Below are 115,343 nucleotides of genomic sequence, written 5' to 3' on the forward strand. Positions count from 1 at the left end.
GTCTCTTCTGGTGGAGTATGAATATAAGGTAAGATTTCAATGTAATTTGCTCCTTCTGACTCTAACCACTCAATTAGAATCGGAGCTGGATCACCATGTAGCTGTAATGCCACATTTTTTCCTTCTAATGAATACGATGTAAGACTCCTTACTAACCCCGCAGTGCTTCCATCGTCATCTCTTACAAGTGGGGTAAGTCCAAGTTTTTTTAACATATTAACTGTTTTGTATCCTCTAGCTGCAATATTCATTTCCTGTAAGGAAGTAATAAATTGTTTATCTAAGCCTAAATTCTTGGCAGTTTGATATAATCTATCAGTTCCGACACCTGTAGTTAGAATCATCCAATCAAATTCTCGATTAACGAGTCTCTTAATTTGATCATCAACATTCGTATCATCTAAGAAGACCGTTCCTTGCGCAGGTCTAACGATTGGAATCCCTCCAAGGTTGCTAACAATCGTACTTATTTCTTCTGCTTTACGTGGCCCAACTAAAGCCACTCTTTTTCCTTCTAATTTCTTCAATTCATGTTCCTCCTTCACAAACCATCACTTTTTCTAAAACTATCATATATAATGTTCTTCGTAAACGCTCAAAAAAAGAATTTTTCATCAATAAAGTGTAAACATGAACAATCTGATGATAAATCATCAATTTCATTAAGAATTTTCTGAAATAAATGTTATTATTCCCTCTTTAGCCAATTCATGTTATGATAAATACGAATTTAAATCAAATGTACATAAATCGTAGTAACTGACGAGATTGTGGATTTAACCACAAGGGAGCTACGTAATTAGCCATAATAGCCGTTCGTCTGGGCAAGAGGCAAGGGGTCCCCTTGTCTCTTTTTTTCAATCTTCATTTATTTTAGTAAAAAATGTAAGTCTAATTGACCATACTACTACCATAGGAGGAATTGAAATGGAGAATGTTCTACTACTTGACGGTTCAAAGGTTGCAGCAGAGATTAAAGATCAATTACAGGTAAGGGTTGAGAAATTAAAAGCTGAAGGTATCACTCCTTGTCTAGCAACTATACTAGTTGGGGATGATCCATCTTCTGCTACGTATGTAAAAATGAAAGGGAATGCTTGTAAACGTATCGGTATGTTATCGAAACGAATCGATTTACCAAAGGAAACAACTACTGAAGAATTACTCCACGTCATTCATGAGCTAAATAACGATAAAGCCATTCATGGAATCTTACTTCAGCATCCTGTTCCTGAGCAAATTGATGAAAGAGCAGCATTTGAAGCCATTAATATAGAAAAAGATGTAGATGGTGTGACAAGCCTTGGCTTTGGACAAACAGCACTTGGGTTTGGAGAATACCCTTCTTGTACTCCAGCTGCCATTCTTGAAATCATAAATTACTACAATATTCCAGTTGAAGGAAAGCATGCTGTTGTCATTGGAAGAAGCCCAATCCTTGGAAAACCAGTATCAATGCTGTTATTAAATCGTAATGCAACAGTAACTACTTGTCATTCTCGTACACAAAACTTGCCTGAAATCGTAAAACAAGCTGATATCATTGTAGCAGCTGTTGGCAAAGCAAATTTTGTACAAGGAGATTGGGTTAAACAAGGAGCAGTCATTCTTGATGCAGGCTATAACGAAGGAAATGTGGGCGATGTCGATTATGAGGCTTGTTTTTCAAAATCAAGTGCAATAACACCAGTACCTGGCGGAGTTGGTCCAGTTACCATCTCAATGCTATTAAAACAAACCGTTGCTGCAGCAGAAAAATTAGTGAAATAGCATCTTCTAAGCAGACTATACGTCTGCTTTTTTTTTGAAACTTAAATTAGCAATAAACGTATATTAATTATTATTCTATTTGAGAGGATGAAAACAATGCATGATCCTTTTTTTGCTGGTGATCTGATGTTTCAAATTGGACCGATTTTTATTGCTATCATTTTTATCATTGTAATTAGTTTGTTCGTTTTTACGATTTCTAAAGGCATTAGTCAGTGGCACAAGAATGAGAAATCACCACGACTTATTGTACCTGCCATTCTTACATCAAAGCGAACTGATGTAAGGCGTAGCAGCAATTTACATAATGATCATCATCACTCTTCTACACATACTCATTATTATGTAACATTTGAATTTGAAAGTGGTGATCGGTCTGAATTTCATGTTTCAGGAAAAGAGTTTGGATTATTAACTGAAGGAGACACTGGAAGATTAACTTTTCAAGGAACTCGTTATGTAGGATTCGAAAGAAAGCCAAACAGTTAATTGCCTAATATCTACTTATATACTAAGAAGCTATCCCTAGAAAGGATAGCTTCTTTTTAATTTCGGATGATAATATATACCATGTATACAATATAGGCAATCGCTAAAGTCATTCCTTCGTATCGTCCGACTCTTGATCTTGATATAGAAAAAACAAGCAACACGATTGTGAAAGCAATCATAAAGAGTACATCTGAGAAGATCTTTGAATCCACTGGAAGTGGTGAGATAATCGAAGTTGTTCCTAATACAAACAGAATATTAAAGATATTACTTCCTACAATATTCCCTAATGCAATCTCGCTTTGCTTTTTTATTGAAGCTGTTACTGAGGTGATTAATTCCGGCAAGGAAGTTCCTACAGCAATAATGGTTAGTCCCACTAATGTTTGACTCATACCAAGCGCTAATGCTATTTCTGTACTGCTTTTAACGACTAGATTCCCACCATAAATAATCGCCGCTAATCCTAGAATGGTAAAGAATATATTCTTCCCCCATGCTCCTTTTTTGTGTACCGTAGGATTCTCACTTTTTGTATCACGACTATTAAGAGCAATTTCAATGATATAGTACATAAATACAGAGAAAAATAATAGGAAGATGAGACCATCACTTCTAGTTATTAAATTAGAGCTCGCATTTTGCAAAAAAATATCTGCCATCAGAACTAGTAAAGCAACACTTGCTAATAATGTAAAAGGGATTTCTTTTCTGATTGTTGTGCTTTCGACTTTTAATGGATTCAATAATGCCGTTAATCCAATAACAAAGGTAATATTAAAGATATTACTCCCTACGACATTTCCAACCGCCACATCTGCACTCCCTTCTAATGCAGCCAAGATACTGACTGTTGCTTCAGGAGAGCTTGTTCCAAGAGCAACAATTGTTAAACCAACTAACAAAGGTGGTATCTTCAACAATGTTGCTATATTTGAAGATCCCTCAACAAAATAATCTGCCCCTTTGATTAATAGTGCAAACCCAATGATTAATAATACATATGTCATCTTGTAATCATAACCCCATTTCTTAATTCACCAGCATAGTATCTTTCATTATACTCGTGACGCGAATGTTCATACACAAATGCACTACAATACGCTTGCAGTGCATTTGTATACCTTATAAATAATTATTCCTCATCATCTCAAGAATATCACTTTCTGCTGATAAAATATCGTCTTTTGCTCGAATACTTATTGCATCAGCAACAGCCTGAGCTTCACGAACAACCATCCCCTCGTCCACTGTTTGGATGATTCTATTTTCCATAATCACTTTGCCATCAATAATTGATGTTTCTACCTCATGACCCCTAGCAGAATAGACAAGGTTTGGTACAATATTACGAATTGGTGTGGAGAATACTGGGCTCAAATTTGCTTCCGCAAGGTTTACAATGATGAGATCTGCTTTTTTTCCAGGTGCTATCGAGCCAATCTCATGACTAAGCCCGATAGCTCTTGCAGATTCAATCGTTGCAAGTCTCAGAGCTAATGTTGAAGGAAATACAACAGGATTACTTCTCTTGACCTTACTTAAGATCGCAGCGAACTTCATCTCATTGAACATATTATTACAATTGTTCCCCGGTGCTTGATCGGAGCCTAAAGCTCCCTTCCCACCACTTTCAATAAATGTTAAGAGCGGAGGAACTAATCCATCTATGATTCCAATACTTCCGGCACAATAAATCATTGAACTGCCTCTTTTTGCTAACAACTTTGTCTCATCGTCTGTCGCCTCTGTTAAATGTACTGCTAATAATCGTTCATCTAAGAATCCATGCTCATCCAAGAATGGGATGGATCTCTTACCATATCGTTTGACCATTTGATCAATTTCACGGTCTCCTTGAGCAACATGCATATGTAATCTTGTATCATATTTAAGAGCTAGCTCCTTCATTTCCTTTAAGAGCTCAAGGCTCATCATATCTGGTCCATGGGGTCCTAGCATAGCGGTTATTCTACCATTCTCAGTTTCATGCCATTTCTCTAGTAATTCAATATTATTTATTAATTTCCTTTCACCGATTTCCGGATAAAATGGATAGAGTTCTCCAACAGGTAAATCTCCAATATCATCAGGAATCTCATTAACAAGCTCTGCTACTCTTGCTCTTGCACCTATTTTCACATAATTTTCTACCAGCTTTGGCATCGATGAATCATAATCACCAAATGTTGTAGTGCCAGCTTTAATTCCCTCAACAATATTTAACATTGATCCTTTGATGCTTTCTTCTTCTGTTAAGTGCTTCATAAAAGGCCAAAGGCCTTTTTGCATCCAATTGGACATATCCTGAGCCACACCTCGAAAAATCGCCATCCCTGTATGAATATGAGCATCAATTAGTCCAGGTAACACGGCTTTACCTTTTGCATCAATTAATCGTTCAGCCTGATAATTTTGTTGGATAACATCGGTCTTGTCTACTGCTTCAATCTTATTTCCTTTAATGGCAACAGCCCCATTTTCGATCATTCCAACACCTTTGCCCTCCATCGTTAAGACAAAGCCATTTGCAATTATTAAATCAACTTTCATTTCATTACCCCCTTAATCTCCTATTATATATTGAATATCATATCATTAAAGTGTTTATATTTTCTATATTCTGATAAATACAGACCTTATCAAAAAAGCTATAAAACTTTAAATTTTTATTTCATTGAAGTATCAATGATGTAAGCGTTATATTCATTTTTACTCAAAAAATATGATTGACATGTTTCAATATAATCTATATTATTCAAATTAGCCAAAAAAACTGAATAATAATTCTTATCCAGAGTGACCGAGGGATCAGGCCCTTCGACGTCCAGCAACCTCCTTTTTAGGGAAAGGTGCTACTTCCTGCAGAATGAAATTTATTCTGAAAGATAAGTCGTATGAACTATTATTGCGATGCCTCTTTCAGATGAAAGAGGCTTTTTTTCATGAATCATTCAACCAATAAACATACTTTTCCTATCTACATACTGAAATGGGTGAAAAAACTTGTTAGAAATTAAAAACTTAGTAAAACAATACAAAACGAAAAAAGGAACAATCCTTGGTGTCGACAACGTTTCAATTTCCATCAACAAAGGCGAGATTTTCGGAATTGTTGGCTATAGTGGTGCTGGTAAAAGCTCGTTATTAAGATGCTTGAACCTATTAGAGAAGCCAACTTCTGGTGAAGTCATCATTGATGGGATTTCACTAACAAAGCTATCTAAAAAAGATTTAAGAAGAACTCGGCAAAAAATCGGCATGATTTTTCAACACTTTTATCTAGTAAGCTCAAAAACTGTGTTTGAAAATGTAGCCTTTGCATTAAAGGCTGCAAACAAATCAAACAAGGAAATTGAAACAAAGGTGACAGAGTTGCTTAAAATGGTAGGGTTGGCTGATAAGCGTGATGTCTATCCTTCCCAATTAAGTGGTGGCCAAAAGCAAAGAGTTGGAATTGCAAGAGCATTAGCAAATGACCCAGCTGTTTTACTTTGTGACGAAGCAACCTCCGCACTTGATCCAAGCACAACCAAATCAATTCTGCAATTGTTACGAAAAATCAATAAAGAATTAGGGTTAACGATTGTGTTAATCACACATGAGATGGAGGTTGTAAAAGAAATTTGCGATCGGATGGCGGTTATGCAGGATGGCAAAGTGGTTGAAGAAGGTCCGGTGTATGAACTCTTTTCAAATCCTGTTCAACCATTAACGCGTGACTTTATCAATACAATCCTACAATTTGAGCTTCCAGATCACTTAATTGAAAACAGAAAAGGAACGATTATTAAGATTTATTTCAAAGGAACCATTGCTGAGGATTCCGTTGTATCTGATGTTCTTCAAACGTTCAAGGTCCGTGGAAATATCCTGCACGGCAAAATCGAGTACATCAAAGAAACACCTTTAGGAATTTTTATCATGGAATTAACGGGTGAACAGGATGAAGTTAAAAAGGCAATCAATTATATCCAGTCCCGAACTGAGAATTTGGAGGTGATTCATGATGTTATTTGATGTCGCTCATTTAATCGAATTACTTCCTGATATTAACAAGGCATTTTTTCAAACCATTTATATGGTGGGCATTTCAATGCTTGTCGCAACCATTATTGGCCTGCCACTAGGAATTCTCCTCTTTGTATCTGACAAGGGATTGTTCTTAGAAAACCTAGTTGTTAAATCAATCCTTGGTTTTATTGTGAATATCGTAAGATCCATACCTTATATCATTTTACTCGTAGCACTTATTCCATTAACTAAATTTCTTACTGGGACGATTATTGGGCCTACAGCTGCCTCAGTTTCACTCTCAGTTGCAGCGATACCTTTTTTTGCTAGAATTGTAGAAACATCCTTACGTGAAATAGACAAAGGAGTCATTGAAGCAGCAGTAGCTGTCGGAGCTTCTCCTTGGATGATTATTAAGGATGTGCTTATTCCTGAAGCAAAGCCAGGGATAGTGCAAGGTGCCACACTTACTATCATTAGTCTAGTTGCTTATTCAGCCATGGCAGGATTTGTTGCCGGTGGTGGTATGGGAGATTTAGCGATTCGTTTTGGTTACTATCGTTATGACGATACAATTATGATCGCGACAGTTGCAATCTTAATCTGTCTAGTCCAGCTTATCCAATTTGGTGGCGACCAAATTGCAAGACTAGTAGATAAGCGTTAAATATAAAATAGAACATTCGGGGGAATAAAACATGAAGAAATTATTATTATCAATTATTTTACTACTATCTATCGGTCTACTTGCTGCATGTGGCAGTAGTGAAGGAGAAAATGCAGGATCAGAAGACAAAAAAGAAATCAAATTCGGAGCAACAGCTGGCCCATATAGTGATATGATCACAAAGGCAATCCAACCTATTCTTGAGGAAAAAGGCTACAAAGTAACCATCATTGAGTTCAGTGATTACATTCAACCAAACATGGCATTATCAACTGGCGACATTGACGCAAACCTTTTCCAACACAAGATTTACCTAGAATCATTTGCAAAAGAACATAGCTTAGAACTTTCAGAAATTATTTCAGTACCAACAGCACCAATGGGAATCTATTCAAACAAATTCTCTTCATTAGAAGAAGTGACTGACGGAAGTAGTATTGCTATTCCAAATGATCCAACAAATGCTGCACGTGCATTCTTAATCTTAGAAGATGCTGGTCTTATCACATTAGATCCTGAGGCTGAGACTTTAACTGTCTCTGAAAAAGATGTTACCGAAAATGTAAAAAACCTTAAATTCGAACCAATTGAAGCGGCGCAGCTTCCTCGTGCTGTAGAAAGCGTTGATTTATCAGCTGTTCCTGGAAACTTTGCATTAGCTGCGGAAATGGATCTTTTATCTGCCCTTCAATTAGAAAATATGCCTGACCAATATCGTAACCGTATTGTTGTTAATACTTCAGACTTAAAAGCACAATTTGCAAAAGACATCAAAGAAGCTGTAGAATCAGCTGAATTTGAAGCAACCATTGATGAGCAATTCCAAGGCTTCGGAAAACCAGAATGGATGACGAAATAACAATATTTTTTAAGAGACTGTTTACTTAAACAGTCTCTTTATTTAAGAAAGGATGTGTATTAAGGGATGGAAAGAATTGAAGTAAGAGGAGCACCTAGTTATTATGCTTGCGAGGTCGGAATATTAGACCAGCTAGAAAGCCTGCTTTTAAGCAATAAGCTATTTAGATGTTTAGTGATTACAGGAGAAAAATCATGGGATGCAATCACCTCCTATTTCCCTACTATGACTGATATTCATATTCAAATAGATACATACAATGGAGAATGTACGCTTCATGAAATATCTAGAATTTCACAAATAATCATTGAACAGCATTTTGATGCAATTATTGGAATTGGTGGAGGCAAGGTTTTAGACTTAGCTAAAGGTGTTGGCCACGAAACGACAAAAGAAGTTGTCCTTATTCCAACCCTTGCCTCAACTTGTGCAGCATGGACACCGTTGAGTGTCATCTACAATGAAGAAGGTCAATTTACACATTATACCATTTTTCCAAAAAGCCAATTATTAGTCTTAATTGAACCAAGAGCGATTTTAAACTCACCGAAACGCTTCTTAATCGCTGGAATTGCCGATACACTGGCAAAATGGTATGAGGCTGATGTATTAATTCAGCAGCTTGAAGATGTCCCAATCGTTGTCAACATCGCTCATCAAATGGCAAAACTATGTAAAGAAGAATTGCTTGAACATAGTAATATTGCAATACAAGACCTAGAAGCAAACACCCTTTCAGCTTCTCTCCTAAAAGTCATTGAAACCAATATTGTTGCTGGTGGAATGGTAGGTGGGTTTGGTGATCAATATGGCAGAATTGCTGGAGCACATGCAGTGCATAATGGATTAACAGCTGTAAACGAAACACATCATCTATTACATGGTGAAAAAGTTGCCTATGGTATTCTCGTTCAGCTTGCTCTTGAAGAAAAGTGGCAGGAAATTAAAGAGCTTGTTCCTTTCTATCAATTGCTAGAGCTACCATATAAGCTTGAACAACTGCATTTAAATGGTGAAAATCTAGAAAAGCTTCAAACAATTGCTCGTGCGATACTTCTTCCTCATGAGTCGATTCACCTTATGGAAATGAATTTGACTGAAGTGAAGATTCTACAAGCCATTTATACGCTTGAAGATCTAATTCATCAACCTTTTTAAGACAAAAAAGCTTGGTACCCCAAGCTTTTTTGTCTTTATCTATATTCCCATTCAATATCTTTTCTATCATTTAAGGATTTAATTGTTTTTAGATGATCTGTCTTACCTCTGACTTCATAATGATTGATATATTTATCATCCATGCTTAACGTTAAAGAGTTCGTCACTAACAAACCATTCGCCTCTTCATTAGTAGTCATTATTTCTACTACATAATCTCTCTCATTAAACCTTACCCTATCATTTAAATCCCTTTTCAACTTCACTTCAGATAAATCCTTTAGAATACTTGAGATGATTTCTTCATCATTAATCGTCACGCGGGCTTTCACATTTGTAGGTTCAGCTGGATCATATATTTTGATTGTTATGCTTTTGACTATCGTTTCCTCATTGATCTGTTTTGAATACAGTTTTTGAAACGTTGGATAATTATTTTGGATAATGATAAATAGTCCCAAACTTATGATAATGAAAGCAATACCAATAGCTATAATTTTCCTCAAACCCTTTTCCCTCCTTTTATCAAAGTTAGATGTTTTAAGATATAAATGATTGGAAAGTTGGATATGTGAGCAAAAGTGAGACCCCGCAGGACGCGGAGTGTATTCAGGCTGCTGCTTTATAAGTACAATATATGTTAATACAGCCTTTCATTTAAATCCTATAGTTTTATACGAACAAAGCCCAATAATGATTCAATTTTCCAATAATTAATGATGTCATTAAATAATTGCTAACAAAAAAAAAGATAAGCTACTATTAAAGAAGTATGTTTAAAGGAGAATTATATGAAGAAGGTTGAAGTATTTATCTTATCTGGGTTTCTTGGTAGTGGTAAAACAACCCTACTAACGAACCTGTTGACTCAAGAAAAAGAACAAGGCCGTAAAGTTGCGGTCGTTATGAATGAACTAGGAAGTGTATCTGTTGATTCCGATGCTATAGGAGAAGATACTCCATTAAAAGAGCTATTAAATGGATGTGTTTGTTGTACTATTCAAGGACAGCTAGAAGTACATCTTCAAGGATTATTACAAGAAAACGAACTAGATTCTATTTATATTGAAACAACTGGAGTTGCCCACCCAATTGAGGTATTAGATGCCTGTCTCTCTCCTCTATTCGCAGACCAATTAGCCGTTCAATCAATCATTACAATGGTCGATGCAAAGCGTTGGCAAGAACGAGATTCAATGAGCATTCAATTACATAAGCTCCTGCAGGAACAAATCAGACATGCTGATGTTGTCTTAATTAATAAAGTGGATCAACTTTCAGAGGCTGAACAAGCAAAGACAGTCATGGAAATCCAATCCATCAATCCTAAGGGAAGATGCTTACTTACTCAATATTCATCAGTGAATCTCGATGCATTGAGATTAGATCGACCAATAAAGAAAGTGGCTCGTGAATCGACACATGTAGAGAATGATCTGCATGTGAAGTCCTATGTTCATCAATTTAGCGTCCCACTTGATTTAGATATTTTTGAAGATTGGTTAAAAGGAATGCCTGATACCATTTATAGAATAAAAGGTTATTTAAAATTCACACATTCTAAGCATGTGTATCTATTCCAATACTCATACGGAATGCCAATTTATATGAAAGAGCTTATGGATTATCCATTAAATGTTGTATTTATTGGTGAAGGCTTAAGCCGTGAATGGCTCAAAGATGAAATGAACCGTCTCGAAGTCCTTTCAACTCTATAATGTGAATAGAGATTCTATATTTGGTTATGTTAAAACTGAGCAATCGTCTGGTTGCTCAAAACTACGTCGGGAGTGATGTATCATGGCAAGAAACAAACTTTTGGTTCCTGGTTCAGCTAATGCGCTAGATCAAATGAAAGCCGAAATTGCCAATGAGTTTGGAGTTCAACTTGGTGCTGATACGACCGCTCGTGCAAACGGTTCTGTTGGTGGCGAGATGACCAAACGTCTAATCAAAATGGCAGAACAGCAACTTGGAAATGGACAACAACAATAATGTTCATTCCGAAAAAGGCTCTCCTATATGGAGGGCTTTTTTATATGTAAAAAAGCTGATATTAGAAATCAGCTTTTTCGATGGTATGCGGTTGTATCAATACTATGTTAGTCCCCATTGGTTCATAGGCAACTTTTTTCCCCTTCGCATCAATCATAGTTACACCAAAAAAAATCATACACACAAGAAGAATTCCAAAAAGCATGACAATCATGAAATTTTTAACCAATACCATTTTTAATCACCCTACAATATAGTCGTTATAACTTCAAAATAGTTACCTTCCAATATATTTATGATTAGCCTATTTTATGTCGATTAATTATTAGATTTAAGTATGATCCTCACATTCATCTAAATATGTACATACATTATAGTAAGGGGAAGGAGGGGATATACATGCCAAACTGTATCTTACTTTATTTAGCTTGCATCTTATCTGGCTTTGCTCTTCTACAAATCACATTAACTGGAGCACTAGCAGCCTTAACTCCTATTATTCACATCATTGCAACAGTAGTTATCATTATTTTTGCCAGTGTGATTATTTACAAAGGATTTGTTTCGCTCTTTAAGAGGTAATGTCTATCTATTACTTGAGATATCTTTATAAAAAAGGCTGTTTTCGTATATATTGTTGCTTTTAATACCGCAGCCTGAATACACTCCACGTCCTGTGGGGACCCACGCATCCCACGGGAGTCCCCCGTGTATTCAGACTGCTAGAAATGTCATTCTCAATTATTCATCTCAAAACAACAACAAACTTTGAGAAAAAAGCCATAAAAAAAAGAGGCTGTTCTCTAGGACAGCCTCTTTCCCATTATGATGCGTACATACTTTCAACTTGTTTTTGTAATTCTTCATTTTCAAGATACTCATCATACGCCATTTGCTTATCAATTAAACCATTTGGTGTAATCTCAATAATTCGGTTTGCAATTGTTTGAACAAACTGGTGATCATGAGATGTGAATAGAACAGAACCCTTGAACGCAATTAAGCCATTATTTAATGATGTAATTGATTCTAAGTCAAGATGGTTTGTAGGGTCATCAAGCAATAATACATTCGCACCGCTAAGCATCATTTTTGATAACATACAACGAACCTTCTCTCCCCCTGAAAGGACACTAGCTTTTTTCATTACTTCTTCACCAGAGAATAGCATTCTTCCTAAGAATCCACGTAAGAAACTCTCACTTTGGTCATTCGGAGAGAATTGACGAAGCCAATCAACTAATGTAACATCGCTGTTCTCGAAGTATTCAGAGTTATCCTTAGGGAAGTAAGCTTGTGATGTTGTAATTCCCCATTTAAATGTGCCGCTGTCAGCTTCCATTTCACCCATCAAGATTTTTAACAATGTCGTTTTAGCAATTTCATCTTTTCCAACAAGGGCAATCTTATCACCTTTGTTCATGATAAAGCTGACATTATCAAGTACTTTGACACCATCAATTGTTTTTGTCAGACCTTCTACACGTAATAAATCATTACCAACCTCACGCTCAGGTGTGAAGCCTACAAATGGATATTTACGAGAAGATGGCTTAATATCATCAAGTGTAATTTTATCTAATAACTTCTTACGTGAAGTTGCTTGCTTAGATTTAGATGCATTTGCACTAAAGCGAGCAATAAAGGCTTGAAGCTCTTTAACTTTCTCTTCTTTTTTCTTATTTGCTTCCTGTGTTAACTTTGAAGCAAGCTGGCTAGATTCATACCAGAAATCGTAGTTCCCAACATAAATTTGAATTTTCCCATAGTCTAAGTCAGCCATATGTGTACAAACCTTGTTCAAGAAGTGACGGTCATGAGATACAACAATAACGGTATTTTCAAAATTGATTAAGAAGTCCTCTAACCATTTAATCGCCTTTAAATCCAAGTGGTTGGTAGGCTCATCTAGTAGAAGGATGTCTGGCTTACCAAATAACGCTTGCGCTAATAACACCTTCACCTTATCTCCACCAGTAAGGTCTGCCATTTTCTTTGTGTGCAATTCTTCAGAAATTCCTAATCCTTTTAATAAAATCGCAGCTTCTGATTCAGCTTCCCAACCGTTCAACTCTGCAAATTCACCTTCAAGCTCAGCTGCTCTCATACCATCTTCATCTGAGAAATCAGCCTTCATATAAATCGCATCTTTTTCTTGCTTTACTTCATACAAACGTGCATGCCCCATAATAACAACATTTAATACTTCATGCTCTTCATATTCAAAGTGATTTTGCTTTAATACTGCTAAGCGCTCTCCTGGAGTCATGTGAACATCACCAGTTTGAGGCTCAATTTCTCCAGATAGAATCTTTAAGAACGTTGATTTCCCCGCTCCATTTGCTCCGATCAAGCCATAACAGTTACCAGGTGTGAATTTTATATTTACATCTTCAAATAGCTTGCGATCTCCGTATCGTAAGCCAACATTCGTTACTGTAATCATATATTGTAAATCCTCCATTTCAGGGAGTTGTATGAGCTACCCTTGTTAAAAAAAATTCGTATAATAAAAGTCTTATTATACGATACCAATTCACTATTATAAAGGACGAATGTATCCTTGTCCACTAACCAATACCACATCCTCCAGATAATTGCATCGTTCACGCATAATTTTCACTTAAATCATAATACTAATGATTGATGTTCAGTTGAATATCAATCGTTTCGTGTTTTCCAATCCAAATATGAGGTGATATGGAATGAGCTATCGAGATCAATTAGATGCACACTCTAAACAGTTTCACCATAATTGGACACGACCTAAGCGCTCTAAATCGCAAGTAAACGGGCACACAGAGATGTCCCAAACGAATATAATCTTAAGAAGTAATGCGAAAGCACATAGGTGGTAAGGAAATACCTCGAGACGTGAGAAGGAAGGCACAGACCGTGCCTTCTTTTCTAATGTTCATATATCATTTTCTTTGACATTCCTCCATCAACTACAAGGTCAATGCCTGTGACAAAGTCATTTGCTTCGTCAGTTAAATAGAGACAGGCCCGCGCAATATCCTCTGCCCTACCCACTCTGCCTGAAGGATGTTGTTTGTGATCAATTTCTCGTAATTCCTCGTAATCATTCACTTCAATCCAACCGGGGCTAACGGAATTCACTTTAATCTTATCCTCGCCTAATGTAATAGCTAGTGAATGTGTTAGAGCGACAATTCCACCTTTAGAGGCTGAATAGCATTCTGTATTTGGTTCAGACATCCAAGCTCTTGTGGAAGCTATATTTACAATTGCACCACCATTTTTATTCAAACGCATATGTTTAGCTGCCTCTTGAGAGACTAAAAATACACTTCGCAAATTTGTATTAATGACTTTGTCCCACTCTTCAATCGTTACATCATAAAAGGACTTAAATGTTGAGATGCCAGCATTATTAATAACAATATCAATTTTTCCGAAAGTCTCCATGATTTTATGTATTAATGAGATAATTTCGTGTTGACTTGATACGTCAGTTTTAACAAAAAGCGCTTTTCCACCATCTTGATTGTTGATATGTAAAGTAACCTGTTGACCTAATTCTTCATTAATATCTGCTATAACAACATTAGCACCCTTTTTTGCATAAGTTAGTGCGACAGTTTTACCAATTCCATGAGCAGCACCTGTTACAATTACTACCTTATCCTGAAAACTCATCATCTCAACTCCTATTTATTAATTTCATACCAATAGTATATCAATAATTGTATCCAAAGGCTGTTTTCTCAAAGTTTGTTGTTTTTTGAGGTGAATTAGTTGAGAATAGATTTCTAGCAGACTGAATACATGGGGGACTCCCGTGGGACTAGTTGGCTCCCACAGGACGCGGAGTGTATCCAGGCTGCGGTATCAAAAGCAACAATATATACGAAAACAGCCTATCCAAAAAAGACTCCCCATAAGGAAAGTCTCTATTTCACATTTATTTTGCGAATTTGTGATTACCAATTGTCGTTGTTACTTCTCTTGATAAGATCCAGGTATTCGAACTCTTTGCTGGATTATAGAAATACAATGAACCTCTACCCTGTCCACGAAATGCAATAGCTTCATCTACTGCACGCTTAGCACTTGCATCTGCAGCTTCTTTAATCGTCCCATTTGCTACAGGTGAAAAAGCATAACCACCATTTGGAGTACGTTCGTTAATGACTCCTGACACTGTATTTGGGAAGAGTGAGCTATCAACACGATTAAGAACAACTGTTGCTACAGCTACCTTTCCGGCATATGGCTCACCTTTTGCTTCAGCATGGACTATTCTTGCTAATAGATCCTTCTCTGCTGCTGTCAAAGACTGTGGAATCATTAATTTTTGTCCTGGATAAATGATATTACTAGTTTGCTTATTTACTTGTTTCAATGAATTCACTGAGACGCTATTGGCAGTAGCAATCTTCCATAGGGTATCACCTGATTTAACCGTATATGATGTTGAAGCTGCTTCAGTATTTGCATTAATCGTTAAAATCGATAATGCAAGAGTCGAAGTAATCACTAGCTTTTTTAATAATTTCATGTTGTATCCTCCTAGTATTCTTTTTCTCTACTAGAAGGTACCAGTTGTAATACAATGAATCATTGACCAAAAAATGGATACATTCAGAAAACCCTTGTTAGTAAACTATTCTTTTATCAAATGGAAGATTTTTCTCCTTGATTATATTTACCACTATTCTCATAATTAGGATTTTATTGGATTGAATATGTCGCGTGTAACAAAAAAGTAACAGTATCTTAGCTACGTGCTTCATCCTGATATGTATAAATCACCTCACCACCATGTAAGGCAATTCCACGAAAATGTTTGAAATCAGACCTTTCCACCAACACTTTACGGAAAGCCAAAAACTGATCCTTTGACACTCGATATTCATTTAATTCTTTGTCTCTTAGTTTATTAAAAATTTCAGTAATAAATTCCTCGTTCATACTCCACCTCATAGTCATTTAACTTGTTCTAGAAAATGCTGCAATATTCGAGCAGTTAGCCCCCAAATGACTTTATCCTCAAAGAAGTAGAAATACTCATTCGTTGATCTTAGTCTCCATTCATAATTCTCTCCACCAGGAATTAAATGATAAGGGAAATTCTCCTCTGGCTCAATTCTTGCATGTATATTGTATATTTTCGGTTCAGTTTGTAATAGAAATGATAAAGGCACTGTGAAAACCTCTTCCACTTCTGAAGGATTAGGAAGGATATTCTTTGGTGTCGTAATTACTCCAATATACGGATAAACCATCATTCCAAATGGTGAAACGATATAATCCAATGGAGATACTTGCTCTATACACTCAATAGAAACCCCTAACTCCTCTGACGTTTCTCTCAATGCTGCATATTCAATTGTTTTATCCTTTTTGTCAACTTTCCCACCTGGAAAACAAATTTCACCAGGCTGTCTTCTTAAGTGCTTAGATCTCACCTCAAATAAAACATGTGTTTCACCATTCACTTCAAGAAGAGGCAAAAGAATCGCATATTTCGAGAAGTTATCACTACCTAGAATTGTAGGCTCATGGTTCTTAAGTGCTGATACAACTGAATCTATACGCATCATATGTTCACCTCTTATTCCTAGTTGCCTTTGTGAACCCACCTGAATGAAGCTCTATTTAGGCTGATGGATTACAGTTAACAAAAAACAGACACTTACATTCAATACCATTATATTGTTATTTGTAATAGCAAAGCAACTTTGTTAATTTATCTGACATTAAAACATATTTTTCTAGTATTCTAATAAAAAAGACTTTACGCAGACCGAAATATAAGGCAAAATGAAAAAAATGGATTATTTAAAGGAGCGATAACATGAAAATTGCTGAAATTGGTAATATCATTGAATTTAAAGACGGATTAAAGGGAATCGTCGAAAAGGTGAATGAAAACTCTGTTATTGTGGATTTAACTTATATGGATAATTACCGTGATATGGATTTGGAAAGACGGACTGTAGTTAATCATAAAAACTATACAATTGTAAGTTAATTGTTTTTTACTTTTAATATTATTAATTATTGTAAGCGCAACCTGTTAATTTTTTCAATTATATTCAAAAGTAAACGCCCTAATCACATCATTTATTTTATAATTAGGGCGTTTCAAGTAAAAGCGTATTTGATTATCGGTTATCTATCTTCTCAGGATACAGATCATGATTCATCATTCGATATTCTGCCATCTTCTCAAATTTAGTGCCTGGTCGACCATAATTTGTATATGGATCAATTGAAATCCCACCACGTGGAGTAAATTTCCCCCAAACCTCAATATATCTAGGATCCATCAATTTAATTAAATCCTTCATAATAATATTCACACAATCTTCATGGAAATCACCATGGTTTCTGAAGCTAAATAAGTAAAGCTTCAATGATTTACTCTCAACCATTTTTATTTCTGGAATATAACTAATATAAATCGTTGCAAAATCAGGCTGACCTGTTTTTGGGCATAGACTTGTAAATTCTGGACAGTTAAATTTCACAAAGTAATCTCTGTCAGGGTGTTTATTATCAAATGATTCTAAAATGTCTGGTGAATATTCAAATAAATAATTCGTTCCTTGATTTCCTAAAAGCGTAACGTCTGTTAATTCTTCATCTTTTCTTCCTGTCATTCCAATACATCCTTTCACTTAAACAAAAAACCAGACCCCTAAGGATCTAGTTTCCTTAGTTTTTTATAGAGGGTTTTTGCTAGAACCTCTCCCATCTCCTTAGACCTTATAGAAATGGAAATCGATTTTTCTATTTTTTACTATCATACTATACCATTATCTCCCGCAACAAACCAGTAGAAAAAAAACTCAAATTAGGCTCCAATTGATCTTTTCTTACCAATTTTCGGCTGCAAGCTTAACATAAGCTTTGTCTTTGATACTGAATAGATAACAAGGGCTGACCATATGAAGATAAATGTAATCATATGAGTTTTCGTAAATTCCTCATTATATAGGAACACACCAATCATCAAACTAATTGTAGGTGATACATATTGTATAATTCCGACCATCGTTAACGGAATTCGTCTAGCTGCCTGCGCGAACCAAAGTAGTGGTAAAGCAGTCGCCACACCAGCACCCATTAGTAATAATTGTTGTGAAATACTCGTTTGTGAGAATGTGTCCGTTCCATTAACAAAGCTAGATACTAAAAAGATTAATGCAACCGGCGTAATCAACATTGTTTCTAGCATTAAGCCAATTAGAGAATCAAGATTTGTTAACTTTTTCGCTAATCCATATAATCCAAAAGTTACAGCAAGTGTCAATGATACCCATGGAAAACTTCCGTATTGAAGGGTTAAAATTAACACCCCGACCCCTGCTAATGAGAAGGAAATGGTTTGCCAAAAGCTTACTCGTTCTTTTAATACGAGCACCCCTAATAATACACTTACTAAAGGATTAATATAGTAGCCTAAACTCGTCTCAATAATATGGTTATTGTTAACCGCCCAAATAAATATAAACCAATTACCGGTCACTAATATTGATGATAGGATAACACCTAGTAATATCTTTCGATTTTTCAGTAAATGTGTAACTTCATTTTTTAACTTCATTGCTTTCTTAGATAGAAAGATAATGACTAACACAAAAACAAATGACCAAACAATTCGATGTGCCAATATTTCTACAGCAGAAATTGTATCAAGCAACTTCCAATATAGAGGTAACACCCCCCAAAGCAAATACGCCATAAAGGCATACAATATCCCTGCATTATAGTCTTTCCGCCCTGCATCCTGCATTTGACTCAATCCCCACTTTAGAAAATGAAATGTACTTCAGATTTATTGACTTTTTCAAAAATATTTCGTAACTAGAAATAAAGAATAGATTCATTATAGGATTTATTTGTCATTTTAACAATAAAAACACATCGTAAATGTTTGTTCTTTTATGAAGAAAATTGTTGTTTTATTTAATGGTTCATTCGTGTTAGAGTAGTAAATATATGTATGTAGATATTAGATCAGGTTTGGTGAAACATGTTAATTAAATTACAAAGACGTACAAAATTATTAGTCTTAAATTTATTACGGATCAAAGATAAAGCCCATAGTATTGCACTTGGATTTTCAATTGGATTTATTATTAATTTTGTACCTTCCTTTGGTTTAGGTCCAATTATTTCAACAACTGCCGCAAGAATCTTTAGAGGTAATGCAATTGCAGGATTAATTGGAGGAGTATTATTCATTTGGATCTTTCCATTTTTATTTTACTTAAACCTTGTGATCGGTCATTTATTTGTTCCTATTGAAATGATAGAAAATGAGGGTGTACTTGATGATACTGGAGAGGTTCTTGCTACAGGCTTAACCATTGGTAAGGCTTTTATAGTAGGTATGTTCATTAATATTGTTTGGGCTAGTATTCTTACTTACTATACAATCTATTTTATCATCAACAAACATCGTGTCTCCTTATTAAGATTTATACACAAAAAATGGAACATCAAATCACCAAGAACATGAGAAGTCCCTAGACCTACTCTATTTCTGTATTAGCACAAAAAAAGAAGGGAAATCCTTCCCTTCACATTTATCTAAACATCTGATCATAATATTTTGAAGGTAACATCAACACGCCTAGCAAAGCAAAACTCATATATCCAAATATTGGATACAGAACTGAGATTAAAGAACTATACCCTAACAAACTTATCCCGTATGCTATCACGATAATCCCCATCATAATCATGACATTTGGCAATCTTATCATCTGCTTTAATTGCCGCTGCAAACCAAAAATGTCCCCAATCACAGACGTAAAAATTTCACCATATATAACAAAAATATAAATCCAATGTAAGGAAAGAAAGGTTGTCTTCATAACCTCAGCCATTGGGATCTCGAGCTCTAATACATCTGGTATAGAAGACAGGGATATATGACTTGATACTAAGATAAGACAAAGAGCCAATCCTCCGACGATACCTCCCCATTTAAGACTAGATTCATGCTTCACCTCTTTAGCTAAAGGAACTAATACAGCCTGTGCCATCGCAAGATTAAAAGCTGCATATGTAAATGGGGACACGAGCCAATCAAGGCTCCTCTGACTAGATTCGTCCGGAATAATAAATAATGACATTTCACCTTCGACAACTATTCTCAGTGCTATAATCGTACTAAAAAAAATTAACATTGGAACAACAACCATATTAACCCCATACAAACCCTTTATACCGAATAGTAACACTCCTATAGCAAGAATAATCGTAACGATCACTCCGCTCTGATACGGGAATCCTAATTGCTCGTGAAAGACGGCCCCCGCACCTGATAGCATAACAGATGTCACCCCAATTAAAACGATGAGCATTAATCCATTAATAAACCAACCTATTCTTCTCCCAAATAGATACTCATTAAATTCCATATAAGAATTCGCCCGTATTTGTCTTGCAATCATCATCATCTTTGCACCGAGCCACATAAATAGAATGCCAGTAATGATGATTCCCACTAATCCATAAATTCCATACTGTGTAAAAAATTCAACGATTTCTCTCCCTGTTGCAAATCCTGCTCCTACTACTGTACCAACATAAACAGCTGCTACTTGAAATACTTCTCTCCACTTTACCAACATTGCTGCACCTCACAAATGAACTTGGACTATGGTGAATAACTTCTATATTTATATGTTAATGAAGACTAATTAAGACGAGCTTTAGTAATTCATTTAACTGTTTAATAAAAGATTTATTTTCAGTCTAATATTAATTGGAGTTAATATTTGTAGGAGTCTGAATACACGTAGACTTCCGCAGAACGCGGAGTATATTCAGGCTGCAGCTTTAAAACAAGAAGGACCTTTATTACTTTCATTAGAATGAGGATTTTCCAATAATTAGCGCAATCAAAAAACTTGAAAGTCAAAAAAGGTCAAATTATAATATAGTCAAAGGTCAAAATTAGTCAAAACAAAGATTTTAGAAGGAGGACTTCTTAATGAAATGTCATGTATGTCAATCTAATGAAGCGACTGTTCAATTGAATATCCAATTAAATGATGAGTTAAAGCAAGTTCTTCTATGTAGTACTTGTTATTCAAAAGAGAAGAACAACTTTAAGATACCTTCAAACTCTAATGGTAGTTCACCATTTTCATTTGATGAAATGTTCAAGGGATTTTCTAACTTCAATACAAATAGTCAACAAGAAGCGAATTCAAAACAAGGCAAAAAGAACAATGGTTTCCTAGATCAATTTGGTCGAAATCTATCTCATATGGCACGTGCTGGTTTAATTGATCCTGTCATTGGACGAGATGAAGAAGTAGCAAGAGTCATTGAAATTTTAAATCGTCGTAATAAAAATAACCCTGTCTTAATTGGTGAGCCTGGAGTTGGTAAAACGGCCATCGTAGAAGGATTAGCATTAAAAATTGCTACAGGTGAGGTTCCTAATAAGCTACTTAATAAAGAAGTCTACTTACTTGATGTTGCTTCTTTAGTAGCAAATACAGGAGTTCGTGGTCAATTCGAAGAACGTATGAAAAAACTAATCTCAGAGCTTCAAAAACGGAAAAATGTGATTTTGTTTATAGATGAAATTCATTTAATTGTTGGTGCAGGTTCTGCAGAAGGCTCAATGGATGCTGGGAACATCTTAAAGCCTGCTTTAGCAAGAGGAGAACTACAACTTGTTGGGGCAACCACCTTAAAGGAATATCGTCAAATTGAAAAAGATGCAGCACTTGAACGAAGATTCCAACCCATTACTGTTCAAGAGCCTTCTATTGATGAAGCGATACTCATCCTTCAAGGTATCAAATCTAAATATGAAGATTTCCATGATGTTCTGTATACAAACGATGCAATTAACGCTTGTGTCACGTTATCACATCGATATATTCAAGATCGCTTTCTTCCAGATAAAGCAATCGACCTTCTGGATGAAGCTGGATCCAAAAAGAATCTCACCTTAAATAAACCAAATCTAAAAGAAATCCAAGAAAGACTAAGTGCCATCTCCTCTGAAAAAGAAAAAGCAGCATCTGAGGAAAACTATGAACTAGCTGCAAAACTAAGACATGAAGAAATACTTCTAGAAAAGCAGTTAGAAAAAGCAGAAAATCTCGACCAAAAAGGCACTGTTCATTTAGAAGATATCCAAGAGATTATTGAAAAGAAGACAGGGATCCCTGTTGGAAAACTTCATGAAAATGAACAAATGAAGATGAAACAACTAGAGCAAGCTTTAGCTAGCAAAGTCATTGGTCAGGATGAAGCTGTTAAGAAAGTCTCAAAAGCAATTAGACGTAGTCGTGCTGGTCTAAAGGCAAAAAATCGTCCAATAGGGAGCTTTTTATTTGTTGGTCCTACTGGTGTAGGTAAAACAGAATTATCCAAAGCCTTAGCTCAAGAATTATTCGGAACAAAGGAAAGCATGATACGTTTAGATATGAGTGAGTATATGGAGAAACATTCAATTTCAAAAATCATTGGTTCTCCTCCAGGCTATATTGGTCATGAAGAAGCAGGACAGTTAACTGAAAGAGTTCGTAGAAATCCTTATAGTATCATTTTATTAGATGAAATTGAGAAAGCACATCCAGATGTTCAGCATATGTTCTTGCAGATCTTAGAAGATGGTCGTTTAACTGATAGCCAAGGAAGAACAATCAACTTCAAAGAAACTGTTATCATCATGACGAGTAATGCTGGTGTTGGACATAAAAAGATTACGGTTGGCTTTGATCAATTTGGAACTGACGCAATCAAGGAAAGCACCATCTTAGAATCTCTTGGTTCATTCTTCAAGCCAGAATTCTTAAACAGATTTGATAGTATTATTGAATTCAAACAATTAGAAAAAACTCACCTTCTCCAAATTGTTGACTTATTGCTTGATGAGTTAAGAACAACTCTTCTCGACCAAAATGTCACAATCACTGTAGAAGAAGAAGCTAAACAAAAAATCGCTGAATTAGGCTATCATCCGACATTCGGAGCTCGTCCATTAAGACGAGTTATACAAGAACAGCTTGAGGATCAAATTGCTGATGTATTATTAGATCAAGAGGATGCAACAACTATCTTAATCAAACTAGAAGACAATCAAATCATTGCTATTAAAAATTAAATTCGAAAACACCTACCCATTTGGGTAGGTGTTTTTAGATAGATTTTGCTTTCTTTATTGGAATCACTATGTTCATTCTTGAGGCCATGCTGTGTAATAGCATTCCAATGATAATAATCCCAATTCCAATAATCGAGATGAAGCTTGGAAATGCTTCTTGTAGAAAAAGCATCTCTCCTATGATAACAAATAAGATTTGCGTTGATTGAGTTGCCTCGACAGCTGCTAGCTTCGGAGAATCGTCCTTCACCATATCAGTAGCAAAGAAAAAAAGCACTGTTGCAATAACACCCGAGCTTAATGCAACAATAAATGATTGAAACACCTGAGAACCGCTTGGCAATCCTTCTGTTGCATAACCTATAGAAGCAAGAGCAATCCAAAAAGGTAATGAGGCTAGTGTCATACCTAAAACACGACTAAAAGTATCCATATTCCCCTTACAATGCTCCATCATTTTTCTATTCCCTAATGGATAGGCGAAGGAAGCAATCAAAACTGGCAGAATACCGATAAGAAAGAGTTGTAGAGATAACCCTTGACTTGCTTGTTGAATTTGGATAATGATGATGCCAAGAAAGATAATACTTGAGAAAAGTAGGCCTTTGATAGGAATGGTTCTCCTTACCTTAATTGTTCCTTCATCAGTGTTCCTGTTCTCATAAAAGAGTGGGAAAATGAGGGCTCCAGCGATGATAGTAAATTGCCAGGTACCCGCTACTAACCACCCCGGACCTGATGCAGCAGCTAATGTAATGGGACCATAAAATAGTCCAAATCCGACTGTACTCCACAAAATCCATGTTTTTGGGTACGCTCGTAAATCCTTAAATAATCCTTTTAAATTACCTTTCATCAAAACAATGATCAGTAAAAATGGAATCATAAAAAAATATCTGAGTGAAGCACTCCATAACCAGCTTCCACCAGCTAATTCCATCGAGCGATTTAAAATGAAAGTAACTGCAAAAAAGACAGATGATACAATACCAATTAATATCGCCTTCATATCCTAAATCACTCCATATCTAGCTATAATCAAACCTTTGTAAACAAGCCCGGTCTTTTTCTAATTTTGGCACATATAGTTTAACTGAGGTGATCTAATGTCTTTGTCTTCAAAACTATTACTTGCCATTTCATTTCTTATCATTCTATTTAATGGATTCCCAAGTGGATATATTATTTTCCTTGAAAGACTCGGAACACTGTATGGGAATCTATTGTTTATCTTTACAAGCTTAATGGGTGCACTTTTTGCTTTTTTAATTGAAACAAACAATAAGCATGCCAAATTCTACGTAACATTTTGTATTATTAGCAATCTGATTATTGCTTGTTATCCAGTCTTCCTTCAGTTCTCAGCAAAATATCTTATGCCATCCCTGCTTAAGCATGTGCTATTTATTTTTTAATTTTCTTTATAATTGCTCAGTTAAAATGATTGGTCCATTTTTAGTAATGGCAATAGTATGTTCATATTGTGCGGACAATGACCCATCAACTGTTCTTGCAGTCCACCCATTGTTATCCATCTTAGAAGGCCAGTCTCCTACATTTATCATAGGTTCGATTGTGAATACCATACCCTCTTTTAATCTTAAGCCTTTATTGGGTAATCCAAAGTGAGGTACTTCTGGTGGTTCATGGAGGGTAGGTCCAATTCCATGACCAATAAATTCTCTCACAACAGAGAAGCCTTCTCCTTCTGCGAATGTTTGTATCGCATGCCCTATATCACCTATACGAGTACCAATCCCAGAAACCCCAATTCCCTTATATAAAGCTTCTTTGGTTACCTGTAATAATTTGCTCGCTTCTTCAGAAATCTCACCAACACCATATGACCATGCAGAATCAGCAAGAGCTCCGTTGTAATTAACGACCATATCAATTGTCACAATATCACCAGACTTTAATGGCGTTTTGCGAGGAAAACCATGACAAATTTCATCATTGATTGATGCACATGTTGCATATTTATAGCCTTTATAGCCTTTTTGTTCAGGTGTAGCATTATGTTTCTTTAAGAAATCTTCAACAAATTGATCGATGTACATAGTTGTCATACCTGGTTCAATGATTTTCGCAATTTCCTTATGACAATTCGCAAGAATCTTACCTGCCTCGTGCATTAATTGAATTTCTCTTTCTGTCTTCAAATGAATCATATTTAACCATCCTTTTTACTGAAATGAATATTCATAAATAAAGAAAAGCTAACCTTATACAGTAAGAACTTTCATAGTCATACCAATATAAGATCAGCTCTTGCCTATTTAATTTTTATAATTTTTTATCCTCTACACTATTTAACCATGTTTCGATTTCATCAACAACAGATTGAACTGTTCCATCTTCAAAAGGGGATAACAGGTTCGCAACCTGTACAAGCTCAGTAAATGGCTTACTTCCCCCTTCTTTACAAAGAGTTAAATAGTCACTCCAAGCGTTCTTATGATCTTCTCTTGACTTCTTCCAGAACTGAAATGCGCAAATTTGGGCAAGTGTATAATCAATGTAATAAAAAGCTGTCGTGTAAATATGGGATTGACGCTGCCAGAATCCACCGTTTTCTAAATACGTGTTCCCATCATAATCACGGTCAGGTAAGTACTTCTTCTCAATCTCACGCCACGCCAAATTACGCTCCTTTGGAGTTGCTGTTGGATTCTCATAGACAAAATGCTGAAATTCATCAACCGCTACACCATATGGAAGGAAGAGTAATGATTCACTTAAATGTGCGAACTTATATTTATCTGTATCCTCCTTAAAGAATAACTCCATCCATGGCCATGTGAAAAACTCCATACTCATTGAATGGATTTCACAAGCTTCATATGTCGGCCAGTTGTATTCTGGTACTTCAAAATGCCTGCTTGAATATACTTGGAAAGCATGGCCTGCTTCGTGAGTTAAGACATCAATATCACCAGAAGTTCCATTAAAGTTTGAGAATATGTAAGGTGATTTGTAGTCTTGAATATAGGTGCAATAGCCACCACCTGCTTTTCCTTTCTTAGCAACTAAATCCATCAGGTTATTGTCAATCATGTAGTTAAAAAACTCATTCGTTTCAGGCGAAAGCTCCTGATACATTTTCTTCCCGTTATCAATAATCCATTCAGGAGAACCTTTCGGTGTAGCATTTCCCGTGCTGAATTTAAATCCTTCATCATAATATTTCAAAGTATCTAAACCAATACGTTCAGATTGACGTTCTCTTAACTTAACTGATAAAGGAACAATATACTCTTTTACCTGATCCCTGAAATTAGCAACCATTTCAGCATTGTAATCAGTTCTTCCTAATCTTGCATAGCCTAGTTCAACATAGTTCTTATAGCCTAATTTCTTTGCAATGTTTGTTCTTACTTGAACAAGCTTGTCATAGAGTTCATCAAATTGCTTTTGATGTTGACTAAAGAACTCGAATCGAACTTCATTTGCTTTCTTACGCATATCACGATCTGTTGATTCTGCAAAAGGCTGAAGCTGTGCAAGAGTACGTTCTTCACCCTCAAACTCAATCTTTGCTGATGCAACAAGCTTTGTGTATTCAGAAGTAAGCTTGTTTTCCTGTTGCAACTCTTCCACAACCTCTGGAGAAAAGGTCTTAAGCTGTGTTTGGGCTAAAGCAAACAATTGCTTTCCCCATTTTGCCTCTAACTCTTTTTTAAACGGTGAGTTTACAAGTTCCTTATAATACTTAGTAACTAATCCTTGAACAAGTGGTTGTATTTCATCTAGATAATCCTGCTCTTCTTTATAGAACTCATCATTCGTATCAATCGTATGGCGAATATAGCATAGATTAAAGGCAGTATCTATTTTATTACGAATTCTATTAATTTCTTTCATCGCTTTATCTTGTTCTTCAATAGATTTAGCTTCTGTAAATAAATTTAGAGCTGTTGTAAATTCAATTTCAAATTCATCCATATTCGGACGACTATATTGAAAATCATTAAAATTCATTCAGACCCCTCTTTTCCTTTGATTGCTTAATAGTTAGTATATTCTACATGATTCTAATTAATCCTTTAATAGGGTCAACATATTCATTATAATATGTCATCATTTAAAAAACACACTTAAAGATTGGCGGAATATGTCGATATAATAGATAGATAGTAAAGTCGGACAACATAGTTTGTCATAGTATTTTATGAAAATATATAGAAGGTTTGGTGAAATAATGGATAAAACATCGCTTATAGGAATTGTACTTGGAATAGTAGCTGTTGGCGTAGGTATGGTATTAAAAGGCGTAGGTGTGGCTGCCCTTGTTAATCCTGCAGCAATATTGATGATTATTATTGGTACAGCAGCAGCCGTTATCATCGCATTTCCAAGTAGTGAAATTAAAAAGGTACCTCAGTTATTTGGCGTACTATTTAAAGAAACTAAAACGACTTCTATTGAAGAATTAATCCCTATGTTCACAGAGTGGGCAACAATTGCTAGAAAAGAAGGACTTCTAGCTCTTGAAGCAAAGGTTTCTGAGATTGATGATGAATTCTTAAGAAATGGATTAAGTATGGCGGTTGATGGTCAAAGCGCAGAATTTATTCGTGATGTCATGACAGAAGAAATTGAAGCAATGGAGGAACGTCATCAGGCAGGAGCTGCAATATTTACACAAGCTGGTACGTATGCTCCAACTCTTGGAGTATTAGGAGCTGTAGTAGGTTTAATTGCTGCACTTACTAACATGGCTGACACTGACGCATTAGGCCATGCGATTTCTGGTGCATTTATTGCAACATTACTTGGGATTTTCACTGGTTATGTCTTGTGGCATCCATTCGCAAACAAGCTAAAAAGAAAATCGAAGCTAGAAACAAAGGTTAAATACATTATGATTGAAGGCGTATTGTCAGTATTAGAAGGACAAGCACCAAGAGCAATTGAGCAAAAATTATCGACTTACTTATCGATAAAAGAACGTCAAAGAGTAACGACGACTGAAGGTGAAGCAATAAATGGCTAAGAAAAAGAAACATCAACATCATGATGAACATGTTGATGAATCATGGCTTATACCTTACGCAGATTTACTGACATTGCTTCTTGCATTATTTATTGTTCTTTTCGCATCAAGTACAGTTGATGTTCAAAAATACCAAGCAATTGCTAGTTCCTTTAATAATGCTTTTGTAGGTGGAACTGGAATTATGGACTTTGAGAATCCAGTTCCAGAACCAGCAGAGCCTCAGCCGATTACTGATGACAAACCAACTGAAGAAGAAAAAGAAAAAGAAGAAGAAGAAGAAAAACAAAAGGTAGCAGAACAAGAGGAATTACAAGAACTACAAGAAAAGATAAATGATTATATCTTTTCAAATCAACTTAATTCAAGCCTTGAAACTCAGTTAACTGAAGACGGTTTACTTGTAACTCTTCTTAACGACACTTTCTTTAATTCTGGAAGTGCAGAGGTTCGTAGCGAGGATGTTGTCCTTGCAAGAGAAATATCGCAATTTCTTGTCATGAATCCAGCTAGAAATATCATCGTAAGTGGACATACAGATAATGTACCAATACGAAACAGTCAATTTGATAGCAATTGGCATTTAAGTGTCATTAGATCAGTCAATTTCATGAAAATTCTATTGGAAAACAAAGAATTAGATCCACAAAAGTTCAGTTCAAAAGGATACGGTGAATTCCAGCCTGTTGCATCAAATGATACAGCAGAAGGCAGAAAACAAAACCGTCGAGTGGAAATATTAATATTACCTAATAACTAAATAAGCTGCTTGATCACAAAGGTATACTTTGTTTTCAAGTAGCTTATTTTTTTCATTCTAAATTGTTAATATCTCTTCAATACGATGTATGGCATCAAAGCTCAAATTCACTTCTGAGGCTCTGACATTCATCGCAATTTGCTCTGGATTTGATGCTCCTACCAACGTACTCGCTACATTATGTTGTCTTAGAATCCAAGAAAGCGCAAGCTCTGATAATGTAATATCTAATTCTAATGCGACCTCTTCAAGTCGATCTAATTTAGTCAGTACAATGTCATTAATAATCTTTTTCACCCAAGAATTCACTTGATCATTTGCTCCCCTACTCCCAGTTGGAATGCTTCCGCCTTTGTACTTACCCGTTAAAACACCTTGAGCAAGTGGAGAGAAAACGACTTGACCTATTCCATGCTTTTCACAGACGGGAATAATCTCGTCTTCTATATCTCTATGAAACATGTTATATTGTGGCTGATTCACAATAATTCGATCTAATAAATACTTATCTGCAATAGATACTGCCTCTTGGATTTGTGCAGCTGACCACTCACTAACTCCTGCATATAGAATTTTCCCCTGTCTAATTAAATCATCGATTGCTCGTAATGTTTCGTCTACTGGAGTTTCACTATCATAGCGGTGGCAATAAAAAATATCAACATAATCCAAATCCATACGATTGAGACTATTATGAACCTGTTCCATCACATGTTTGCGAGAGAGTCCACGATCATTTGGTCCATCGCCCATTACACCATAAGCCTTCGTAGTAATAACATAAGATTCTCTTGGGAAATTCTTTAAAGCTCTAGATAAGATTATCTCTCCTTGACCTCTTTCATAAACATTAGCAGAGTCAAAGAAGTTTACTCCCAATTCATATGCTTTATGTATAGTTTTTGTGGCAATTTCTTGATCCACTGTTTTCCCAAAGGTCAACCAACTACCCAAGCTAATTTCACTAACCTTTAAACCTGATCGACCTAATCGGCGATATTTCATTTTATATTGCCTCCTCAACGTCTGATAAACAAAATGTGCCTACTTAAAATTTATCAGAAATTTCCAATAACGTAAAGGTTATAACCTGGGAAATACTTAGTCGAATTTTGTTGAATATCTTTAAATATACAATTTATTTTATGGAAGGTTGTTATTTTATTATGATAAATTATGCAACTTAAATCTAGAACCATAAAAAAACAGAAGTGTTTGTTTTATATATTGATGAAATGAGGGAGTTTCTCTTTTCTTGTTTTGTACAAGACGGTGGTATTGGTTAATTAGCTCGTCCAATTCTTGACTTACCTTAATTGTCTCTTCGCTAGTGAACCCTTCAATAGTTGCTGTTGCTATCATTTCACTTCTTTTTTCACTTATATAGTCACGCAAATCGCCTATTTGGTATTCAGTCATTATTTCCATCTCATCTACCCCTTTTTTGCATCAAACAAAATAGTCACTTTGAGATTATTACAAATAATACTAAATATGTAAATAGGTTCGCAATATTAGACATTTTTTTCATGTTTTTTATGTCACATTTGTGAATTTTATCGATAATTCAATCAGAAAAAAACGCCATCTGTAGACAGAGGCATTTTTTCATCGAATTATTTTATTTGATCAACATGTGTCACTCTGAATTCTTTTTCTTCCAATTTTCGAATCACTTTTTTTACCTTTTCTTCTGTTAATTCCTTCGGTAAATTCAAGATGATTCTGCGCAAATATCTTTCCCCATTGTCTAGAGTCAATAAACCGTCTATGTTAATATCCTTAATTACTGAAACTAAATCCTTAATTGCACCTTTGTGCTCGATTGTTGCAATTGTTAGAGTATATCCACCCGTCTTCATTCCAAAAGAGTCTTCTAAAACATCCATTACGTTTGCATGCGTAATAATACCAATGAACTCGTTAGAATGATTAAGCACTGCAATGAATGGTAATCTTCGAATCGTAAGGAACGTTTTAAAAAAGGAGTCTTCTTCAAAGATATATGCATCTTGATTCTTAATCAATGATTCGATTGGATCTGATTCCGTTCCTTTTTTCTCGTATAAGTATTCGAGCAAATGAACCTTATAAATAAACCCTAGAAACTTTTTCCCGCCTTCTGCTAATACTGGAACAGAACGATACCCAATTTCTTTTAAATGTTCATATGCTTGACCAACAGTAAATGACTCATCACAGTACTTTACTTCATTTTTACTTACATAATTATAACGAATTTTCATGATCCCACTCCTCTCTATAGCTCTATTTTACCTTCTAAAAAGCATTATTGATAGACTGATTAAAAAAATATCTTTCACCTACATACTAGTTAAAAAGCTTCAATGATTTAATTCGAGCAGCTGCTTCTTTTAATCTCTCCTCATTCGTCAGGAGTCCTACTCGAACGTAGCCTTCACCAAATTTTCCAAATCCAATTCCTGGTGCTACTACTACATGAGCTTGTTGTAATAAAAGATCAGCAAAGCTTTCAGATGTGTATCCTTGTGGTACCTTTAACCAAGCAAAGAATGAGCCAGCTGGCGCCTTCACTTCCCAGCCAATATCTTGTAAAGCGGAAATTAAGGTATTTCTTCTTGAGTCATATAAGTCTACTAACTGATTGACACATTCTTGAGATCCTAATAAGGCCGTTGCAGCAGCTTCTTGTATGCCCCCAAATAAACTCACAAACATATGATCTTGAAGGAGGTTAATCGCTTCTATGACACTTGCGTTACCGACTGCAAATCCGACTCGCCAGCCTGCCATATTATACGTTTTTGAAAGCGTGTAAATCTCAATTCCGATATCCTTCGCTCCTTTTGTTTCAAGAAAGCTAATCGGCTTCTTCCCATCAAAGCCAATCGCACCATACGCAAAGTCATGGACAACACAAATATCATTATTTGTTGCAAAATCAACTGTTTCCTCAAAAAACTCCTTTGTTGCAATCGCTCCAGTTGGATTATTCGGATAGTTTAATAGCATTAATTTTGCTTTTTCTATAACGTCTTCAGACAGAGTTGAATAATCCGGAAGGAACCCATTCTCTTCTAAAAGCGGCATATATTCCATGACTCCTCGCGCTAATTCAATACCTGACCAATAATCTGGATATCCTGGGTCTGGTACTAACGCAACATCTCCTGGGTTCATCAGACACTGCGGTATTTCAACAAGGCCTGCCTTCCCACCAAAAAGAATAGCAACTTCTTTTTCTGGGTCTAATTCAACACCATATTCTCTTTTGTAAAAGGTCGAAACTGCTTCCTTAAGAAATCCATGTCCTCTAAAAGGCGAATATTTATGATGAATTGGTTGCTCACAAGACTCCTGTAAGGACGACACGATATGCGAAGGGGTTGGTTGATCTGGGTTACCTTGGCCTAAATTAATCACATCATGCCCTTGTGCAATCACTTCACCTACTTTTTGTACTAAAGTAGCAAAAAATTGCTTCGGCATTCTTTTTAACAGTTCTGATTGTTCAAATTGTCTCATTGTCACACACCTCAAATAATTCTTGAAATTATAGTCACAAATCATATATTGTTAATAACAACTTGTAAAGTATTTTTTGAAAAGAGGTATCATTTATGAATGTAAAAGTAGCACTTATTCAGCTAGATATTGCCTTTGGTCAGCCATTCAAGAATATCAAATCTGTTGAAGATAAGATAGTCAATCTTATGATTCAAGAAGAAAAACCGGATGTTATTGTATTACCCGAGCTATGGACAACTGGCTATGACTTAACAAGACTTGATGAACTTGCCGATATTGACGGCAAGGAAACAATTGAATTGATGAGTCATTTAGCTAAAAAGTACGATGTCAATATTATTGCAGGCTCGATTGCAAAAGGAAGCGAGCAAGGTGTGACCAATACTATGTTTGTCTTTGACCGTTCAGGCTCGCTATCTGGAGAGTATAGTAAATTGCATTTGTTCCAGTTAATGGATGAACACCATTATTTGCAGCCTGGACAGGAAAAGGGATTATTTGAAATAGATGGTGTCCCTTCTGCTGGATTGATTTGCTATGATATTCGGTTCCCAGAATGGATTAGAGCACATACTACGAGAGGCGCGGAGGTTATCTTTGTGGTAGCTGAATGGCCACTTCCGCGCTTAAATCATTGGAAGGCACTCCTAATAAGTCGAGCAATAGAGAATCAATGTTATGTTGTTGCTTGTAACCGTGCTGGGCAGGATCCAAACAATACATTTGCTGGACATTCTTTGATTATTGATCCTTGGGGGGAAATTCTTGCTGAAGCAGATAGGGAAGAATCTATCTTAGAAGGAACACTTGAGCTTGAAAAAGTAAAATATGTTCGCAAGCAAATTCCCATCTTTCAAGATCGACGTCCAACATTTTATGAATAACATTGAAAGATCTGTTAAAACCTCAGCTTGAATTCACTACAGAATGTGGTAAAGAAGCATGAAAATGATTGACAATTTCATCATTTTCTTGTTAGAATTCGAATCAAGTGAAAAATTACTGAAATTTAAAAGAAATAAATACATATGTATCTCTTATCAAGAGCAGGCAGAGGGATTTGGCCCGATGAAGCCCAGCAACCGACCGTAATACCATTGTGAAATGGGGCGCATTACTTATAATGAGCCGAAAACAAGGCACGGTGCTAATTCCAACAGAAAGTAATTACTTTCTGGCAGATAAGAGGTGAGAAGTGACCACTTCAAGCCTCTTTCAAACTGGAAGAGGCTTTTTTAGCCTCAAAAACTGTTATCATACTTTTTTGGAGGTCATAATATGTCCGTTACAACTAATCCATCTTATAAACCATTAACCGATAATACCGCTATTGCCTTAGCTAAAAGACTAAAGCTATTCGAAGAAAATGCCGCTTTAACTTCATATCAACTTGATGATGGTCATTCAAATCTTTTATTTCGTATCATAGATGAAAAAAACAAAAGAGGAATCATCATTAAGCAAGCTAAATCTATCCTGGATGCATCAATAGAAGGAAATTCATTATTTATTTCAGGGAATAGTGTTCCAGAATTCGTTCCTAAGGTGTATTACCATGATTCTAGTCTAGCAGTAACAGTGATGGAGGATTTATCTCATTTGCAAACTTCTCGTAAAGGACTCATCGAAAGAAAGTCCCTCCCCTCCCTTTCAAAGCATATTGGTACATATCTAGCACGAACACTGTTTTATACTTCTGACTTTGCTTTAGGCTCTAAGAAAAAGAAAGAATTGCTCCACACATTTATTAAATCTGAGTCATGTAAATTAACAGATGAGCTTGTTTTTTCAATTCCTTTTTTTAATATCGATTCACCTCCCCTAGCAGTGGATTTGGAGAAGGATGTTCAACAGATTTTGAATAATCAGGAGTTGAAAATTGAGGTTGGAAATCTTAAGCGAAAATTTCTCACACAGGCTGATGCACTTATACATGGAAACCTACATACTGGTAATATCTTAGCTAATGATATTGAAACAAAGGTAATTGACCCAAGCTTTGCTTTCTATGGTCCTTTTGGCTATGATATTGGTCAATTTATGGCACATTTAATTATCCTAGCTATCTCACAAAATGAAGCTGATCGCCAGACTTTATTAGACCATATTGACTGTACATGGCAAGTGTTCACAGACACCTTCAGAGAATTATGGATGAATGGAAATCAGGAAATATATTCAACAGTCGATGGTTTTATTGACGAAATAGTAAAGGAAATATTTGAGGATGCCATTGGGTTTGCTGGATGTGAACTTATTAGGCAAACAACCAATGTAGCTCATGCTACAGTTTTAGATCAAATTACTGAAAAAACAGCCCGACTCAAAGCAAAGCGCTATGCCTTATCATTAGGACAACAATTAATTACAAACAGAAGGACTTTTAGTGAAACAAAGCATATTAATGAATATATTAACAACTACGCAAAAAAAACAGTAGTCTCATAGAGCTTACTGTTTTTTTCACTTTGTAGATTTCTATAATTTGAATTTCAAAATCATTGTGTTTAACTGCACTGCCAGCTCAGATAATACTTCAGCATGTTCTGAGATATTCTCCATCGCACTATTTGTTTGCTGTACTGATGCCGATGTTTGTTCAATTCCAGCTGCTGATTCCTCAGAAACGGAAGCGATGTTTTCAATCGAGCTATTTATCTCAACAGTATTATTCGTTACTTCTAATAGATGCTCTGAAATCCCTTTAATATTGTCTACCATCTTTGTAACATCTACATTTATATCGCTAAAGGTTTGCCCTGTTATATCAATTTTCTGCGTACCAATTTCAACCTCTTTATATCCAAGTTGTAATGAATCCGCCACACTTTTTGATTCCTGTTGAATACTACCAACAATATCTGTAATATCAGAAACGGAATCTGCCACTTGCACAGCAAGCTTTCTAACCTCATCTGCTACAACAGCAAATCCTCTTCCATGATCTCCGGCTCTGGCTGCTTCGATGGCTGCATTTAGTGCAAGTAAATTTGTTTGATCTGCAATATCTTTAATTACTTTGACAAGCGTTGAAATTTGCTTTGTCTGTGTATCTAGTCCATTAACTTTTTCTACAGAAGTTTTCATAATTTCATTGATCTTATTCATTTGCTCTGTAGATTCATTCATAAATAAATTCCCTTTTTGGGTCATCTCTAGTACTTGAACAGATGATTGGTTGATATGCTGACCATTACTATTTGCTATTTGAATACGGTTCGTAAAATTCTCCATCAATTCTGTTAATAGGTTTGCAGTATTTGCTTGCTCTTCTGCACCAGTAGATAACTCTTGCATTGTCGATGAAACCTGTTGACTAGCAGCTTTAACCTCATTTGAAGAAACGGTTAAAATCTCACTTTTTTCAGTAACCTGTGTAGAAACAGCTGTAATTTCTTGGATCATTGATTGTAAGCTATTACGCATTTCATTAATCGCACGGCTTAACACACTCACTTCATCTTTGCCAGACGCCTCTATTTCATCAACATTAAGATTCCCTTTTGCAATGTTTTCTGAGACATCTATTAAGTTAGTAAATTGTTTTGTCAGCTGTCTACTAATAAAGAGCATGATGGAAATTCCAATGATCGTCGCAATCACAATAGAAGCAATAAGAACAAAAATAGTAGCACCTATACTAGATGTAGCATTGCTAACAGAGTTACTACTTTGAGTCTTCAAACTATCTCTCAATTCATTTAATAGACTTAAATTAAGACTAATTAACTCATCTGATTGAGTAGCAAATTTCCTGCTCTCTATCATTTGCTGTTCTTTAACTGCAGGGACAACTGACTCGTTAAATAACGCAACTAATATTTCCTTATTATTAACAATTGATGAATACATTTTTTTCATTGATTCTGTTTCCATCGCTGCCTCTACTTGCTTAATCTGCTCATCAAATTCTGTCTTTTTTAATTCAAAACCATTTAAGTGCTTAATATCATTAGATTGTATGTATAACCTTACTTCACTTCCTAATTCCTGAAATGTAGTAGCCATTTCTGTAATGATAATCGCATTATCTCCATCTTGTTGAACATTTTTCATTTCATTTTGTACCATTGATAGTTGAAAGAAGATAATTACTGATGAAATGGCAAATAATATAGTTGTAATCGAAAACGCAACTGCGAACTTTTGCCCTATTTTTAAATTTTTCCATGCCTTTAATTTGAGAATCTTGTTATGTAATTTGCTTTCCCTATTATTTTGTTTCATTTTAGCAAGGGTTTTCGTTATCCAAGCTGAAATCTTCCTCATTTTTTTGCCCCCTATTTTTCGTAAAACTTTGAATTGTATAATTTCATTACATTATAGCGCACTTTGTCGTAATTTGAAATAATATGATGAATTTTGACAAAATTCGCTTAAATGTTTTCCTTAAAGCTATTATCGGCTCGAACTCTGAAAATTTAAATAAAAAAATAAGTAGATTTAAAAAATCTACTTATTTTTTCAAATATTATAATAAAGGTTGTTCATGTTTTGCTTTTAACCTTAACCATCTTCGCTCAATTTCCAGCTCAAACTCTTCAAGCATTACTTTATTTTCATCTTTCAATAAATGCTTTGATTTGCCCATATACTTCAACCAATCTGTAACAGGAATTCGTTTCTTTTTGGCTTCAGGGTCATATGTGATCGTCGTTTCTCCCTGTTCAATTTCATATAATGGGAAGAAACAAGAATCCACGGCGGCTTTCATGATGGTTTCACCAAAACGCTCCTCTGATTTCCAATTTAATGGACATGTAATTAAGATCTTTCCATATACAGTTCCAACATTTTGGGCATACCACTGGGCTTTAGCTGCTTTCTTTATTAAATCCTGTGGAAATGCTTCTGTTCCTGTAAAGACATAGGGAATATTTGTAGCCCCCATAATTTGTGCAGTATCTTTATGGTGGAATGCCTTCCCTCTTTGTGTTTTCCCTACACCCGTCGTACTCGTCATATGCCCCATTGGTGTTGAATAAGACATTTGCGAGCCGGTATTCATATAACCTTCATTATCATATTCGAGCATAATTAGCTTATGATTTCGAAGTGCTGTACCAATGGCAGAGCCCATTCCTATATCCATTCCACCGTCACCAGTAATCATCACAAAGGTCACATCATCAGAGACATTAATTTCACCTCGTCTTTTCAACTCAAAGAAGGCTTCAGCCGTTCCTGATAATGTTGCTGGTCCGCTTTGGAACAAATTATGAATCGTTGTTTGTTTATGTGAACTATATGGATAAGCAGTCGTTACTACATAAGCACAGCCAGTTTGAAATAAGACGACAACATCTCCTTCTATTCCTTTGAAGAACAATTCTAATCCAGGAAAAATCCCACACCCTGGACATGCACCATGACCTGAGGCTAATCGCTTAGGTTTTGATGTTAATGCACGAATGGGTGGAATTCTTACTTTTAGCTTCTTCGTTTGCTCATCCTGTGTTACTTGTATTAAACCTGTCTTAAAGCTGTCTCCTTGTAAAGGTTCCATAACAGGTTTCTGCTTATTTTCGACTTCACCTTTTTGGTAACCATAATAATCAAATGGATTGTTTGTATACCCTTTATTCATTGCATCTATTGCCATATTAAAAAAGTTCATTGCGTCATCTGGATAAAAATCCTTACCACCAACACCAAATACTCTACTCAAGACAATGGTTTTATTGTCTTGGTCCTCTTGTAGAGCTGCTTTAACTTCATGTGTCATATTGGGACCATTTGCACCATAAGAATCTGCACGTTCTCCAATTAAGAGTGCTTTTACATTCTTTAAGGCGATTCGAATTTGTTCTGATGGGAAAGGACGAATGATATTCGGACTGATTACACCAGCTTTGATTCCTCTTCTTCTCAAATCATCTACAACATCTTTTGCTGATTCTGATGCTGAATTTAATAGAAATAATGCAACCTCAGCATCTTCCATTTCATATAGATCTAATACAGGATACTCTCTTCCTGATATTGCAACATACTCTTGCATTACTTTCTCATAAACTTCAATAGCTTTATACAACGCTTCTGATTGTTGAAAGTTATTATTAATTAAATCATCGCCATTCATATGTGCACCAATGGTTACAGGATTTTTCGGATCACGGACGAGTGGATAATTTGTTGGAGCCTCTCCGACAAACTGCTGAACAACTTTACGATCTTTGAAATAATGAACTTTTCTCTTTTGGTGCGAGGTAAAGAAGCCATCATAGGCAACAATGACTGGTAGTCTTACATCATGATTCTCGGATATTTTCAGAGCAATTATATTCATATCATACACTGCTTGAGGGGTACGAGCTAACAGGATTACCCAACCAGTATTTAAGGCGAAGTATAGATCTGAATGATCACCTCTTATATCTAATGGTCCACTGATCGACCTAGTGACTAGGTTCATAACCATTGGGAAGCGAGTCCCAGACTGTACAGGTAATTGTTCAAGCATATACATTAACCCGTTAGCACTTGTCGCATTAAATACTCTTGCACCCGTTACCGCCGCTCCATAACATATGCCAGCTGAACCATGTTCACCATCTGCAGCAATCAATTTGATATCATGTTCACCTCTTGCCTTCATCATATCCAAATATTGCGCAACTTCTGTTGAAGGAGTAATCGGAAAATAACCCATAATATGATAATTGATTTGAGCAGCAGCCATTGCTGCCATTTCATTCCCAGATTCAAACGTTATTATTTGTTCTGCTTTTTCTAGAGTTGTTAATTGATTTTCTAATGTTGCCATTTAGATTGCACCTCCAACAAGTAATGGGAATTTATGTGGAACTCGGTGAGCGTCTACGTAACCGCTTTCTTCTCTCATTTCAGTTAATGCAACGGTAGGACATGCTTCGATACATTTCAAACATCCTTTACAATATTGATAGTCAATGCCTTTAAGAAACATCTGTTTACGGCCACGTTTATCTTCTCCTTCCTCCCAAACGAAGCAATTATCAGGACAGACAGTATCACAAGCAGCACAGCTAATACATTTATCCATTTCAAGTCGAGGAATAAAGCCTTGACGTGACCCACTTAAGTCTTTGAGAATACTATTACCATTTGCAAGAATCACACCACCGATTTCTTGAGTTTCATATCCTAATAAACTCAGTGACCGTTCAAAGTCCTTTTTCTCTACATTTAGTGAGATATCATAGTTCTTAAACTGTACCTCTTCATACCCTCTATTAAAGGTACGAATATTCGGTTCAACAAGATGAGGATATTTTTTCTCAAATGTTTTTCGAATAACATCTCGCATTGTATCTGCATCAAGAAAATCACAAATTTTAAATAAAGCCCCCAGCATTGCTGTATTTACTTTTGTTTTTTCTTCTACTGCTATTCCCAATGCATCAATTATTGCAAGGGTACCGTATTTAATATTCAAATCATCCTTGATAGAATCAAAGCCTCGTGTCGAGTTAACTAATACAATCCCATCTGTAGGCATGCCACTTACAACATCAACCATCTTATACAATGCTTCATGAAATACTCCAATCACATGTGGTTCTTCAATTGGGCTATGATCACGAATTTCAGTATCAGAATCACAGAAACGTATAAAGCTTTTAACAGGAGATCCCTTTTTCTCAGAACCATATGAAGAAAAATTGGAACCATTTAGATTTAATCCCAACACACCAGCCTCTGCTAGCATTTTTCCTGCCAAATTCGCTCCTAGACCACCAATTGATTCCAATCTAATTTCAAAAAATCCAAGCTTATTTTTCTTCGGTAAAATTGACATTCCAGCTCCCCCTACTATGTTCTGTTAATCAACCTTCCATTTTCTTTCTATTTTCTATTTTATAAAAATTGCTGTAAAAATGATGTGACAAAAAACAAACACTTTACGTTTTTAAATAATACACAATTTAATTCGTCACATATTATCACAAATACCATCGTTTTCAATGAGGAATTAAATGTATAACAGATTAAACTAAAAAGTATAACAGAATCCTTTATGCAAGCTTAAAAATGTTCTCCTTATCTTTGAATGCGCTTTATATATTGGTTTTTCTTCCTTCATTCTTTTTCCACGTATAACTTCCCTTTTCTTTCGTGAATAATGTGATAGAATTAATAAGTTATCATGAAAGATTTAAGATAACTTGTTAACCGTTTCACGAGAAAGGAGATTCAACTTGAAAGTCATAGCAAGTACATTAAATGCCAAATATATACATACAAGTCTTTCGATTCGTTTTTTAAAGGCATATGCAGCACCAGAGTTTGATATCGAATTAGCTGAATATACAATTAAGGATCCGGCAATGAATATTGTCACTGACTTATATAGTAAAAAACCTGACGTTATTGGTTTTAGTTGTTACATCTGGAATATCGAAGAAACCATTAAAATTGTAAAAATGCTCAAAAAAATAGATTCATCTATTGTCATTGTTTTAGGAGGTCCAGAGGTCTCCTATGATGTGAGGGAATGGTTACAAAGACTTCCAGAAGTTGATTTTATTGTTATAGGTGAGGGTGAAGAAACCTTTAAACAATTATTAACCGAATTAGAGCAAGAACGACGCTTTGAGCAGGTTAGTGGAATTGGTTACCGGACTAGCGAAAAAGAAATCATTAATCCTCAACGGAATAAGCTTAATTTGAAGGATCTTCCTTCTCCATTTCGTTTTGAAGAGGATAAGAAGCATCTTTCAAAACGCGTGACCTATATTGAAACTAGCCGTGGTTGTCCGTTTTCATGTCAATTCTGCTTGTCATCGATTGAAGTTGGTGTACGCTATTTCGATCGTGAGAAGGTAAAAGACGACATTCGTTATCTGATGGCTAATGGGGCAAAGACGATAAAGTTTGTTGATCGAACGTTTAATATTAGTCGTAGCTATGCAATGGAAATGTTCCAATTTTTAATCGATGAACATCTTCCAGGCACAGTATTTCAATTTGAAATTACAGCTGATATCATGAGACCTGAGGTGATACAGTTCTTAAATGAACAAGCACCTCCTGGACTATTCCGATTTGAAATCGGTGTACAATCAACAAATGATGCGACAAATGAGTTAGTCATGAGGAAACAGAACTTTAGTAAGCTTACTCGAACAGTCACGATGGTGAAAGAAGGCGGAAAAATTGATCAGCATCTTGATTTAATTGCAGGCCTACCTGAAGAGGATTATGATTCATTTAAAAACACTTTTAATGATGTGTTTGCCATGCGTCCTGAGGAACTACAGTTAGGATTTCTAAAAATGTTACGTGGGACAGGCTTGAGATTACGTGCTGATCAGCATCAGTATATTTATATGGACCATTCTCCTTATGAAATATTAGGTAATAATGTGCTCTCATTTGATGATATCACTCGTATTAAACAAGTCGAGGATGTCCTCGAAAAGTATTGGAATGATCATCGTATGAATCATACCATTGAATATTTAGTGACTAATGTATTTGAGACTCCTTTTGACTTTTTCCAGGAGTTCGGGACATTCTGGGATCTTCAAGGATGGTCGAGAATTGGCCATCAGCTGGAGGATTTATTCACACGATTACTTAGCTTCCTTGAAACAAAACAAATAGACCAAATGAAGCTTATTGAGGGCTTGATGAAATATGATTATTATCTACATCAGAAATATAAGCCTCGTAAGTCTTGGTGGGATGAGCCTGTTGCTAAGGATGAGCGTTCAAAGGTGTATCAGCAATATCTTGAGAATCCTGAGCTTCTAGGTCAAGAGTATGTGGAATTGAATTTAAATGAAAAGGACTTATACAAGCATACGATTGTTGAGAAATTCCCGTTTGATCTTAATCACTATTTAAACACTGGAATACTCATAGTTAAATCAACAAATGTCATTATTTATTTTGAACCAATTAAGCATGTTTCTATGTTCTATAGTGAACCCACTGAAAAAGCGCTAAAACCTAATTAGGTTATTAGCGCTTTTTCTTTTTACTCACCTGTACTATTTCCTTTTTTTGAATTACGGTTTGCACCTTTTATTGGTTCCTCAGCGGTCGCCTCTGCAGCGAATTCAGTATCAGGCATACTTTCAGTAGGGGTAAAATTACTTTTTCTTGCTGCGTCACGTTTTACTTTACGTTTCATTAAATCTCCCACTTTCTTTCATTTACTTTAATCAACATCCTTATCTTGTTCATTTGCCCTTGTCATCATACAGCAGAATTTTTAATGATGACTGACTAAGGAGTCACAATACCATCATAAATCCTCATTGTTTGCTCATACTAAAAGTGAATAGGAGGGATAATATGTCGAAAAAAGAGAATAAGAAACAGTCACTGGACTCTCCGATTTTAGATGAGACACAGCCTCATCAAATCAATGCTCCTTCATTCAAGGGGACAGGTATTAAGATGGAGCAACCATTTGTCAATGAGCATGGCGTTGTCATCGGTGATAGTCATTATAATTCACCTAACTCTCCATTAAATCAATGGAGTGATGACGTTGATCCTTCTATTATGGCAGGAGATGAATGGGTACATCCAACAAATGATATCGGATGGAATACTAGTGAAAACCGTGAACTACTCGAACAAAATCAAGCACCTCAGGGTGTTCCTTTTATGCATCCAACAAAGGATGTTTCTAAAAGCACTGATTAAAATCACTGCAAAAAAACAAAACGGGTTCTATCCCGTTTTGTTTTTTTATGGTTTCAAGATCACCTTGATACAATCGTCCTTTTTTTCATCAAACACTTCATATCCATAAGCTGCTTTTTCTAACGGGAACCTATGTGTGATAATATCTGTTGGATCAAAGGTACCATCCACAATCATTTTATACAGCTCAGGTAGATAATGAATAACTGGAGCTTGTCCCATTTTCAAGGTAATGTTTCTGGCGAAAAGGTCACCTAGTGGAAACTGATTATATCTTGTACCATATACCCCAACTAGCTGTAACGTACCACCTTTTCTAACACATTGTGCTCCTAGAACAATCGCTCCCATCGCTCCACCTTGAAGCTTTAATGCAGATTCAACCATTTCAACGACCGTCATTTTACCATCTAAGCCAACACAGTCAATCACAACGTCTGCGCCACCTTTGGTTATTTCTTTGAGGTACTCCCCACAATGATCAATCTTTGTGAAATCAACAACCTCAACTTTGTTTACTCTTTTCGCATGCTCTAGACGATAACCAATATAATCTACTGCAATTACTCTTTTTGCACCTTTTAACCATGCAAACTTTTGAGTAAGTAACCCCACTGGACCACAGCCAAGGACTATAACTGTATCACCCTTTTTTACACCTGCATCATCTACACCCCAATAAGCTGTAGGGATGATATCAGATAAAAACAAGAGCTTTTCATCCTCCAGTTCACAATCTTGAGGGACTAAGAATGGAGTGAAATTCCCATAAGGAACACGTAAATACTCCGCTTGTCCACCTGGATACCCACCAAAAGTTTCTGAGTAACCGAAATAAGCTCCTGCATCACCATGAGGGTTGGAGTTATCACATTGACTTTCTAATTCATGCTGACAAAACCAGCATTGCCCGCAGGAGATATTAAATGGAACAATGACACGATCTCCCTTTTTCACCTTCGTTACATCTGGTCCTACTTCCTCCACAATCCCCATAGGCTCATGACCAATAATATAATCCTTTGGCATATTTGGCATCATTCCGTGAATCAAGTGCAAATCTGAACCACATATCGCAGTACTTGTGATTTTTACAATCACATCTTCACGTTCCTTAATTGATGGTTCTGGTACATTTTTCACTTTTACATCTTTCATGCCCTGATAAGTAACAGCCTTCATCTTTTAACTTCCTTTCCTAGCTTTTTTGTGTAGGTTTAATAAAAAACAATGAGATGATTCCTGCAAGTAGACAAATTGCTGTGGTTGAATAAAACATAAACAACTCAGATTTTTTCATTAATATTGCGAATACCGGAGGACCAACTGCAACACCTACAAACCTCATCGAGCTATAGATAGATGTTATTGTTCCTCTTTCTTCCTTTTCAATCCCCTCTGTTAATAACGCGTCAAGACAGGGTAGGCTGACCCCTATACCAACTCCACAAAAGAAAAAGACAGAAAGGAGAAACCAAATATTGTCTGAAAAACTAATCACAAAAACAGATAAAGCTACTAATACAGTGCCAATGAAAGAAATCCATTTCATTAATACCTTGTTCTTGTTAATCTTTTTTCCTGTAATAAAAGATGAAAGACATAATGCAGCAAGTGGTACCGCTAGTACCAAGCCTTTATGAATACCATGTATATCATGTTTATCTTCTAGCATACTTGATAAAAAAAACAATACTCCAAATAAAACATACATCAGAATACCACCAATAAAAAAGATCCCGTATATCCACCTTCCTTTTTCTTTAAAAATCATTTTTATTTTGTATATAAACTGTTTGAAAGGAAGCACTTCGCTTTTCCTTGGTGATTTCACTAAAAATAGCATCATTAAAATTGAAATTAAACAAAAGACTGGAAATGCAAAAAACGGTAAGTACCAGATTACACCTGCTAAAAAAGCACCTAAAATTGGACTTAATACCTTTCCAAATGTATTTGAAGTCTCAATTATCCCAAGACTGCTCGAAACTTCCTCTTCATTTTTAAATAGATCACCAACTAAAGGAAGTACGATTGGAGAAGCCCCTGCAGCTCCAACACCTTGAAGAATTCGTCCAATTAGGATAAATAGATATGCATCAGTCAATTTCCATGAAGCCCAGCCTGCAATTAATCCGCCTATGGCAGCGATAAGTAGACTTGGTATGATGACCTTTTTCCTTCCTATACGGTCAGACAAGTAACCGGCTAATGGAATGAGGATAATCGCAACAATTGAATAGACCGTAATAATCATACTTGATTGAAAAGAACTAATCCCTAGTTTACGTTCAAATGTAGGAAGTACTGGTATTAACATAGAGTTTCCAAGGGTCATTACTAAAGGGATTGATGAAATTGAAACAATGGCCCAACGTTTCCCAGTTTGCTTATGTTGCTTCTGTTGTTGTTTATTGTAGGAAATACTCTTTGAATACTCCATTAATCCATTCCCTCTTTAAGTCATTTTTTTATTACTTATGTAGTTTACCTATCGAAAGTAAAGATATGTGAACTCAAAAGTATTTTGATAATTCTAATGATAATAAAAAATACCAGCTCCCTCATTTCATTAAAAATGAAGTTGCTGGTATTTATAATGATTTACCCGATAATCAATCTCTCTTTTGGATAATGATAATTTGGATCAACCGCTTTTTTACTTATTAAGAATAAGAAGGAGAGGATCCCAATCCTACCAATAAACATTAAAATCATGATTATAATTTTCCCAATATCACTCATGTATGGTGTAATCCCCATTGATAGACCAGTCGTTCCGAATGCAGAGCAAACTTCAAAAAGGATTTCTAGAAGAGAAAATGGCTCTGTGATTGACAAAATAACCATTGAACTAAAACAAAGAAGGATGGCCATCATCGTAACAACAAGGGATTTGGTAACATCATCATGATGAATTTCACGTTTAAACAGCTTTATATTTTTTTTACCTCTTGCAAAATGAAACAAGAACAAAATATTTAACGCAAATGTCGTGGTTCGAATTCCTCCACCCACAGAGCTTGGTGACGCACCAATAAACATAAGTCCACATATCACTAGAAGGGTTGAATCAGTAAATTGACCTATATCCATTGTAGATAAGCCACCACTTCTCGTCGTTACAGATTGAAATAGTGCATAAAAAAACGTTTGATGCCAAGACTTTCCATGAAAGAAATGGTTAAATTCCAGGATGAGAATCATCAACATTCCAAACACGATTAACATTAAAAAAGTTAACGTCGTTAATTTTGTGAATAAAGAAAAGCGATATCTTTTCATTTCCTTAGAAAATAAAAAGTCTTTCACTTCAATTAATACCGGGAAACCTATTGCCCCAAGTGTTATTAATAACATGGTAATAAATTGTACGAAATAATCATTAGCAAATGGAACAAGTGAAGCACCTGTTATATCAAATCCTCCATTTGTAGTTGCACTAACAGAAGCAAAGAAACCATGTAGATAAGCCTCTTGCCAGGTTGGAAAATAATTCAAGAAGTAAGTCCCCAGTATAAGTGCTCCACATGCTTCAACAACTAGCATGATGATGAGTATATGTTTTAACAAACTAACCAAACCAGATAAATTCGTTTGATTTTGATCAATCATAATTAACTTTCTTTCTCTTAAGCCAATTTTCCTCCCCATCACTAACCAAATGAATGTCCCTAGTGCCATTACTCCGATTCCACCGAACTGAAGAACAAAAGCTAATAAAAAGACACCTGTTACACTAAAGGTATCTGCGATTGAAACGACAGATAACCCTGTCACACTTACAGCACTAACTGCAGTAAATAGCGCATCAATGAAATTAACTTCAACACCAGGATTATGAGCAACTGGAAGAGTTAATAAAATGACTGAGACAGAAACAGCAATAAAATAGAAAATGACAATTAATTGGGCAGGTGTTAATTTATTTAATATCCCGATAAATTTAGTCCACATACTTTTCATTCCTAACTATAACAACAACATTATTTTTTACTACCTACCTATCATATAGAAAATAGAAATATTTTTAAAGGTAGTTTGTGCATAATTTAATAAATTCTTTCACTCATAAAATGATAAAAAACCCTAAAAGGACATTCCTTTTAGGGCTTTCATTCATCTATTACTTTGCTTCCAAGCGTCTGATACGCTCATTTAAATCAGGGTGACTTGAAAACAGCATACTGCTAGCTTTCTTATTATTAATTTTCAATGTTGCTAAAGAAGCTTGTTCATTATTAACTCTACCTGTATAGTTTTGTAATGATCTTAATGCGTGAATCATCTTATCTTTCCCTGCTAAGTCAGCTCCTCCGTTATCTGCATGAAATTCACGATATCTTGAATAGGCAAGAACAACTAAGCTTCCAAGGATTGAGAACATGATTTGGAAGATAATCACTGCAATAAAATGTACGATTGGAGCTAAATCTTCTCTCGCAAACCTAGATACTGCCCAAGCAGCAATACGCGCAAAGAAGACAACAAATGTATTTACAACCCCTTGTAGGAGTGTCATTGTAACCATATCACCATTTGCAATATGAGCAACCTCATGAGCTAGGACCCCTTCAACTGCATCCTCATCCATTGTTTGTAATAGACCAGTTGAAACTGCAACAAGTGATTTACTTTTCGATGGACCTGTTGCAAAAGCATTTACTTCAGGTGAATTATAGATTCCTACTTCTGGCATTTTAGTTAAACCAGCAGCACGTGATAGTCTGTGTACCTTTTCTACTAAATCTCGTTCAAGATGTGTTAATGAGTCTCCTTCTTTAAGGACCTTGACACCCATCATCATTTTTGCCATCCAGCGCGACATTGCAAGTGACATAAAAGCACCCGTAAAACCTATTACTGCACTAAAAGCTAATAGTGATGTAAATTCGATTTGACCATTTTGGATATAGTTCCCAATCGGTAGAATAGAAAGAACAATTCCAATTGTAATCATTACTAAAATATTAGTAGCAATAAGCAAAAAGATCCTTTTCCCCATATTTGTAATCCACCCCTAATTTTAAGTTCATATGAACTTATTATAAGGTGAAAAAACAAAAAATGCAAATATTTTCACCCTTGATTTAAGAGTATTGACTAGAAATTTATTAATCGTTACGATAATACTATCTAATATTATGCGAGGTGCATGATGGAAACATTTGAATTTACTCGTAAAACACTCGCTTCGTTACTACTTTCTTTAAGGGATAACCATCATCCAACCCCCACCAACGTGTTAGAAGAGGCTTGGAGAACAAAACAAATTATCATAAATAAACAGATAAATGTGGAGGCTTTTCATCCAACGATGCTATCACCTTTACTTGCAAAATTAACAAAATTTACACCAGAATCCGCTGGATTGTCTATTAATGAAATTGCTAGTTTAGGTAATCATCTTGAATTTGCAATGGTTACATCTACAGCCATTCAAAATTGGGTAAAGCGAGATGTGAAAGAGCTTATTGGCTCTCCCTTACATGGGAAGAAATATTCTATTGACCAAGCTGCTATCTTATTTATTGTTGAGGATTTAAAGGCCATACTAGACTTTGACTCAATCCGTAAAGTTTTGACAATGATCTTTAATAATCCAGTTGATCGATCAGATGATATTATCGACCCAGTCCACTTTTACAAATGCTATTCCGATATCTTCAATGACTTGTATAAACAAGACATGAGTCACGAGTTAGAAACAACGATAAAGGAAAAAGCATCAGAGATGATCCTTGGCTTACATATTGATAATGAACATCAAGAGATCGTCGAGAATATCCTTACCATTTCTGTATTAGCCATCTTCTCGTCGTGCTTTCAATCAAAAGCTAAGGACTACATAAAAAAACTATAAAAATGAGGGTAGCAAGCTATCCCTCATTTTTTTTATGTTTGAAATCACAAGTGCTAACATGATCATTTACCATCCCTACAGCTTGCATAAAAGCATAACAAATCGTTGAACCAACAAATTTGAATCCACGCTTTTTCAGATCCTTACTTAGCCGATCACTCAATTCTGTCTTGGCAGGAATCTCTTGCAAACTGTTAAAATGATTCTGAATGGGTGTTCCATCTACAAAGGACCATATATAATCACTGAAAGAGCCAAACTCCTCTTGAACCTTTAAATAGGCTATAGCGTTTGTGACAACAGCATTAACTTTTAGTTTATTTCGTACAATCCCCTTATTTTGAAGCAGCACTTCTATTTTCTTCTCATCATATTGAATAATCTTGCCTGCCTCAAAATGATCAAATGCTTCACGATAATTTTCTCTTTTTTTCAATATCGTGTACCAGCTAAGACCAGCCTGAGCACCTTCTAAATTGAGATATTCAAATAACAAACGGTCATCAAATACTGGCTTTCCCCACTCGGTATCATGGTAGTTGATATAGAGTGGGTCATCATTTACCCATCCGCATCTATTCATCTTACATACCCTCCATTCAAATTCTAATTAAATTTCTATATAACGGAAACACTATTACCTATGAGTCATTTCATAATATAACTTTAGGAGTTCTTATTCTCATGATACAAACTCTAGGAATAACCCATGAATATAAGGTTGTTACTAATTTCCCAATCACAGATTTTCAATCTTCTCATTTCATCTGGTGCTGGATTGATTTTAATAAACCTACCGAGACTGAAATCAGCCATTTAGATTATACCTTTAAATTTCATCCTTTGGCTATTGAGGATTGCACTCAAAGATTGCAGCGACCAAAGCTGGATTATTATGAGGATTATACTTTTTTTGTAACTCATGTGTTGAGAACAAACCTTGTTAAAGAGGAAATGAATTTTTTTATCGGAGATCACTATATCGTTTCCTTTCATTTTGATGATTCACTTGAAGTTAACCATGTTTGGAATCAAATCATTAAGCGAGAGAATATAAAAAAATGGGATGAATATGCTGTATTTTATCATATCTTAGATAAGGTTGTAGACCAATATTTCCCATTCATCTATTCAATTGAAGATAAGTTAGATACGATTGAAAATAACAGTGAAGAAAAAATGGATATTGTTCTTGATGAATTATTCGATACAAGACACTCATTATTAAATCTAAGACACACGATTGATCCTATGAGGGATTTATTATATCGTATGCTGAATTCGAATCATCTTATTGGCATACGAAACCGGAAAGAGTATTTTGGAGATATATATGACCATCTGCTCAAATTATCAGAAATGATTTCTTCGAATCGTGAAATTACCTCTGACATTCGAGATAGCTATCTTTCGATTAATGCACATCAAACAAATAAAGTGATGCAATTTTTAACAATTATTACTTCAATCTTTGCTCCCTTAACTTTTATCGCTGGAATATATGGGATGAATTTTATCTATATGCCTGAATTAAATGTTCGCTATGGATACTTCATGACATTAGGATTAATGGCGGCAGTTAGTATTGGTATGTATATTTGGTTCAAACGAAAGGGCTGGATATAACAGGGATTTATCGCTATGTTAGAAGATTGTTTCTATATATACAGCCATTACCAGTATTGAAATTCATTTAGTTCTAATACTATAAAGGAACAACCAATTAATTATAAAAAGGAGTTGTTAGCATGGCTAATCGAAATAAATTACTTGTCCCTGGGATTGAACAGGCACTAGATCAAATCAAATATGAGATCGCCCAAGAGTTTGGAGTGAAGCTTGGATCAGATACCGTATCACGTGCAAACGGTTCTGTTGGAGGAGAAATCACTAAGCGTTTAGTTTCACAAGCTCAAGCTCAATTAAGAGGGGAATAAAAATTTAATATATATGGCTCAAGCCGAAAGGAATTCCTTTCGGCTCTTTATTTTCCATCCTTATTTCTATTCCAATTGGCTGGGACTTCTTTATGATGATTGTTCCCTTTTCCTTTGGCATGATCGGGTCTTTTATTATTATCTTTCTTATGCTGTGACCCATTATTATCTTTGTTTCCATGATTGGGTCCTTTATTTTCTTTTGTTGCTTGTTCTTTAGAATTCTTATGATGATTCTGATGCTTCTCTTTTTGTTTTTTATTTTTTTCATTTTCTACATACTTTTTGTCTTTAGTAGAATTTTTTTCATTTTTCTGCTTTTCATTTTTAGTCGAGTTACTTACATTTTGTTTTTTTGGTGGAGATTCTTTTTTTTCACTCTTTTGTTCGTTCTCAGTGGATTTCTGGCTAGTACCAGTTGTTTGAACATTTGCTTTTGGCTGAGTTTTTTGTGGCTGTGTCACGTTTTTTTGAACAGCCTCTTCTTTGACCTTTTCTTGTTCCTTCTTTTCCTGCTGGATTAGCTTCCCAGTGGATACACCTTGTTTTTTAGCTTTCTCACGAATTTCCTTAGTAGAATGGATCGTCGTTACAACAATATTGCTCTCTTTTTGATACTCTTCTCCAAACTGTTGAAGATCTACCTCTATTATGTCATCCTGAGCTTTTACAACAGCGTCATTGACCACTGTCGTGATCAATACTTCATCACCTTGGTCTAAGTAGCCACTTTCAACACTATGATCAATAATCATCTTAGAGACAAGATCAATATGCTTTTCTTTCCACTTTGGCAGAGTGGATAATAATTTCTCACCATCTTGATTTAAGGCGGTAATACTTAGTACTTGTAATTCATCATCGACACCAATTTCCAAGCTAGGATTTATATCAATTGAGACGTAAGCATACACTTGTTTTGTTGTAGCAAACATTGGGATAAACGTTATAATTAATATAATTGCAGCAAGTGTACCTATTACTGAAAATACGTTTCTCTTTGCTTTTACATTGAACCAGCTTCTACTTCTTGTCTTTTCTGATAATGAAACTGGAAAAAAAGTAAGCTCCTCGCCAATCTCAACATCCTCTTGTTTTCTTGCCCTCAAGAATTCTCCCTCAGCTGTTAAAACTGTGAGAAAATCCTCATCAATGCTCATTACAATCCCTTTTTTCACTCACCTAGCACCCCCTTAATGTAATCTTTGAGATATAGATAATCTTGAGATAAGATTAACGTCATGGCAATAATATACTTACGATTTCTTTCAATGGTCTTACGGCTAACATCAACCACTTTTTCTAATTTTTTAACAGGAAGCTGTTTTTTCTCAAAGAGACTAGACCTAAGGGAATCATCCTCTACAATAATCTTTGCAATTGTCATGGCATTTAACCGGGCATCAGCATGCTTTGGAGATTGATCAACAATCTCATTAAAGGAAAGACCAAATTCCGTCAGCTTTTTTTGGAATCTCACAATCTCATCTTTTCTTTGTTCTTGCTCAATCGATTGTTGAAATTGATCTATTGATTGTTTTGATTCAATTTTTGTAAAGTAACTGTCATCCTCGATGTCTGTGGAATCCATCCTGATTGTTTTCACACGTGCTTCTTTACGTATGAAATCAATCACTCTACGTTTTATAAGCAAATCAGCGAAAGATAGCAGGGAACTACCTTTATCTGTTGAATATTTCTCAATGGCTTCATTAAATGCGATTAGACCTATGCTAAACTCATCGTCTTGTTCACTGATAAACCTTTTGCATACGGATGATACCGATTTGGCAACGAATGGTTTATACTTTTCTATAAGCTCGTTTTGTAAAGCCTTATCACCGTTTTGGATTCTAATTACTGAATCTTCAAGCGAACTCTTGCTCCTCCCAAGCTTAAATAATAAACTTAGCATGGTTTCACCTCAGTTCATAATATACTATTCGTAATACTAGCCTATTTTTGTGGGGGCTTTCAATAGTAATATTTTCTTAAGTGAAAAAAAGAGCATGACTTTTCACCTATTTCAGTCAAAAAAAAAGTTCCAAACGGAACTTTTTTCTTACTGATTTTCAACTTTTTTTAACTCAACTTCTTGTTTTTCCTCTGTCTCATTTTTTGACAAGAACCAGCCACCAATTGCAATTCCAAGTAAGATTACCCAGAAAGTAATTTTCCATTCTGCTGATTTAGGAAAACTTTCAGAAATCACGCCCAATTCATGATGTGCTAATGTATATACCGCTAATTTAACACCTACCCAACCAACAATTAAGAAGGCGGCCGTTTCTAATCCTGGCTTACGGTGCAGTAATTTAACAAATTGGGTTGCAGCAAATCTCATAATAATTAGTCCGATTAAACCACCCGCAAATATAACGGCAAATTGTCCACCATCTAATCCGCCGATTTTAGGTAGATTTGTAGCTGGTAGTGTCACTGCTAGAGCAACTGCTGCTAGAATAGAATCAACTGCAAACGCAATATCTGCTAACTCTACTTTTACAACAGTCATCCAAAAGCCCGATTTCTTTTTTTCTTTTTCTTTCGCTTCATGTTGATCTTTCTTAATCATAAATCTCTTAACTAGATGATTAATAGCGATAAATAGAAGATAGATTGCCCCTATTGCCTGAACCTGCCAAAGGTTTACTAAAAAAGAGATGGCAAACAATGACCCGAATCTAAATACAAATGCTCCTGCTAATCCATAAAATAATGCCTTTTTTCGTTTTTCTTCAGGTAAATGCTTAACCATGATTGCCATTACTAACGCATTGTCAGCTGCCAATATACCTTCTAGTGCAATAAGTATAAGTAGTACCCACCCATATTCTAATATAATTGAAGCATCCATGAAATTCTCTCCCCCTATTTCCTTATTTACATGTAATATGAACACAAAAAAGACCTTTGCCATTAATGGCAAAGGTCTTGCTAAACACAATTAACTGTGTCAACAAAGCCGGAGGATATGATCCACGAAATGACGACTTTGTTTTCGAGTTTCCTCGAACGCTACTCCCCTTTGAACTGGAAGAATTTATCATATTTAATGTTAGGTTAATTGTAATACCACTTTTACTTATTGTCAATTATTTTTTTCTAGTATTGAATGCTTTAAATGAGATAATTTCTTTTTTATTTGCTTGTCTCTTCTTCTTCCAATAGAACCAGACTGCCAATCCAACAACGACTAATCCACCAGCTGGTAGTAAATACTGATTAGCAAGTGCTCCTACATCCTCCCACCTTGGACCAAGGATAAAGCCTAGATAGACATATAAAAAAGTAATAGGAAGCATAGCAAAAAATGTATAAACCGAAAACGTGATCACATTCATTTTTGCCATACCACATGGAATAGAAATTAGTGTTCTAACTCCTGGTAAAAACCGTGCAGTAAAAGCAACCGAACCACCATACTTTTCAAAGAAATCATCTGCTTTAGCAAGCTGCTTTTCCTTTATGAATAGATATTTTCCATATTTCAATAATAATGGTCTTCCACCAAAACGCCCCAATGCATATAGCGTTAACGGTCCAAAGGTTCCCCCCACAGTCCCTGCTAAAACAACTAGCCAAAGGTTCATGTCACCTTGATATACCCAGTAACCTGCTAACGGAAGAACAACTTCAGCAGGAATAAATTCAATAGTTAGTGCTAATAGAATACCAAAATAAGATAGTTGCTTTAAAAACTCTACAATTGAAATAATAATATGCTCCATAAAAACACCTTTCAAAAAAATTGAAATTTGTATTTACAATAACAGATATACGAAAAAAACGCTAGTTGGATGTCATTACCATCATTTCACTCTTAAGAATTGGTGAAACTACTTTAAGACTATTATGTAAGGGGACATAAATATGCATACAATGTGGAAAGGCTCCATTAGTTTTGGATTAGTGAATATACCTATTAAGCTTTTTGCTGCAACTGAAGACAAGGATGTAAAGTTAAGAAATCTACACAAAGAATGTCATACTCCGATACAGTACGAGAAAGTATGCTCACATTGCGAGAAAGATATTTCCAACGAAGACATTGTCAAAGGATATGAGTATGTAAAAGGAAAATTTATTATATTAACTGATGAAGAGTTAAAAGAGCTCAAGGATGAACATGAAGATAAAAGTGTCGAGATTGTTGATTTTGTCAATTTAGAGGATATTGATCCGATTTATTTCAGCCGCTCATACTTTATGGGACCTGGAGAAAATGGTAGTAAAGCTTATGGATTATTAAGAGAAGCTTTAAAAACATCTGGGAAGATTGGGATTGCAGAAATTACGATAAGATCAAAGCAACAAATGGCGATTATTAGAGTGTATAAAAACAGCCTAGTAATGGAAACCATTCATTATCCAGATGAGGTTCGAAATGTAGAAGAAGTACCTGGAGTACCAGAGAATGTTGAAATAAATGATAAAGAGCTAGAAACTGCCATCATGTTAATTGATCAATTAACTACTGATTTTGAACCTGAAAAATACAAGGATGATTATCGTACAGCTTTACTCGACTTAATTCAAACAAAAGTCAATAATAATGAAGGTACAACAGCTAATGATACTGCACCAAGATCGAATGTTGTTGACTTAATGAGCGCTCTCCAAGCTAGTATTGAACGTACAAAAGGAAAAGAAAACACCCCTTCTAAGAAACAACCTGTTCCTACTACAAATGTTTCAGAAATGAAATCCACTGGAGAGAAAGGTCCAAAGGTTAGAACAACAAGGAAAAAAGTAGGCAGCTAACATGAAATTAAGGCCGATGCTACCTACTCTTATTTTTGAAGCACCAAAAGGCTCTGACTGGCTATATGAAATAAAGTACGATGGTTTTCGTACTCTTTTATATTGGGATCATGGACGGATTGAATTAATTAGTCGAAATGGAAACCTTTTAAATGAACAATTCCCTGAAATCATTGAATATTGCCGTGATCAAGAAAGACTATTTTCAGAAGACTTCCCACTTATTATTGATGGGGAAGTCTGTATTCTAGAATCCTCCTATAAAGCAAGCTTTGAACAAATCCAAATTCGTGGCAGATTGAAAAACAAAGAAAAAATAGCAGCAACATCGGCTATAAAGCCTGCTCACTTCTTAGCTTTTGACCTATTACTGATTCAAGATAAGTCGATTATGACGGATCCCTTTATAAATAGAAAAAAACAGTTAGAAGATTTATTTCTAAAGCACAATTTAATGAAGATAGTTGATATTCAGCAAAATCAGCTACTTCAACTTATTCCATACCATTCTTCTTTTCAAGAAATTTGGGAAAAGGTTCAGGCCGAGCAGTCTGAAGGAATCATTGCAAAAAAAAGAAATAGTCCATGGGAAGAAGGAAAGAGAACAACCTCATGGTATAAAATTAAAAATTGGCAAAGGGGCAATTTTTTCATCACTGGGTATGATCAAGCAAATGGCTTCTTTCATGTCTCCGTACTAAGAGATAAAGAAATTTATGAAATTGGGCTTTTTTCAAACGGATTAGCTTCTGAAGAACGAGATGCACTATTACAAGTCATCAGGCAAAATCAGCACGAAGGAACGAAGATTGGTTATGTCAGCGTCAATCCTGGGATCTGTGTAGAACTTCTTTATTTAGAACTTTACAAAGAACAACTTCGCCAACCAAGCTTTTCTAAATTTCAATTTGATATCGATTGGTCAGAATGTACGTGGGAAAATCTCCAAAGAAAAATGGATATTTCGACTCAAGTGATTATTTCGCATCCGGAGAAGCCTCTATGGAAAGAAAGACATATCACAAAGCAAGATTATTTAGATTACCTCTTAAAGATTTCACCTTATATGCTCCCATTTTTGAAAGATCGATTGCTGACAGTTATCAGGTATCCACACGGTATGTATGGAGAATCCTTTTATCAGAAAAATTGTCCTGACTATGCACCAGCTTTCATTAAAAAGGTTCGTCATGAGGATATAGACTATATTGTTTGTAATAATGTCGATACATTAGCTTGGCTCGGGAATCAATTAGCATTTGAATTTCACATTCCATTTCAGACAATTCATTCAAATGGTCCATCAGAAATTGTATTTGATTTAGATCCACCATCAAGAAATGAATTTCCCTTAGCAATTAAAGCGGCATTAATCCTTAAGGAGGTATTTGATGGATTAGATTTAATATCATTTATTAAGTTATCTGGTAACAAAGGCTTACAGCTCTATATTCCATTACCTGAAAACACATTTAGTTATGAAGATACAAGAGTTTTCACAGAATTTATTGCTCATTACCTTATTAACAAAGAGCCAGATTACTTTACGATCGAACGTCTGAAAAAAAATCGAGGTAACAAACTTTATGTTGATTATGTTCAACATGCAGAAGGCAAGACGATTATTGCTCCGTATTCTGTTCGCGGAAATGAAGGAGCTTATATCGCCACCCCGCTCTATTGGGATGAAGTAAATGAGGATTTAACCATTGAACCTTTTTCGATCGAATCGATTATAAATCGAATAAATACTCTCGGTGACCCATTTAAAGAATTCTTCAGAACGAAAGAAATCCAACCCTTCAAACCTGTTTTAGAATTTTTGAAAAATAAGTAAGAGGCTGTTCCAAAATTCCATGGAACAGCCTCTTACCTCTTTTATTTCTTATCCTTATCTTCATCCTTCACAATTTTAAGGATCTCTTCAAGCATATAAACCATGTCTTGTTTTTTGTATGGCTGTCCCTGAGTAGCTGGAACAGATGATTCTGGTTCTTCTTGTTCTACTTCATTTTTTTCAAGCGTCTCTTCAATCAAATATGCCGGAATCAGCTGTCCATCTGGTGTTACATATTTTTTATTTAACCTGCGTGTTTCCTTATCGAATAAGCTATACACGATTGGAATAATAAATAGTGTTAAGAATGTACTACTTATTAATCCCCCAATAACCGAGATACCCATCGGTTGATTCATTTCTGCACCCTCACCAAGACCTATAGCAAGAGGTAATAATCCAAGGATTGTCGTTGTTGCGGTCATTAATATTGGTCTTGTACGATCTTTTACTGCTTCAATAATCGCATCGTATGTCTTCATTCCTTGCTCTTTCTTCTGGTTAATATAATCAATCAATACAATCGCATTGTTAACTACAATACCCGCAAGCACAATTATTCCAATAAATGCCGTCAAGCCAACAGGCGTCCGAGTTGCCGTTAATGCGACAGCTACACCTATTACCATCAATGGTACAGTTACCATGATGACAAATGGGTGTTTGAATGATTCGAATTGAGCAGCCATCACTAAATAAATGAACACTAACGCTAGTACAAATGCTAGCCCTAAATCATCCATTGATGATTCAAGCAATTCACGGTCGCCACCAAATGTGATCTCCGTATCATCAGATAATTCTAAATCAGCAATTTCAGCATCAACCTTTGAAGAAATATCACCAAGGTTTGTCGTACTAACGAATTTAACTGTAAATTGAACAGCACTTTGTTGGTCTATTCGATTAATAGTCGTTGGACCTTCACCAATTGTTATATCTGTTACTTCATTTAATTGAATAAATGTATTATCAGGTTTCCTAATAAGCAATTCTTGTAATTGATCAATATTGCTTGTTAATTCGCGATCATAACCGACATTTACAGGGTAAATATTTTGGTCTTCATCAGTTAACTGTAAAGCTGTTGTCCCCCTGGTCACATCGTTTATCGTTGATGCGATTTGAAGCGGTAGTAAGCCCTCGTCAAAGGCTTTGTCTCTATCCACTGTAATTTGAACTTCCTCTACTGTATCTGTTAAATCAGTTGAAACCTCAGTGACATCAGACAAGTTGTCAAGCGCCTCTGTAATTTGTTCTACAGCTTCATTTAATCGATTAGCGTTATTATCCTTCACATTAAAGGTAAGAGTGTTTGGTGATGAACCAGATGATGACTGAACATTCAATGAAACTTCAGCTGTTGCATTAGCAGATTTAGCAGCTCTTTCAATCTCACGCTTATTTTCATCCATAAAATCAAAGGTCGATACAGTTCTGTCATCTAAGTCCTTCATTTTCACATAAATTTCAGCACGATTCGTTCTTCCAGATCCAGTGACTGAACCTTCCTGTGTTGAACCAATTGAACTTACATATACATCTACCTCTGTTTTGTCACTTAAGACATCTTCAATTTCTCTGACTGTTTTTTCCGTTTCAGAAAGTGATGCACCATTTTCTAATTCAACTCCAACAGTAAAGAAGCCCTCGTCACTACTTGGCAGAAATTCTGTTCCTACGGTTGTCAATCCAAAAATACTTCCTGCTGTAATAATAAGTGTTAAAACAAGTACTAATGCACGATTTCTCAAACTCCATTTTGTTAGTCCTTCTAAAGACTTCATGAAATGAGAGTCTTTGCGCTTAACCTCTATGTTTTCTTTCGGTTGCTTCAGAAATCTACTCGCTAGCATTGGAACAACAGTTAGTGCTACAAATAGCGAAGCAAATAAACTGAAAGCAATAGTTAAAGCAAATTCAGTGAACAGCTGGCCAATGATACCAGAAATAAAGATCACTGGTAAGAACACAGCTACCGTTGTAAGAGTAGAAGCAATAATAGCAGCTCCAACTTCCTTAGTACCATCTGCGGCTGCCACTTTAGGTTCTTTGCCCATAGATAAATGGCGATAGATATTTTCAATCACAACAATCGCATTATCGACTAACATCCCAATTCCTAATGCCAACGCACCGAGAGTAAGAATGTTCAGAGTGAAGTTTGAGAAAAACATAAGAACAAACGTTACAATCACTGAATATGGGATCGCAATTCCAATAATAAGTGGACTTTTCACACTTCTTAAAAAGAAAAATAAGACTAGCATGGCAAATAATCCACCTAGAATCAGCGTATTAGACATATTACCGATGGCAATTTGTATAAAGTCACCTTGGTCAAATAAGATATCTGATTGGATATCTTCATATTTTTCTTGGCTTAATAGTTCATCTAATTCAGCTCTAAAGCTATCAGATACCTTCGCAGTATTCGCATCCGATTGCTGGAGTACACTTACTAATAGTGCAGGCTCTTGATTTGCACGGGTGATCGTATCTTCATCCTGGGGTGATAGTGATACTTCGGCTATATCTGCTAGTGTCACCTTTTCACCATTTGAAGGATCTCTTGTGATATTGATTTGTTCTAAATTCTTAACCGAGTCGATTGTGCTAATGACACGAGTCGTTAATTCCTTTCCTTCAGTTTCAACTGTATTTCCTGGAAGTGACATTGAATTAGCTCTAAGGATATCAATAATATCTTGTTGAGTTAAAACATACTTCTGCAGCTGATCTTCATCAAGTACTACTTTTATTTCATCAACAGTCGTCCCTGCTAAACTAACACTAGCAACGCCTTCAGCCTTATTGAGCTCAGTGACTAGTGCTTCTGCTAAATCCTGTAATGTTTTTGCATCAGTATCAGTGCTTAGTGACAATTGAATAACAGGGAATTGAGAAGGATCAAACTTCATAAACCTAGGTTTATTTGCGTCCTCTGCAATCGTTGTAGAATCAATTCTACTTTGAACCTCACTTTCAACCTCATCAATTGTTGTAGTCCAAGAAAACTGCATCAAGGTTAAGCTTGAATTTTCCTGTGATGTTGACGACATTGTCTTAAGTCCTGGTAGAGTAGAGAGGCTTTCCTCGATCGGTTTTGTTACCTTTTCAACAACCTCTGTAGGGCTTGCACCAGGATAACTGACAACCACAACGCCAATAGGTGGATTAATTTCAGGAATTAGCTTAAGGGGAATGTTTAATAATGATACAAGTCCTAAGATGATCACTAAAAACATTGAAACTAAGGTGAAAACAGGTCTTCTTATCGCAAAATTACTAATCTTCATTTACCTTCTCCTCTTTTAGATATTCAAAATAATTTATAATTAGATTCTTTCATACTTTGACGGAATAATGCAAGAATCAGCAACAAAAAAAAGCCCGCTAAAAATAGCAGAACTAAATGATTCTAGCAGAGGTTAATAACGGTAAGGATACATTGATGGTGGTTCCATGATTAAGTTTACTATGTATGTTCATTTCCCCTTCGTGTTCCTTGATGATTTTATTACTAATTGTTAACCCCAACCCTATTCCCTTTTCTTTTGTTGTGTAAAATGGAGTTCCTAAATGTTTTAACCTGTCCTCGGGGATACCAATTCCATTATCTTTAAAGCTAATCACTACATACTCTCCCTCTATCTTAAGAGAAATCTCCATCTTTCCGCCTGAAGCCATCGCCTCAATTGCATTTTTCAAGAAATTCATAAATACTTGCTTCAACTGATTGGGTTGACAGGAAATAACAATTGGTTCGCTTTGACTAAATGAACATTCAATTAAAACATTATGTAAATGTGCCTGTGTTTCAAATACAGTTACTGTACTTAGAATCAGTTCCTGAATACAAGCTTCTTGAAATTCAATTGCTTCAGGTTTGGCTAATGTCATGAACTCATTGACTATTAACTCTATTCTTTCTAATTCATCTAACATAATGTTGATATAACGTCTTTGATCAGGACTCATAAGTGTAGATTGTAATAGCCTAGAGAACCCTTTTAATGCAGTTAGAGGATTTCTAATTTCATGTGCTACTCCAGCAGCTAATTGTCCTATGATTGATAAGCGATCAAGATTTCTAATTAGTTCATTATCCTTTAATCTTTCTGATATATTTCTTACAAAACAGATAACTCCAATAATTTTTCCATCCGAGCTTCTATATGGAGAATAGGTAACTGATATATCTAATTCTGTGCCATCTTTTCTTAACCGCTTCGTTTCGTAATCTCTTAATTCCTTTCCTTGCTTCACATATTTAAGGATACTCAAAAAATCCTTGTGATCTCTTTCACTCTGCCAAACAGTTGGCTGAAGATAGAGAATTTCTTCTTTTTCATATCCAAATAGCTCTAAGAAAGCGTTGTTAACCCATGTTACCTTATTATTATAATCTAGAACAATGATACCATCAGCAGAGCTATCAATAAAAGAGTCTAATAATTTATTAGCTCTAAACAACTCCTCTTCCTTAAGTCTCTTCTCTAATATATTCTTAGCTATCACCGTTAGATGGCTACATTCTCCGTTTTGATCTATAACTGGTGTTACAATAGCCTCACCTAATATATTCCCATTCAGTAAGTGAACTGTATTCTCTATTACTACTCTTTTATTTAATGAGATACACTCATTATATTTTTCTATCAAGTACTTAGCTCGATTTGGCCTGAGTACATCCTCTATCCTTTTTCCATATGATGACTCTTTAAAGTTCCCCATTTCAATAGCGTAGCGATTAGCATAGTAATATGTGTATATGCCTACTTGCTCTACCTTCATAATGAGAATAAAATCTGAACACTCGTCTAATGTAGATATAAAGGCTTGTACATCTTGCATCCATATCACTTCCTTAAAAAGGCATTTTATTCTCTTTAATTGTAACCACAATCGTGAACGAAAGGAAATGATTTTCTAAATACTCTTTTAATTTTAGTAAAAAAAAGAGCCTGAGGCTCTTTTTACTAGAATTTTTTCTTTTGTTTTGAATGGATCGTGATTTTCTTCCATTTTTCCTTTTCTTGCTGTTGTGCTCTTTTATCAGATTTACGATCTAGATATGCAAGCTCTCTTTGGAGCTTTAAATAGTTGTTATAACGAGCTTTTTGAAGAGAACCATCTTCGATTGCACTTCTCACTGCACAACCAGGTTCATTTCCATGATGACAATCTCGGAAGCGACAGACTTCTGCTAGAGCTTCAATATCCTGAAAGCTTACTCCAATCGAATCGTCAGCATCCCATAATTGCAGCTCCCTCATCCCAGGTGTATCAATAATCATCCCGCCACTCGGTAGCATAATGAGCTCACGATGAGTGGTTGTATGACGACCACGATCATCACCCTCACGAATCTCCTCAACTTGCTGTTTTTGCTCACCAACTAATCGATTAGTAAGGGTTGACTTTCCTGCTCCTGAAGAACCAAGTAATGCGACTGTTTTGCCTGCTTCAAAATAAGACATCAAGGATTCAATCCCGCTATTTTCTTTCACACTGACTACATGAATCGGGACACCGTAAGCAATGGCTTCAACTTCAGCAATCCTTTCATCGATATGATCACATAGATCTGATTTAGTAAGAACAATAACTGGATTTGCACCACTTTCCCATGTTAGAAGTAGATAGCGCTCTATTCTTCTTAAATTAAAATCATTATTCAATGCATTAACTAAAAACACCGTATTAATGTTTGTAGCAACAATTTGTTCTTCTGTTGTAAGTCCAGCAGCTTTTCGCGAGAACTTACTGAATCGCGGGAGAAGTTGATGAATCGTCGCCTTCCCTTCCTCCATTCTTGTAGAAATTACGACCCAGTCACCAACAGCAGGATAGTCTTGTCGCTCAGTTGATGAAAATCTGAACTTTCCTGAAACCTCTCCTAGACATTCGCCAGCTTCTGTAATGATCCGATACATTCGCTTATACTCCAGGATGACTCGTCCAACCGTTAACCCTGACTCTTGATACTCTCTATATGATTCTTCAAACGCTTCATTCCAACCTAATTCTTTCTTATTCAACTCGTACTCCTCCTATTAAAACGAAATTTAAAATAAATAAACCCGTAAGCTTAACTACAGCCCACGGGTTAAAATCGTTTTAACATAGATAAGAGTCGTACTTAAATAACCGTAGCGGGCTGTAGTTGATTATTCAATTGATTTGTTAAAATTACAAATACACTTTTCATACTACATCCCTCACTTTCTTCATTTGATAATCCCATTATAGAATATATTGGTAAATTTGTAAATCAGTTAAAAATAATTCCACTAATGAATCATTTCTATTATACTTATAGTGTACATATAAAAAAGTTGGAGGATATAAATGGATCAAACACAGAACAACGCTTCACCTTTAATGAAATTAGTTGAACATAGAAGCTTTAATCGCTTCATTATGACCGTTATCATCATCAATGCCATTCTCATTGGACTAGAAACCTATTCTTCCCTTTTTCAAGAATATCACCTTTTTTTCTCAATCGCTGATAGAATATTTCTATTCATATTTACCATAGAGATTCTATTAAAAATAATTGCAATGCGGACAAGCTTCTTTAAAAACTCTTGGAACCTACTAGATTTCGCGATAGTATTCGGTAGTATTATTCTCTATCAAACCAACCTGGTTAGTGTACTTCGTATATTGAGAGTACTTAGGGTGTTACGTACCATTTCGGCAATCCCTTCATTACGGAGATTAGTAAATGCCCTATTTATGGCGATCCCTGCAATTGGTAGTGTATCTGTATTAATGGGTATATTCTTTTATATTTATGCAATCATTGGAACTTCCTTTTTTGGTGAATTATTCCCTGAATACTTCGGAAATCTCCAACTCTCAATGCTGAGTTTATTCCAAATATTTACACTTGAATCATGGGCTTCTGGAATCTTCCGCCCAATATTTGCGGAAATAACGTGGTCCTGGCTCTATTTTGTAACATTCATTTTGGTAGCAACCTTTATCATGCTAAATTTAATTGTTGGGGAAATTGTAAATAATGCTGGTAAATTATCTGAAGAACATGAAGATCTTAAGGATATTAATACTGAGTTCAAAAATGAACTAGAGCATATCAAAAATCAAAATGAACAACTCAATCAAAAACTTAATGATCTCATGCAAGTCATTTCAGAGAAAAAGCAAGAATAGAAAAAAACATCAAGGAGCGCATGATGCTTCTTGATGTTTTTTTTACTTATTGATTGCCTTCGTACCATTCCGCAAAATTCCCTGATCCATTGCATCCAATACAATCAACTGGATTGGTGAAGTATAGCTCATATGTGTTAAATGTATGAAATCCTCTTCCATGACAATCTGGGCAGAGACCTAAATCTTCCATTTGTTTGACCTTTTTTTCATATCTTGAAGTAATCCAGTCATTCACGGTATTGATGAGTCCCATCTAATACACCTCACATCTTGTTTTCCCTATTATGTGGAAATAACAGGATATTTATTCACTAGTATATTCTTTACAAGACCTCTTTGTGAATTTCTAAGATTAAAATTAATTAGTCAAACTACCATAGACTCTTTGGATTAATAATTGTTTAAATACTTTAATCGCTGTAAAATCAGTATTCTTTCTTGCTTCACCAATGTAAAGCGAAATATTCTCTTTTAATAAACCATTTGAAGAAATACAATCATCGATTTCTTTCGTTAAGGCACTAGAATCCCAAGAAAGAGTCTCTACATTACCAATATTTTTTTGTCCACACACTTCAGTAAATACATCAATTTTTTGATCATATGAGATAGAGATAAATGGGATCAATTTAATTGCAGCAAATATGAGTGAATGCAGTCTCATCCCTATTAATAACTGAGAGGATCCAATAATACTAGCTTTTTCTTGTATAGATAAATCAGGCGGCACAATATATATGTTATGTTGTACTTCTTTTGACATCTTCGACTTTACTTCTAATGAACATAAATAGTCTTCATAACCATGCATAGGGATAAAAACAATCTTATGATGGTTATTTTTCATCGCTGAATCCAATCCACTTGCTATTCGCTCCAAATAATGAGTACCTTTTTTCCAATACCGTACAGTTACAACAATAAAGTCTGAATCATCGAGATTGTTCATTAACCAGTTAGATGAAATCATTTTTTCTACATTCAAACCAATCACTGGGTCTGGGACTACATAAATATCATTCGTCACACCGATTTGTTCGATGAATTGTTTTGAAATGTCATCTCTGACTGTGATTAAAGCTGCTTTCTTTAAAGTATTAGCTACTAATTGTTTATTGAAGCGATATTTAATCGGACCAATTCCTTGAGCGTAGACAAAGAATGGCTTCTTTAATAAATGAGCAAACCACATTACACCGCAATAATAACTTACACTTAAGATTCCAGTTTTATCCTGCAAAAGTCCTCCACCACCACTAATCACACCATCTGACTTCTTGATGGCTTTCATGACCTCTTTAAAACTCCAGCGATTTACTGCTTTGACGCCGTACTGTTCTGATGTTTTTTGGGGCTGATTAGATAGAACAGTAATTGAAATGAAAGGGAACTCATTTCTCAAAACTTCTATAATAGATAAAAGAATCGCCTCATCCCCGACATTATCAAATCCATAATATCCTGAAATTACAACCTCCATGCTGATAGTCTCTCCTTAGTCAGTGGATGATTTATTTTTTTGAACACATTCCATAAGATAATTAGGATGAATCCAATCCCCACACCCAAAATCATTCCAATGAACGTTCTATTTATCGAAACTAGTAGAGGAGTATGTAAATGAGTGAAGGTCCCTATTATTGAACTAAATCCAATGGCCCCAAAGATATAAAAGTATTTCCCCCACTCAAATCCTTGTTTTACAAAATAAACTCCTAACGTTAGAAATGGGATGCCAATAAGAAATTCTTTCGTTCTTGGTCTAGTTCCAAGAACATTCTCCAGCATTTGTCTGAACTGTAATTCATAGGGGATAATTAATTCTTCATTATTCCCTGTTCGCCCCAGGTAGAAATAAGTAATCCCAATAATGAGCACCAGCATCAGCATATTCCCAAAGGTTACTGGCTTCTTTATCCAATTAACCCCAACTATCATAAAAGTAACAATAATTACAGGGAGTATTGAGAGGATTTTTACGCCTCGAAAACCATCAATATTAACCATGTACTCCCAACCATATAATAACGTAATAACAAACCATCCCCCTATCAACGTAATCCCAAATCCTCTTAGGAGAGAGAGCCCTGCCTTTGTCTGTGTGAGCGATTTTGATATAGAGGATATTGCATAAATGGGACTTAATACTGCAATCCCTAGAACTAAGAGCTTAAGTAATACGTTGCTCTCTAAATAAATACCAAATAAGGAAACACCAAGAATAAAAAACGTGATTGCTAGGACATATGGTATTTGAAAATGTAAAAAAACTAAAGCTAGGTAAACTGATGCTGCTATGACAGTCAAAAGCTTCATCCACACTGGTAAACTATACGTGTCAAAGGGCTCTGCTACCCCTGGCACCTTTTCGATACGATGCTGCAATTGTTCAATAAAGTCTGTTGTTCCATTTATAGCCTCCATTGCTTCTGCAGGTGTACGGTAGCCTTCATTTACTTCCTTATCGGTTAGATTGACAAAGAGTAATTGAATATTTCGCTCGTTAACAGCTAATCCGCCTCGATTGATGTGACGAACTTCTCGTTCATGCCCCTTCCCCAAAATTAAGGAATGCATCCGAATCATTTTAGTATCTAAATGTTCAACTAACTCATGGAATCCTTTTTGCTTTCTATGTTCAAACAACACAGCATTGATATTCCATTGCTTCATTCGGCTTGCCATTTGTTCAATATTTTCTCTAGTTTTGCTATAACCTACAATCTCATCGTCACGAAACACAAGATGATTGATTCGATCCCTTTCTTGAGTCACCTGCTGAAAAAGTGGATGTTCATCATCCTCATCATTAAAGTGAGTCCCTAATTGCGGAAGAATAGAGAAACCAAGGGAACTTGCTAAGCCGACTACCTCTAAATCATAGCTAATCGCTTGAGACTTTGTATCATTTGTGCCATACGGTACAAATAGAAATTCACTATTATTGACCGTATATTTATGAACCTTAATCATATGATTCAAATTACTTTCGATCGCTTCTGGTATGACCTTAACAACGGGATGGATAGGATTAATTATTCTTATGTATATACCGTCCTCTTTCGCTAGCTCTTCAACCAATATATTAGGATATTGTTTTAACAACTCTTCTTTACTAAAATTTTGAACAACATTCATTTTCTCTAAATCGTTTAGATCTAAAGGGGTTATGCTTAGTGATTCAACTCCAGCCTTCTTTAACTCACGTAATACATCATAGACCGTTAATCCACTTTGTTCTAACGCTTTTACATCTTCGTACGGAATGGTTATTTCATATGATGTATTTGATTTTTCTATCTTAATTCTTTCCAGTAGATAGGGTATTGATAGAACAATAACAAAGATAATAAATCCCCATAGAGCGTTCCGCATAACTCCAACTCTCCTTAAATGGAATATCAGCCACGAATGGTTATATTTTTCCATTATTCAGTATGGTAACTCCTCCTAAGATTCATACTTTGTTCAATAAAATTAAGTATTTTTTTCACCAAAAATCATTGAATATTTATGATTACATTCGGCCTAATTTCTAATTCAAACAGCCTGTTCCATGGTGAAGAAATCACTATAAATGGAATTTCCTTTATACTGATTGTTAAATCTTCTTTGCTACCTGGTAAAGTAGCTATCTCGCTCATAAAACTAGGCGTAAGCTCCTTTATATCATTCTCGAATTGCTTTTGGACATAGTCTAAGACGAGCCTCTCGCTTTCACCTAAATTCCATTCATCAATTGATGTTTTTGATAGCTTTGTTCGCAAGCTTGAAACGATATGATTTTTGTAATAATGATCCTTTAAATACCGATGGAGTAAATATTGATAATGATATTTGTAAGTTTCTTGTTGATCATCTACAGTTAGACTTTCGTAGGCTTTTCTAACAAAAACTTGACGAATACTACTATGACTGATCGCTAGACCTATTGTGTTTCCTGGAGTATTCCAAGCAGCATACGACTGCATTGATAAGAGTAGATCGTTGTCTAGCAATAACTTAAACATGTCTGAATCAGATTTATGATTGACTACATCAACAAAAATCACATGATATTGTTTATCTAGCTTTTCTTTAATTAACTGTATGACAGCATTTCTATTAAAACTAGGAAGAGTTTCATCAACTTTATTCGTCTGTACAACGAGGTGAAATTCAGCTTGTTCTTCTTTTTTAGTGATCGTTCCATTTATGACCTTCACATGTTTTTGAATATTTTCTTTCAATGGAATGTCTTCATATCTTGACGTCCATTCAGGACCATCTACAGTTGTATAGTCAATATAGAATGACGGTGAAAGGTGATATAGAACGTTATAATAGCGACTCAATAACAGCACGTCTAATTCATCTGCACCAGCAAGCATCATAATTTTCTCTTCCAATTCTCTTTTTTCAACCTCATCAGTAAGACGCTCCTGTTCTAATTGATGGAGTCCATACCCACTAGCATCATCTTGACCAAATAATAAGAAATCAATGATTCCGTAAGAAACTAAATCGATTAGTTTTTGATTAATGACAAAGTTCCGTTCACGCGCCTTTATATAGCTATCTAATATCTTACCAGGAATTTCCTTTTCTAATTGCTTCAATTCTTTTTCTAAAGATTGTTCCCCTTTTCTGTACACACGGTCATATAATTGCCCCCACTTTGCCACCTGATGATAATCATCTATTTGACTCTCTGACTTAGTCGTAATTGTTTGTCTTAGGATCGTATCAAATACGTATATAGGGGTTTCTGGATGAGTCTTTTTTATTTCCTCAATGACTTTTAATCGTTCTAATGCCTCTTCTTGATTTATTGATTCATTACTCCTTGAGGCTACAAGCCCTCCGTACACTAACATATCAGCAGAAATAATAAATGCATCAACCTGATCAGCATGCTTAACTAGCCAGGTCATGATTTCATCAGACATTCCACTATGTTGCAAATCTCCCAACATCCAAGCTGGTGGAGTCATTAAATTAATCGCTCCGGAGCCTGCTATTTGTTCGGGTACATATTGATTAACAGGTCTATTGTCTAGAGGTATTAACATGACTGTTTTACCTTTAACAAAGGGAGTATGCCATTCATCTTGATATTCCTGATTGTCTGTTTTTATTAAAATGCTTGTAGTCGCTCCCTCATCTGACCCTTCAGGAGAATATGTCATTCCAGTATGAATAGAATATCCAAATATAATAAGACCTGTAACACCTGCTAGGATTCTTTTCAATACTATCTACTTCCTCTCTTTCCAAGAACGTCTTTTTTACATTGTTAACCAATATATTATTTCTTATTTTGATAAATACTAAAATGATTCAAGTCATTTAAAACTGGGAGGAGGAAGTATTGTGTATTCGAAATTATGTTTGACACTACTTTTGGTACTAAGTCTTACAGCATGTAATAGAAACATTACGCCCAACACAGATAAATACGGAACTACTTATGAAGATTCTACGGAATCGAATGAACTTATTCATCCTCAAATTGAATTAGAAGATACTGAACAAGAGCCAGAAGAGCAACCAAAAGAAACAGCAAAAGAGCAGGAGAAAGAACCGGAAGAATCAACGGAACCTAATCTAGAGGTGGATGAAGAGCAACTTGAAGTACCACCAAATACGGAAGAACAGAATCAACTAGCTACTGACCAAGACGAAGTGGAGCCTAACAGCGAACTACCTTCATTCTTCCCTGCTGACGAATTAAAAAGAAGATGGAATGCTATTTCAGAAGAATATACATTAGTTAACTATATTAAATCTCTTGAATTCATTCAAAATACAGAAGAAGCCTATTATCGAGCGATTTTGGATAAAGGAATTGAATTTCGTTCATATATCACAGATGATAAGCTGATTAACCGATTTGTGTTAATCGGGAAAAAAGGAAATGCCGAAGAAAACTCCACTCTTATTACAAGCTGGTGGCAACTAATTTTACTTACCAATCCTGAGGTGACAGATATTGACTTATCTTTTTCAAATCTGGGTGTAGGACCGAATGCAAACTTAAATCAGGTTAAAGAACAAACCTTCACCATCGGAGAAATCAACTACACAGTCATACCAACTGACATAGGATATAACTTTGAAGCAGTCACACAATAGACTGTCCCTTTTTGAAAACAGCTCTGAAAGGAGATTAAGATGAAAAGGATGAAGAGAAAAACAACTCTTGTCGCGTTGTTATGTACGGTTGTACTTACAGTAGCATTTCATGCAACTGCACAAACGAACAGATTCAACATGTCTTATCTATATTTCGGAAGTCCAACCACATTTATTAATCAAGTGAATGCGACAAAAGGAAGCTTAAACGTTGTTTCGCCAAACTACTTTGATATTTCACCTGAAGGAGATTTAAAAATTACTTGGTTGCTTCAATCTTCTTTTATTAATGAAATGCATAAACGTGGAATCAAAGTTGTGCCCTTCCTATCAAATCATTGGGATTTAGTTGCCGGAAGAAATGCTTTACTGAAGAGGGATCAATTAGCTAAGGACATTGCGGCGGCAGTGGAAAAGTATAATCTTGATGGTGTAAATGTTGATATTGAAGGAGTTGGACGCTCTGGAGAACACTCAGGCTATTTTCGCAGTTACCGTGATGAACATACAGATTTTATCCGCTTATTGCGCCAATATATCCCAAAAGACAAAGAAATCTCAGTTTCTGTCGCTGGTAATCCTAACGGTTGGACAACCGGTTGGCATGGCTTCTACGATTATAAAGGAATCTCTGATTATGCAAACTATTTAATGATTATGGCCTATGATGAATCATGGCAAGCTCCTGATAGTCCCATTGGTCCTGTAGCAAGTCTTTCTTTCTGGGAGCGTTGTATATTATTTGCACTTGGACAAAATGTCCCGAAAGAAAAAATCGTAAATGGTCTCCCTTTTTATGGCCGAATGTGGAAGCTCGATGGACCTAATACAGATGGTGTAAGTATTACAGGTAATGGATTGTCAAGTACTAGAATCGCACCTTTAATTAACCAATTTAATGGTAAATACCTATATGATGAAACAAAACAATCTGCATATGCTACCTTCACTGTCCCAAAAGGAGCAGAAGCCTTTGTAGGAACATTAAAAATCTCAGAAGGAAACTATGTCATTTGGTATGAAAATGAACGTTCCATTAAAGCAAAGCTTAGATTGGTTTCAAAATACGATATTAAAGGGACTGGATCTTGGGCTCTATTTCATGAAGTGCCTGAAACATGGGACTACTATTCCTTATGGCTAAACGGAAAATTCTTCACGGATGTACCAACGAATCATTGGAGTGAGGCAAGTATACTTTCTGTTTCAGGACGTGGGTGGATGGCTGGGACTTCATCTACTCAATTTTCACCTAACTCTGAATTAACCAGGGCTCAGGGTGCAGTCATCCTAGTTCGTGCACTTGGACTAGCAGATATCACTCCGAAACAGTACGTTTTTACAGATACATCCAGACATTGGGCTAGAAAAGAAATTGAAATTGCCAGAGAGTACGGAATGATCAATGGGCTAGGAAATAATCGGTTTGGACCAAATGATCCTCTGACGAGAGAACAGCTTGCTGCGATATTACAAAATATCTTTAATTTCAGCTATGAAACGGCTAATAATACTCCATTCCCTGATATTAACCCTAACAATTGGTCATACGACTCTATTCTTGCTATTCATCAAAATGGCTATTTATCGGGCTTTGGCGATGGCACCTTTAGGCCAAAGGATAAATCTACAAGAGCACAAATGGCAGCATTAATGGATCGAATGGCTTCAGAATTTGATACCCTACCACGAAGATAGATGATTGAACGTAAGGATGTGTAGTCTTTTGAGGCTAGTCATTTATATGACCATTAGTATTTGCTTCATATTTTTAAATGCATGTTCTGGTGGTCATAAACAGGAATTTCAGCTACATCAGCTAAATCAACCAGAGTTTATTAACGAAGAGCATCTTGAAGACCAAGTGAATAAAGTTGATCCCATTTATCAAGAAGAGGTTGTAGAAGGACTACAGCTTGACAACCCTGAACTTCAGTATTTCCGCTTTATCGTCATTTATCGAGGAAGTATTGATGATGTGATTCAAGATGCTGCTGGAGTGATCATAAATGAAGCAGAGAATATCAGAATGGCTACTGCTTACCTTCCATTAGAAGAAATTAATAAGATTAAGCAACACCAAAATGTGATGTCTGTAGAGGTTGACCAAGTTGTAGAAATAAAGCAACAAAAAACTACTTGGGGGTACGAGAAAATCTTAGTCCCCCGCTCTCTACAATCTGGGCTGACCGGGAAGGGTATTAAAATAGCGATCATTGATACAGGAATTTCACCACATAATGACCTCTCAATTTCGGGTGGGGCTAGCTTTGTAGGATACACTGATTCCTATTCTGATGACAATGGGCACGGAACTCATGTCGCAGGCATTATTGGAGCCAAGAATAATACAATTGGAATCTTAGGTGTAGCACCTAACTCAGACATCTACGCGCTTAAATCGCTTGACTATGATGGAGAAGGCTTTCTTTCAGATATTATTTCTGCCATTGATTGGTCAATTACAAATAAAATTGATGTGATAAATTTAAGCCTAGGTATGCAAAGCCATTCTCTCGCATTAAAAATGGCTGTAGACAAAGCTTACAATAACAACATATTAATTGTAGGTGCTGGTGGAAATGAGGGAAATACAGAGGGAAGTGGGGATACTGTATTCTACCCGGCACGCTATGATTCAGTAATCGCTGTTGCTGCAACAGATGAGCTTAATCAACGAGCTCCATTTTCAGCTACTGGGCCAGCAATCGAAATTAGTGCACCTGGTTCAGCTATTTTTAGTACTTACTTAGATAATAAATATGTCAATATGAGCGGAACAAGCATGGCTACACCTTTTGTTACTGGAACATTAGCCTTACTGAAACAAGCAAACCCCACCTTACCTGCGACCCAACTACGTCAGCTATTACAGAAAACATTAGTTGATTTAGGTAATACAGGAAAAGACGATTGGTTTGGGTATGGATTCGTTCAATCTCCACCTGCCTTTTCCGACATCAATAACCACTGGGCATATGCCGATATCATTACAGTATCAAATTTAGGATGGATTAGAGGAATTGAAGCTTCAAAGTTTGCACCTAATCAAGCTTTAACTAGGGCTCAAGCAGCCGCCATCTTAGTTAGAGCTTTAGGTCTAGAAAAATTAAATCACACTCCTTCAGTATTTACAGATATAAATGGACATTGGGCGCAAACAGATATTGAAATCATTAGTCAACACAGAATTATTCGAGGGATGACTGAAACAACCTTCTCACCAAACACACCGATTACACGAGAGCAAATGGCAACAATTCTAACTAGGATTCTCGAATTAGAACGCTCACCATCCATGACTAATCCCTTTATTGATGTACAAGAAAATCATTGGGCAGCAAATGATATTATCACATCTGCTCATTATCAAATATTTAGAGGGATTTCGAGCAATTTATTTGGTGTTGGAAATGTTGTCTCAAGAGCGCAGATGGCCGCATTAATGAACCGTATTTCTGAACAAATTAAATAGTGCTTGTTTGAAAAAGCTGTAACTTTTAACAGTTATATATAAGGTAGGATTAATGAAAACTAAAAAGGATTCCTCTTTTGCATTTCAGAGTTAAACAAGTTGATTAAGGAGGGAAACTTTGCGAAGACGTCTACTTACTTTCGTACTCATTAGCTCAATCATGGTTGGCTGCTCCCAACAAAATAACGAAGCAACTGAACATAACATTAGACAGCAGTCTACTAATGATGGCAACGAGCTAAATGAGAATAAAATAATTAGGATTAATGAGAAAGATACTAATGAACAGTCAGATGACGAATATTCAACAATAGATCATGACGAAGACTTCTTCGGTGATCTGCAAATCGAACTTGGCAAAGAATTTTCGTGGTCAGATTATCAACCCATTGGTCCAAGAATCAGCAACAGTTCGCAACTAAATCTTGTCGTTGATGGGATTTTACTGAATATTAATCCACCTCCAATGATTAAGGATGGTTCAACTTTGTTACCTTTAAGGGCGCTCTCTTCTCATTTTGGTGCAAGTGTAGATTGGGCAGCCGATACGCGAACAGTGACTATTAATAAAGCTGATACAGCCATCTCTTTTGTTGTCGGGGACTCAAAAGGAATAATGAATGGAAAACAGGTTAGTATACCACCATCATTAATTTCAAATAATTCCACCTTTGTACCTATCAGATTTATTTCTGAAGCGTTTGGTTATCCTGTCAATTGGGATAGCGGATCAAGAACAGTCAAAATCGCCACAACTCCAAATCAATACACAGTAGTTGCTGGAGATACCTTGTGGAGTATTGCAACTAAGTTCAAATTGACTGTCGATCAAATTAAACAATTAAATAATCTTTCGAGTGATACGCTACAAGCTGGTCAAACATTAGTATTATCACAAGAAAAAGTAAAAGAACAGGTACAACAGCAGACAACAAGATATACGGTTGTTTCAGGTGATACATTAAGTAGAATAGCAAGTAAATTCAACACAACGGTTGACCAAATAAAGTCGATTAACCGATTATCATCAGATTCTATTTATGTGAACCAGGTGTTAGACATTCCATCTGGAAATTCGAGTAATTCAGGGAATTCAACTCCTAGTTCAAACCAAGGTGTAACCAAAACATATACGACGCATACTGTTCAATCCGGGGACACTGCTTGGGGAATCAGCATTAAATACGGAATCCCGATGCTTGAATTATTAAAAGAAAATAATCTTTCGTTAAATTCAGGTCTATCACTAGGCCAGAAATTACGTGTTCCAGTTTATAATGTGCCAATTAAAACTACAGTCAGCTCTAGTCATGGAGAATTACTTGACTGGTGGTCTGAAGCCAGATATGTATTCCCAATTGGGAAAGAAGCAACGATTACAGATTTCAAAACAGGTAAGCAATTTAAAGTTCGTCATACAATGGGTGGGAACCATGCGGATGTTGAACCTCTCACTTCAAGAGATACACAAATGATGAAAGAAATTTGGGGTGGAGCGTTCTCTTGGACACCTAGAGCAGTTATTATTTCTGTAGATGGTCGTAAGATTGCTGCAGCTATGCATTCTTATCCACATGCAGACCAAACGATTCGCGATAATAACTTCGCTGGCCACTCTTGTATCCATTTCTTAAATAGTACTAGACATAACGACGGTCTAGTTCAAGATTCGATGCAAGTACAAATCAAACTTGCAGCTGGTGTAAAATAAAAATTCACCCCTAACTCAATTAGGGGTGCTTTATTCTATCTTTTGTATACCCTTGCTTCAAATGGTCTTAATGAGAAATTGGTTAATTGCTCGTGTGGCTCTATCTTATAATTATGAAGTAATAATCCAGCACTCTGTAATGGTAACTCATCATAGTGATACGTTACTTCATTTGGAGTTAAATTTGTGATAACTACTATTTTTTCAGTGTCCACAGTTCTAGTATAAGCATAAATCGCTGGATCCTCAGGAAGGATTAAATCATAGATTCCATAGGTAAAAATACTATATTCCTTTTTGATATTGATCAACTTTTTATAGTAATTCAAGATCGAATCAGAATCCTGTTGTTGTGCTTCTACATTTATCTCTTGATAGTTAGAATTAATCCCTAACCAAGGTTCACCTGTTGAAAATCCAGCATTTTTGCCATCAGACCACTGCATAGGTGTCCTGGAGTTATCTCTAGAGGATGACCAAATATATTCCATGATTTCTTCATGGGATACCCCTTCACCTCGTTTAATTCGATACATATTTTTGATCGAAACGTCATTGTACTGCTCGATAGAATCAAACTTCACATTCGTCATGCCTATTTCTTGTCCTTGGTAAATAAAAGGTGTACCCTGCATGAGGAAATACATTGTTGCTAAGCATTTTGCACTTTCCCTCCAATACTCTTGATCATTTCCCCAAGTAGAAACGGAACGTGCTTTATCATGATTCTCAATAAATAGGGCATTCCACCCTTTATTCTCTAATCCTTTTTGCCAGCGAGTTAACACCTCTTTTAAACCTAAAATATCAAGTCCCTGTTCAGATTCGGCGCTCCATAATCCTAAATGCTCAAACTGAAAAATCATATTAAACTTTCCATTTTCTTCTCCAACCCACTCATCAGCTTGCTCAATACTGACTCCGTTCGCTTCACCGACAGTGACAATGTCATATTTGGAGAACGTCTCCTCCTTTAATTCCTCAAGGAACGTGTTAATCCCCTCTACGTTCATATGCTTATCAAAAGATGATACATATTTTAATTGATTCGGATTATCCATATCATTTAATCCTGGTTCCTTTTTAATATGACTAATTGCATCTACTCTAAAGCCATCTATTCCTTTATCCAGCCACCAATTAATCATATGATAAATTTCTCGTCTAACCTCAGGCTCTTCCCAATTCAAATCTGGTTGTTTTGTAGAAAAGATATGGAGATAGTATTGATTTGTCTTCTCGTCATATTCCCATGCAGAACCACTGAAAATACTTTCCCAATTATTTGGTTCCTTGCCCTCTTTCCCATCACGCCAAATATACCAATTACGCTTAGGGTTATCCTTTGACGAACGTGATTCAATAAACCACGGATGTTCATCACTCGTATGATTAACGACTAAATCAATAATAAGCTTCATACCACGTTGATGAACCCTTTCTAACAACAACTCAAAATCCTCCATTGTTCCAAACTCATCCATCACCGCTTGATAATCACTAATATCATACCCATTATCATCATTTGGTGATTTATAAAAAGGACAGATCCAAATGAGATCGATTCCTAAGTCTTTTAAATAGTCCAATTTAGAGATGATTCCCTGTATATCCCCTATACCATCACCATTTGAATCCATGAAGCTTCTTGGATAAATTTGATAGGCAACAAGCTCTTTCCACCATGCTTTCTTCATCTATTTCCCTCTTTCAAACTGTCATCATTTTGATTCATTCATTTCCAATAATCATTATTACCTGATTATAGAAGATTGAAACCACATATTAAGGACTCTCACTTAACCATGTACAAAAAGACACTCCAAGATGTGCCCTGCACAAATTGGACTGCCTCAATCGCATTATAGGAATTAAAAGTCAATAATTCTACCTCGTCCTGGCATTTTATTTAATGGCTTTAAAGTAGTTAATTTACGAACCTGTTCAAACTGATGTGGCTGTAAATGTAATGAATCTCTTACTTCATTAAAATGAGAGAATCCATTTCTCTTTGAACGTTCCTCGATGAAATGTTGTGCTGTCTTTAAATCAACACCTGGCAGCAGTAATAAATCTTGGATAGAGGCATTATTTAACTCCATTCGTTCAAATGGAGGAACATCGGCAAATTCACTTATCGAACTTAGTACTTTCCCTTGTTCCATACCGCCTTTCCAAGCCATTGTCTTATCTTGCTCTACTTGCCCACCACTAATCATATCTATCACTGTTTCAGTTGGATAGGGTCCGAATTTTTCATTTTCAATTTCCAACATCCACATGGACTCATCCATTTCAGGTGTTATGTCCTCTGATGCCTTATCTTTTCTATAGACTTTAGAAACATAGCTTTGAATATGTTGGAGAATAGTTACTAATTCAGCACGCTTCAACATACTGCCAGACAGACCAATCCTAAAAGCTGGTGTGACCTTAACATTATACTTTCCATCTAACTCTATTTTTGCATCAATAAAATCATACCATGGTAAATATCCTTTTCGTTCTTCTATTGTCCAATCATTGTTGACAAACATTCCCCCTGTACAGATGGCCAAGCCAATTTTACATGAGCCAAACATTGTACAATCAACAACTGCAAGAACTTCCTCATCTGGTGGGATGGGAAATTCCTTTATAACATTACGAAGTTTTTTTTCTGGAATGGCCTCACCTACGTACCATGAATCATTAATATATTGATCACAAATTTCAAATATCCCTTCGATAAAACTCAATGTATCATCACCTCTGTATGTTTAATGTAATCATAATTGAGTTATCTTCCAACACTTGCTCATCCTCGATGGCAAACCCCTGTTTCTCCACATTTTCAAGCAAATTCTGATAGACAAGATTTTGGACATTATTTTTATATTCATCATCCACAATCCATAAATGTTTAAATATTGATTGCATATCAGCACCCTCTAATACCTCTACTGAAAAGATGCTGTCCTTACTTGATTGGTGAAATTGTATTTTTGCATTCTTTAAATCACAGATTATTTTCCCATTTTCTAATTCGACAGGGTTCATTCCATTGTCTATTAATACCTGTCTCAACAAGCTTTTATTACGAAAATTCGTTGGAAAAATTGGCTTTAGTGGTGTCTGTAAAGAAGGAATATCTTTATTCTCGGTAAATATATTCCTCATTGACTGCTGTTCAAGGTCTTTCATAAATTGTTGAACCTTGTGTTCAGAATCATATTTGGAGAAAACAGCACACCAAACACCGTCTCTTAACTCCCAAAAGAAAAATCCTTTTTTATCTCGAAAATGGGTTTTAATCATGCCTCCCATTTTTTGAGCATCAAATCCACACTTTTTTATTGTACCTATTAAATCTCTTTCACTCTTAAAGGTTGTTTTCTTCAGGACCTGATTCGATTTAATAAAATCATCGAATCGCTCTTTTCCCATTGTCACCCGCAAGGCAAGGGCAATAGGAATCATCGTTAAAGATACTGACATGGTCAAGACCTCCGTCAACATAGTAGATTTTATGATTTACTCTTTCTTATGTAAATCAATTCGTTGATTTTGCTTAATCTGAACCTGCTCCACTTCATAAAATTCCTCTGTATAGGAAGATTCAACCGTTTCAGCATGAAGCAGCTCTTCTAAAATCTTGATATAATCAGTACACTTCTCCCCTTTTATTCCTTTTGTCTCAGCCACAATTCTGCCATCTGGAAAGATTCTCACTTGTATTTGTCCTTCCACAAAATCACCTCTTAGAAATCGATTGTTCTTCCACCACGACGGTACCTGACATCATCGTCTTTTTTGTCAGAGCCTTCACTAATGCTTGTGACCACGACCTTATCCTGTTTATAATCCTCTAGATCCTCTTGAGGGGTTACAGAAACAGCTCGAACATTGGCCCATTCTCGAATCGCTCTAATTTGCTCAGCTTGAGTAATTGAAAGCGGCACAGTGTTAGTGATTGCCCTTTCAAAATCTTGAAGATAAATACAACGATTTTCAGCATAAGCTTCAAACAACGCATCAATAACTAACTGTTCAATTTCAGCGCCAACAAAGCCTTCGCATCTATCCGCTAAATTTTCTAAGATATCATCCGTCAATTGGAAATTCCCGATCACATCAGGGTCAGTTAATCGCTTGGAAATATGAACCTTCAATATCTCTTTCCGTTCTCTTTTCGTAGGCAAATCGGCAAAGAAGATTTCATCAAATCTACCCTTCCTCATTAATTCTGGTGGAAGGCTAGAGATATTATTAGCCGTGGCAATGACAAATACCGGACTCGTTTTTTCTTGCATCCACGTTAGAAATTGACCAAAAATACGAGATGAGGTCCCGCTATCTCCTCCATTTGTTATCCCACTAAAACCCTTCTCGATCTCGTCGATCCATAAAATTGAAGGTGAAATTGCTTCAACCGTTTTAATCGCTTTTCTCATGTTCTCCTCACTACTACCAACTATTCCGCTGAAGATTTTTCCCATATCTAAGCGTAGAAGCGGTAGCTGCCACATTGAACTAATCGATTTACTAATCAAGCTTTTTCCACAGCCAGGTACCCCTGTAATCAATACCCCTTTTGGTGTAGGCAAACCATATTTCCTTGCCGAGTCGAGCCATGATTTATTACGTTTAGCTAGCCATCGTTTTAAATTCTCTAGTCCACCTACATCCTCCATTCTTAACTCACTTCTCACAAATTCTAAGATTCCTGTTTTCTTGATAATCTGTTCCTTTTCCTCGAGAATCACATCGACATCGTCAATATTTAGCTGCCCATCTTCAACCATCGCACGAGCAAATGCATTTTCAGCCTCTGATAGTGTCAGGCCTAATGCTGCTTTTGCTAGCCGTTCTTTGTCCTCGCTCGTCAGTGAAAATTGAATTCTCCCTGTTTGCTGATTGACAGTAATCATTTCTTCGAGAACGTCGATAATCTCTTTATATGTCGGAAGATCGAAATCAACAATGGTAATATCCTTTTGTAAATCATCTGGAAGGATTAAAAAAGGTGAAGTAAATATGATATTAATAGGATTAACGCTTTGCTTAATTAGAAAAAGCATATCCCTTAGTTTACGAATGACTTGAAAGTCTGGTAGTCTCCCTTGACCACCAAAATAAATATGAAAATCATGTAAAACAAAGATACAAGGCTTATCATATTTTTCAATATATTCTAGCGCCTTTAATGGAGCTTTACAGTCTTCTTTTATATGACCTTGCCCATTTGTAATCCCTGTTGTCATCTTCCATGTTAAAACCTCACGCGGAGTTTTAATTAATTCAACATTACTCGAAACTGATCGAATGAGTGATAATATACGATCCTCTTCCCATGTTTGTATATACAAATAAGGAAAGCGTGCTTTTAACAAATTCGAAATGAACTTCTTCGTTCTAGCTTGATATTCTTTTTCCATCATGACGCCCCCATCTAGAAATCTATGAGCCTACCCGTTGAGTCTTGAGTAGTTGGTGCAGCCTTTGCGGACAATGTAACAAGTAGCTTAATTTTCTCAGCTTTATGTTCGTTAAGTCCGATTACCTCTGTAAATTGCTCGAATGAATCGAACCCTCCAAGCTCTTCACGCTTCAGTACAACTTTTTTTGCCAATATAAGACCAATCCCTGAAATGGAAGCAATCTCAGCTTCAGTGGCAGAATTAAGATCTATCGTTTTGTTGTTGTGCTTAATTTCTGTTTCTTGTATGTTTGAATCTACGATATTAGAACTTGATGTAACCGTGGATTGTTGCACTGGATCTTGATTCGATTTCTTCTGTTCTATATCACTAGAAATCTCCATATTTAACTCTCTTTCAAATCGTACAGCAGCCTCTTGACGAAGCCTCTCAATTTTTTCTAGATGAATTCTTGGCTCATTCTCCTTTAACATATCTAATTGAATTAAATATGCAGGACGAATGATAAATGCGTGGATGATTGAGATCAGCCATGAAAAAACAGCAATTCCAGCTCCTAATCCAGAATTCGGCATAGCAAAAGCAGTGATAAATGCCGCAACGTAGACTAATCCAGAAAGTAGCCATTTCTTATTTTTCACCTGGATACCTACAAACATAAATGACAAACAGCTTAAGACACCAAATGGTACGAAAGTAAAAATAAGCCACCAGCTATTCAACCACTCCCATTTTTTCCCTCTACCTGTATAGCTTCTTGCCACATGGCTTCCTCCTCTTCTTATGTAATATCAATTCCTACTTTAGACAGCATCTCTAAATCTGTCATTTCAGCCATTCCATTTACAGAAACTCTACCATCAGGATGGATTCTAATTTCTAGCTTGTTATTTATATTTACTAATATTTTCTCAATGTCCTTGTAGAAGTTTGATAAAAATCGATATTGCTGATTTTTTGATCCAACCCATGGTCTACTAAGATCGTGTTGACTTTGGATATATGGACCATCAATTAATAAATCGGTATACTCTAACAAACGATTCCACTGTTGATTATTTGCAATCGTAATATTTTCATATTCATAACCTGTGAATGTCACAATCGAAAGCCCCAATTCTCTAACCCACTCTGCAAGAACACTAAGTTCCTTCGCCTGACTAAAGGGCTCACCTCCTAAAAAAGTGACTCCTTCAAGAAGAGAATTTTCTTCCAAAGTACTCTTAATATCTTCAAATAATTCTTCCACGTCTATAAGAGTTCCACCATCAAATGCCCAAGTATGCGGGTTAAAGCAACCTTCACACTTTATTGGACATCCCTGCACCCAAATACTGTACCTAAGCCCAGGCCCCTCTACTCTTGTCGTCTTAACCACTCTCGAAATACGAATATTAGACAATTAAACATCACCTACTTTATGTACATTTGAAGCATGCTCACATGAGAAATTCTATTATTCTACTTCAAATATCTACATTACATTTTAGCATAATTGTCTTTTTTTTACTTTCATAATTACCATTATATGTCTAAAGAACTACCATCAAGCAACTTCCTGCTCAATTAGCACTAGTACGAAACCATTCAACAACTACATAACAAATACGATTAAAAAGACCTTCCATTTTTCTCTGAAGGTCTTTTTGTGTGAGATTAATGTTGTTTATTGAAAAGTCTAGTACCTAGGTATTGTTAACAATGTACTAGACATATGAACTACTACAATCGCTCTCATTTATTTAACTTTAGTATCACATCATATAGTAAGTAAAAAAGATTTCTTTTCAATTACATCTCTTATTGTTTGAACACTTTGTTCGGTTGATTGATTTGTTGTGTCAATAATATTGGATTCATAGATACCCAAATTATTAAATTGCTCCCACATTTGTTCTACTAATTCAACATGAGTATCTTCGTCCAATTTGGTACGATTGATTGCTCGATTCATTGTTTCTTCTTTAGTAGCTCTTAAGACAATATAATGTACTTCATAATTTTCTTGTACAACTTTTAACCACGGCTTTAAGAACCAAGGACCAACAACTCCATCTATAATTACATCGTATCCACCACGCGCAAATCGTTTTGCGGCTTTCAAAAAAGCTTCAATAACAACTAAATTTTGTTCTTGTGATTCCGGTAAATATGGAGGTATTGCCCCTTTTTGTATATATTGATAAAAATCATCTGTGTGCATATGTACAGACTTTGATAAATTAGACTCTTTAGCAACAATAGATGCTGTTGTACTTTTACCAGTCCCAGGTGAACCAGTAATTATAATAATTCTGCCTTGTTTCATGGATTTTCTCCCCCAATCAGTTTACGCCGTACAGTTATAAGCTTATTATAATTTTCTACAAAATGCCCGTTTGTGGAAGACTGAGTTTATAAAAATATATCAATTCACTACATAAAAATCACATGACTTCCCCTTTTGTTACTAAAAGTGGAAAATCTTAATTTACACAATACAAATATCCTTTAAGAACAAAAAAGGCACATTCCAAAAAAATGAAATGTGCCTTAAGGCTATGATCCGAGAGGGATTCGAACCCCCGACCCCATCCCTGTCAAGGATGTATTCTCCCACTGAACTATCGGATCATTATAAAAAAATGTACAAGTGATAGTACTCTAATATAGTAATATCAAAAGATGATTTTGTCAATAATATTAAGTTATTGTAAAAAATATAACTTATTTTATTAAAAATTATTTGACATATTTTCTAACAATAAGATATAAATATTAATAGGGCAACTTGAACGCAAAATTGAATATCGCTGAATCCCTAATTAGGGAGCGGGGGAACCAAATTGTGCAAGTAATTCTGCACACGGGGTGTATCCTTTAAGTTTAAGGTAGGAGTCTCTTCATCCGAATCCGACAGCTAACCTCGTAAGCACTAGGAGAGAGAATCCTATCAAAGTAACTTGTCATTTTTGATTCTTAAGTAATCAAGCCACGAGCCAATCTCTCGTGGCTTTTTATTGTCTAAAAAGCCTCTCTCCCACTTTATAATAAATAAACTCTTGAATTTTCATATTTGCCCTATAATCTGACAACACTAGAATGAAGGAGGTTCTATTATGAAATTGAACTTAACTGCAAAGATTGTAATTGGTTTAGTACTTGGTATCTTAGTGGGAATTATAATTAATCTATTTATGCCAAATTTGTTTGAACCAATTAATACTTGGGTATTTGAACCACTGGGAAAAATATTCTTGAACTTTATTAAAATGATTGTTGTTCCAATTGTCTTCTTCTCAATCACGTTAGGCGTCGTAGGCTTAGGTGATCCGAAAAAGCTCGGGAGAATCGGTGTTAAAACCATTTTATTCTTCGTTGTGACTACAACAATCGCTATTTTTATCGGACTTGGTCTAGCAGCTGTTATCCAACCAGGTGAAGGAGGGAACTTTGATCTTGAAGGGGCGACCTATGAAGCACAGCCTGCACCACCTGTTGTTGACACTTTATTAAATATTATCCCTACAAATCCGATTGCTGCAATGGCACAAGGTGATATGCTACAAATCATTACTTTCTCTTTATTTATCGGGCTTGCATTAACGATTTTAGGAGAGAAAACAAAAGGAATACATCGTTTAATAGAACAAGGAAACGACATCATGATGTATTTAGTTAATCTCATTATGAAGTTCGCGCCATATGGTACATTTGGACTTATCGCAACTGCGGTTGGTGGGCTTGGCTTCTCTGCACTAAAAGCCATGTTCCTCTATTTCATTGTTGTATTTATCGCACTTATCATCCATACAATCGTAACGTATGGTTCTGCTGTAGCTGTTTTAGGTAAACGAAATCCGATTACTTTCTTTAAGGAGTTCATCCCTGCAATGACTGTTGCCTTTAGTACTTCAAGTAGTAGTGCAACACTTCCTGTATCGATGACAACTGCTCAAAAGAATCTTGGTGTTCCTAAATCTATTAGTAGCTTCGTTCAACCACTTGGTGCAACTATTAACATGGACGGAACAGCGATCATGCAAGGTGTTGCTACGTTATTTATCGCTCAAGCTTTTGGAGCTGATTTAACTGCTGCACAAATCCTAACGGTTGTGTTAACTGCTGTATTAGCTAGTATTGGAACTGCTGGTGTACCTGGAGTGGGATTAATTATGTTAGCTATGGTATTACAGTCTGTAAATCTTCCTGTAGAAGGAATTGCGTTAATCATAGGAATTGACCGCCTATTAGATATGACAAGAACTGCAGTAAATATTACTGGAGATGCTGCTTGTGCTGTTGTTATTGCTGAATCTGAAAAGAAGCATGGCGTCTCAAACTAAATACAAAAAAAGATGCTCAGAATCCTGAGCATCTTTTTTAATTCGGTTGTAATCTTTTTTTCATAAGCATTTCTTCAATATTAATAGGTAGTGACGGCTTTCCATAGAAATAGCCCTGCATTAGATTACAGCCATTCGCTTTCAGAAAGCTAACCTGTTCCATCGTTTCAACACCTTCAGCAATGACTTCCATATTAAGATTATGTGCCATCATAATGATCGTATGAATAATGGCTTTTTTTGATTCAATGTTTATTTTACGAATAAACGATTGATCAATCTTTAAGATATCGATTGGAAATTCGTCTAGACTTCCAAGCGAAGAATAGCCTGTTCCGAAATCATCCATCGATATTCTAACTCCTAATGAGCGCAATTCTTGTAATTGCTTCATTGTATTCTCCACTTCGTTCATAGCAATGGATTCAGTAATCTCTAGCTCAAGATATTTAGCCTCTAGTTCTGTTTTCTTAAGAGCCTTTCTAATGACGTGAACTAGACTATTACTCTCAAACAAACGAATAGACATATTGACTGAAATCGGAATATTAATTAAATTGCTATCTTGCCAGCTTTTATTTTGCCAACAAACTGATTCAAGCATCCAATGTGTAATTGGAACAATGATTCCAGTCTCTTCAGATATAGGAATAAATTCCATTGGAGAAATCAGGCCTAACTCTGGGTGATTCCATCTTAACAGTGCCTCAAGACCAACCATTTTATCCTGATTAGAATCCCATTTAGGTTGATACAGAATAAAGAATTCTTGATGGATCAATGCTTTCTTCAAATCCTTTTCTAGTGCCATTCTACGAATTTGAACATCTTCCATTTCTTGAGTGAAAATGGATGCTCCATTCTTACCATTGTTCTTTGCGTGATACATGGCAGTGTCTGCTCTTCTCATAAGAGATTTACGGTCAGTTCCATGAATAGGAGAGGTAGCTATACCTATACTTGCTGTAATGTACAATTCATTCTCTTGTATAAAACAAGCCTTAGTGATGTCTGACAGGATTTTATGTGAGAGGTCTAAAAGTTGAGTCTCTTTAATTTCTTTTGTAATAATTAAGAATTCATCTCCACCTAATCTAAACACCTCTCCACCATGCCCAACACAGTTTTTTAAACGCTTAGCAACTTCAATCAATAATAAATCTCCAATGTCATGTCCTAAAGTATCATTTATCGTCTTGAAGCGATCAAGGTCAATAAACATGATGGATCCATGTACTTCTTTCTTGCTATCAAAGTAATCAAGCAAGCCATTTCGATTGAGAAGTAGAGTTAGTGAATCACGATAAGCCATTTTTTCAAGTAAATGTCGATCTAAAAAAATGGCAATCCAGGAAATGACCAGTATAAACAACATGACAAATGAAACACCTAGAACCATATAGCGATTAACTCCTGTTGGTGTATGGTGCATTAAATGAGGATCTTGAATGTGCATACTAGTTGCTGACATCCCCGTATAATGCATTCCACATATAGCAACACCCATAATAAGAGCACTAATCATTTTCCATGTGTAATTTTTTCTTTGATTACGGAAACGAATAAATAGAAACAAGGCTGCATATGCCGCTACAAAGGAGATCATAGCTGAGAGAACCCATAAGAATGGATCATAGGTAATGCTAATTTCTGTTTGAATCGCAGCCATCCCAATATAATGCATCGCAATAATACCGCACCCCATAAGAAAACCTGCAATTGTAATAGAAAGGAGTCCTTCGTTTTTGCGATATGTCACAACGCAAAATGCAATATATGATGCTATGACTGCTGAAATAGCTGATATTAAGGTTAAAAAGGGATCGTATTGAAATGAGATAGAACTATATGAGGCAAGCATACCTACAAAATGCATTGACCATATACCACTTCCCATTACTAACGATCCTGAAATCATCCATATTAATCTAATCGTACCTTTACTACTATATATTTTCCCCATCATATTTAACGCGGAATATGAAGCTAATACTGCAATGAGATAAGATAAAATGATCACCCAGTTATTATAATGTAAATCTAATTCATGTATCATGGAATCCTCACTAATCCTTTTATATAAATCTAATTCTATCACATCATATATCGGATTAAATTGGAATCTTTAAAGCACCATCTAAAAATAAAACGGATGTCCCATCACGAAATGAGTGATACTTTTGGGACATCCTCTCAATCTATTATTCTCAGTTTAAACTGGTGAACGATTTGAAGTGATTTCAACCTTTTCCAAAGCAAGCTCAAAATCCTTCAGTAAGTCTTCTACACTCTCTAATCCAACAGAAAGCCTCAATAATCCATCTGTGATCCCTCGCTTATATCGTTCTTCTCTCGGCATAGCAGCATGTGACATTTTGGCTGGATAAGATAGGATCGATTCGACGGCACCTAAGCTGACTGCAAAAACCGGAATCTTCACATGTTCAACAAAAGTTCTTGCAGCATCTTCATCCTTTAATCTAAATGATAATACGGCTCCAGGACCGTTAGATTGACTCTTCTGAATCTCGTAGCCAGGATGCGTTTGCAACCCAGGAAAGTACACCTCTTCAATAGCCGGATGGCCAATCAGCTTGTTTGCCAGTTCAATTGCTGTTGCCTGAGATTGCGCTAATCGAACATACAAGGTTTTCATTCCACGTAATGTCAACCATGCATCCTGAACTCCTAAAACCGCACCAAATGAGTTCTGAAGCTTATACAACTGCTTTCCTAGTCCCTCATCCTTCACAACCGCTAATCCAGCAAGGACATCACTGTGCCCTGCTAAGAACTTTGTGGCACTATGTAGGACAACGTCTACTCCCAAATCCAACGGCCTTTGAAGGGCCGGCGTTAGAAATGTATTATCTACAAATGTTAGGCAGTTATTCTCTTTTGCTAATTCAACAAGTGCTTTTATATCAATAATCTTCAATAATGGATTAGAAGGTGTTTCAATATAGATTAATTTTGTATTTGATTGAATACTTGCTTTCACTTCGTCTAGCTTTGTCATATCAACAAATGTATAACTGATTCCAAAGCGAATTAGAACGTCAGTTACCATACGATATGTTCCGCCATAGACATCTTCAGTGATCACAACATGATCCCCTTTTGAAAGCAATAAGAAGGCAGTAGAAATCGCAGCCATTCCTGATGAAAAGGCAAAGCCCCTTGTTCCACCCTCAAGCTCAGCAATCGCTTCCTCTAATGCCTGACGTGTTGGATTACCCGATCGACTATAGTCAAATTCACCAAACTGATCAAATTTCGATTGATGGAAGGTTGATGCATGTTGAATTGGCACACTTACTGCCCCTGTCGCAGGATCGAACTTATGCTTGTTATGAAGTAAATTTGTTTGAATTGAAAAGTCATTGTAGCTCATATTACCCCTCCTTCACCTTAGATAAGCTTTGTGATAAGTCTTCAATAATATCCTCTACGTTTTCAACACCTACAGAAAATCTTAATAAGCGATTACACACGCCATTTTTTATACGTATTTCTTCAGGGATATCCATATGAGTTTGTGTCGCTGGGTATGTGATGAAGCTTTCAATTCCACCTAAGCTTTCAGCAAATGAGATCACCTTCAAGTTTTGTAAAAATGCATTCACCCAGTGTTCATCCTTTATTCGAAATGAGAGCATTCCACCTTTTCCAGGGTATAGTACATCAAGAATATCCTCATGTGCTTCAAGGTACTCCGCCACTCTAATCGCATTCTCCTGATGCTTATTCATTCTAAGTGATAAAGTCTTCATCCCACGGATTAATAACCAAGAATCAAAAGGAGATAATACAGCTCCACTTGCATTATGATTCTGACCGATTGTTTCACAAATCTTTTCATCCTTGGCGACCACTAGTCCTGCTAATACATCATTATGGCCTCCTAAATACTTAGTCGCACTATGGATGACAATATCTGCTCCAGCATCTAGTGGTTTTTGAATAATTGGTGTGTAGAACGTATTGTCAACAATCAACAACAGATTATGTTTCTTTGCAATGGCAGCGACTGCCTCAATATCCGTTTCCTGCATTAATGGATTGGTAGGTGTTTCTAGAAAGATTGCTTTCGTTTCACTCTTAATCAACGCCTCTACCTCTTGGCTGTCTTTAAAATCAGAGTATTGAAACGTGATTCCAAATTTTCGCCAGCCTTGTTCAAACAGACGATACGTACCACCATATAGGTCTGATGATACGATTAAGTCATCTCCTTGCTTAAACAAAGACATAATTGTATGAATAGCAGCCATTCCTGAACTAAATGCAAAGCCTCTTAAGCCATTTTCAAGTGTGGCAATTGCATCTTCTACAATCTTTCTCGTTGGGTTTCCTGTACGAACATAATCAAACCCTGTTGACTGACCGATACCTTCATGTCGATAAGCAGTCGAAAAGTATACGGGTGGATTAACAGTACCAGTTACCGTATCACTACGATTCCCAATTTGTGCAAGTGTTGTTTCAATATTTAGCTTTGTCATTATGTATTCCCCCATTATATGTTTCTTGCAAAAATAAAATAAAAAAAGCCAACTTATAAGAAGAAGGCTTTTTGATATTTGAGCTTCTCCTTATCTTTCGAATGTACTTTACATTCGCTGGATTTAGCACCTGATAACGAATTACTCTCGTTAGTCGGTTGCTGAAGCTTCATAGGGCCAGTCCCTCAGCTTCTCTTGATAAGTGTTTTGAATATTTTATTATTTTTTACTAATTTAACTTATTAACGGATGTTTTGCAAGGATTATTTTAGTTTTCTTATATCCTCAATGATTTCTTCAAATGGAGTAGCAGCTACTGCATCATATTGTTTAAGGACTGTTCCACGCTGATTCACTAAATAAATAGAAGTACTATGAACGAACTGATTCGACCCTTCTATTTGCGCTGCAGGGGATAAAAAAGATGTGTTTGCAAAGCTTTCGATTTCAGCTTGGTCATACCCTGTGACAAATTGCCAATTTGTGAAATCTGCATCCATTTTTTGTGCGAAGTCAACCAAAACATCAGGTGTATCATTTTCTGGATCGATACTAAAGGACACAAGTTGAACTTCCTCTAACCCTTCCATTTCTAGTTCATACTGTAATTTGGCCATCGTTGCTGTCATTGGAGAACAAACAGTATCACAATTCGTGAAGATAAAGCTAGCTAACCATATATTCCCTTTTAGTTCATCAACATTAAATGGTTCTTCATTTTGGTTAACAGCTTGAATCTCACCTACAGTTAAATTCATCGGAAAGGTTTGCTCAATTTCTTCGATTGAAGGTTTAGTAGAACATGCACCTAACAGTATCACAAAGATGATTAGGGCAGACATTTTTTTTGCTATCATATATTTAGCTCCTTTCATGAAAAGAAGTGCTGAGAATTACTCAGCACTTGCAGTTAATGTTTCTAAAAATTGTAGGTCAATTAAGTTTGCAAAATCAGGCTTTTCTTTAAGGAATTTTAAATCATGTGATGAATCTGCAAATTGTTGAATGACTTCAGCATCTACATCTGTAGTGTAACGAATTTTTTCCCAAGCCATATCTACAACTTCTTTATCTAAATCTTGTTTTGTTGTTTCTTTAATGCTATCAATTGTGATTTGAATTGATTCTTCTGGGTTTTCATTGATAAATTCAACAGCTTGATTATGTGCTTTTACGATATTCTCGATTAATTCTTTGTCTTCCTCAATTGCCTTATTGCTTGTTACAAGAATTGTATTTGGTAGAGTTTCACCAAATGAAATGTTATTGCTATCTACAATAATTTTTGCACCAACGTCTTTAACTAATTGAGAAGCCCATGGCTCTGGTACAGCCGCTAAATCAACTTTACCTGACTCAAACATACCTGCATATTGAGCTGGGTTACCAGTTAAATGCTTTAATGTTCCACCGATACGAGCAGATGTAATTCCGTAATCCTTTAAGAAAGTTTCCATTTGAACATCATGTGTACAACCTACACCAGGAGTTATAAATGTTTTACCAGCAATGTCTTCGATTGTTTCAATTCCACTATCAGCACGAGCAACAATATGTGTCCCACCTGAAGATGCACCTGCAATAATTTTCACATCTGCACCATTAGTATAGTTATTCATAACAGGTCCTGGGCCAACTAAGCCAGCATGAATTTCACCTGTTTTAAGTGCAGTCATAAATGCTCCACCATCAGGGAAAGTTAAATATTCGATTTCAACATTTTCTCCAAGTTCATCTGTGAAATAACCTTTCTCACGAGCAATCATCGCTGGAGCGTGGTCAATATTTGGAAAATAACCGATAACAACCTTCTTCTTAGCTTCAGAACCGGCTCCATCTCCAGCTCCACATGCTGCAAGAATACCTGTTACTAATAGCAATAATATACTTAATAAGCTTATTTTCTTTTTCATTATAATTTCCCCCAACATTTATTAATTATCTAATCCCCAACGCTTCATCACATTTTTCTCTATTCGTTGGAAAACAAATAAGTCCATAATCGATCCTACTGTACCAATAATAATCATGACACCAATCACTAATGACATGTTCCCAAAGTCAGAAGCAAATCGTAATGTGTATCCTAGGCCTGGTCCTGTACTTAATAGTTCACCAGCCATTAATGCTCGCCATGCAAACGCCCATGCTAATTTCAAGCCTGTAATGGCATATGGGATAGACGCTGGGAATGTAACTCTTACAAATAAATCAATCCCCTTTGAACCCATTGTTTGTGCGGCTTTTACGTAAAGTGGATTTACGTTCTTAATACCAGTTCTCATATTAATCGTCATTACAAAGGTTGCCCCAAGAACGATGATAAAAATAACTGAAACTTCATTCATACCAAACCACATAATGGCAATTGGTAACCAGACAATACTAGGAACTGTTTGAAGTGCAAGTACTAAAGTACCTAGCGTTTCATCTGCTGTCTTCGACTTGGCAAGTAGAACTCCGAGGGCTGACCCGAGAAGGACTCCTATTCCAAGACCGATAAATAATCGTTTGAAGCTTGCTTGCAAATCATACACTAATGTCATATCTGAGAACCCGATATAGAGCTCTTGAAATACTCTTGAGGCTGATGGCATCAGTGATTCCGAAACGCCACTTACTCTGACGGCTACTTCCCAAATAATTAATAGACTTGCAAAAAAGGCAATTCGTTTAATTGCTCGCATATGATAATTCCTCTTTCACAACTTTTTCAATTTCTTTTTCTAATAGCTTCAAGATTCTTGATTCTAGTTCAATGATTTCTTCGCGTGCATTCGCTCGAGGACGAGGAATATCTACTTTAATATCTTCAAGAATTACACCTGGCCTTGTTCCCATGACAAGAATACGATCCGATAGTTTAATTGATTCTTGGATACTATGGGTAACAAACAACACGGTTTTTTTCGTTTCAAGCCAAATTTTCTCAAGCTCTACATGTAATCTTGATCTTGTTTGTTCATCTAACGCTCCAAAGGGTTCATCCATTAATAATACTGTTGGATCCATTGCTAATGCTCTTGCGATAGCAACCCGCTGCTGCATCCCACCTGATAATTCATGTGGAGAATGCTTCAAATAATTACTTAATTGCACCATTGACAAATACTTATGTGCAACCTCCTGTGCTTCTTTCTTGCTCATTTCCTTTTTTAAAGGAAACATGACATTTTCTTCGACAGATAACCATGGAAAAAGTGCTGCTTGCTGAAATACCATGCCACGTTCTTTTCCAGGCTTTTTGATTGGATTTCCTTGGAGAAGAATTTCACCAGTTGTCGGTTTTACTAAACCTGCAACCATTGATAGTAAAGTAGACTTCCCACAACCCGAAGGTCCAAGGATTGATACAAATTCACCTTCATTGACTGACACATTTATATCAACTAATACATCATTAACTACATTTTGGTTTGTATATTGTTTTGAAACCTCAGTGAATTGTAAAAACACTTCGATTCACCCGCTTTCGCATAAATCTTATTAGTTTAATCGGATTAATAATATTTATTATATATAGTATGTGGATATTGTCAATCATTTATTATTGCATATATAATTATATTTTATATTTCGAAAATTCTTACAGGCGATTCACTCAAGCTACCTACTTCAAACAGCTTGAAAAACAAACCACATTATAAGTTATAATAAATATTATAGGATAGTTAAAACATCATCCAGTATGGGGGAACATATTATGAAGCAACAAAAAGGAACAATGAAAGAACTTATTGTGACTAGTCATTTTCTAAATGAAGAAATAGAATTAATGGTCTATTTACCAGCGAATTTCTCTCCATTGTATAAATATCAACTCTTAATAACTCAGGACGGTCAGGACTATTTTTCCTTAGGTAAGATCCAAACAGTTGTTGAGGAGCAAATCCAAGCAGGGAACATTAATCCCACTATCATTATCGGAATTCCCTATAAGAATGCTCAAGACCGCTGGAACAAATATCATCCAGATGGGTTACTACATGAGCAATACATTCGTTTTCTAGGCGAAGAGCTCCTTTCAATCCTAGACGAAGAATTCCCAACCTTCCAAGTAGGATCAAGTCGGATATTAATTGGTGACTCCTTAGGCGCAACAATTTCTTTATTGACAGCTCTATCTTACCCAAATAGTTTTGGTAAAGTCATTCTCCAATCACCGTTTGTAAATGACCTCATCATAAAAAAAGTTTTAGAGTTTAATACACCTTATTTAGTTGAGGTATATCATACTATTGGGACAGACGAATCAGATGTAACTACCACACATGGGGAAGTCATAAATTTTGTTGATCCTAATCGAACACTCCATCAAGCATTCAAACAAAAGAATTACATATACTTTTATAATGAAGACACAGGAAATCACACCTGGACCTACTGGCAACCAGCCCTTCAAACGATTTTGAAAAGAATGCTATCATCATAAACATTCTATATTCACCTTGTAAGGTTTGGTATAATTAGAGTATTCTTTAGAATAAACAACTATTAATTAGGAGGAACTTACTATGAAATATGGCATCGCTTTCTTCCCTTCAAAGAAACTTCAAGACTTAGCAAATTCATATCGGATGCGTTACGATCCGCATTATTCATTAATTCCACCACATGTTACTTTAAAGAATCCTTTCGAAGCTTCAGATGAAGAGATTACATCCATTTCAGCTGCTCTTCATGATATCTCAAAGAATCATGAATCAATTTCATTAAATGTATATAAGATTAGCTCCTTTTCCCCAGTAAATAATGTAATTTACTTAAAGATTGAATCGAATCAAGCACTTGAAAACTTGCATTCTGCTCTACATTCAGGCTACTTCAAGGATAACGCAGACTATGCATTTGTTCCTCATATTACGATTGGTCAGAATCTTTCAGATGACGAACATTCAGATGTATTAGGTCAATTAAAAATGACAACCGTTAATTATCAAGAAACGATGGATCGTTTCCATCTTTTGTACCAATTAGAAAATGGATCATGGACTGTCTATGAGACATTCCAACTTGGAAAGGACTGCTAATATAGACATGGAAGTACTTGTAGTTACAAATGAACAAACATTAAAAGATGCTTATACCGTTCGACATGAGGTATTTGTAAACGAACAGCAGGTTCCTGCAGACATAGAAATTGATGAATTTGAAAATACTTCTACCCATGTTGTTCTTTATGACAAAAATCATCCCGTTGGAGCTGGACGATTTCGTGTCATTGATGGAGTTGGGAAGGCTGAAAGAATTTGTGTCCTGCCCTCCCACCGTAAACTTGGAGCAGGAAGAATCATTATGAAGAAAATTGAGGAAGTTGCAAAAGAAAACAAGCTACATAAACTTAAGCTAAACGCACAAACACATGCAGAACCATTTTATTTACAGCTCGGTTACCAAACCGTATCAGATGTCTTTATGGATGCCGGTATCCCGCATGTGACAATGACAAAGGAAATTTAATTTATGCGAGAATAACCAACAGGTTATTCTTTTTATTTGGCTGTGTTCTCAAAGTTTGTTGTTGTTTTGAGATAAATAATTGAGAATGAGATTTCTAGCAGCCTGAATACACTTAAGACTCCCGTGGGATGCGTGGGTCCCCACAGGACGCGGAGTGTATTCAGGCTGCGGTATTAAAAGCAACAATATATACGAAAACACCTTTTATTTTTATCATAAAATAGGAAAACTTTGCTCATCCTAAAGATGAGGTGATGGGATGGAGTTTCTAAGAATAGGAACTGATTTAATTGTTGGTTTTATTAGTTTGCTGATCATCACAAAAATCATGGGTAAGACACAAATTACCCAAATTACACCTTTTGACTTTATCTCAGCTCTCATATTGGGAGAACTCGTAGGTAATGCAGTGTACGACAAGGAAATTGGTACTGTACAAATTATTTTTGCCGTTGCACTATGGGGAGGATTAATTTTCATGGTAGAGTTAATCACTCAAAAATTCAGGAGAACACGCTCTTTTTTAGAAGGTACCCCAAGAATCGTCATACATAATGGAAAAATAGATCGAGAAGAATTAAGAAAGTCGAAGCTGGACCTTAATCAACTTCAACATCTACTCCGTGGGAAAGGAGCATTTTCTTTACGAGAAGTAGAATTTGCCATTTTAGAAAATGATGGATCAATTAGTTTACTAAAAAAAGCTCCATTTGCTCAGCCTACACGTAAGGACTTAAACGTGGAAGGTCCACTAATTAGCTTACCTATTTGTCTAATTAGTGACGGTGAAGTCATTTGGGAAAATGTGCAGCATATCGGATATGACGACAATTGGCTTAAGGACCAAATGAAAACCGTTGGTGCAGGGAGTTATCGAGAAATTTTATATGCTGAATGGAAAGAGGGAGAAGGCTTGTATATACAAAAGTCTTAGCCCTTCTTCTTTAATTACCACCTTTTGGTATGCAGTTATTATACTACTACTCTATCTCTAGTTTTGTTATGATAGGATTTGACTTTATTTTTAAGGAGATTCTCCATGCAAAAAGCATTATTAAACAGTCAAGTCTTAGATTTAAGAGAATTACCAAGAGAACAGTACCAGATTCTATATGAATCAGGGATCCATGGTAAATTAACATGTGGATGTTGTGGTGAACAAGTTAAGTTGTATTTAGGTATCCATCATTCCCCTCATTTCTATCATCATTCAAAGAGCAGTACAACTAGTTGTTCGGACTATATGGAATCCCTTAAAGGTCCCAATCCAATCCTAATTGAAGATGAACCTCAATATATCGAACAAAATGGTTTTATGATTCCGAAATCAAGAGCCATACAATCGACAGCTACTATTGAAAAGACAACAAATTGGAAGGCACCGAAAGCAATCAAGAAATTATCTCCTTTTGAAATGCCCGAACAATTGAAACAAGATTCTAAGCTTCTTAATCTATCATTAGATACATCACAATACCATGCTGTAACAGCTAATGACGGACCTTTATTAATCGTAGCAGGAGCAGGTAGTGGTAAAACACGAGTATTGACATCTAGAACGGCCTATTTAATAAAAGAACGTAATATTGATCCTAAACAAATAATGCTCGTGACGTTTACGACGAAAGCCGCAAGTGAAATGAAAGAGCGACTAATCAAATATGCAGGTTTAACAAACCAACAAATAAATTCATTAGTAACAGGCACCTTTCATAGTATTTTTTATAAAATCATCACCTTCCATGAACCTAACCGTTGGAGAAGAAATAATCTATTAAAATGGGATTACCAAAAAGAACAAATCATCAAAGAAGCAGCACGAGAATTAGCATTAGACGAAAAGGAATTTGCCTTTGACCAAGCCTTGCAGTTAATTGGTTTTTGGAAGAACACTCTCCTCCCTCCTGACCTAGTAAAACCAAAGGACCAATGGGAAGAAAGAGTACTATATATGTATCGTCATTATGAAAAGAAAAAGCTTGAGCATCAATTATTTGATTTTGATGATATGTTGGTCGGATGTTATTACTTATTTAAGGAGCAGCCAGACATCTTAACACGGTATCAAGAAAGATTTTCTCATTTTTTAATTGATGAATTTCAAGATATTAACAAAGTGCAATATGAAACGATTAAACTACTATCCGAATCTACACGAAATCTTTGTGTCGTCGGTGATGATGATCAATCAATCTATGCCTTTAGGGGTAGTGACCCTACCTTCATGCTCGATTTTGAAAAAGACTATCCAACTGCAAAAATTGTAACCCTATCTCAAAATTATCGTTCAACACATTCAATTGTTGCTACAGCGCATAAGGTTGTCACTCGCAATCAACGGAGAAGAGAAAAAATAATAAGCGCTTCTTTTGATAACACCACGACACCGCTTTTGTTTTTCCCATTTGATGAAGAGGAAGAAGCGACAATGATTGTTACAGATATTAAAGAAAAAATTAAGAATGGAGCAAATCCTACTGATTTTGCTATCCTATATCGCACGCACACTGCTGCACGTGCAATATTTGAACGTTTATCACAATCAAACCTTCCATTTAAAATGGAACAAGATAGTGATTCTTTTTACAATCGGCGTACTGTAAGAGGACTACTCGCCTATCTTCACTTGAGCATTGACCCAAACGACACGAAAGCGATTGGTTCTGTCCTTTCATCCCTTTTCTTGAAGCAAAATGTATTAAACGATTTAAAGGCATTTAGTATATTGGATGATTGTTCGTTAGTGGAAGCACTTGAAAAGCTTACTACTATTCATCCATTTCAACAGAAGAAGCTTCAAAAAATCGTGCCTTTATTTGCTCGTTTAAAAAACCTTTCCCCCTTATCAGCGATTGAAATGATTGAAAAAGATATGGGGTTTGGAGAATATATGAAGAAGAATGGGAATGAAGGAAACACGATTGAAAGAGGATCAGATGATATAAGAGATCTTAAAGTTGTCGCAAAAAAATTCAAAGAAGTTAACGACCTTCTAGAGCATGTAGACCATATGAATGCAATGAATATAGAAATGAAGCAACTTAGTAAACATTATACAGATGCAATTCAATTACTCACGATTCATCGTTCAAAAGGACTCGAATATAAACATGTCTATCTTTTAGGAACAGTCGATGGAAGTATCCCTCATGACTTCGCTCTAGATTCACTTAGAAACGGAGACCGTGATTCTCTAGAAGAGGAACGCCGTTTACTTTATGTTGCTATGACTCGTGCAGAACATTCCCTAACATTATCAGTTCCTGAAATGCGGAGAAACAAACTAGCGCAACCATCAAGATTTATTAAAGAATTCCTGTAATACCATCAAAAAGAAAAAATGCCTCATCACTCATGATTGAGGCATTTTTGTTTTACTTTTTATTTAACATTTTTGCAATTGTGCCAAAATCAAGTTTTTGGTCTCCACTTACAATTGAATTCACAATTTTGTCTTCCATTTGTTTTGGTACTGGCTTGTTGGCAATTCTACTTACTCTTTTCACAATAGAACGTACTGTTTTTTCATCCTTAAAATTAGCATGCTGAACTGAATTAGCAAGTTCAAGAACATCTTTCATGTTCACACCTGTTTTTTTCTCAATATTATTAAATAAGTTATTATCCATTTTTATAGCCTCCTTACATTGTGTTATATTTTATGAAGCTAGTGAAGAATACGTGAGACCCTTTCTTGAAAAAAGGCATGTTCAATATTAGCTACATATCTTGGATTATTTCGGCTCAAAGCGATTCTCCATTTCAAATTGTTTTTTCCTTAACCAATGATTTACTTTTTCAAATCGTTCCTCAAAGTCGCTTTCAAAACTAGCTGCTTTATTACTTAGGTCATCTAGACCTTTATCAGTTCCATCTATCCATTTCTCTATTTCTAGCTGTAATTGATCGTGATCCTTATAATAATTATTAAAAAACAGCTCAACCTCTTTATTTAACCTTTTCATCAGTTACATTCCTCATTTCTAACCTTTCATATCTTATGTAGATAACAGATGCATTGTGTTTAGATAAGCACAAAAAAACCGAGCTTTTATAGCTCGGTTTTTTATCCTTTTGGTTTAAAAAAAATAGCACCTATAAATCCAAAAATAATGGCAGCTGAGATACCTGAACTTGTTACTTCGAACATACCTGTGAGGACCCCGATAATACCATGCTTCTCTGCTTCCTGTAATGCACCATGAACAAGAGAGTTCCCAAAGCTTGTAATCGGAATCGTTGCACCAGCACCAGCAAAATCAATCAATGGTTCATATAAGCCGAAGCCGTCAAGAATGGCCCCTGCAACAACTAAACTACTGAGAGTATGCCCTGGTGTAAGTTTGAATACATCAAACATGATTTGACCTATTAAACAAATCGCTCCTCCCACTATAAACGCCCAAAGAAAGGATTGAAACACACTTATTCACCTCCATATTCTATTGATACAGCATGAGCAATACATGGAATCGATTCTTTTTGTTGGAAACTAAGCGGTGAAAGAAGCGCTCCAGTAGCGACGACAAGGATTCGTTTAAAGTCCCCACGCTTCATTCGGTTCAATAAATGTCCATACACAACCGTAGCCGAGCAGCCAGCACCACTTGCACCTGCTAATACAGGTTGATCCTTCTTGTAAATTAACAATCCACAATCCTGGTACTGCTCTTGCCCTATCGATACACCTTGTTTTTTAAGTAAATCATATGAAACTTCGTGACCGATTTGACCAAGATCCCCAGTAACTATTAAATCATAATAAGAAGGATCAATATTACGGTCATTTAAATGAGTAATAATGGTATCTACTGCAGCAGGTGCCATGGCTCCCCCCATATTAAAGGGATCTGATAAACCCATATCTACAACCTTACCAATTGTTGCAGAAGTGACGACTGGACCATCTCCTTCTTTTGCAAGCAAAGCTGTACCAGCTCCAGTGACGGTCCATTGTGCAGTAGGTGGTTTTTGTCCTCCATATTCAGTTGGATACCGAAATTGTTTTTCAACCGCGGCATTATGGCTAGAAGCCCCTGTTAACAAATAATCTGCACCACCATAATTAACAAGGTAAGCTCCAAGTGCCAACCCCTCCATTGATGTCGAACAAGCACCAAATAAGCCTAAATAAGGAATTCCAAGTGTCCTAGCAGCGAAGCTCGAAGGAGTAATCTGATTGATTAAATCACCCGCTAGGATAAATTTCACTTGATCCTTTTGAATTTTGGCTTTTTCAATCGCTTTATATGACGCTTCTTCAAACAATACTTTATGTGCTTTTTCATAGGAGTCTTCACCGATCCATAAATCATCGTGTAAAATGTCAAAATCCTCAGCTAATAATCCATTGGCTTCAAATGGACCACCTACTGTCCCAGTAGAAAGAATGGTAGGCTTATTGTGATATACCCACGTAGACTGACCTTGAAGCATTACAAGCCACCCCATTTAATTAGTAAGGTTTTAATGAGTGCTACGATAAAAGCTGAAAATGTTCCAAATAAAACGACCGAACCGGCTAACTTAAACATATTTGACCCCACACCTAACACAAACCCCTCTGAACGATGTTCTATGCAGGCTGAAATCACGGCATTCCCAAATCCACTAACCGGAACAGCACTGCCCGCCCCTGCAAATTGACCAATACGATCATACACACCAAAGCCGGTTAAAAGCATCGCTATAAAAATAACTGTAGCAACAGTTGGATTCCCAGCTGTCTTTTGTGTGAAATTAAAATTATAAATATAAAATAATTGAATAGCCTGTCCAATTGCGCAGATAAACCCACCAACTAAAAAGGCTTTTATGCAATTCGCAATTACAGGACGTTTTGTTTCATGCTGTTTCTGAAATTGTTGGTATTCTTTCTTTGATTGGTTAATCTTGTCCTTACTTTGCTTTGACATATTCGCTACCTTCCCTTATGTTTGTTCATGACTTAACTTAATTATTTTTGACATTCTCTTATTAATTTCTTTCTGCTGGGTAGTTTTGGATGAGAATTGTTTTTTTATCCTTTCTGTTTCAACAAAAATTTTTAAATCACTTGAAGCAATAATTTCAAACTCAGGAAATTCTTTTTGAAGCTTTTTGTTAACCTTCTCTTCAATTTTCTTTGTCCTAAACTTTGAAAATTGCTTAATTTTAAAACCAACTAAAAGCTGGTCTTTGTTATTGACTGCAACAACATCGGTAATTTCGTTAAATTCTGACAGCTCTTTTTCTGCATTTTTTGAAACACTCTGCTCAATCGTTTTTGAGCCGTCTGATTGGAGTGTTTGCATCCCTTCCCCTTGACTCAAATTATTCTCTTGATTTGCACAACCACTCACAAATACCACCGTAAAAGCCATAAGTACGTAAAGTTTCTTAAACATACCATCAATCCAATCTGATTTATAATTCCATGTTATGTACTACCCTTTTATGATTCGTTATTTGATCAAAATTATGAATACTGTTTTTTCCAATTTGAATAGGTCGCTGGTTGTACTGTGGCTTATTTTTTCCAGGAGAAGCAAAAAAGGGGTTATATTGTAACCTGAAAGGCATAATAAAAACAGGCTTTTAGCCTGTTTTTATTTATCTTCTCTTTTTCCCACAGCCACAGCCTTTTTTTCTTCTTCTACCGCTTACTTTGCTTGATTTTGATACATATTTAGCTTCAGAGGAAACCTTCATTTCTTTTTTCTCCATTTTACCTTCCTCCTTTATTCTATTTATTTATAGTGTATGATTTACAAATTACTCTTGTTCCAAGGAGCATAAATAATAGTCTCTAGTCTATAAATCTACTGACTATTAATTCTATGATTGCTGCTACCCCAGCAATTGCAAGGATCATAATCACTGGTCCTACAAGCTCAAAATAGAAAAACCAAAGCAAATAAATAAATCCTGCGCACCACATTCCAGTACACCAATAGCAAGCCAATAATTCCCCTATCCATGCACGGATGCCTTTTCCCTTTACTTCAATATAGGTAATTATTTCACCATCCGCTTCAACTTCCTCCACTTCTCTTAAGAAGGGTCTGCGTGCAAATTCAGTAATTTTATCGAAGACAATAAGTCTTGTGAGCCTAAAGCTCGCAAAACACAGCATCACAAAATCAAGCCAACTAATGATCACATTTCCCATTCCTTTCATCAATCATCATTTGGTTCTCTCTTCACAGTATATTGTTTAAAAATCGCCTTTAGTCCTTAAAGCATAAGTCTAATCATTCATTAAAAATGTGTGTTTGACGGAGGTGGTATGTCCCTAACAAATCCATTAAATATGCATTTAATAGAAGTATAAGCGGAAAGGAGGAGTTAAAATGAGTAACGGGAATGTAAGTCCATTTGGCGGTGGCTTCGCCTCAGATGACACTGTTCTTCAAGGTATGAATCAAATTAATAAAACGTCTCAACAATCATTTGAATCTATTCATATTATCGATTCTTGTGATATTGAAGTAGAAACAACTGATACTCAGGTAGCTGTTTCATTACAAGCAGCTCTTCAAGTGGCTATCGCAATTGTTATTAGTCTCACAATTGCAGACGATGCGCAAGCAGAGGCTGTCACTCAACAATTATTACAGGGAACTAAAACAAAACAAGCAAATAAACAAAAATTAGTCATAGAAGGATCAAAAAATATTAGAGTACAAACTACTGATACAGATGTCGCAATCTCCCTTCAAGTTTTACTACAAATTCTACTAGCATTAGTCGTACAAATTGATATTCTTTAATCTAGGTTTCTATTCTTTCTAAAGGGCATCAGTATATGATGCTCTATTTTACGATAAAAACCCATTTATGATGTTTTCTTTAAAGAGATGGGATGATGTCCCTTACTAAACCAAAGCTTGTGAATAGTAATATATGGAGACTTTTAGTGAAAGAGGTGAAAAACAATGGGTAAGAACAAAGAAAAACTAACTGAACTATCATCAACGTTAATGGAGTTTTTTGTTGCTGATGTGTTCCGTAAGAACAATGTAACAACGGATGCGACTAATCGCCTTTCTGATGAGCAAAAAGCTAAGATTAAGGGAATCGTAGAAGATTTAAAAACACAAGTAGATGAATTTTTAGCTGGTAATTCTTCTGATGTAACTCCTAATCAAGTGAAAGACGCATTACAGCCTAAGAAGAAAACACTAAGAGAAATCATTCGTGAGAAAAAACAAAATGATACTGACAATGAAACACCAACTGAGTAATCCCAAAAATGTGCTTAAACCACAGGGCATTGTCCTATACCAAAATGCTCTATCAAACATCTAATAAAGTATATCAGGAAGGAGGAATAAAGCATGGCAGAAAAACCAAAAGCATATAGATGGCAGGCTCTTGATACAAAAATGGAGCATCCAGTCACTCAAGCAACAGAATCTTGTGATACAAACAATGATTCTACTGTTCATCAAGAAGAAGGTCAAGTAAATAAAGTAAAACAAAGTTCTGAAGAAGTAATCATCATTAAGGACTCATGTGACATCGAGGTATCAACAACTGATACTCAGGTTGCTGTTTCTCTTCAAGTAGCACTACAAGTAGCAATCGCTATTGTTATCAGTATTTCTATTGCTGATAGTAATCTAGCTGAGAGAGTCACTCAAGATCTACTACAATCGTCAACGATCAAGCAAGGAAACTTCCAAGAATTAGTCATTGAAAACTCCAGACAAGTTAGAGTTACAACAACAGACACAGATGTAGCAATTTCACTTCAAGTGCTAATTCAAATCCTTATTGCGCTAGTCGTTCAAATTGACATTTTATAAGTACAAAACAGCAGAGGCGAAAAGCCTCTGCTGTTTCATTTTGTATGTTTTTAGAACCAAGAGAAAGGTCTACGAGTTTCCTTCTCGACATCAACGTCTGCTTCTGCTTCTACATCTACTTCGACTTTTTCATACTCATCCATTATAACGTTAGTGTCAGTTTCAACCTCCATATCCTGTGCTTGAACTCTTCCAAGCCAAGGATCCCAGCGCCCCTTATTTCTTCCTTCGTCAATAATTTGAACCTCGTTAGCATGAATAATAAGCTTATCAACATGAATTTCCTGTGGTTTTCTCTTGCCCATTCTAGTCCCTCCTAAATTTATAACTAATCGGTCTATACTATGCCCCGAGCCTTGATTGGTATAGGCCAATTCATTAAGAGTTATGATTTATTATTATTCGATGCATATTTTTAAGCCTAATATCTTTCACTAAAGACAATCACCCACACCTCCAACCGGAATTTTCATACTCTATTAATGACTAGAAAAGTCAATTTATTCATAAGGAGATGAAATGAATGAGCTGTGGAAAAGGTCGTTATGGTAGCTGTGTATGTGATGCCGTACAACAAATTTTAGATGCACAAGAAGCAGTAGAAGATAGATGTCCTACTAGTTGTTTCGAAAACCTATTATCACCAGCTAACACATTAGGAGATACTGTTCCTTTTGTTTTAACTGGGAAGAAGGGTGAGCTATTCAAAGCATTTGGAAATGTTGGTGGATTTTCAGATGATAACCTTTGCTTTGAAACAATCTTCTTTAGAGTTGAGAAGCTAAGAGGATGCTGTGCTACATTATCTCTATTAAGAGCTTATGATTCTACTGGAGATACAATTAACGTATGTTCACCGTGTGACAGAGACTTATATGGACTTGAAAGAACGAACTTCTGTATGGAAGTAGACTTAGATTGCTTCTGTGCAATTCAATGCTTAACACCTCAATTAGTTGATCGTGCTTTAGATGTACAACAACGTCGTAAGCATCATCATTAATCAAAGCTTGACCAGTGGATGACTCATATTTGAGTCATCCACTTTCTATTTTAGATAGAGGTTTTTGCCTATTTTATACAAGTTAGGGTTTATACCCAACACTAATTAACTTGTACCCCTATATTCTATAGAGACGGTAGGTCATATCACTAAATTAATAAGACAGGAGTGGCGAATATAATGAGTATGGATTTAAATTGTGTTTGTGATGCAGTGCAGAACATCGCAGATATACAAGATGCTGTTGAGGATCGCTGTCCTACAAGCTGTTTTGAGAACTTATTATCACCAGTTGAATTTGTAGGTGATACTGTTCCATTTATGCTTTATAACCAGTGCAATGATTTATTCAAAGCATTTGGTAATGTAGGTCAGCTTGATGACGGCGATTGCTTTGAAACAGTCTTCTTTAGAGTCGAAACAATCCGTAATGGTTGCTGTGCGACACTTTCACTATTAAGACCAACAAATGGCGTTGATTTTGATTGTAAAGACGATGTTTGTGATGTTACTGGTCTAGAAAAGACAGATTACTGTATTGAAGTAGATCTTTCTTGCTTCTGTGCAATTCAATGCTTAAGTCCTCAGCTAGTTACAAATTAATCGTGTAAAAAAAAGAGAGCACCTACAGTAGAGGCTGCTCTCTTTTATTAAAATCCAAGCACATTTATTGAAGTAATCTCACTCATGTGTAATGTGATTTGTTCACCTCTAGTTCGTGTTCTAATCGATACAATATCTCCATCTAATCCAATCACTACACCTTTATAACTGTTCTCTTTTACATTAAATTCACATACAATCCTTGGCATGTTATTCGTAGTCGGCAGCTTTAATAAGTGAACGATTTTTTCTTCAATATTCATTTCATTTATTCTCTTTTTTCTTGTTTGCTTGGGTTCTTCTACGATGACTTCTGGCGTTTCTGTTTCTGCTTCGTTTACGATATGTTCATTCTTTGATGTATGTTCAGATTGTGCTTTTTTAATAATATACGTTTGTTGTTTTGATTGAATAACATTATTCACCTGATTGATAAACAATAGTGGCTTTTGTTGAGATGTCGCGTTATGCTTACCCATTATATGACTCCTCCTATTTTCATTAATAACCGTAATTAGTGTATGCCCATTATTATTCTTTGGTGTATGGCTTATTAAAAGAATTGAAGGATACCTCTACAACATCTCTCTTTCAACTACGTACTTCTTTAATAAGTGCATCATACCCTTTTGACTTTAATTCTTTGATTAGCTTCTCTGCATTCGGTTTCTCTTCGAATACACCTACTTGAACTGCATATTGTTTTGGATCCTCATTGGACTTTCTTGAAATTGAATAATAGCTACAAAGGGCTTCAACAATTGCCTCAGCACATAATTGCTGGTACGCTTTTGATTTCAATAATTGCGCTTCCTCATAGTTTGTCATAAATCCACATTCACAAAGAATCGCTGTCATCTTTGTTTCTCTTAAGACATAGAAATCTGCGGTCTTGACGCCTCGATCCTTTCGTTTCGTTTTCTCACATAATTGTCGCTGAACAAGTCGTGCTAATTCAGACGCACCTTTTGGTTTAGATGTATACATATACGTTTCAATTCCACCAGCACTATTCCATTCTCCTGAACCGAATGCATTAGCATGAATCGAAACAAATACATCCGCAGCTAACTGATTCGCTTTATTCGTACGCTCCTTTAACGGAACATCTCTTTCATCACTATGTGTGAAAAACACACTAACCTTCTCGTATTGTTCGAGTAAGGTTTTTGTAAACATCGCCACTTGACGATTGAATTCATATTCTCTTAATCCATCCTTTGACCGTTTTCCCGCCGTTTGATAACCGTGTCCTGCATCAATTACTATTTTCATTTAATTCCCTCCTCTATTTGATTTCATCAACTTTATAGGAAATCAAATCAAAAAAAGGGCAAAAAAAGAGCAGACATTAGCTGTCTACTTCTTTTTTCATTCTTATTAACCAAGTACATGATATCCTGAATCTACATGAATATTCTCTCCTGTGATTCCTCTTGATAAATGGCTAAACAGAAATACTGCTGTATCTCCGACTTCTTCCTGTGTTGTCGTACGTCTAAGTGGTGCCTTTTCCTCAATGGTCTTAAGAATTGAATTAAAATCGCTGATTCCTTTAGCAGATAAGGTTCTGATTGGACCAGCTGAAATTGAGTTCACTCGAATTCCGTATTTCCCTAAATCACTCGCTAAATATTTGACACTTGCTTCAAGAGATGCCTTTGCAACTCCCATGACATTATAATTAGGTAACACTCTTTCTCCACCTAAATAAGTTAATGTAACAATACTTGCGTCCTCACTCATTAAATCCTTACTTGCTTTTGCAACTGCAGTAAGGGAATACGAACTAATATTATGAGCTAGCAAGAACCCTTCACGAGTTGTGTTCATGTAATCTCCATCAAGCTCTTCTTTATTTGCAAAGGCAATACAGTGAGCAATCCCATGAATGACACCGACTTTTTCTTTGATTTCTGCAAAGCACTTCTCAATGTCTGCATCATTTGTTACATCACATGGAAGAACGAGGTTTTCAGCCCCTTCTAGAGATTCTGCAAGATCACGGACACTTTTCTCTAGCCTTTCTCCCGCATATGTGAATACTAAGCGTGCTCCAGATTCATGAAGAGCACGTGCAATTCCCCATGCAATACTTCTTTTATTCGCTACTCCCATTACTACATATGTACGACCCTTTAATGATAATGACATATTCATGTCCTCCTATTTATTATTACATGTTATTAGTACCTAGTCTTAAAAACATTATACCATATCTACTAAACAAAAATCTAATCTGTTTCCAAAAAAAACAAGGACCTACCTACAAGTAGATCGTCGCTTCACTTACATCCTCTATTCAGTGAACTAAATAATTCATAAAAGTAGTGGCTAATCCAAAATAAATCAAAATACTTATTAAATCATTTATGGTCGTAATAAATGGACCTGATGCAACAGCAGGATCTATCTTTAATTTATGCATCAATAAAGGCACAAGCGCTCCAGCAAGAGTAGCAACTATTAATGTTATAAAAATCGATGTTCCTACTAATACTCCTAGAAAGAAGTCACCTTTCCAAACATAAACAATCAAAGTTACAAGGATTCCACAAGATGTACCAGTAATCACACCAGTTCCAGCTTCTCGGAGAATTAATTTCCCTCTACTCTCCTTTTCAACATCCCCAGTTGCGATCCCTCTAACAGCTACTGCAAGGGCTTGAGTACCAGTATTCCCTGCCATACCAGCGATTAAAGGAATAAATACAGCCAATATCGCCACTTGATCTAACGTTTCTTCAAATCGACCTATGATACTAGCTGTTAACATTCCTAGAAATAACAGAATAATTAACCATGGCAGCCTCTTCTTTGCTGCACCAAAGGGTCCTTTATCTATTCCATCCATATCAGAAACTCCAGCAAGCTTTGAATAGTCATCTGATGCTTCTTCATCAATAACATCAATAATATCATCGACTGTAATGATTCCTAATAAATGATTTTGAAAATCAACAACTGGTAGAGCTAAGAAGTTATAATCCTTCATCTTTCTTGCTACCTCTTCTTGGTCTTCAGCCACAGAAACAGACATGACCCTATCGTACATAATCTCTGAGATGAAGGTATCATCATCTGTTACAATTAAATCTCTTAACGAAATGACACCAGACAATCTCTTATCTTCATCTATAACATACACATAATAAATCGATTCCGCTCGAGGAGCCTCTGCCTTCAAAATTTGCATCGCTGAACGTACAGTTTGGTATTCTTTTATCGCTATAAATTCAGTGGTCATGATACTACCAGCAGTATATTCTTCATAATGGAGAAGATCCTTGATTTCTTTAGCTGCATCATCTTCCATAATGGTTAAATAGCTAGCTACTTGATCCTTATTTAATTCATTTAACAAATCAACAGCATCATCTGCGTACATATTGGATAGCATCGTTGCAACAAATGAGGGGTGCATTTCAGATAGGAATTTTTGGTAGTCTGTGTCATCAATTTCTATATTTTCGAAGATTGAAGCCATTTCTTCAGGTGAAAAATAATGATAAATTTGCACTCTTTCATCTTTTGTTAATTTAGAAAAAAACTTTGCTTGATCATACGGATGAAGCTCTAATAACTGATTCCGCAAGTTCTCCATATTATCCTCTGAAATTGCTTGAAGCATTTCTTCTTCTTCAAGTTGTTGTAATTCCTTTTCATTCATTTCTGTCATTTGAATGACCCCCTCTCACAGAAATTATCGTATCAGAATTGTACTTTATTGTCGTTAGTTAAAGGAAAAGTAAAATAATTAAATTTATAAACATTTGCAAACAGAGCAAAATAAGCTAATATGATAAATGTGAATTCTTAACAATGGATAAGTATTGCTTAAGAATGAATAAATAGGGTGAAAGGAATAGCCCTCTGATAGATAGAAAGGAAATGCCTATGGAGAAGGAGACAAATCGACAACAGAAATTTGACTATACACTGGTTTTCATTTTATTTTTAATGGCGATTGTTAGCTGTATTGCTATTAAAAGTGCTCAACCAACCTTACCGGCAAAATTACAGAATGTAAATTTTATTGGGCTACAGCTCCGCTGGTATGTCATTGGAATTATAGCTGTTGCCGGAACAATGGTGATAGATTTTGATCGCTTTAAAATGATTTCTTGGTATTTATATGGATTCGGAATGCTACTATTACTAGGTTTATATTTAGGAGTTCCTGGTACTACGACAACAAAAGGGGCAACTAGTTGGTACACTCTACCTGGTATCGGAACATTTCAACCCTCAGAATTAATGAAGATTATCATGATTATTGTCTTAAGTAAAATAATTGTAGAGCATCGGGAAAAATATCCGATTAACACCGTAAAAGATGACTTCTTGTTAATTGGAAAGGTATTACTAACATCAATTCCCCCTATCTACTTACTAAAGGAACAACCTGACATGGGAATGATTATGGTATTTACAGCCATTATTGCATCCTTACTCATTGTTTCAGGGATTAAGTGGAGAATTATCCTCGGGTTTTTATCAGCTGGTTTGGTAACCATTTCGATATTCGTTTATATTTATTTTTACTTACCTGAGCTCTTTCCATTACGTGATTATCAGTTAAATCGTTTTTATGGTTGGTTAAAGCCCGAAGAATATTCAAGTGGACAAGGTTTTCAGTTATTACGTTCCTTGCTAGCAATTGGTTCCGGAGAACTCAGAGGAAAAGGCTACCAGAATTCTGAAGTTTCCCTACCTGAAGGACATACTGATTTTATTTTCGCTGTATTTTCTGAGCAATTTGGATTTGTTGGTGCAAGTATTGTGATTTCACTATTTTTCTTACTGATTTATCGAATGATTCATACTGCACTTGAAAGTCATGATCCCTTTGGTAGTTATTTATGTGCTGGTGTGATAGGGATGATTACATTCCAGGTCTTCCAGAATATCGGTATGACAATTGGGTTATTACCAATCACAGGTTTACCATTACCATTCATCAGTTATGGTGGTAGCTCACTTGCTACCTATATGATCGCGATTGGAATTGTATTAAATGTACGTTCAAGAACAAAGAAATTTATGTTTGATTGATTTCTTTCTTAGTAGAAATAAGCCATCTTCCATATACTAATGGGAGATGGCTTTTCTTCTATAATACATATGATAAGGAGATAAGAGATGAAATTCGACGTGATTGGTGATATTCATGGATGTTACCAGGAATTTGTAACACTTACAAAAATGTTAGGTTATACGTGGGATACTGGAATTCCAACCCATCCGCAAGGGAGATTACTCGCTTTTGTTGGAGATTTGACAGATCGTGGACCAGATTCTATGTCTGTGATTAATACAGTTTACGAGATTGTAAATAGAGGTGCAGGCTATTATACCCCAGGAAATCATTGTGACAAGCTATATCGATATTTCTTAGGTAGAAAAGTTCAAATAACTCACGGACTTGAAACAACTGTGGCTGAATATGAGGCACTATCTAAAATTGAACAAAAGGAAGTAAAAAAGAAATTTATGTGGTTATATGAATCCTCACCTTTGTATCAAGTGTTAGACAATGGGAAATTGGTTATTGCACACGCTGGAATACGCGAGGATCTTATTGGAAAAAACGACAAAAGAGTAAAAACTTTTGTCCTGTATGGAGACATTACAGGAAAGACAAATCCTGATGGTACGCCTGAGCGAAGAGATTGGGCTAAGCACTATAACGGATCAGCCTGGATCGTCTATGGTCACACGCCAGTAAATAAGATTAGAACAGTTAATCATACTGTCAATGTCGATACAGGAGCTGTATTCGGAGGACACCTAACCGGATATCGATATCCTGAAAGAGAATCGGTTTCAGTGCCCTCCTCAATGCCATATATTGCTGAGAAATTTCGTTCTTTAGACTAGCTTCTATTCGCCCTTCAGTACCATGTTCATATCTAAAGGTAGGTCAATTTGAATCGAAAGTGGTTCCTTACTAATTGGATGATCGAAGGTAACCTCAGAGCAATGTAGTGCTTGCCTATTTAGTAACTCAATTGAACCACCGTAGAGATCATCACCGATTAGTGGAAAACCAGCATTTGAAAGGTGGACACGGATTTGATGTGTCCTACCTGTTTCAAGCTGGAGTGATACATGTGTAACATCTTTCTTATGATAGTGTTGAATGACGTTATAGTGAGTGGTTGCTTTTTGACCATCAGGATGTACCATTCGCTCAATAATACTATCTGGCTTTCGAGCAATAGGTGCATCAATAGTTCCGCTCAAGGGGTTGATGATACCATGACTAATCGCCTCATATCTCCGCTTCAGCCTACCCTTTTTCTGTTGCTCAACAAGAACATGATGTATATATCGATACTTTGCAACAACAAACAATCCAGAGGTATCACGATCGAGACGATTTACAATATGAATCGTTGAACCTAGACCGATTTGTTGATAGTAATACATTAGTGCATTTGCTAAGCTATTGTTCGGGTGCTGTCTTGATGGGATTGTCGGTATGAATGGTTGTTTATTAATAATGAGTAAATAATCATCCTCATATACGACATCTAATGGTATTGGCGTTGCTATCATTTCACTGCTTGTTATTTCTGATGGAAAAACAAGTGTAAGATGATCTCCACTTTGTAACTTGTACCTGACATTAACTTCTTTATTATTAACTAGAATCTGGCCACCATTAAATTTGATATCAGTTAAAGCTGTTCTTGAAACTTGATACCCCTTAAGAAATTCCTTTATATCCAGTTTTTCTTCATTATCACTAATCAACCACTCTAGTTTAAAAGGAGTACTCAACGTATGATTCCCTCGTTTCATCCAGTTATAAAAGAATCACGCACTCTTTTCCAGAACGGGAAAGGCCGGAATCGTGCAAATCGAATCTTTTCAGTTGCCACTCGACATTGAATTGACTTCACGTCTTTATGTAGCAATGTTAAGTGGTCAATCGTGATTTGAAAATCAACATCATTCACTGGCTTTAGCATGCATGTATGATGATTTGGCAAAATCAGTGGGGATCCAACGGTTCGAAATACCCGATTGTTAATAGAAGCCATTTCAGCTATTTGAATCGCTTCTATTGAAGGATGTAATATCGCACCACCTAATGCCTTATTATAAGCTGTACTGCCTGATGGAGTTGAAATACATAGTCCATCCCCTCTGAAGGTTTCAAATAATTGCCCCTTGATTTCTAAATCCATCACAAGCGAGCCTTCAATTGATTTTACTGTACATTCATTTAAGGCAAGATATTTAGCCTCTCGATTACCATTAATATAGCTTATCGTTACATCAAGTAATGGGTATTCCACAATTTGATAAGGGGTTTTTGCGATAGCAATCACTAGCTTCTCAATTTCTGAAGGAACCCAATCAGCATAAAAACCTAGATGACCTGTATGTACTCCAACAAAAGCTGTTTTACTTAGCCGATTCTTGTAACGATGGAACGCATATAATAATGTCCCATCTCCTCCAATCGAGATGACGATATCAGGTTTATCCTCATCATATTCAAGCTCAAAATCAGCTAAATACGTTTTCACCTTTTGCATTAACGCATTTGAGGTTTGATCACCTTTTGAAGTTACTGCAAATTTCATACCATTCACCCTAACTATAATAGACTTTAATCTGAATCATTACCTTCTTTTTTCCTTGAGAAAATGGCTTGTGCCTCTTGAATCTCTACTCGGATTTTTGACATCTCTTCATCCAATTGAAAGGCTGCCTCTGCTGCTCTCTGTAATCGCAATTCAATATCTTTTGGAAAACGCCCTCGGTACTTGTAATTTAAAGAATGTTCAATCGTAGCCCAAAAGTTCATCGCCAATGTTCTAATCTGAATTTCAACAAGGATCTTTTTCTCACCGTCAATGGCTTGAACTGGATAGGAAATAACTAGATGATATGAACGGTATCCACTATGCTTCTTTTGTGAAACATAGTCTCTTTCTTCAATAATCTCAAAATCATTGCGATTTCTTAATAATTCTACAACTTTTCTTATATCATCTACGAATTGACACATCATCCGAAGTCCAGCAATATCCTGCATTTCTTCAGATAATTGATCAAGGGGGATATTTTTCTTATTTGCTTTATCAAGGATACTTGCAATCGGCTTCACTCTTCCTGTCACAAATTCAATCGGAGAGTGTGTACCCTGCATTTCAAACTGCGTGCGCATTCCTTTTAGCTTCACCTTTAATTCATCTACAGCTTGCTCATATGGAGCAAGGAAATGATCCCAATGTTTAATCACCTGCAAACTCACCCTTTATCTATAAATCGATGACAAAAAAATACTTAGAAAAAATGGATATTATGACGACTGTTTAAGAAATATATTTTCTACTTTTTCTACCATCTCATCACCATAGTTTGCATTTCCTTCAATATTTCCGATTAAGTATGTAAGTTCTTCTGTCATGTTTTCTAATGTTAATTTATCTTTCCCATCTACAAGGACAGGTATATAATTCTTTTCAATCATTTCCTGTAACTCTTTCCACACAGTTATTGGAAAGCTTAAATATACATATTCCGAATCATTTTCCGCTATGTAAATAAATGATAATGCATCTGAATCAACGAGCATCTGCCCAGTTGCTTTTATTTTTGTTAACTCTATTTGAGCTTCTCCAACTTGAAATTCCACACGATTTTCATTGATTATTGCACTTGTAACTTCTATCTTTTTTTGCATAATGTTCTCCTTTCAATTTAAACCCAAAACTATTTTATCACATTCAGCCCTACAAATGACATATGACAGCATTTCCCGTAAGACAAAACAGCAAAACTTTGTTAGTATACTATTAAACAAAGTAAAAGAATAAGTAGAGAGGACTGATGTTCCTTGACTCAAGAACTGGAAATTGAATACAAAAACCTTCTAACGATTGATGAATTTCATTCGGTAATGAAGTTTCTTAACTTATCTCCATCTGATTTCTTAACACAAAAAAATCATTATTTCGATACACCTGATTTTTCTTTAAAAAATAGACAATCTGCTCTAAGAATACGAGAAAAACAAAATAAATTCACATTAACATTAAAACAGCCCCAATCAATAGGATTGCTAGAAACACACCAGTCCTTAACGAAGGATCAAGCATCTTCACTAATCAACGGTGCAACAAACATTCAAGATCAAATCGCTGTAATTATTGACGATTTAGGAATTAATCCTAGTGAACTCCAATACTTTGGCACTTTAGAGACCTCTCGTGCAGAAGTCCCATATAAGAATGGATTACTCGTTTTGGATCATAGTTTTTATTTATCTGTTGAAGATTTTGAATTAGAATATGAGGTGGAGGATGCTGAAGTTGGTCTTAAAGACTTTCATGAGTTTCTAACACAGCTTCACAT

At 35.9% G+C, this 115,343-nt stretch carries 115 protein-coding genes, 1 tRNA gene and 6 riboswitches (2 of these 122 cut by a window edge); of the genes, 44 read left to right on the plus strand and 72 right to left on the minus strand.

Features of this window, described 5'->3' with window-relative positions:
• Window positions 1-527, minus strand: the 5' portion of a protein-coding gene (locus tag F7888_RS00245; RefSeq protein WP_191775934.1) for a uroporphyrinogen-III synthase. Its footprint begins 277 nt before the window's first position; 527 of the gene's 804 nt are visible here — the first part of the coding sequence; it begins with the start codon at window positions 525-527; its stop codon lies off the left edge, out of view.
• A 218-nt stretch (window positions 528-745) separates the two neighbouring features.
• A riboswitch (ZMP/ZTP riboswitch) is annotated at window positions 746-833 on the plus strand.
• Window positions 834-927: 94 nt separating this feature from the next.
• On the opposite strand from F7888_RS00245, the gene F7888_RS00250 reads away from it, so the two are divergent.
• Together F7888_RS00250 and F7888_RS00255 are read left to right on the plus strand one after the other, a co-directional pair.
• Window positions 928-1,770, plus strand: a complete 843-nt coding sequence (locus F7888_RS00250; RefSeq protein WP_191775937.1) for a bifunctional 5,10-methylenetetrahydrofolate dehydrogenase/5,10-methenyltetrahydrofolate cyclohydrolase — start codon at window positions 928-930, stop codon at window positions 1,768-1,770.
• Window positions 1,771-1,866: 96 nt separating this feature from the next.
• Window positions 1,867-2,259: a DUF2500 domain-containing protein gene (locus F7888_RS00255; protein ID WP_191775940.1), complete on the plus strand. Its 393-nt coding sequence runs from the start codon at window positions 1,867-1,869 to the stop codon at window positions 2,257-2,259.
• A 56-nt stretch (window positions 2,260-2,315) separates the two neighbouring features.
• Here F7888_RS00255 and F7888_RS00260 read toward each other — a convergent pair whose 3' ends face one another.
• Both F7888_RS00260 and F7888_RS00265 read right to left on the minus strand, forming a co-directional pair.
• Entirely contained in the window at window positions 2,316-3,272 is a 957-nt protein-coding gene (locus F7888_RS00260; RefSeq protein WP_191775943.1) for a calcium/sodium antiporter, read from the minus strand.
• Between the two features lie 115 nt (window positions 3,273-3,387).
• The gene (locus tag F7888_RS00265) at window positions 3,388-4,815 is read right to left on the minus strand and encodes an amidohydrolase family protein (RefSeq protein WP_191775946.1); all 1,428 of its coding nucleotides are present in this window, start codon (window positions 4,813-4,815) and stop codon (window positions 3,388-3,390) included.
• Between the two features lie 234 nt (window positions 4,816-5,049).
• Window positions 5,050-5,157, plus strand: a riboswitch (SAM riboswitch).
• A gap of 111 nt (window positions 5,158-5,268) precedes the next feature.
• Between F7888_RS00265 and F7888_RS00270 the strand changes: the two genes are divergently transcribed.
• From F7888_RS00270 to F7888_RS00285, 4 genes are all read left to right on the plus strand, one after another.
• On the plus strand, window positions 5,269-6,282 hold the full coding sequence (locus F7888_RS00270) for a methionine ABC transporter ATP-binding protein (RefSeq protein ID WP_191775949.1): 1,014 nt from the start codon (window positions 5,269-5,271) through the stop codon (window positions 6,280-6,282).
• Window positions 6,272-6,943, plus strand: a complete 672-nt coding sequence (locus F7888_RS00275) for a methionine ABC transporter permease (RefSeq protein ID WP_191776760.1) — start codon at window positions 6,272-6,274, stop codon at window positions 6,941-6,943. Before F7888_RS00270 ends, F7888_RS00275 begins: the two co-directional genes overlap by 11 nt.
• Window positions 6,944-6,974: 31 nt before the next feature.
• Window positions 6,975-7,802, plus strand: a complete 828-nt coding sequence (locus tag F7888_RS00280; RefSeq protein WP_191775952.1) for a MetQ/NlpA family ABC transporter substrate-binding protein — start codon at window positions 6,975-6,977, stop codon at window positions 7,800-7,802.
• A gap of 66 nt (window positions 7,803-7,868) precedes the next feature.
• Window positions 7,869-8,960: an iron-containing alcohol dehydrogenase family protein gene (locus F7888_RS00285; protein ID WP_191775955.1), complete on the plus strand. Its 1,092-nt coding sequence runs from the start codon at window positions 7,869-7,871 to the stop codon at window positions 8,958-8,960.
• Window positions 8,961-8,995: 35 nt separating this feature from the next.
• Here the strand turns inward: F7888_RS00285 and F7888_RS00290 are convergent, their stop codons facing one another.
• Window positions 8,996-9,466 (minus strand): hypothetical protein, encoded by a 471-nt coding sequence (locus tag F7888_RS00290; protein ID WP_191775958.1) that lies wholly within the window; start codon window positions 9,464-9,466, stop codon window positions 8,996-8,998.
• 285 nt (window positions 9,467-9,751) lie between these two features.
• Here F7888_RS00290 and F7888_RS00295 point away from each other — a divergent pair, with 285 nt between their 5' ends.
• Entirely contained in the window at window positions 9,752-10,678 is a 927-nt protein-coding gene (locus F7888_RS00295; protein ID WP_191775961.1) for a CobW family GTP-binding protein, read from the plus strand.
• An 82-nt stretch (window positions 10,679-10,760) separates the two neighbouring features.
• Window positions 10,761-10,955, plus strand: a complete 195-nt coding sequence (locus F7888_RS00300) for an alpha/beta-type small acid-soluble spore protein (protein ID WP_191775964.1) — start codon at window positions 10,761-10,763, stop codon at window positions 10,953-10,955.
• 61 nt (window positions 10,956-11,016) lie between these two features.
• Here F7888_RS00300 and F7888_RS00305 read toward each other — a convergent pair whose 3' ends face one another.
• Complete coding sequence (locus F7888_RS00305) at window positions 11,017-11,190, minus strand: hypothetical protein (RefSeq protein WP_191775967.1); 174 nt, start codon at window positions 11,188-11,190, stop codon at window positions 11,017-11,019.
• A gap of 164 nt (window positions 11,191-11,354) precedes the next feature.
• Here F7888_RS00305 and F7888_RS00310 point away from each other — a divergent pair, with 164 nt between their 5' ends.
• A complete protein-coding gene (locus F7888_RS00310) occupies window positions 11,355-11,537 on the plus strand; it encodes a hypothetical protein (protein WP_191775968.1) in 183 nt (60 codons plus the stop codon).
• A 241-nt stretch (window positions 11,538-11,778) separates the two neighbouring features.
• Here F7888_RS00310 and F7888_RS00315 read toward each other — a convergent pair whose 3' ends face one another.
• Entirely contained in the window at window positions 11,779-13,401 is a 1,623-nt protein-coding gene (locus F7888_RS00315) for an ABC-F family ATP-binding cassette domain-containing protein (RefSeq protein ID WP_191775971.1), read from the minus strand.
• Window positions 13,402-13,660: 259 nt separating this feature from the next.
• Between F7888_RS00315 and F7888_RS00320 the strand changes: the two genes are divergently transcribed.
• The gene (locus F7888_RS00320) at window positions 13,661-13,813 is read left to right on the plus strand and encodes a YpzG family protein (RefSeq protein WP_191775974.1); all 153 of its coding nucleotides are present in this window, start codon (window positions 13,661-13,663) and stop codon (window positions 13,811-13,813) included.
• A gap of 49 nt (window positions 13,814-13,862) precedes the next feature.
• Here the strand turns inward: F7888_RS00320 and F7888_RS00325 are convergent, their stop codons facing one another.
• From F7888_RS00325 to F7888_RS00340, 4 genes are all read right to left on the minus strand, one after another.
• Complete coding sequence (locus tag F7888_RS00325) at window positions 13,863-14,615, minus strand: glucose 1-dehydrogenase (protein WP_191775977.1); 753 nt, start codon at window positions 14,613-14,615, stop codon at window positions 13,863-13,865.
• A gap of 265 nt (window positions 14,616-14,880) precedes the next feature.
• Window positions 14,881-15,477 carry a cell wall hydrolase gene (locus tag F7888_RS00330; RefSeq protein ID WP_191775980.1) on the minus strand — a complete coding sequence of 199 codons (597 nt, stop codon included), beginning with the start codon at window positions 15,475-15,477 and terminating at the stop codon, window positions 14,881-14,883.
• A gap of 218 nt (window positions 15,478-15,695) precedes the next feature.
• Window positions 15,696-15,890 (minus strand): hypothetical protein, encoded by a 195-nt coding sequence (locus F7888_RS00335; RefSeq protein ID WP_191775983.1) that lies wholly within the window; start codon window positions 15,888-15,890, stop codon window positions 15,696-15,698.
• Between the two features lie 14 nt (window positions 15,891-15,904).
• A complete protein-coding gene (locus F7888_RS00340; RefSeq protein WP_191776761.1) occupies window positions 15,905-16,519 on the minus strand; it encodes an NUDIX hydrolase in 615 nt (204 codons plus the stop codon).
• A 257-nt stretch (window positions 16,520-16,776) separates the two neighbouring features.
• Between F7888_RS00340 and F7888_RS00345 the strand changes: the two genes are divergently transcribed.
• The gene (locus F7888_RS00345) at window positions 16,777-16,953 is read left to right on the plus strand and encodes a YkvS family protein (RefSeq protein WP_191775986.1); all 177 of its coding nucleotides are present in this window, start codon (window positions 16,777-16,779) and stop codon (window positions 16,951-16,953) included.
• Between the two features lie 133 nt (window positions 16,954-17,086).
• Here the strand turns inward: F7888_RS00345 and queF are convergent, their stop codons facing one another.
• Window positions 17,087-17,584, minus strand: coding sequence for a preQ(1) synthase (queF, locus tag F7888_RS00350; protein ID WP_191775989.1), 498 nt, complete (start codon window positions 17,582-17,584; stop codon window positions 17,087-17,089).
• A 49-nt stretch (window positions 17,585-17,633) separates the two neighbouring features.
• Window positions 17,634-17,679: riboswitch (PreQ1 riboswitch) on the minus strand.
• 99 nt (window positions 17,680-17,778) lie between these two features.
• Window positions 17,779-18,720 carry an EamA family transporter RarD gene (gene rarD / locus F7888_RS00355; protein WP_191775992.1) on the minus strand — a complete coding sequence of 314 codons (942 nt, stop codon included), beginning with the start codon at window positions 18,718-18,720 and terminating at the stop codon, window positions 17,779-17,781.
• Window positions 18,721-18,960: 240 nt separating this feature from the next.
• Here rarD and F7888_RS00360 point away from each other — a divergent pair, with 240 nt between their 5' ends.
• Window positions 18,961-19,449, plus strand: a complete 489-nt coding sequence (locus F7888_RS00360) for a DUF2062 domain-containing protein (protein ID WP_191775995.1) — start codon at window positions 18,961-18,963, stop codon at window positions 19,447-19,449.
• A gap of 67 nt (window positions 19,450-19,516) precedes the next feature.
• Here F7888_RS00360 and F7888_RS00365 read toward each other — a convergent pair whose 3' ends face one another.
• Window positions 19,517-20,569 carry a YkvI family membrane protein gene (locus tag F7888_RS00365; protein ID WP_191775998.1) on the minus strand — a complete coding sequence of 351 codons (1,053 nt, stop codon included), beginning with the start codon at window positions 20,567-20,569 and terminating at the stop codon, window positions 19,517-19,519.
• A gap of 362 nt (window positions 20,570-20,931) precedes the next feature.
• Between F7888_RS00365 and F7888_RS00370 the strand changes: the two genes are divergently transcribed.
• On the plus strand, window positions 20,932-23,067 hold the full coding sequence (locus F7888_RS00370) for an ATP-dependent Clp protease ATP-binding subunit (protein WP_191776001.1): 2,136 nt from the start codon (window positions 20,932-20,934) through the stop codon (window positions 23,065-23,067).
• Window positions 23,068-23,101: 34 nt separating this feature from the next.
• On the opposite strand, the gene F7888_RS00375 is transcribed toward F7888_RS00370, so the two are convergent.
• On the minus strand, window positions 23,102-24,076 hold the full coding sequence (locus F7888_RS00375) for a DMT family transporter (protein WP_191776004.1): 975 nt from the start codon (window positions 24,074-24,076) through the stop codon (window positions 23,102-23,104).
• Between the two features lie 103 nt (window positions 24,077-24,179).
• Between F7888_RS00375 and F7888_RS00380 the strand changes: the two genes are divergently transcribed.
• Window positions 24,180-24,482, plus strand: a complete 303-nt coding sequence (locus tag F7888_RS00380) for a hypothetical protein (RefSeq protein ID WP_191776008.1) — start codon at window positions 24,180-24,182, stop codon at window positions 24,480-24,482.
• Between the two features lie 6 nt (window positions 24,483-24,488).
• On the opposite strand, the gene map is transcribed toward F7888_RS00380, so the two are convergent.
• Window positions 24,489-25,238 (minus strand): type I methionyl aminopeptidase, encoded by a 750-nt coding sequence (gene map / locus F7888_RS00385; RefSeq protein ID WP_191776010.1) that lies wholly within the window; start codon window positions 25,236-25,238, stop codon window positions 24,489-24,491.
• A gap of 115 nt (window positions 25,239-25,353) precedes the next feature.
• Window positions 25,354-27,048: a M3 family oligoendopeptidase gene (locus F7888_RS00390; protein ID WP_191776014.1), complete on the minus strand. Its 1,695-nt coding sequence runs from the start codon at window positions 27,046-27,048 to the stop codon at window positions 25,354-25,356.
• Between the two features lie 220 nt (window positions 27,049-27,268).
• Here F7888_RS00390 and motA point away from each other — a divergent pair, with 220 nt between their 5' ends.
• Both motA and motB read left to right on the plus strand, forming a co-directional pair.
• Window positions 27,269-28,063 (plus strand): flagellar motor stator protein MotA, encoded by a 795-nt coding sequence (motA, locus tag F7888_RS00395; protein WP_191776017.1) that lies wholly within the window; start codon window positions 27,269-27,271, stop codon window positions 28,061-28,063.
• Window positions 28,056-28,823 (plus strand): flagellar motor protein MotB, encoded by a 768-nt coding sequence (gene motB, locus F7888_RS00400; RefSeq protein WP_191776020.1) that lies wholly within the window; start codon window positions 28,056-28,058, stop codon window positions 28,821-28,823. Before motA ends, motB begins: the two co-directional genes overlap by 8 nt.
• 57 nt (window positions 28,824-28,880) lie before the next feature.
• Here the strand turns inward: motB and F7888_RS00405 are convergent, their stop codons facing one another.
• The 4 genes from F7888_RS00405 to F7888_RS00420 form a co-directional block, all read right to left on the minus strand.
• On the minus strand, window positions 28,881-29,828 hold the full coding sequence (locus F7888_RS00405; RefSeq protein ID WP_191776024.1) for an aldo/keto reductase family protein: 948 nt from the start codon (window positions 29,826-29,828) through the stop codon (window positions 28,881-28,883).
• Window positions 29,829-29,987: 159 nt separating this feature from the next.
• A complete protein-coding gene (locus F7888_RS00410; protein WP_225228518.1) occupies window positions 29,988-30,251 on the minus strand; it encodes an aspartyl-phosphate phosphatase Spo0E family protein in 264 nt (87 codons plus the stop codon).
• Between the two features lie 188 nt (window positions 30,252-30,439).
• Window positions 30,440-31,069: a cyclic di-AMP binding protein CbpA gene (gene cbpA / locus F7888_RS00415; RefSeq protein ID WP_191776027.1), complete on the minus strand. Its 630-nt coding sequence runs from the start codon at window positions 31,067-31,069 to the stop codon at window positions 30,440-30,442.
• An 85-nt stretch (window positions 31,070-31,154) separates the two neighbouring features.
• Window positions 31,155-32,330 (minus strand): pyridoxal phosphate-dependent aminotransferase, encoded by a 1,176-nt coding sequence (locus F7888_RS00420; protein WP_191776030.1) that lies wholly within the window; start codon window positions 32,328-32,330, stop codon window positions 31,155-31,157.
• Window positions 32,331-32,425: 95 nt separating this feature from the next.
• Here F7888_RS00420 and F7888_RS00425 point away from each other — a divergent pair, with 95 nt between their 5' ends.
• Together F7888_RS00425 and mtnK are read left to right on the plus strand one after the other, a co-directional pair.
• The gene (locus tag F7888_RS00425) at window positions 32,426-33,217 is read left to right on the plus strand and encodes a carbon-nitrogen family hydrolase (RefSeq protein ID WP_191776033.1); all 792 of its coding nucleotides are present in this window, start codon (window positions 32,426-32,428) and stop codon (window positions 33,215-33,217) included.
• 150 nt (window positions 33,218-33,367) lie between these two features.
• A riboswitch (SAM riboswitch) is annotated at window positions 33,368-33,521 on the plus strand.
• A 90-nt stretch (window positions 33,522-33,611) separates the two neighbouring features.
• Window positions 33,612-34,781, plus strand: coding sequence for an S-methyl-5-thioribose kinase (gene mtnK / locus F7888_RS00430; protein WP_191776036.1), 1,170 nt, complete (start codon window positions 33,612-33,614; stop codon window positions 34,779-34,781).
• A 30-nt stretch (window positions 34,782-34,811) separates the two neighbouring features.
• On the opposite strand, the gene F7888_RS00435 is transcribed toward mtnK, so the two are convergent.
• From F7888_RS00435 to F7888_RS00445, 3 genes are all read right to left on the minus strand, one after another.
• Window positions 34,812-36,602: a methyl-accepting chemotaxis protein gene (locus F7888_RS00435; RefSeq protein ID WP_191776039.1), complete on the minus strand. Its 1,791-nt coding sequence runs from the start codon at window positions 36,600-36,602 to the stop codon at window positions 34,812-34,814.
• A gap of 202 nt (window positions 36,603-36,804) precedes the next feature.
• Window positions 36,805-39,099: a thiamine pyrophosphate-dependent enzyme gene (locus F7888_RS00440; protein ID WP_191776041.1), complete on the minus strand. Its 2,295-nt coding sequence runs from the start codon at window positions 39,097-39,099 to the stop codon at window positions 36,805-36,807.
• Window positions 39,100-40,113, minus strand: a complete 1,014-nt coding sequence (locus F7888_RS00445; RefSeq protein WP_191776044.1) for a 2-oxoacid:acceptor oxidoreductase family protein — start codon at window positions 40,111-40,113, stop codon at window positions 39,100-39,102. It lies immediately after the preceding gene.
• A gap of 400 nt (window positions 40,114-40,513) precedes the next feature.
• Here F7888_RS00445 and F7888_RS00450 point away from each other — a divergent pair, with 400 nt between their 5' ends.
• On the plus strand, window positions 40,514-42,277 hold the full coding sequence (locus F7888_RS00450) for a B12-binding domain-containing radical SAM protein (RefSeq protein WP_191776046.1): 1,764 nt from the start codon (window positions 40,514-40,516) through the stop codon (window positions 42,275-42,277).
• A gap of 20 nt (window positions 42,278-42,297) precedes the next feature.
• Here the strand turns inward: F7888_RS00450 and F7888_RS00455 are convergent, their stop codons facing one another.
• Window positions 42,298-42,453: a hypothetical protein gene (locus F7888_RS00455; protein ID WP_191776048.1), complete on the minus strand. Its 156-nt coding sequence runs from the start codon at window positions 42,451-42,453 to the stop codon at window positions 42,298-42,300.
• Between the two features lie 164 nt (window positions 42,454-42,617).
• Here F7888_RS00455 and F7888_RS00460 point away from each other — a divergent pair, with 164 nt between their 5' ends.
• A complete protein-coding gene (locus F7888_RS00460) occupies window positions 42,618-42,974 on the plus strand; it encodes a DUF3905 domain-containing protein (protein WP_191776051.1) in 357 nt (118 codons plus the stop codon).
• Window positions 42,975-43,019: 45 nt separating this feature from the next.
• Here the strand turns inward: F7888_RS00460 and F7888_RS00465 are convergent, their stop codons facing one another.
• The 4 genes from F7888_RS00465 to htpX all read right to left on the minus strand — a co-directional run bounded on the left by F7888_RS00465 (window position 43,020) and on the right by htpX (window position 47,979).
• Window positions 43,020-44,156 carry a zinc-dependent alcohol dehydrogenase gene (locus F7888_RS00465; protein WP_191776053.1) on the minus strand — a complete coding sequence of 379 codons (1,137 nt, stop codon included), beginning with the start codon at window positions 44,154-44,156 and terminating at the stop codon, window positions 43,020-43,022.
• 16 nt (window positions 44,157-44,172) lie between these two features.
• Complete coding sequence (locus F7888_RS00470) at window positions 44,173-45,417, minus strand: MFS transporter (protein ID WP_191776056.1); 1,245 nt, start codon at window positions 45,415-45,417, stop codon at window positions 44,173-44,175.
• Between the two features lie 161 nt (window positions 45,418-45,578).
• A complete protein-coding gene (locus F7888_RS00475) occupies window positions 45,579-46,940 on the minus strand; it encodes a TrkH family potassium uptake protein (protein WP_318246209.1) in 1,362 nt (453 codons plus the stop codon).
• Between the two features lie 160 nt (window positions 46,941-47,100).
• Window positions 47,101-47,979: a protease HtpX gene (gene htpX / locus F7888_RS00480; RefSeq protein WP_191776062.1), complete on the minus strand. Its 879-nt coding sequence runs from the start codon at window positions 47,977-47,979 to the stop codon at window positions 47,101-47,103.
• 153 nt (window positions 47,980-48,132) lie between these two features.
• Between htpX and F7888_RS00485 the strand changes: the two genes are divergently transcribed.
• A complete protein-coding gene (locus F7888_RS00485) occupies window positions 48,133-48,837 on the plus strand; it encodes a DUF1836 domain-containing protein (protein WP_191776065.1) in 705 nt (234 codons plus the stop codon).
• Window positions 48,838-48,853: 16 nt separating this feature from the next.
• On the opposite strand, the gene F7888_RS00490 is transcribed toward F7888_RS00485, so the two are convergent.
• Window positions 48,854-49,420: a DNA-3-methyladenine glycosylase I gene (locus tag F7888_RS00490; RefSeq protein WP_191776067.1), complete on the minus strand. Its 567-nt coding sequence runs from the start codon at window positions 49,418-49,420 to the stop codon at window positions 48,854-48,856.
• Window positions 49,421-49,521: 101 nt separating this feature from the next.
• Here F7888_RS00490 and corA point away from each other — a divergent pair, with 101 nt between their 5' ends.
• Window positions 49,522-50,463 carry a magnesium/cobalt transporter CorA gene (gene corA / locus F7888_RS00495; RefSeq protein ID WP_191776070.1) on the plus strand — a complete coding sequence of 314 codons (942 nt, stop codon included), beginning with the start codon at window positions 49,522-49,524 and terminating at the stop codon, window positions 50,461-50,463.
• A gap of 122 nt (window positions 50,464-50,585) precedes the next feature.
• Window positions 50,586-50,774 carry an alpha/beta-type small acid-soluble spore protein gene (locus F7888_RS00500; protein ID WP_191776073.1) on the plus strand — a complete coding sequence of 63 codons (189 nt, stop codon included), beginning with the start codon at window positions 50,586-50,588 and terminating at the stop codon, window positions 50,772-50,774.
• Window positions 50,775-50,821: 47 nt separating this feature from the next.
• On the opposite strand, the gene F7888_RS00505 is transcribed toward F7888_RS00500, so the two are convergent.
• From F7888_RS00505 to F7888_RS00520, 4 genes are all read right to left on the minus strand, one after another.
• Window positions 50,822-51,952, minus strand: coding sequence for an anti-sigma factor domain-containing protein (locus tag F7888_RS00505; RefSeq protein ID WP_191776075.1), 1,131 nt, complete (start codon window positions 51,950-51,952; stop codon window positions 50,822-50,824).
• Window positions 51,949-52,689, minus strand: a complete 741-nt coding sequence (gene sigI, locus F7888_RS00510; protein WP_191776078.1) for an RNA polymerase sigma factor SigI — start codon at window positions 52,687-52,689, stop codon at window positions 51,949-51,951. Before sigI ends, F7888_RS00505 begins: the two co-directional genes overlap by 4 nt.
• A gap of 147 nt (window positions 52,690-52,836) precedes the next feature.
• Window positions 52,837-53,631 carry a TerC family protein gene (locus F7888_RS00515; RefSeq protein WP_191776081.1) on the minus strand — a complete coding sequence of 265 codons (795 nt, stop codon included), beginning with the start codon at window positions 53,629-53,631 and terminating at the stop codon, window positions 52,837-52,839.
• Window positions 53,632-53,869: 238 nt separating this feature from the next.
• A complete protein-coding gene (locus tag F7888_RS00520; RefSeq protein WP_191776084.1) occupies window positions 53,870-54,505 on the minus strand; it encodes a DedA family protein in 636 nt (211 codons plus the stop codon).
• 142 nt (window positions 54,506-54,647) lie between these two features.
• On the opposite strand from F7888_RS00520, the gene ku reads away from it, so the two are divergent.
• Both ku and F7888_RS00530 read left to right on the plus strand, forming a co-directional pair.
• Window positions 54,648-55,538, plus strand: a complete 891-nt coding sequence (gene ku / locus F7888_RS00525; RefSeq protein ID WP_191776087.1) for a non-homologous end joining protein Ku — start codon at window positions 54,648-54,650, stop codon at window positions 55,536-55,538.
• Between the two features lies 1 nt (window position 55,539).
• The gene (locus F7888_RS00530; protein WP_191776090.1) at window positions 55,540-57,375 is read left to right on the plus strand and encodes a DNA ligase D; all 1,836 of its coding nucleotides are present in this window, start codon (window positions 55,540-55,542) and stop codon (window positions 57,373-57,375) included.
• Window positions 57,376-57,416: 41 nt separating this feature from the next.
• Here the strand turns inward: F7888_RS00530 and F7888_RS00535 are convergent, their stop codons facing one another.
• The 3 genes from F7888_RS00535 to rsgA form a co-directional block, all read right to left on the minus strand.
• The gene (locus F7888_RS00535; RefSeq protein ID WP_191776093.1) at window positions 57,417-60,674 is read right to left on the minus strand and encodes an efflux RND transporter permease subunit; all 3,258 of its coding nucleotides are present in this window, start codon (window positions 60,672-60,674) and stop codon (window positions 57,417-57,419) included.
• Window positions 60,675-60,786: 112 nt separating this feature from the next.
• The gene (locus tag F7888_RS00540; RefSeq protein ID WP_191776096.1) at window positions 60,787-62,232 is read right to left on the minus strand and encodes an ATP-binding protein; all 1,446 of its coding nucleotides are present in this window, start codon (window positions 62,230-62,232) and stop codon (window positions 60,787-60,789) included.
• 125 nt (window positions 62,233-62,357) lie between these two features.
• Window positions 62,358-63,419 (minus strand): ribosome small subunit-dependent GTPase A, encoded by a 1,062-nt coding sequence (rsgA, locus tag F7888_RS00545; protein ID WP_191776099.1) that lies wholly within the window; start codon window positions 63,417-63,419, stop codon window positions 62,358-62,360.
• 310 nt (window positions 63,420-63,729) lie between these two features.
• Here rsgA and F7888_RS00550 point away from each other — a divergent pair, with 310 nt between their 5' ends.
• Window positions 63,730-64,560: an ion transporter gene (locus F7888_RS00550; protein WP_191776101.1), complete on the plus strand. Its 831-nt coding sequence runs from the start codon at window positions 63,730-63,732 to the stop codon at window positions 64,558-64,560.
• 46 nt (window positions 64,561-64,606) lie between these two features.
• Here F7888_RS00550 and F7888_RS00555 read toward each other — a convergent pair whose 3' ends face one another.
• The 4 genes from F7888_RS00555 to F7888_RS00570 all read right to left on the minus strand — a co-directional run bounded on the left by F7888_RS00555 (window position 64,607) and on the right by F7888_RS00570 (window position 69,794).
• Window positions 64,607-64,816 carry a methionine aminopeptidase gene (locus tag F7888_RS00555; protein WP_191776104.1) on the minus strand — a complete coding sequence of 70 codons (210 nt, stop codon included), beginning with the start codon at window positions 64,814-64,816 and terminating at the stop codon, window positions 64,607-64,609.
• Window positions 64,817-64,921: 105 nt separating this feature from the next.
• Window positions 64,922-66,043, minus strand: coding sequence for a polysaccharide pyruvyl transferase CsaB (gene csaB / locus F7888_RS00560; protein ID WP_191776107.1), 1,122 nt, complete (start codon window positions 66,041-66,043; stop codon window positions 64,922-64,924).
• Entirely contained in the window at window positions 66,031-67,938 is a 1,908-nt protein-coding gene (locus F7888_RS00565) for a DUF5693 family protein (protein WP_191776110.1), read from the minus strand. Before F7888_RS00565 ends, csaB begins: the two co-directional genes overlap by 13 nt.
• 125 nt (window positions 67,939-68,063) lie before the next feature.
• Window positions 68,064-69,794: a DUF4127 family protein gene (locus tag F7888_RS00570; RefSeq protein ID WP_191776113.1), complete on the minus strand. Its 1,731-nt coding sequence runs from the start codon at window positions 69,792-69,794 to the stop codon at window positions 68,064-68,066.
• A gap of 121 nt (window positions 69,795-69,915) precedes the next feature.
• On the opposite strand from F7888_RS00570, the gene F7888_RS00575 reads away from it, so the two are divergent.
• The 4 genes from F7888_RS00575 to F7888_RS00590 all read left to right on the plus strand — a co-directional run bounded on the left by F7888_RS00575 (window position 69,916) and on the right by F7888_RS00590 (window position 75,863).
• Complete coding sequence (locus F7888_RS00575) at window positions 69,916-70,677, plus strand: hypothetical protein (protein WP_191776116.1); 762 nt, start codon at window positions 69,916-69,918, stop codon at window positions 70,675-70,677.
• Between the two features lie 39 nt (window positions 70,678-70,716).
• Entirely contained in the window at window positions 70,717-72,375 is a 1,659-nt protein-coding gene (locus tag F7888_RS00580) for an S-layer homology domain-containing protein (protein ID WP_191776120.1), read from the plus strand.
• A 28-nt stretch (window positions 72,376-72,403) separates the two neighbouring features.
• Entirely contained in the window at window positions 72,404-74,152 is a 1,749-nt protein-coding gene (locus F7888_RS00585; protein ID WP_191776123.1) for a S8 family peptidase, read from the plus strand.
• 118 nt (window positions 74,153-74,270) lie between these two features.
• Window positions 74,271-75,863 (plus strand): LysM peptidoglycan-binding domain-containing protein, encoded by a 1,593-nt coding sequence (locus F7888_RS00590; RefSeq protein WP_191776126.1) that lies wholly within the window; start codon window positions 74,271-74,273, stop codon window positions 75,861-75,863.
• Between the two features lie 35 nt (window positions 75,864-75,898).
• Here the strand turns inward: F7888_RS00590 and F7888_RS00595 are convergent, their stop codons facing one another.
• The 9 genes from F7888_RS00595 to F7888_RS00635 all read right to left on the minus strand — a co-directional run bounded on the left by F7888_RS00595 (window position 75,899) and on the right by F7888_RS00635 (window position 83,896).
• Window positions 75,899-77,560 (minus strand): glycoside hydrolase family 13 protein, encoded by a 1,662-nt coding sequence (locus tag F7888_RS00595; RefSeq protein WP_191776129.1) that lies wholly within the window; start codon window positions 77,558-77,560, stop codon window positions 75,899-75,901.
• Window positions 77,561-77,734: 174 nt separating this feature from the next.
• On the minus strand, window positions 77,735-78,601 hold the full coding sequence (locus tag F7888_RS00600; RefSeq protein WP_191776131.1) for a helix-hairpin-helix domain-containing protein: 867 nt from the start codon (window positions 78,599-78,601) through the stop codon (window positions 77,735-77,737).
• A gap of 7 nt (window positions 78,602-78,608) precedes the next feature.
• Window positions 78,609-79,340, minus strand: coding sequence for a hypothetical protein (locus F7888_RS00605; RefSeq protein ID WP_191776133.1), 732 nt, complete (start codon window positions 79,338-79,340; stop codon window positions 78,609-78,611).
• A gap of 36 nt (window positions 79,341-79,376) precedes the next feature.
• Complete coding sequence (locus F7888_RS00610; protein ID WP_191776135.1) at window positions 79,377-79,592, minus strand: DUF2997 domain-containing protein; 216 nt, start codon at window positions 79,590-79,592, stop codon at window positions 79,377-79,379.
• Window positions 79,593-79,603: 11 nt separating this feature from the next.
• Window positions 79,604-81,280: an AAA family ATPase gene (locus F7888_RS00615; RefSeq protein ID WP_191776137.1), complete on the minus strand. Its 1,677-nt coding sequence runs from the start codon at window positions 81,278-81,280 to the stop codon at window positions 79,604-79,606.
• Window positions 81,281-81,294: 14 nt separating this feature from the next.
• Window positions 81,295-82,047 carry a ComEA family DNA-binding protein gene (locus F7888_RS22885; RefSeq protein WP_191776139.1) on the minus strand — a complete coding sequence of 251 codons (753 nt, stop codon included), beginning with the start codon at window positions 82,045-82,047 and terminating at the stop codon, window positions 81,295-81,297.
• Window positions 82,048-82,064: 17 nt separating this feature from the next.
• Window positions 82,065-82,685 (minus strand): anaerobic ribonucleoside-triphosphate reductase activating protein, encoded by a 621-nt coding sequence (gene nrdG / locus F7888_RS00625; RefSeq protein ID WP_191776141.1) that lies wholly within the window; start codon window positions 82,683-82,685, stop codon window positions 82,065-82,067.
• Between the two features lie 357 nt (window positions 82,686-83,042).
• Window positions 83,043-83,591: a P-loop nucleotide/nucleoside kinase family protein gene (locus tag F7888_RS00630; RefSeq protein ID WP_191776143.1), complete on the minus strand. Its 549-nt coding sequence runs from the start codon at window positions 83,589-83,591 to the stop codon at window positions 83,043-83,045.
• A 233-nt stretch (window positions 83,592-83,824) separates the two neighbouring features.
• Window positions 83,825-83,896 (minus strand) — tRNA-Val (locus F7888_RS00635).
• A gap of 167 nt (window positions 83,897-84,063) precedes the next feature.
• Window positions 84,064-84,213: riboswitch (cyclic di-AMP (ydaO/yuaA leader) on the plus strand.
• Between the two features lie 174 nt (window positions 84,214-84,387).
• On the opposite strand from F7888_RS00635, the gene F7888_RS00640 reads away from it, so the two are divergent.
• Window positions 84,388-85,608 carry a dicarboxylate/amino acid:cation symporter gene (locus F7888_RS00640; protein ID WP_191776764.1) on the plus strand — a complete coding sequence of 407 codons (1,221 nt, stop codon included), beginning with the start codon at window positions 84,388-84,390 and terminating at the stop codon, window positions 85,606-85,608.
• A gap of 37 nt (window positions 85,609-85,645) precedes the next feature.
• Here F7888_RS00640 and F7888_RS00645 read toward each other — a convergent pair whose 3' ends face one another.
• The 7 genes from F7888_RS00645 to F7888_RS00675 form a co-directional block, all read right to left on the minus strand.
• Entirely contained in the window at window positions 85,646-87,664 is a 2,019-nt protein-coding gene (locus F7888_RS00645; protein ID WP_225228520.1) for a bifunctional diguanylate cyclase/phosphodiesterase, read from the minus strand.
• Between the two features lie 156 nt (window positions 87,665-87,820).
• Entirely contained in the window at window positions 87,821-89,002 is a 1,182-nt protein-coding gene (gene metC / locus F7888_RS00650) for a cystathionine beta-lyase (RefSeq protein WP_191776145.1), read from the minus strand.
• Between the two features lies 1 nt (window position 89,003).
• On the minus strand, window positions 89,004-90,113 hold the full coding sequence (locus F7888_RS00655) for a methionine biosynthesis PLP-dependent protein (protein ID WP_191776147.1): 1,110 nt from the start codon (window positions 90,111-90,113) through the stop codon (window positions 89,004-89,006).
• Between the two features lie 87 nt (window positions 90,114-90,200).
• A riboswitch (SAM riboswitch) is annotated at window positions 90,201-90,318 on the minus strand.
• A 58-nt stretch (window positions 90,319-90,376) separates the two neighbouring features.
• Complete coding sequence (locus tag F7888_RS00660) at window positions 90,377-90,970, minus strand: SCO family protein (RefSeq protein ID WP_191776148.1); 594 nt, start codon at window positions 90,968-90,970, stop codon at window positions 90,377-90,379.
• A 36-nt stretch (window positions 90,971-91,006) separates the two neighbouring features.
• Complete coding sequence (locus tag F7888_RS00665) at window positions 91,007-92,026, minus strand: aliphatic sulfonate ABC transporter substrate-binding protein (protein ID WP_191776151.1); 1,020 nt, start codon at window positions 92,024-92,026, stop codon at window positions 91,007-91,009.
• A gap of 21 nt (window positions 92,027-92,047) precedes the next feature.
• Window positions 92,048-92,800 carry an ABC transporter permease gene (locus F7888_RS00670; RefSeq protein ID WP_191776153.1) on the minus strand — a complete coding sequence of 251 codons (753 nt, stop codon included), beginning with the start codon at window positions 92,798-92,800 and terminating at the stop codon, window positions 92,048-92,050.
• Entirely contained in the window at window positions 92,787-93,569 is a 783-nt protein-coding gene (locus F7888_RS00675) for an ABC transporter ATP-binding protein (protein ID WP_191776156.1), read from the minus strand. The genes F7888_RS00670 and F7888_RS00675 overlap by 14 nt, the downstream gene beginning before the upstream one ends.
• 247 nt (window positions 93,570-93,816) lie before the next feature.
• Between F7888_RS00675 and F7888_RS00680 the strand changes: the two genes are divergently transcribed.
• The 5 genes from F7888_RS00680 to F7888_RS00700 all read left to right on the plus strand — a co-directional run bounded on the left by F7888_RS00680 (window position 93,817) and on the right by F7888_RS00700 (window position 98,895).
• Window positions 93,817-94,545: an alpha/beta hydrolase gene (locus F7888_RS00680; RefSeq protein ID WP_191776159.1), complete on the plus strand. Its 729-nt coding sequence runs from the start codon at window positions 93,817-93,819 to the stop codon at window positions 94,543-94,545.
• An 82-nt stretch (window positions 94,546-94,627) separates the two neighbouring features.
• Window positions 94,628-95,143: a YjcG family protein gene (locus tag F7888_RS00685; RefSeq protein WP_191776161.1), complete on the plus strand. Its 516-nt coding sequence runs from the start codon at window positions 94,628-94,630 to the stop codon at window positions 95,141-95,143.
• A 7-nt stretch (window positions 95,144-95,150) separates the two neighbouring features.
• Window positions 95,151-95,573 (plus strand): GNAT family N-acetyltransferase, encoded by a 423-nt coding sequence (locus F7888_RS00690; RefSeq protein WP_191776768.1) that lies wholly within the window; start codon window positions 95,151-95,153, stop codon window positions 95,571-95,573.
• A 259-nt stretch (window positions 95,574-95,832) separates the two neighbouring features.
• Complete coding sequence (locus F7888_RS00695) at window positions 95,833-96,507, plus strand: DUF421 domain-containing protein (RefSeq protein WP_191776164.1); 675 nt, start codon at window positions 95,833-95,835, stop codon at window positions 96,505-96,507.
• A gap of 105 nt (window positions 96,508-96,612) precedes the next feature.
• A complete protein-coding gene (locus F7888_RS00700) occupies window positions 96,613-98,895 on the plus strand; it encodes a UvrD-helicase domain-containing protein (RefSeq protein ID WP_191776166.1) in 2,283 nt (760 codons plus the stop codon).
• A 52-nt stretch (window positions 98,896-98,947) separates the two neighbouring features.
• Here the strand turns inward: F7888_RS00700 and spoVIF are convergent, their stop codons facing one another.
• The 7 genes from spoVIF to F7888_RS00735 all read right to left on the minus strand — a co-directional run bounded on the left by spoVIF (window position 98,948) and on the right by F7888_RS00735 (window position 102,714).
• Window positions 98,948-99,202 (minus strand): sporulation-specific transcription regulator SpoVIF, encoded by a 255-nt coding sequence (gene spoVIF / locus F7888_RS00705; protein WP_191776170.1) that lies wholly within the window; start codon window positions 99,200-99,202, stop codon window positions 98,948-98,950.
• Window positions 99,203-99,307: 105 nt separating this feature from the next.
• Window positions 99,308-99,538: a hypothetical protein gene (locus F7888_RS00710; protein ID WP_191776173.1), complete on the minus strand. Its 231-nt coding sequence runs from the start codon at window positions 99,536-99,538 to the stop codon at window positions 99,308-99,310.
• Between the two features lie 101 nt (window positions 99,539-99,639).
• Window positions 99,640-99,996, minus strand: coding sequence for a stage V sporulation protein AE (gene spoVAE, locus F7888_RS00715; RefSeq protein ID WP_191776176.1), 357 nt, complete (start codon window positions 99,994-99,996; stop codon window positions 99,640-99,642).
• A 2-nt stretch (window positions 99,997-99,998) separates the two neighbouring features.
• On the minus strand, window positions 99,999-101,009 hold the full coding sequence (gene spoVAD, locus F7888_RS00720) for a stage V sporulation protein AD (protein WP_191776179.1): 1,011 nt from the start codon (window positions 101,007-101,009) through the stop codon (window positions 99,999-100,001).
• Entirely contained in the window at window positions 101,009-101,488 is a 480-nt protein-coding gene (spoVAC, locus tag F7888_RS00725; RefSeq protein WP_191776183.1) for a stage V sporulation protein AC, read from the minus strand. The genes spoVAD and spoVAC overlap by 1 nt, the downstream gene beginning before the upstream one ends.
• Before the next feature lie 15 nt (window positions 101,489-101,503).
• The gene (locus tag F7888_RS00730) at window positions 101,504-101,959 is read right to left on the minus strand and encodes a YhcN/YlaJ family sporulation lipoprotein (protein WP_191776186.1); all 456 of its coding nucleotides are present in this window, start codon (window positions 101,957-101,959) and stop codon (window positions 101,504-101,506) included.
• Between the two features lie 401 nt (window positions 101,960-102,360).
• The gene (locus F7888_RS00735) at window positions 102,361-102,714 is read right to left on the minus strand and encodes a DUF1360 domain-containing protein (RefSeq protein WP_191776189.1); all 354 of its coding nucleotides are present in this window, start codon (window positions 102,712-102,714) and stop codon (window positions 102,361-102,363) included.
• 190 nt (window positions 102,715-102,904) lie between these two features.
• On the opposite strand from F7888_RS00735, the gene F7888_RS00740 reads away from it, so the two are divergent.
• From F7888_RS00740 to F7888_RS00750, 3 genes are all read left to right on the plus strand, one after another.
• Complete coding sequence (locus F7888_RS00740) at window positions 102,905-103,324, plus strand: spore coat protein (RefSeq protein ID WP_191776191.1); 420 nt, start codon at window positions 102,905-102,907, stop codon at window positions 103,322-103,324.
• A gap of 165 nt (window positions 103,325-103,489) precedes the next feature.
• Entirely contained in the window at window positions 103,490-103,798 is a 309-nt protein-coding gene (locus tag F7888_RS00745) for a hypothetical protein (protein WP_191776192.1), read from the plus strand.
• 93 nt (window positions 103,799-103,891) lie between these two features.
• Window positions 103,892-104,362, plus strand: coding sequence for a spore coat protein (locus tag F7888_RS00750; RefSeq protein WP_191776194.1), 471 nt, complete (start codon window positions 103,892-103,894; stop codon window positions 104,360-104,362).
• Between the two features lie 50 nt (window positions 104,363-104,412).
• On the opposite strand, the gene F7888_RS00755 is transcribed toward F7888_RS00750, so the two are convergent.
• Window positions 104,413-104,667 (minus strand): hypothetical protein, encoded by a 255-nt coding sequence (locus F7888_RS00755; protein ID WP_191776196.1) that lies wholly within the window; start codon window positions 104,665-104,667, stop codon window positions 104,413-104,415.
• Window positions 104,668-104,885: 218 nt separating this feature from the next.
• Between F7888_RS00755 and F7888_RS00760 the strand changes: the two genes are divergently transcribed.
• Together F7888_RS00760 and F7888_RS00765 are read left to right on the plus strand one after the other, a co-directional pair.
• Window positions 104,886-105,365: a CotY/CotZ family spore coat protein gene (locus tag F7888_RS00760; protein ID WP_191776198.1), complete on the plus strand. Its 480-nt coding sequence runs from the start codon at window positions 104,886-104,888 to the stop codon at window positions 105,363-105,365.
• Between the two features lie 180 nt (window positions 105,366-105,545).
• Window positions 105,546-105,968, plus strand: coding sequence for a CotY/CotZ family spore coat protein (locus F7888_RS00765; RefSeq protein WP_191776200.1), 423 nt, complete (start codon window positions 105,546-105,548; stop codon window positions 105,966-105,968).
• A gap of 47 nt (window positions 105,969-106,015) precedes the next feature.
• Here the strand turns inward: F7888_RS00765 and F7888_RS00770 are convergent, their stop codons facing one another.
• The 4 genes from F7888_RS00770 to mgtE form a co-directional block, all read right to left on the minus strand.
• Window positions 106,016-106,447, minus strand: a complete 432-nt coding sequence (locus F7888_RS00770) for a CotO family spore coat protein (RefSeq protein WP_191776202.1) — start codon at window positions 106,445-106,447, stop codon at window positions 106,016-106,018.
• A 112-nt stretch (window positions 106,448-106,559) separates the two neighbouring features.
• A complete protein-coding gene (locus tag F7888_RS00775) occupies window positions 106,560-107,243 on the minus strand; it encodes an N-acetylmuramoyl-L-alanine amidase (RefSeq protein WP_191776204.1) in 684 nt (227 codons plus the stop codon).
• Between the two features lie 105 nt (window positions 107,244-107,348).
• The gene (fabI, locus tag F7888_RS00780) at window positions 107,349-108,122 is read right to left on the minus strand and encodes an enoyl-ACP reductase FabI (protein ID WP_191776207.1); all 774 of its coding nucleotides are present in this window, start codon (window positions 108,120-108,122) and stop codon (window positions 107,349-107,351) included.
• A gap of 148 nt (window positions 108,123-108,270) precedes the next feature.
• Complete coding sequence (mgtE, locus tag F7888_RS00785) at window positions 108,271-109,599, minus strand: magnesium transporter (RefSeq protein ID WP_412095974.1); 1,329 nt, start codon at window positions 109,597-109,599, stop codon at window positions 108,271-108,273.
• Window positions 109,600-109,865: 266 nt separating this feature from the next.
• Between mgtE and F7888_RS00790 the strand changes: the two genes are divergently transcribed.
• Window positions 109,866-111,023 carry an FtsW/RodA/SpoVE family cell cycle protein gene (locus F7888_RS00790; protein WP_191776212.1) on the plus strand — a complete coding sequence of 386 codons (1,158 nt, stop codon included), beginning with the start codon at window positions 109,866-109,868 and terminating at the stop codon, window positions 111,021-111,023.
• An 87-nt stretch (window positions 111,024-111,110) separates the two neighbouring features.
• The gene (gene prpE, locus F7888_RS00795) at window positions 111,111-111,848 is read left to right on the plus strand and encodes a bis(5'-nucleosyl)-tetraphosphatase PrpE (protein WP_191776214.1); all 738 of its coding nucleotides are present in this window, start codon (window positions 111,111-111,113) and stop codon (window positions 111,846-111,848) included.
• A 3-nt stretch (window positions 111,849-111,851) separates the two neighbouring features.
• Here prpE and F7888_RS00800 read toward each other — a convergent pair whose 3' ends face one another.
• The 4 genes from F7888_RS00800 to F7888_RS00815 are packed head-to-tail and all read right to left on the minus strand — an operon-like array spanning window position 111,852 to window position 114,672.
• Window positions 111,852-112,775: an RluA family pseudouridine synthase gene (locus F7888_RS00800; RefSeq protein WP_191776217.1), complete on the minus strand. Its 924-nt coding sequence runs from the start codon at window positions 112,773-112,775 to the stop codon at window positions 111,852-111,854.
• The gene (locus F7888_RS00805) at window positions 112,772-113,566 is read right to left on the minus strand and encodes an NAD kinase (protein ID WP_191776220.1); all 795 of its coding nucleotides are present in this window, start codon (window positions 113,564-113,566) and stop codon (window positions 112,772-112,774) included. Before F7888_RS00805 ends, F7888_RS00800 begins: the two co-directional genes overlap by 4 nt.
• Window positions 113,567-113,592: 26 nt before the next feature.
• Entirely contained in the window at window positions 113,593-114,228 is a 636-nt protein-coding gene (locus F7888_RS00810; protein ID WP_191776223.1) for a GTP pyrophosphokinase, read from the minus strand.
• 60 nt (window positions 114,229-114,288) lie between these two features.
• Window positions 114,289-114,672, minus strand: a complete 384-nt coding sequence (locus tag F7888_RS00815) for a UPF0738 family protein (RefSeq protein ID WP_191776225.1) — start codon at window positions 114,670-114,672, stop codon at window positions 114,289-114,291.
• A 153-nt stretch (window positions 114,673-114,825) separates the two neighbouring features.
• Between F7888_RS00815 and F7888_RS00820 the strand changes: the two genes are divergently transcribed.
• Window positions 114,826-115,343, plus strand: partial view of a CYTH domain-containing protein gene (locus F7888_RS00820; protein WP_191776226.1) — the 5' portion only. It continues 61 nt past the right edge of the window; only the first 518 of its 579 coding nucleotides appear in the window; the start codon lies at window positions 114,826-114,828; the stop codon falls past the right edge of the window.

This window comes from Litchfieldia stipae (assembly GCF_014837155.1).
GTDB lineage: Bacteria > Bacillota > Bacilli > Bacillales > Bacillaceae_L > Litchfieldia.

Bases quoted from the DNA above. Each gene is read 5' to 3' on its own strand.
- F7888_RS00250 (WP_191775937.1), top strand. From the start codon at position 928: ATGGAGAATGTTCTACTACTTGACGGTTCAAAGGTTGCAGCAGAGATT.
- F7888_RS00255 (WP_191775940.1), top strand. From the start codon at position 1,867: ATGCATGATCCTTTTTTTGCTGGTGATCTGATGTTTCAAATTGGACCG.
- F7888_RS00260 (WP_191775943.1), bottom strand. From the start codon at position 3,272: ATGACATATGTATTATTAATCATTGGGTTTGCACTATTAATCAAAGGG.
- F7888_RS00265 (WP_191775946.1), bottom strand. From the start codon at position 4,815: ATGAAAGTTGATTTAATAATTGCAAATGGCTTTGTCTTAACGATGGAG.
- F7888_RS00275 (WP_191776760.1), top strand. From the start codon at position 6,272: ATGTTATTTGATGTCGCTCATTTAATCGAATTACTTCCTGATATTAAC.
- F7888_RS00280 (WP_191775952.1), top strand. From the start codon at position 6,975: ATGAAGAAATTATTATTATCAATTATTTTACTACTATCTATCGGTCTA.
- F7888_RS00285 (WP_191775955.1), top strand. From the start codon at position 7,869: ATGGAAAGAATTGAAGTAAGAGGAGCACCTAGTTATTATGCTTGCGAG.
- F7888_RS00295 (WP_191775961.1), top strand. From the start codon at position 9,752: ATGAAGAAGGTTGAAGTATTTATCTTATCTGGGTTTCTTGGTAGTGGT.
- F7888_RS00300 (WP_191775964.1), top strand. From the start codon at position 10,761: ATGGCAAGAAACAAACTTTTGGTTCCTGGTTCAGCTAATGCGCTAGAT.
- F7888_RS00305 (WP_191775967.1), bottom strand. From the start codon at position 11,190: ATGGTATTGGTTAAAAATTTCATGATTGTCATGCTTTTTGGAATTCTT.
- F7888_RS00310 (WP_191775968.1), top strand. From the start codon at position 11,355: ATGCCAAACTGTATCTTACTTTATTTAGCTTGCATCTTATCTGGCTTT.
- F7888_RS00315 (WP_191775971.1), bottom strand. From the start codon at position 13,401: ATGATTACAGTAACGAATGTTGGCTTACGATACGGAGATCGCAAGCTA.
- F7888_RS00320 (WP_191775974.1), top strand. From the start codon at position 13,661: ATGAGCTATCGAGATCAATTAGATGCACACTCTAAACAGTTTCACCAT.
- F7888_RS00325 (WP_191775977.1), bottom strand. From the start codon at position 14,615: ATGAGTTTTCAGGATAAGGTAGTAATTGTAACAGGTGCTGCTCATGGA.
- F7888_RS00330 (WP_191775980.1), bottom strand. From the start codon at position 15,477: ATGAAATTATTAAAAAAGCTAGTGATTACTTCGACTCTTGCATTATCG.
- F7888_RS00335 (WP_191775983.1), bottom strand. From the start codon at position 15,890: ATGAACGAGGAATTTATTACTGAAATTTTTAATAAACTAAGAGACAAA.
- F7888_RS00340 (WP_191776761.1), bottom strand. From the start codon at position 16,519: ATGCGTATAGATTCAGTTGTATCAGCACTTAAGAACCATGAGCCTACA.
- F7888_RS00345 (WP_191775986.1), top strand. From the start codon at position 16,777: ATGAAAATTGCTGAAATTGGTAATATCATTGAATTTAAAGACGGATTA.
- queF (WP_191775989.1), bottom strand. From the start codon at position 17,584: ATGACAGGAAGAAAAGATGAAGAATTAACAGACGTTACGCTTTTAGGA.
- rarD (WP_191775992.1), bottom strand. From the start codon at position 18,720: ATGCAGGATGCAGGGCGGAAAGACTATAATGCAGGGATATTGTATGCC.
- F7888_RS00360 (WP_191775995.1), top strand. From the start codon at position 18,961: ATGTTAATTAAATTACAAAGACGTACAAAATTATTAGTCTTAAATTTA.
- F7888_RS00365 (WP_191775998.1), bottom strand. From the start codon at position 20,569: ATGTTGGTAAAGTGGAGAGAAGTATTTCAAGTAGCAGCTGTTTATGTT.
- F7888_RS00370 (WP_191776001.1), top strand. From the start codon at position 20,932: ATGAAATGTCATGTATGTCAATCTAATGAAGCGACTGTTCAATTGAAT.
- F7888_RS00375 (WP_191776004.1), bottom strand. From the start codon at position 24,076: ATGAAGGCGATATTAATTGGTATTGTATCATCTGTCTTTTTTGCAGTT.
- map (WP_191776010.1), bottom strand. From the start codon at position 25,238: ATGATTCATTTGAAGACAGAAAGAGAAATTCAATTAATGCACGAGGCA.
- F7888_RS00390 (WP_191776014.1), bottom strand. From the start codon at position 27,048: ATGAATTTTAATGATTTTCAATATAGTCGTCCGAATATGGATGAATTT.
- motA (WP_191776017.1), top strand. From the start codon at position 27,269: ATGGATAAAACATCGCTTATAGGAATTGTACTTGGAATAGTAGCTGTT.
- motB (WP_191776020.1), top strand. From the start codon at position 28,056: ATGGCTAAGAAAAAGAAACATCAACATCATGATGAACATGTTGATGAA.
- F7888_RS00405 (WP_191776024.1), bottom strand. From the start codon at position 29,828: ATGAAATATCGCCGATTAGGTCGATCAGGTTTAAAGGTTAGTGAAATT.
- F7888_RS00410 (WP_225228518.1), bottom strand. From the start codon at position 30,251: ATGGAAATAATGACTGAATACCAAATAGGCGATTTGCGTGACTATATA.
- cbpA (WP_191776027.1), bottom strand. From the start codon at position 31,069: ATGAAAATTCGTTATAATTATGTAAGTAAAAATGAAGTAAAGTACTGT.
- F7888_RS00420 (WP_191776030.1), bottom strand. From the start codon at position 32,330: ATGAGACAATTTGAACAATCAGAACTGTTAAAAAGAATGCCGAAGCAA.
- F7888_RS00425 (WP_191776033.1), top strand. From the start codon at position 32,426: ATGAATGTAAAAGTAGCACTTATTCAGCTAGATATTGCCTTTGGTCAG.
- mtnK (WP_191776036.1), top strand. From the start codon at position 33,612: ATGTCCGTTACAACTAATCCATCTTATAAACCATTAACCGATAATACC.
- F7888_RS00435 (WP_191776039.1), bottom strand. From the start codon at position 36,602: ATGAGGAAGATTTCAGCTTGGATAACGAAAACCCTTGCTAAAATGAAA.
- F7888_RS00440 (WP_191776041.1), bottom strand. From the start codon at position 39,099: ATGGCAACATTAGAAAATCAATTAACAACTCTAGAAAAAGCAGAACAA.
- F7888_RS00445 (WP_191776044.1), bottom strand. From the start codon at position 40,113: ATGTCAATTTTACCGAAGAAAAATAAGCTTGGATTTTTTGAAATTAGA.
- F7888_RS00455 (WP_191776048.1), bottom strand. From the start codon at position 42,453: ATGAAACGTAAAGTAAAACGTGACGCAGCAAGAAAAAGTAATTTTACC.
- F7888_RS00460 (WP_191776051.1), top strand. From the start codon at position 42,618: ATGTCGAAAAAAGAGAATAAGAAACAGTCACTGGACTCTCCGATTTTA.
- F7888_RS00465 (WP_191776053.1), bottom strand. From the start codon at position 44,156: ATGAAGGCTGTTACTTATCAGGGCATGAAAGATGTAAAAGTGAAAAAT.
- F7888_RS00470 (WP_191776056.1), bottom strand. From the start codon at position 45,417: ATGGAGTATTCAAAGAGTATTTCCTACAATAAACAACAACAGAAGCAA.
- F7888_RS00475 (WP_318246209.1), bottom strand. From the start codon at position 46,940: ATGAAAAGTATGTGGACTAAATTTATCGGGATATTAAATAAATTAACA.
- htpX (WP_191776062.1), bottom strand. From the start codon at position 47,979: ATGGGGAAAAGGATCTTTTTGCTTATTGCTACTAATATTTTAGTAATG.
- F7888_RS00485 (WP_191776065.1), top strand. From the start codon at position 48,133: ATGGAAACATTTGAATTTACTCGTAAAACACTCGCTTCGTTACTACTT.
- F7888_RS00490 (WP_191776067.1), bottom strand. From the start codon at position 49,420: ATGAATAGATGCGGATGGGTAAATGATGACCCACTCTATATCAACTAC.
- corA (WP_191776070.1), top strand. From the start codon at position 49,522: ATGATACAAACTCTAGGAATAACCCATGAATATAAGGTTGTTACTAAT.
- F7888_RS00500 (WP_191776073.1), top strand. From the start codon at position 50,586: ATGGCTAATCGAAATAAATTACTTGTCCCTGGGATTGAACAGGCACTA.
- sigI (WP_191776078.1), bottom strand. From the start codon at position 52,689: ATGCTAAGTTTATTATTTAAGCTTGGGAGGAGCAAGAGTTCGCTTGAA.
- F7888_RS00515 (WP_191776081.1), bottom strand. From the start codon at position 53,631: ATGGATGCTTCAATTATATTAGAATATGGGTGGGTACTACTTATACTT.
- F7888_RS00520 (WP_191776084.1), bottom strand. From the start codon at position 54,505: ATGGAGCATATTATTATTTCAATTGTAGAGTTTTTAAAGCAACTATCT.
- ku (WP_191776087.1), top strand. From the start codon at position 54,648: ATGCATACAATGTGGAAAGGCTCCATTAGTTTTGGATTAGTGAATATA.
- F7888_RS00530 (WP_191776090.1), top strand. From the start codon at position 55,540: ATGAAATTAAGGCCGATGCTACCTACTCTTATTTTTGAAGCACCAAAA.
- F7888_RS00535 (WP_191776093.1), bottom strand. From the start codon at position 60,674: ATGAAGATTAGTAATTTTGCGATAAGAAGACCTGTTTTCACCTTAGTT.
- F7888_RS00540 (WP_191776096.1), bottom strand. From the start codon at position 62,232: ATGCAAGATGTACAAGCCTTTATATCTACATTAGACGAGTGTTCAGAT.
- F7888_RS00550 (WP_191776101.1), top strand. From the start codon at position 63,730: ATGGATCAAACACAGAACAACGCTTCACCTTTAATGAAATTAGTTGAA.
- F7888_RS00555 (WP_191776104.1), bottom strand. From the start codon at position 64,816: ATGGGACTCATCAATACCGTGAATGACTGGATTACTTCAAGATATGAA.
- csaB (WP_191776107.1), bottom strand. From the start codon at position 66,043: ATGGAGGTTGTAATTTCAGGATATTATGGATTTGATAATGTCGGGGAT.
- F7888_RS00565 (WP_191776110.1), bottom strand. From the start codon at position 67,938: ATGCGGAACGCTCTATGGGGATTTATTATCTTTGTTATTGTTCTATCA.
- F7888_RS00580 (WP_191776120.1), top strand. From the start codon at position 70,717: ATGAAAAGGATGAAGAGAAAAACAACTCTTGTCGCGTTGTTATGTACG.
- F7888_RS00595 (WP_191776129.1), bottom strand. From the start codon at position 77,560: ATGAAGAAAGCATGGTGGAAAGAGCTTGTTGCCTATCAAATTTATCCA.
- F7888_RS00605 (WP_191776133.1), bottom strand. From the start codon at position 79,340: ATGTCAGTATCTTTAACGATGATTCCTATTGCCCTTGCCTTGCGGGTG.
- F7888_RS00615 (WP_191776137.1), bottom strand. From the start codon at position 81,280: ATGGAAAAAGAATATCAAGCTAGAACGAAGAAGTTCATTTCGAATTTG.
- F7888_RS00630 (WP_191776143.1), bottom strand. From the start codon at position 83,591: ATGAAACAAGGCAGAATTATTATAATTACTGGTTCACCTGGGACTGGT.
- F7888_RS00645 (WP_225228520.1), bottom strand. From the start codon at position 87,664: ATGATACATGAATTAGATTTACATTATAATAACTGGGTGATCATTTTA.
- metC (WP_191776145.1), bottom strand. From the start codon at position 89,002: ATGAGCTACAATGACTTTTCAATTCAAACAAATTTACTTCATAACAAG.
- F7888_RS00655 (WP_191776147.1), bottom strand. From the start codon at position 90,113: ATGACAAAGCTAAATATTGAAACAACACTTGCACAAATTGGGAATCGT.
- F7888_RS00660 (WP_191776148.1), bottom strand. From the start codon at position 90,970: ATGATAGCAAAAAAAATGTCTGCCCTAATCATCTTTGTGATACTGTTA.
- F7888_RS00665 (WP_191776151.1), bottom strand. From the start codon at position 92,026: ATGAAAAAGAAAATAAGCTTATTAAGTATATTATTGCTATTAGTAACA.
- F7888_RS00670 (WP_191776153.1), bottom strand. From the start codon at position 92,800: ATGCGAGCAATTAAACGAATTGCCTTTTTTGCAAGTCTATTAATTATT.
- F7888_RS00680 (WP_191776159.1), top strand. From the start codon at position 93,817: ATGAAGCAACAAAAAGGAACAATGAAAGAACTTATTGTGACTAGTCAT.
- F7888_RS00685 (WP_191776161.1), top strand. From the start codon at position 94,628: ATGAAATATGGCATCGCTTTCTTCCCTTCAAAGAAACTTCAAGACTTA.
- F7888_RS00690 (WP_191776768.1), top strand. From the start codon at position 95,151: ATGGAAGTACTTGTAGTTACAAATGAACAAACATTAAAAGATGCTTAT.
- F7888_RS00695 (WP_191776164.1), top strand. From the start codon at position 95,833: ATGGAGTTTCTAAGAATAGGAACTGATTTAATTGTTGGTTTTATTAGT.
- F7888_RS00700 (WP_191776166.1), top strand. From the start codon at position 96,613: ATGCAAAAAGCATTATTAAACAGTCAAGTCTTAGATTTAAGAGAATTA.
- spoVIF (WP_191776170.1), bottom strand. From the start codon at position 99,202: ATGGATAATAACTTATTTAATAATATTGAGAAAAAAACAGGTGTGAAC.
- F7888_RS00710 (WP_191776173.1), bottom strand. From the start codon at position 99,538: ATGAAAAGGTTAAATAAAGAGGTTGAGCTGTTTTTTAATAATTATTAT.
- spoVAD (WP_191776179.1), bottom strand. From the start codon at position 101,009: ATGCTTCAAGGTCAGTCTACGTGGGTATATCACAATAAGCCTACCATT.
- spoVAC (WP_191776183.1), bottom strand. From the start codon at position 101,488: ATGTCAAAGCAAAGTAAGGACAAGATTAACCAATCAAAGAAAGAATAC.
- F7888_RS00730 (WP_191776186.1), bottom strand. From the start codon at position 101,959: ATGTTTAAGAAACTTTACGTACTTATGGCTTTTACGGTGGTATTTGTG.
- F7888_RS00740 (WP_191776191.1), top strand. From the start codon at position 102,905: ATGAGTAACGGGAATGTAAGTCCATTTGGCGGTGGCTTCGCCTCAGAT.
- F7888_RS00745 (WP_191776192.1), top strand. From the start codon at position 103,490: ATGGGTAAGAACAAAGAAAAACTAACTGAACTATCATCAACGTTAATG.
- F7888_RS00750 (WP_191776194.1), top strand. From the start codon at position 103,892: ATGGCAGAAAAACCAAAAGCATATAGATGGCAGGCTCTTGATACAAAA.
- F7888_RS00755 (WP_191776196.1), bottom strand. From the start codon at position 104,667: ATGGGCAAGAGAAAACCACAGGAAATTCATGTTGATAAGCTTATTATT.
- F7888_RS00760 (WP_191776198.1), top strand. From the start codon at position 104,886: ATGAGCTGTGGAAAAGGTCGTTATGGTAGCTGTGTATGTGATGCCGTA.
- F7888_RS00765 (WP_191776200.1), top strand. From the start codon at position 105,546: ATGAGTATGGATTTAAATTGTGTTTGTGATGCAGTGCAGAACATCGCA.
- F7888_RS00770 (WP_191776202.1), bottom strand. From the start codon at position 106,447: ATGGGTAAGCATAACGCGACATCTCAACAAAAGCCACTATTGTTTATC.
- F7888_RS00775 (WP_191776204.1), bottom strand. From the start codon at position 107,243: ATGAAAATAGTAATTGATGCAGGACACGGTTATCAAACGGCGGGAAAA.
- fabI (WP_191776207.1), bottom strand. From the start codon at position 108,122: ATGTCATTATCATTAAAGGGTCGTACATATGTAGTAATGGGAGTAGCG.
- mgtE (WP_412095974.1), bottom strand. From the start codon at position 109,599: ATGCTTCAAGCAATTTCAGAGGATAATATGGAGAACTTGCGGAATCAG.
- F7888_RS00790 (WP_191776212.1), top strand. From the start codon at position 109,866: ATGGAGAAGGAGACAAATCGACAACAGAAATTTGACTATACACTGGTT.
- prpE (WP_191776214.1), top strand. From the start codon at position 111,111: ATGAAATTCGACGTGATTGGTGATATTCATGGATGTTACCAGGAATTT.
- F7888_RS00800 (WP_191776217.1), bottom strand. From the start codon at position 112,775: ATGAAACGAGGGAATCATACGTTGAGTACTCCTTTTAAACTAGAGTGG.
- F7888_RS00805 (WP_191776220.1), bottom strand. From the start codon at position 113,566: ATGAAATTTGCAGTAACTTCAAAAGGTGATCAAACCTCAAATGCGTTA.
- F7888_RS00815 (WP_191776225.1), bottom strand. From the start codon at position 114,672: ATGCAAAAAAAGATAGAAGTTACAAGTGCAATAATCAATGAAAATCGT.